The 115,343-nt window shown below is 47.5% G+C and carries 108 protein-coding genes and 1 riboswitch (1 of these 109 only partly in view); of the genes, 67 read left to right on the top strand and 41 right to left on the bottom strand.

Annotated elements, in window-relative coordinates:
* The first annotated feature begins 28 nt into the window (after window positions 1-28).
* Window positions 29-2,383: a glucan 1,4-alpha-glucosidase gene (locus FIU82_RS08470; RefSeq protein ID WP_152441481.1), complete on the top strand. Its 2,355-nt coding sequence runs from the start codon at window positions 29-31 to the stop codon at window positions 2,381-2,383.
* A gap of 85 nt (window positions 2,384-2,468) precedes the next feature.
* Here FIU82_RS08470 and FIU82_RS08465 read toward each other — a convergent pair whose 3' ends face one another.
* Window positions 2,469-3,494, bottom strand: a complete 1,026-nt coding sequence (locus tag FIU82_RS08465; RefSeq protein WP_022945103.1) for a LacI family DNA-binding transcriptional regulator — start codon at window positions 3,492-3,494, stop codon at window positions 2,469-2,471.
* A gap of 347 nt (window positions 3,495-3,841) precedes the next feature.
* Here FIU82_RS08465 and glk point away from each other — a divergent pair, with 347 nt between their 5' ends.
* From glk to FIU82_RS08410, 11 genes are all read left to right on the top strand, one after another.
* The gene (gene glk / locus FIU82_RS08460) at window positions 3,842-4,858 is read left to right on the top strand and encodes a glucokinase (protein ID WP_152440844.1); all 1,017 of its coding nucleotides are present in this window, start codon (window positions 3,842-3,844) and stop codon (window positions 4,856-4,858) included.
* A 12-nt stretch (window positions 4,859-4,870) separates the two neighbouring features.
* Window positions 4,871-5,911, top strand: a complete 1,041-nt coding sequence (locus tag FIU82_RS08455) for a LacI family DNA-binding transcriptional regulator (RefSeq protein WP_022945105.1) — start codon at window positions 4,871-4,873, stop codon at window positions 5,909-5,911.
* Between the two features lie 360 nt (window positions 5,912-6,271).
* The gene (gene edd, locus FIU82_RS08450; RefSeq protein WP_152440843.1) at window positions 6,272-8,134 is read left to right on the top strand and encodes a phosphogluconate dehydratase; all 1,863 of its coding nucleotides are present in this window, start codon (window positions 6,272-6,274) and stop codon (window positions 8,132-8,134) included.
* Window positions 8,135-8,158: 24 nt separating this feature from the next.
* Window positions 8,159-8,779, top strand: coding sequence for a bifunctional 4-hydroxy-2-oxoglutarate aldolase/2-dehydro-3-deoxy-phosphogluconate aldolase (locus FIU82_RS08445; RefSeq protein ID WP_022945107.1), 621 nt, complete (start codon window positions 8,159-8,161; stop codon window positions 8,777-8,779).
* A gap of 16 nt (window positions 8,780-8,795) precedes the next feature.
* Window positions 8,796-9,800: a type I glyceraldehyde-3-phosphate dehydrogenase gene (gene gap / locus FIU82_RS08440; protein ID WP_152440842.1), complete on the top strand. Its 1,005-nt coding sequence runs from the start codon at window positions 8,796-8,798 to the stop codon at window positions 9,798-9,800.
* A gap of 113 nt (window positions 9,801-9,913) precedes the next feature.
* Window positions 9,914-11,707, top strand: coding sequence for a HAMP domain-containing sensor histidine kinase (locus FIU82_RS08435; RefSeq protein WP_152440841.1), 1,794 nt, complete (start codon window positions 9,914-9,916; stop codon window positions 11,705-11,707).
* Between the two features lie 89 nt (window positions 11,708-11,796).
* Entirely contained in the window at window positions 11,797-12,129 is a 333-nt protein-coding gene (locus FIU82_RS08430; protein WP_152440840.1) for a metalloregulator ArsR/SmtB family transcription factor, read from the top strand.
* 11 nt (window positions 12,130-12,140) lie between these two features.
* Window positions 12,141-13,145, top strand: coding sequence for an ArsJ-associated glyceraldehyde-3-phosphate dehydrogenase (locus FIU82_RS08425; RefSeq protein ID WP_152440839.1), 1,005 nt, complete (start codon window positions 12,141-12,143; stop codon window positions 13,143-13,145).
* 9 nt (window positions 13,146-13,154) lie between these two features.
* Window positions 13,155-14,348 (top strand): organoarsenical effux MFS transporter ArsJ, encoded by a 1,194-nt coding sequence (gene arsJ, locus FIU82_RS08420; protein WP_152440838.1) that lies wholly within the window; start codon window positions 13,155-13,157, stop codon window positions 14,346-14,348.
* Between the two features lie 159 nt (window positions 14,349-14,507).
* A complete protein-coding gene (gene lepB, locus FIU82_RS08415; protein ID WP_152440837.1) occupies window positions 14,508-15,194 on the top strand; it encodes a signal peptidase I in 687 nt (228 codons plus the stop codon).
* A gap of 3 nt (window positions 15,195-15,197) precedes the next feature.
* Window positions 15,198-15,890 (top strand): aspartate/glutamate racemase family protein, encoded by a 693-nt coding sequence (locus FIU82_RS08410; protein ID WP_152440836.1) that lies wholly within the window; start codon window positions 15,198-15,200, stop codon window positions 15,888-15,890.
* Between the two features lie 17 nt (window positions 15,891-15,907).
* Here FIU82_RS08410 and FIU82_RS08405 read toward each other — a convergent pair whose 3' ends face one another.
* The 5 genes from FIU82_RS08405 to FIU82_RS08385 all read right to left on the bottom strand — a co-directional run bounded on the left by FIU82_RS08405 (window position 15,908) and on the right by FIU82_RS08385 (window position 21,711).
* A complete protein-coding gene (locus tag FIU82_RS08405) occupies window positions 15,908-16,504 on the bottom strand; it encodes a DUF998 domain-containing protein (RefSeq protein ID WP_152440835.1) in 597 nt (198 codons plus the stop codon).
* Between the two features lie 58 nt (window positions 16,505-16,562).
* Window positions 16,563-17,036: a hypothetical protein gene (locus FIU82_RS08400; RefSeq protein ID WP_152440834.1), complete on the bottom strand. Its 474-nt coding sequence runs from the start codon at window positions 17,034-17,036 to the stop codon at window positions 16,563-16,565.
* 68 nt (window positions 17,037-17,104) lie between these two features.
* Window positions 17,105-19,891 (bottom strand): ATPase, encoded by a 2,787-nt coding sequence (locus FIU82_RS08395; RefSeq protein ID WP_152440833.1) that lies wholly within the window; start codon window positions 19,889-19,891, stop codon window positions 17,105-17,107.
* The gene (locus FIU82_RS08390) at window positions 19,892-20,440 is read right to left on the bottom strand and encodes a hypothetical protein (RefSeq protein ID WP_022945119.1); all 549 of its coding nucleotides are present in this window, start codon (window positions 20,438-20,440) and stop codon (window positions 19,892-19,894) included. It abuts the gene before it with no gap.
* The gene (locus FIU82_RS08385; RefSeq protein ID WP_152440832.1) at window positions 20,437-21,711 is read right to left on the bottom strand and encodes a hypothetical protein; all 1,275 of its coding nucleotides are present in this window, start codon (window positions 21,709-21,711) and stop codon (window positions 20,437-20,439) included. Before FIU82_RS08385 ends, FIU82_RS08390 begins: the two co-directional genes overlap by 4 nt.
* Before the next feature lie 314 nt (window positions 21,712-22,025).
* On the opposite strand from FIU82_RS08385, the gene nhaD reads away from it, so the two are divergent.
* The 7 genes from nhaD (at window position 22,026) to lysC (ending at window position 27,844) form a co-directional block, all read left to right on the top strand.
* Window positions 22,026-23,273, top strand: a complete 1,248-nt coding sequence (gene nhaD / locus FIU82_RS08380; protein ID WP_026111134.1) for a sodium:proton antiporter NhaD — start codon at window positions 22,026-22,028, stop codon at window positions 23,271-23,273.
* Between the two features lie 247 nt (window positions 23,274-23,520).
* Entirely contained in the window at window positions 23,521-23,940 is a 420-nt protein-coding gene (locus FIU82_RS08375; protein ID WP_151172626.1) for a GNAT family N-acetyltransferase, read from the top strand.
* A 37-nt stretch (window positions 23,941-23,977) separates the two neighbouring features.
* Window positions 23,978-24,469, top strand: a complete 492-nt coding sequence (locus FIU82_RS08370) for a M23 family metallopeptidase (RefSeq protein ID WP_022945123.1) — start codon at window positions 23,978-23,980, stop codon at window positions 24,467-24,469.
* A gap of 11 nt (window positions 24,470-24,480) precedes the next feature.
* Window positions 24,481-24,825 (top strand): hypothetical protein, encoded by a 345-nt coding sequence (locus FIU82_RS08365; RefSeq protein ID WP_022945124.1) that lies wholly within the window; start codon window positions 24,481-24,483, stop codon window positions 24,823-24,825.
* Window positions 24,826-24,856: 31 nt separating this feature from the next.
* Window positions 24,857-25,312, top strand: a complete 456-nt coding sequence (locus tag FIU82_RS08360) for a hypothetical protein (protein ID WP_152440831.1) — start codon at window positions 24,857-24,859, stop codon at window positions 25,310-25,312.
* Window positions 25,313-25,611: 299 nt separating this feature from the next.
* Window positions 25,612-26,085 carry a hypothetical protein gene (locus tag FIU82_RS08355; protein ID WP_152440830.1) on the top strand — a complete coding sequence of 158 codons (474 nt, stop codon included), beginning with the start codon at window positions 25,612-25,614 and terminating at the stop codon, window positions 26,083-26,085.
* Window positions 26,086-26,241: 156 nt separating this feature from the next.
* Window positions 26,242-26,414, top strand: a riboswitch (Lysine riboswitch).
* 80 nt (window positions 26,415-26,494) lie between these two features.
* A complete protein-coding gene (gene lysC, locus FIU82_RS08350; RefSeq protein WP_152440829.1) occupies window positions 26,495-27,844 on the top strand; it encodes a lysine-sensitive aspartokinase 3 in 1,350 nt (449 codons plus the stop codon).
* Here lysC and FIU82_RS08345 read toward each other — a convergent pair.
* Complete coding sequence (locus FIU82_RS08345) at window positions 27,816-28,529, bottom strand: 4'-phosphopantetheinyl transferase superfamily protein (protein WP_172972723.1); 714 nt, start codon at window positions 28,527-28,529, stop codon at window positions 27,816-27,818. The genes lysC and FIU82_RS08345 overlap by 29 nt on opposite strands.
* A gap of 90 nt (window positions 28,530-28,619) precedes the next feature.
* Between FIU82_RS08345 and FIU82_RS08340 the strand changes: the two genes are divergently transcribed.
* The gene (locus FIU82_RS08340) at window positions 28,620-29,942 is read left to right on the top strand and encodes a sodium-dependent transporter (RefSeq protein ID WP_152440827.1); all 1,323 of its coding nucleotides are present in this window, start codon (window positions 28,620-28,622) and stop codon (window positions 29,940-29,942) included.
* A gap of 18 nt (window positions 29,943-29,960) precedes the next feature.
* Here FIU82_RS08340 and FIU82_RS08335 read toward each other — a convergent pair whose 3' ends face one another.
* Together FIU82_RS08335 and FIU82_RS08330 are read right to left on the bottom strand one after the other, a co-directional pair.
* Complete coding sequence (locus tag FIU82_RS08335) at window positions 29,961-30,941, bottom strand: 2-hydroxyacid dehydrogenase (RefSeq protein ID WP_152440826.1); 981 nt, start codon at window positions 30,939-30,941, stop codon at window positions 29,961-29,963.
* Entirely contained in the window at window positions 30,907-31,419 is a 513-nt protein-coding gene (locus tag FIU82_RS08330) for a glutathione peroxidase (protein ID WP_022945131.1), read from the bottom strand. Before FIU82_RS08330 ends, FIU82_RS08335 begins: the two co-directional genes overlap by 35 nt.
* Before the next feature lie 97 nt (window positions 31,420-31,516).
* Here FIU82_RS08330 and FIU82_RS08325 point away from each other — a divergent pair, with 97 nt between their 5' ends.
* The gene (locus tag FIU82_RS08325) at window positions 31,517-32,401 is read left to right on the top strand and encodes an NAD(P)-dependent oxidoreductase (RefSeq protein ID WP_053910427.1); all 885 of its coding nucleotides are present in this window, start codon (window positions 31,517-31,519) and stop codon (window positions 32,399-32,401) included.
* A gap of 17 nt (window positions 32,402-32,418) precedes the next feature.
* Here the strand turns inward: FIU82_RS08325 and sbcB are convergent, their stop codons facing one another.
* The 5 genes from sbcB to FIU82_RS08300 form a co-directional block, all read right to left on the bottom strand.
* Window positions 32,419-33,870, bottom strand: coding sequence for an exodeoxyribonuclease I (sbcB, locus tag FIU82_RS08320; protein WP_152440825.1), 1,452 nt, complete (start codon window positions 33,868-33,870; stop codon window positions 32,419-32,421).
* A gap of 2,049 nt (window positions 33,871-35,919) precedes the next feature.
* On the bottom strand, window positions 35,920-36,447 hold the full coding sequence (locus tag FIU82_RS08315) for a cytochrome b/b6 domain-containing protein (RefSeq protein ID WP_152440824.1): 528 nt from the start codon (window positions 36,445-36,447) through the stop codon (window positions 35,920-35,922).
* The gene (locus tag FIU82_RS08310; protein WP_235045764.1) at window positions 36,447-36,692 is read right to left on the bottom strand and encodes a PepSY domain-containing protein; all 246 of its coding nucleotides are present in this window, start codon (window positions 36,690-36,692) and stop codon (window positions 36,447-36,449) included. Before FIU82_RS08310 ends, FIU82_RS08315 begins: the two co-directional genes overlap by 1 nt.
* A 168-nt stretch (window positions 36,693-36,860) precedes the next feature.
* Window positions 36,861-37,244 carry an HD-GYP domain-containing protein gene (locus FIU82_RS08305; protein ID WP_216651812.1) on the bottom strand — a complete coding sequence of 128 codons (384 nt, stop codon included), beginning with the start codon at window positions 37,242-37,244 and terminating at the stop codon, window positions 36,861-36,863.
* Between the two features lie 153 nt (window positions 37,245-37,397).
* Window positions 37,398-37,904: a hypothetical protein gene (locus FIU82_RS08300; protein ID WP_152440822.1), complete on the bottom strand. Its 507-nt coding sequence runs from the start codon at window positions 37,902-37,904 to the stop codon at window positions 37,398-37,400.
* 312 nt (window positions 37,905-38,216) lie between these two features.
* Here FIU82_RS08300 and FIU82_RS08295 point away from each other — a divergent pair, with 312 nt between their 5' ends.
* Window positions 38,217-39,530 (top strand): PAS domain-containing methyl-accepting chemotaxis protein, encoded by a 1,314-nt coding sequence (locus tag FIU82_RS08295; RefSeq protein ID WP_138507820.1) that lies wholly within the window; start codon window positions 38,217-38,219, stop codon window positions 39,528-39,530.
* A 17-nt stretch (window positions 39,531-39,547) separates the two neighbouring features.
* Here FIU82_RS08295 and FIU82_RS08290 read toward each other — a convergent pair whose 3' ends face one another.
* Window positions 39,548-40,291, bottom strand: coding sequence for an EAL domain-containing protein (locus FIU82_RS08290; RefSeq protein ID WP_022946515.1), 744 nt, complete (start codon window positions 40,289-40,291; stop codon window positions 39,548-39,550).
* A gap of 223 nt (window positions 40,292-40,514) precedes the next feature.
* Between FIU82_RS08290 and FIU82_RS08285 the strand changes: the two genes are divergently transcribed.
* Entirely contained in the window at window positions 40,515-41,084 is a 570-nt protein-coding gene (locus FIU82_RS08285) for a DUF922 domain-containing protein (RefSeq protein WP_022946516.1), read from the top strand.
* Between the two features lie 3 nt (window positions 41,085-41,087).
* Here the strand turns inward: FIU82_RS08285 and FIU82_RS08280 are convergent, their stop codons facing one another.
* Window positions 41,088-41,780, bottom strand: coding sequence for a haloacid dehalogenase type II (locus FIU82_RS08280; RefSeq protein ID WP_253946360.1), 693 nt, complete (start codon window positions 41,778-41,780; stop codon window positions 41,088-41,090).
* A gap of 142 nt (window positions 41,781-41,922) precedes the next feature.
* Here FIU82_RS08280 and FIU82_RS08275 point away from each other — a divergent pair, with 142 nt between their 5' ends.
* The gene (locus FIU82_RS08275) at window positions 41,923-42,804 is read left to right on the top strand and encodes a LysR family transcriptional regulator (RefSeq protein ID WP_152440820.1); all 882 of its coding nucleotides are present in this window, start codon (window positions 41,923-41,925) and stop codon (window positions 42,802-42,804) included.
* Here the strand turns inward: FIU82_RS08275 and FIU82_RS08270 are convergent.
* From FIU82_RS08270 to FIU82_RS08255, 4 genes are all read right to left on the bottom strand, one after another.
* Window positions 42,776-43,315, bottom strand: a complete 540-nt coding sequence (locus FIU82_RS08270; RefSeq protein WP_022946519.1) for a DUF2937 family protein — start codon at window positions 43,313-43,315, stop codon at window positions 42,776-42,778. The genes FIU82_RS08275 and FIU82_RS08270 overlap by 29 nt on opposite strands.
* 92 nt (window positions 43,316-43,407) lie before the next feature.
* Window positions 43,408-44,082: a lytic transglycosylase domain-containing protein gene (locus FIU82_RS08265; RefSeq protein ID WP_022946520.1), complete on the bottom strand. Its 675-nt coding sequence runs from the start codon at window positions 44,080-44,082 to the stop codon at window positions 43,408-43,410.
* Window positions 44,083-44,182: 100 nt separating this feature from the next.
* Window positions 44,183-45,535: an N-succinylarginine dihydrolase gene (gene astB / locus FIU82_RS08260; protein WP_152440819.1), complete on the bottom strand. Its 1,353-nt coding sequence runs from the start codon at window positions 45,533-45,535 to the stop codon at window positions 44,183-44,185.
* Window positions 45,536-45,580: 45 nt separating this feature from the next.
* Entirely contained in the window at window positions 45,581-45,796 is a 216-nt protein-coding gene (locus FIU82_RS08255) for a hypothetical protein (RefSeq protein WP_022946522.1), read from the bottom strand.
* Window positions 45,797-46,235: 439 nt separating this feature from the next.
* Between FIU82_RS08255 and FIU82_RS08250 the strand changes: the two genes are divergently transcribed.
* The 12 genes from FIU82_RS08250 to FIU82_RS08195 all read left to right on the top strand — a co-directional run bounded on the left by FIU82_RS08250 (window position 46,236) and on the right by FIU82_RS08195 (window position 63,488).
* Window positions 46,236-46,796 (top strand): type 1 glutamine amidotransferase domain-containing protein, encoded by a 561-nt coding sequence (locus tag FIU82_RS08250; RefSeq protein ID WP_053910439.1) that lies wholly within the window; start codon window positions 46,236-46,238, stop codon window positions 46,794-46,796.
* 777 nt (window positions 46,797-47,573) lie between these two features.
* Window positions 47,574-49,259 carry a hypothetical protein gene (locus tag FIU82_RS08245; protein WP_152440818.1) on the top strand — a complete coding sequence of 562 codons (1,686 nt, stop codon included), beginning with the start codon at window positions 47,574-47,576 and terminating at the stop codon, window positions 49,257-49,259.
* A gap of 172 nt (window positions 49,260-49,431) precedes the next feature.
* On the top strand, window positions 49,432-49,689 hold the full coding sequence (locus FIU82_RS08240) for a hypothetical protein (RefSeq protein ID WP_152440817.1): 258 nt from the start codon (window positions 49,432-49,434) through the stop codon (window positions 49,687-49,689).
* A gap of 78 nt (window positions 49,690-49,767) precedes the next feature.
* Window positions 49,768-50,553, top strand: coding sequence for a DUF2071 domain-containing protein (locus FIU82_RS08235; protein WP_152440816.1), 786 nt, complete (start codon window positions 49,768-49,770; stop codon window positions 50,551-50,553).
* Window positions 50,554-50,704: 151 nt separating this feature from the next.
* A complete protein-coding gene (locus FIU82_RS08230) occupies window positions 50,705-51,112 on the top strand; it encodes a GFA family protein (protein WP_152440815.1) in 408 nt (135 codons plus the stop codon).
* A gap of 450 nt (window positions 51,113-51,562) precedes the next feature.
* The gene (locus FIU82_RS08225; RefSeq protein ID WP_022946533.1) at window positions 51,563-51,865 is read left to right on the top strand and encodes an isoamylase early set domain-containing protein; all 303 of its coding nucleotides are present in this window, start codon (window positions 51,563-51,565) and stop codon (window positions 51,863-51,865) included.
* Window positions 51,866-51,867: 2 nt separating this feature from the next.
* On the top strand, window positions 51,868-53,871 hold the full coding sequence (gene malQ, locus FIU82_RS08220) for a 4-alpha-glucanotransferase (protein ID WP_152440814.1): 2,004 nt from the start codon (window positions 51,868-51,870) through the stop codon (window positions 53,869-53,871).
* Window positions 53,852-56,113 carry a 1,4-alpha-glucan branching protein GlgB gene (glgB, locus tag FIU82_RS08215; RefSeq protein ID WP_253946306.1) on the top strand — a complete coding sequence of 754 codons (2,262 nt, stop codon included), beginning with the start codon at window positions 53,852-53,854 and terminating at the stop codon, window positions 56,111-56,113. The genes malQ and glgB overlap by 20 nt, the downstream gene beginning before the upstream one ends.
* The gene (gene glgX / locus FIU82_RS08210) at window positions 56,106-58,181 is read left to right on the top strand and encodes a glycogen debranching protein GlgX (RefSeq protein WP_152440813.1); all 2,076 of its coding nucleotides are present in this window, start codon (window positions 56,106-56,108) and stop codon (window positions 58,179-58,181) included. Before glgB ends, glgX begins: the two co-directional genes overlap by 8 nt.
* Entirely contained in the window at window positions 58,178-60,673 is a 2,496-nt protein-coding gene (locus tag FIU82_RS08205; protein WP_152440812.1) for a glycogen/starch/alpha-glucan phosphorylase, read from the top strand. Before glgX ends, FIU82_RS08205 begins: the two co-directional genes overlap by 4 nt.
* Window positions 60,674-60,675: 2 nt before the next feature.
* Window positions 60,676-61,968 (top strand): glucose-1-phosphate adenylyltransferase, encoded by a 1,293-nt coding sequence (gene glgC / locus FIU82_RS08200; protein WP_022946538.1) that lies wholly within the window; start codon window positions 60,676-60,678, stop codon window positions 61,966-61,968.
* 2 nt (window positions 61,969-61,970) lie between these two features.
* Window positions 61,971-63,488, top strand: a complete 1,518-nt coding sequence (locus FIU82_RS08195; protein WP_152440811.1) for a glycogen synthase — start codon at window positions 61,971-61,973, stop codon at window positions 63,486-63,488.
* A 40-nt stretch (window positions 63,489-63,528) separates the two neighbouring features.
* Here the strand turns inward: FIU82_RS08195 and FIU82_RS08190 are convergent, their stop codons facing one another.
* Window positions 63,529-64,563 (bottom strand): GGDEF domain-containing protein, encoded by a 1,035-nt coding sequence (locus FIU82_RS08190; protein WP_022946540.1) that lies wholly within the window; start codon window positions 64,561-64,563, stop codon window positions 63,529-63,531.
* A 313-nt stretch (window positions 64,564-64,876) separates the two neighbouring features.
* Here FIU82_RS08190 and FIU82_RS08185 point away from each other — a divergent pair, with 313 nt between their 5' ends.
* Window positions 64,877-67,681 carry a collagenase gene (locus FIU82_RS08185; RefSeq protein WP_152440810.1) on the top strand — a complete coding sequence of 935 codons (2,805 nt, stop codon included), beginning with the start codon at window positions 64,877-64,879 and terminating at the stop codon, window positions 67,679-67,681.
* Window positions 67,682-67,732: 51 nt separating this feature from the next.
* On the opposite strand, the gene fur is transcribed toward FIU82_RS08185, so the two are convergent.
* From fur to FIU82_RS08160, 5 genes are all read right to left on the bottom strand, one after another.
* Complete coding sequence (fur, locus tag FIU82_RS08180) at window positions 67,733-68,179, bottom strand: ferric iron uptake transcriptional regulator (RefSeq protein ID WP_022946542.1); 447 nt, start codon at window positions 68,177-68,179, stop codon at window positions 67,733-67,735.
* A gap of 137 nt (window positions 68,180-68,316) precedes the next feature.
* A complete protein-coding gene (fldA, locus tag FIU82_RS08175; RefSeq protein ID WP_022946543.1) occupies window positions 68,317-68,844 on the bottom strand; it encodes a flavodoxin FldA in 528 nt (175 codons plus the stop codon).
* A gap of 14 nt (window positions 68,845-68,858) precedes the next feature.
* Window positions 68,859-69,137, bottom strand: coding sequence for a LexA regulated protein (gene ybfE / locus FIU82_RS08170; protein WP_022946544.1), 279 nt, complete (start codon window positions 69,135-69,137; stop codon window positions 68,859-68,861).
* Between the two features lie 2 nt (window positions 69,138-69,139).
* On the bottom strand, window positions 69,140-69,361 hold the full coding sequence (locus FIU82_RS08165; RefSeq protein WP_022946545.1) for a DUF2788 domain-containing protein: 222 nt from the start codon (window positions 69,359-69,361) through the stop codon (window positions 69,140-69,142).
* Between the two features lie 125 nt (window positions 69,362-69,486).
* Window positions 69,487-70,263, bottom strand: a complete 777-nt coding sequence (locus FIU82_RS08160; protein WP_152440809.1) for an alpha/beta fold hydrolase — start codon at window positions 70,261-70,263, stop codon at window positions 69,487-69,489.
* A 182-nt stretch (window positions 70,264-70,445) separates the two neighbouring features.
* Here FIU82_RS08160 and seqA point away from each other — a divergent pair, with 182 nt between their 5' ends.
* The 7 genes from seqA to FIU82_RS08125 all read left to right on the top strand — a co-directional run bounded on the left by seqA (window position 70,446) and on the right by FIU82_RS08125 (window position 78,378).
* Window positions 70,446-70,991, top strand: coding sequence for a replication initiation negative regulator SeqA (seqA, locus tag FIU82_RS08155; protein WP_152440808.1), 546 nt, complete (start codon window positions 70,446-70,448; stop codon window positions 70,989-70,991).
* Window positions 70,992-71,001: 10 nt separating this feature from the next.
* Complete coding sequence (gene pgm / locus FIU82_RS08150) at window positions 71,002-72,642, top strand: phosphoglucomutase (alpha-D-glucose-1,6-bisphosphate-dependent) (RefSeq protein ID WP_045978341.1); 1,641 nt, start codon at window positions 71,002-71,004, stop codon at window positions 72,640-72,642.
* A 95-nt stretch (window positions 72,643-72,737) separates the two neighbouring features.
* The gene (gene astE / locus FIU82_RS08145; protein ID WP_022946549.1) at window positions 72,738-73,772 is read left to right on the top strand and encodes a succinylglutamate desuccinylase; all 1,035 of its coding nucleotides are present in this window, start codon (window positions 72,738-72,740) and stop codon (window positions 73,770-73,772) included.
* A 291-nt stretch (window positions 73,773-74,063) separates the two neighbouring features.
* Window positions 74,064-75,281, top strand: a complete 1,218-nt coding sequence (locus FIU82_RS08140; RefSeq protein WP_022946550.1) for a thiamine pyrophosphate-dependent dehydrogenase E1 component subunit alpha — start codon at window positions 74,064-74,066, stop codon at window positions 75,279-75,281.
* Complete coding sequence (locus FIU82_RS08135) at window positions 75,281-76,258, top strand: alpha-ketoacid dehydrogenase subunit beta (protein WP_022946551.1); 978 nt, start codon at window positions 75,281-75,283, stop codon at window positions 76,256-76,258. The genes FIU82_RS08140 and FIU82_RS08135 overlap by 1 nt, the downstream gene beginning before the upstream one ends.
* 10 nt (window positions 76,259-76,268) lie before the next feature.
* A complete protein-coding gene (locus tag FIU82_RS08130) occupies window positions 76,269-77,846 on the top strand; it encodes a dihydrolipoyllysine-residue acetyltransferase (RefSeq protein WP_152440807.1) in 1,578 nt (525 codons plus the stop codon).
* 166 nt (window positions 77,847-78,012) lie between these two features.
* Window positions 78,013-78,378: a DUF805 domain-containing protein gene (locus FIU82_RS08125; protein WP_022946553.1), complete on the top strand. Its 366-nt coding sequence runs from the start codon at window positions 78,013-78,015 to the stop codon at window positions 78,376-78,378.
* 42 nt (window positions 78,379-78,420) lie between these two features.
* On the opposite strand, the gene FIU82_RS08120 is transcribed toward FIU82_RS08125, so the two are convergent.
* Both FIU82_RS08120 and FIU82_RS08115 read right to left on the bottom strand, forming a co-directional pair.
* Window positions 78,421-79,596 (bottom strand): putative manganese transporter, encoded by a 1,176-nt coding sequence (locus FIU82_RS08120; protein WP_152440806.1) that lies wholly within the window; start codon window positions 79,594-79,596, stop codon window positions 78,421-78,423.
* 61 nt (window positions 79,597-79,657) lie between these two features.
* Entirely contained in the window at window positions 79,658-81,286 is a 1,629-nt protein-coding gene (locus FIU82_RS08115) for a M28 family metallopeptidase (RefSeq protein ID WP_152440805.1), read from the bottom strand.
* Between the two features lie 108 nt (window positions 81,287-81,394).
* Between FIU82_RS08115 and FIU82_RS08110 the strand changes: the two genes are divergently transcribed.
* The 8 genes from FIU82_RS08110 to FIU82_RS08075 all read left to right on the top strand — a co-directional run bounded on the left by FIU82_RS08110 (window position 81,395) and on the right by FIU82_RS08075 (window position 88,431).
* Window positions 81,395-82,204: a DUF3025 domain-containing protein gene (locus FIU82_RS08110; RefSeq protein WP_152440804.1), complete on the top strand. Its 810-nt coding sequence runs from the start codon at window positions 81,395-81,397 to the stop codon at window positions 82,202-82,204.
* The gene (locus tag FIU82_RS08105; protein ID WP_045978335.1) at window positions 82,204-82,995 is read left to right on the top strand and encodes an ATP-binding cassette domain-containing protein; all 792 of its coding nucleotides are present in this window, start codon (window positions 82,204-82,206) and stop codon (window positions 82,993-82,995) included. The genes FIU82_RS08110 and FIU82_RS08105 overlap by 1 nt, the downstream gene beginning before the upstream one ends.
* Entirely contained in the window at window positions 82,988-84,196 is a 1,209-nt protein-coding gene (locus FIU82_RS08100) for an ABC transporter permease (RefSeq protein WP_152440803.1), read from the top strand. Before FIU82_RS08105 ends, FIU82_RS08100 begins: the two co-directional genes overlap by 8 nt.
* 100 nt (window positions 84,197-84,296) lie before the next feature.
* Window positions 84,297-85,571 (top strand): hypothetical protein, encoded by a 1,275-nt coding sequence (locus FIU82_RS08095; protein ID WP_152440802.1) that lies wholly within the window; start codon window positions 84,297-84,299, stop codon window positions 85,569-85,571.
* A gap of 107 nt (window positions 85,572-85,678) precedes the next feature.
* The gene (locus tag FIU82_RS08090; RefSeq protein WP_152440801.1) at window positions 85,679-86,428 is read left to right on the top strand and encodes a hypothetical protein; all 750 of its coding nucleotides are present in this window, start codon (window positions 85,679-85,681) and stop codon (window positions 86,426-86,428) included.
* A 45-nt stretch (window positions 86,429-86,473) separates the two neighbouring features.
* Complete coding sequence (locus FIU82_RS08085; RefSeq protein WP_152440800.1) at window positions 86,474-87,613, top strand: hypothetical protein; 1,140 nt, start codon at window positions 86,474-86,476, stop codon at window positions 87,611-87,613.
* Window positions 87,614-87,625: 12 nt separating this feature from the next.
* Window positions 87,626-88,165 (top strand): tetratricopeptide repeat protein, encoded by a 540-nt coding sequence (locus FIU82_RS08080; RefSeq protein WP_152440799.1) that lies wholly within the window; start codon window positions 87,626-87,628, stop codon window positions 88,163-88,165.
* Window positions 88,166-88,245: 80 nt separating this feature from the next.
* Window positions 88,246-88,431 (top strand): hypothetical protein, encoded by a 186-nt coding sequence (locus FIU82_RS08075; protein ID WP_045978329.1) that lies wholly within the window; start codon window positions 88,246-88,248, stop codon window positions 88,429-88,431.
* A 78-nt stretch (window positions 88,432-88,509) separates the two neighbouring features.
* Here the strand turns inward: FIU82_RS08075 and FIU82_RS08070 are convergent, their stop codons facing one another.
* The 3 genes from FIU82_RS08070 to FIU82_RS08060 form a co-directional block, all read right to left on the bottom strand.
* On the bottom strand, window positions 88,510-89,766 hold the full coding sequence (locus tag FIU82_RS08070; RefSeq protein ID WP_152440798.1) for an aromatic amino acid transport family protein: 1,257 nt from the start codon (window positions 89,764-89,766) through the stop codon (window positions 88,510-88,512).
* Between the two features lie 209 nt (window positions 89,767-89,975).
* Window positions 89,976-91,553: a peptide MFS transporter gene (locus FIU82_RS08065; RefSeq protein ID WP_022946566.1), complete on the bottom strand. Its 1,578-nt coding sequence runs from the start codon at window positions 91,551-91,553 to the stop codon at window positions 89,976-89,978.
* Window positions 91,554-91,730: 177 nt separating this feature from the next.
* The gene (locus tag FIU82_RS08060; protein ID WP_022946567.1) at window positions 91,731-92,531 is read right to left on the bottom strand and encodes a UDP-2,3-diacylglucosamine diphosphatase; all 801 of its coding nucleotides are present in this window, start codon (window positions 92,529-92,531) and stop codon (window positions 91,731-91,733) included.
* A 328-nt stretch (window positions 92,532-92,859) separates the two neighbouring features.
* Here FIU82_RS08060 and FIU82_RS08055 point away from each other — a divergent pair, with 328 nt between their 5' ends.
* Window positions 92,860-93,096, top strand: a complete 237-nt coding sequence (locus tag FIU82_RS08055) for a DUF333 domain-containing protein (RefSeq protein ID WP_138590473.1) — start codon at window positions 92,860-92,862, stop codon at window positions 93,094-93,096.
* A 34-nt stretch (window positions 93,097-93,130) separates the two neighbouring features.
* Here the strand turns inward: FIU82_RS08055 and FIU82_RS08050 are convergent, their stop codons facing one another.
* The 5 genes from FIU82_RS08050 to FIU82_RS08030 form a co-directional block, all read right to left on the bottom strand.
* Window positions 93,131-94,858 carry a proline--tRNA ligase gene (locus FIU82_RS08050; protein WP_152440797.1) on the bottom strand — a complete coding sequence of 576 codons (1,728 nt, stop codon included), beginning with the start codon at window positions 94,856-94,858 and terminating at the stop codon, window positions 93,131-93,133.
* A gap of 75 nt (window positions 94,859-94,933) precedes the next feature.
* Window positions 94,934-95,641 carry a tRNA (N6-threonylcarbamoyladenosine(37)-N6)-methyltransferase TrmO gene (gene tsaA / locus FIU82_RS08045; protein WP_152440796.1) on the bottom strand — a complete coding sequence of 236 codons (708 nt, stop codon included), beginning with the start codon at window positions 95,639-95,641 and terminating at the stop codon, window positions 94,934-94,936.
* A 104-nt stretch (window positions 95,642-95,745) separates the two neighbouring features.
* Complete coding sequence (locus tag FIU82_RS08040; RefSeq protein ID WP_022946571.1) at window positions 95,746-96,342, bottom strand: porin family protein; 597 nt, start codon at window positions 96,340-96,342, stop codon at window positions 95,746-95,748.
* A 249-nt stretch (window positions 96,343-96,591) separates the two neighbouring features.
* A complete protein-coding gene (locus FIU82_RS08035) occupies window positions 96,592-97,059 on the bottom strand; it encodes an acyl-CoA thioesterase (RefSeq protein ID WP_022946572.1) in 468 nt (155 codons plus the stop codon).
* A gap of 105 nt (window positions 97,060-97,164) precedes the next feature.
* Entirely contained in the window at window positions 97,165-98,811 is a 1,647-nt protein-coding gene (locus FIU82_RS08030; protein WP_152440795.1) for an electron transfer flavoprotein-ubiquinone oxidoreductase, read from the bottom strand.
* 231 nt (window positions 98,812-99,042) lie between these two features.
* Between FIU82_RS08030 and FIU82_RS08025 the strand changes: the two genes are divergently transcribed.
* Window positions 99,043-99,795: an electron transfer flavoprotein subunit beta/FixA family protein gene (locus tag FIU82_RS08025; protein WP_152440794.1), complete on the top strand. Its 753-nt coding sequence runs from the start codon at window positions 99,043-99,045 to the stop codon at window positions 99,793-99,795.
* Window positions 99,792-100,718 (top strand): electron transfer flavoprotein subunit alpha/FixB family protein, encoded by a 927-nt coding sequence (locus FIU82_RS08020; RefSeq protein WP_045978322.1) that lies wholly within the window; start codon window positions 99,792-99,794, stop codon window positions 100,716-100,718. The genes FIU82_RS08025 and FIU82_RS08020 overlap by 4 nt, the downstream gene beginning before the upstream one ends.
* A 140-nt stretch (window positions 100,719-100,858) precedes the next feature.
* On the opposite strand, the gene asnS is transcribed toward FIU82_RS08020, so the two are convergent.
* Entirely contained in the window at window positions 100,859-102,256 is a 1,398-nt protein-coding gene (gene asnS, locus FIU82_RS08015; protein WP_130147800.1) for an asparagine--tRNA ligase, read from the bottom strand.
* A 550-nt stretch (window positions 102,257-102,806) separates the two neighbouring features.
* Here asnS and FIU82_RS08010 point away from each other — a divergent pair.
* The gene (locus FIU82_RS08010; RefSeq protein WP_022946577.1) at window positions 102,807-103,238 is read left to right on the top strand and encodes an ATP-binding protein; all 432 of its coding nucleotides are present in this window, start codon (window positions 102,807-102,809) and stop codon (window positions 103,236-103,238) included.
* A gap of 22 nt (window positions 103,239-103,260) precedes the next feature.
* Complete coding sequence (locus FIU82_RS08005; RefSeq protein WP_045978320.1) at window positions 103,261-103,767, top strand: phosphate-starvation-inducible PsiE family protein; 507 nt, start codon at window positions 103,261-103,263, stop codon at window positions 103,765-103,767.
* Window positions 103,768-103,808: 41 nt separating this feature from the next.
* Here FIU82_RS08005 and FIU82_RS08000 read toward each other — a convergent pair whose 3' ends face one another.
* The gene (locus tag FIU82_RS08000; protein ID WP_022946578.1) at window positions 103,809-105,146 is read right to left on the bottom strand and encodes a KamA family radical SAM protein; all 1,338 of its coding nucleotides are present in this window, start codon (window positions 105,144-105,146) and stop codon (window positions 103,809-103,811) included.
* 239 nt (window positions 105,147-105,385) lie between these two features.
* On the bottom strand, window positions 105,386-106,678 hold the full coding sequence (gene bioA / locus FIU82_RS07995; RefSeq protein WP_152440793.1) for an adenosylmethionine--8-amino-7-oxononanoate transaminase: 1,293 nt from the start codon (window positions 106,676-106,678) through the stop codon (window positions 105,386-105,388).
* Between the two features lie 97 nt (window positions 106,679-106,775).
* Between bioA and bioB the strand changes: the two genes are divergently transcribed.
* From bioB to htpX, 5 genes are all read left to right on the top strand, one after another.
* On the top strand, window positions 106,776-107,819 hold the full coding sequence (gene bioB, locus FIU82_RS07990; RefSeq protein ID WP_053910476.1) for a biotin synthase BioB: 1,044 nt from the start codon (window positions 106,776-106,778) through the stop codon (window positions 107,817-107,819).
* Entirely contained in the window at window positions 107,819-108,940 is a 1,122-nt protein-coding gene (locus FIU82_RS07985; RefSeq protein WP_152440792.1) for an 8-amino-7-oxononanoate synthase, read from the top strand. The genes bioB and FIU82_RS07985 overlap by 1 nt, the downstream gene beginning before the upstream one ends.
* Window positions 108,937-109,692: a methyltransferase domain-containing protein gene (locus FIU82_RS07980; RefSeq protein ID WP_172972722.1), complete on the top strand. Its 756-nt coding sequence runs from the start codon at window positions 108,937-108,939 to the stop codon at window positions 109,690-109,692. Before FIU82_RS07985 ends, FIU82_RS07980 begins: the two co-directional genes overlap by 4 nt.
* The gene (gene bioD / locus FIU82_RS07975; RefSeq protein WP_138588096.1) at window positions 109,689-110,369 is read left to right on the top strand and encodes a dethiobiotin synthase; all 681 of its coding nucleotides are present in this window, start codon (window positions 109,689-109,691) and stop codon (window positions 110,367-110,369) included. Before FIU82_RS07980 ends, bioD begins: the two co-directional genes overlap by 4 nt.
* A gap of 157 nt (window positions 110,370-110,526) precedes the next feature.
* Window positions 110,527-111,396 carry a protease HtpX gene (gene htpX / locus FIU82_RS07970; RefSeq protein ID WP_152440790.1) on the top strand — a complete coding sequence of 290 codons (870 nt, stop codon included), beginning with the start codon at window positions 110,527-110,529 and terminating at the stop codon, window positions 111,394-111,396.
* A gap of 63 nt (window positions 111,397-111,459) precedes the next feature.
* Here htpX and FIU82_RS07965 read toward each other — a convergent pair whose 3' ends face one another.
* Window positions 111,460-111,663 carry a hypothetical protein gene (locus FIU82_RS07965; protein WP_022946585.1) on the bottom strand — a complete coding sequence of 68 codons (204 nt, stop codon included), beginning with the start codon at window positions 111,661-111,663 and terminating at the stop codon, window positions 111,460-111,462.
* A gap of 85 nt (window positions 111,664-111,748) precedes the next feature.
* Between FIU82_RS07965 and FIU82_RS07960 the strand changes: the two genes are divergently transcribed.
* A complete protein-coding gene (locus FIU82_RS07960) occupies window positions 111,749-112,267 on the top strand; it encodes a GNAT family N-acetyltransferase (protein WP_152440789.1) in 519 nt (172 codons plus the stop codon).
* 6 nt (window positions 112,268-112,273) lie between these two features.
* Here the strand turns inward: FIU82_RS07960 and FIU82_RS07955 are convergent, their stop codons facing one another.
* A complete protein-coding gene (locus tag FIU82_RS07955) occupies window positions 112,274-112,810 on the bottom strand; it encodes a TetR/AcrR family transcriptional regulator (protein ID WP_026111351.1) in 537 nt (178 codons plus the stop codon).
* 82 nt (window positions 112,811-112,892) lie between these two features.
* On the opposite strand from FIU82_RS07955, the gene FIU82_RS07950 reads away from it, so the two are divergent.
* The 4 genes from FIU82_RS07950 to FIU82_RS07935 form a co-directional block, all read left to right on the top strand.
* A complete protein-coding gene (locus FIU82_RS07950; protein ID WP_022946588.1) occupies window positions 112,893-113,081 on the top strand; it encodes a hypothetical protein in 189 nt (62 codons plus the stop codon).
* 173 nt (window positions 113,082-113,254) lie between these two features.
* Window positions 113,255-113,737, top strand: a complete 483-nt coding sequence (gene purE / locus FIU82_RS07945) for a 5-(carboxyamino)imidazole ribonucleotide mutase (protein WP_022946589.1) — start codon at window positions 113,255-113,257, stop codon at window positions 113,735-113,737.
* Between the two features lie 11 nt (window positions 113,738-113,748).
* Window positions 113,749-114,888, top strand: coding sequence for a 5-(carboxyamino)imidazole ribonucleotide synthase (locus tag FIU82_RS07940; RefSeq protein ID WP_152440787.1), 1,140 nt, complete (start codon window positions 113,749-113,751; stop codon window positions 114,886-114,888).
* A 158-nt stretch (window positions 114,889-115,046) separates the two neighbouring features.
* Window positions 115,047-115,343, top strand: partial view of an endonuclease/exonuclease/phosphatase family protein gene (locus FIU82_RS07935; protein WP_052698113.1) — the start only. The gene runs 897 nt beyond the window's last position; only the first 297 of its 1,194 coding nucleotides appear in the window; it begins with the start codon at window positions 115,047-115,049; its stop codon lies beyond the right edge, outside the window.

Raw genomic sequence — 115,343 nt, 5'->3', positions numbered from 1 at the left:
GAAAGTATTAAACGTAATTGCCAGTGCCATGGTACTGGCAACGGTGGCGGGATGTAACAGTGCCGCCCCCACAGCGAACAGCGATAGCGCGCCAGGGGCTCCTGGCGATAAACCGTTTTGGGCGTATTCGGGGAAAACCGGTATTGGTACCTCTTATGAGGCTTATCAACAAGGTCGTTACGATGACAACAGTGCCACAGGCACGGTATCAAAAGTGTGGTTCTCCTTGGCAAAGGGGATGATCACCGAAACCATGTTTGGGTTGATTCACCAAGCGCAAATTCGTGACATGCAATTTATTGTCAGTGGTGCGGACTTCGTTGTCGCTGAAAGCGATGGTCTTAGCAATCGCGTGGAATACCTTGATGTCGACCCCCAAGGGCGACCGACATCATTGGCATACAGAGTAACCAGTGAGGATAGCCAAGGGCGTTTTCGCATTATTAAAGATATCTTTACCGACCCGGATGCGCAGTCACTGATGGTGCGCGTACGTTTTCAGGCCAATGAGCCAGGGTTGCGAGCACATGTGCAGGTGAACCCTTATGTGAATAATGATGGCCTTGACGACCGGGCCAAAGTTGCCGACGATGCCCTTATTGCTTATTCCGGTGCCCACTACCTGAGCTTGCAAAGCGCCAAGGGTCTTAATGACGGCTCCGTTGGTTTTGTTGGTCAATCGGATCGCTACTCGCAGCTTAAAGCGCGCGGCGAGTTCACGCGTTATCAAAGCACTGGCGAGCAAGCGGGGAATGTCGCCATGAGTGCCACACTCGGCGAGATAAGCGAAAACAGTCAGTTTGATCTGGTGTTAAGTTATGGCAGCAGTGAGCAAGAAGCGCTTGCCCAGGGTCAAAAGACACTGAAGCGCGGCTATGACAAGGTGCTTGCGCACTATAATGGGGATGGCGATGCCATTGGCTGGCAGGATTATTTGCAGAGCTTGCAGCTCGAGCGTCTCTATGATGCCAGCACCGATGGCGGCAAATTACTCAATACCAGTGCCTTAGTGCTCAAAGCGCAGGAAGACAAAACCCATGCTGGGGCATTGATTGCCTCTTTATCAAACCCATGGGGTGATACCGTGGCCGCAGAGCAAGGCCATACTGGCTATAAGGCGGTATGGGTACGCGACTTCTATCAAGTTGCTATGGCGTTTCTAGCCATGGGGGATACGCAAACGGCAAAAGCGGCGTTTAACTATTTACCTAAGGTCCAGGTACGAGAGGATACCCCTGGCAACCAAGGTGATACTGGCTGGTTTTTACAAAAGACCCATGTTGACGGTGAATTAGAGTGGGTTGGGGTGCAGCTGGATCAAACCGCAATGCCTATCATGCTCGCTTGGAAACTATACAAAGGCGGGGTGCTGTCGAAAAACGAACTCACTCAATGGTATCGTACCATGCTGCAGCCGGCTGCAGACTTCTTGGTCGAAGGGGGACAGGCAAAAATCCTGTGGAATGACACCCAGATCACCCCGCCTTATACGCAGCAGGAGCGTTGGGAAGAGCAAGCAGGCTACTCGCCTTCTACTACCGCCGCCGTAGTAGCTGGATTGATCAGTGCCGGGGAAATTGCCAAGCTAAGCGGTGATACCGACAGTGCCCAGCGTTATTTGGCAACGGCGAAGCAGTATGAGCAAGACATTGAAGCCTTGATGTTTACCAGTAAAGGTACATTAACGGGTGAAGCCAGCGATGGCCGCTATTTTGTGCGTATCGCTCAGGATGAAAATACCAATGGCGATACCCCGCTGGCAGCAAACAATGGTCGTGCCGGCATGGACAAAAAGCAGATTTTAGATGGCGGCTTTTTAGAACTGGTGCGCTATGGCGTGCGTGGTGCAGACAGCGAGTCGGTGACGGCGTCTCTGCCTGAATACGACGACCAAAGTCTCGTCGATAATCTGCGAGTCAAATATACCTTTACCGATGAGCAGGGGCGCGCCTATCCCGGTTGGCGTCGCTATGGTAACGATGGTTACGGCGAAGATGAAAAACGGGGCAGCAACTATGCCGAGGACGGCAACAATACCGATGGTCAGCGCGGTCGGGTATGGCCCTTTTTCACCGGTGAGCGGGGTCATTATGAAATTGCCGCAGCCAATGCCGTACGTGGCGGGCTCACAGCGCAAGACTATCAGCGTATCCAGCACACCTATGTGTTCGGTATGGAAGCCTTTGCTAATAAGGGCATGATGCTGCCAGAGCAAGTGTGGGATGGTGTCGGTGTCAACCCGTTCGGCTATGAGCTTGGCGAGGGCACAAACTCGGCCACGCCACTGGCGTGGACTCACGCCGAATACGTGAAGCTACTGCGTTCATTGACTGATAAGACAGTATGGGACCATTACCCCATTGTTGAGCAAGCGTTGCAGTAAACGACCTTGAGAAATACAAGCCGCTGGCGTTATCGCAGCGGCTTTTTATGATTAACCTATCGGCAACAGGCTGCGCGCAGCGTTACTAACGGCTGGATTGGCGCACGATAAGCTGCGGAGGCAAAATGCTGTTCGCTAAGTCGACTTCTTGCTCACCGATCAGGCTGAGTAAGTTAGCCACCAACATCTGTCCGGCCAAAGTGGTATTTTGTTGGACGGTAGACAGCGGGGGCGTACAAAAGCGCGCCACAGCTAAGTCATCGAAACCAACGACAGACACATCATGGGGGACCCGAAGTCCCGCCTCTTGCAAAGCACGAATGGCGCCTATGGCGATTAAGTCGCTGGCACCGAATAAAGCGTTAAAGGTAATGTTGTTGGCCAGTAAGGATTTGGTCGCTTGATAACCGGATTCTTCGGTAGAAATAGCGGTGGCCATTTTACGCTCGCTTACATGTTTGCCGTTGTCCTGTAAGCGCTGCTCGAAGCCCTTGAAGCGAGCGCTAAATTCTGGGCTGTGGTGTGAGGCATCTCCAATAAACGCACAATCAGTGCGACCCAATTCAATAAAGTGCTCTGCCACTAAGCGCCCCCCATACTGGTTATCACAGCTTACCGTGAGCTCTGGACGGCCATCCACATTAGCGCCCCAGCAAACGAACTTAGTATTGGTATCTAATAAGCGGGCGAATTTGGCTTGGTAGTCAATGTAGTCCCCGTAGCCAAGCAAAATAATGCCATCGGCACGATGACTTTCAGCGTAATCGGCGTGCCAGTCATTACTACTGGATTGAAAGGACACTAACAGGTCATAGCCTTCTTTGGCGCAAGCGCGGGTAATAGATCCCAGCATGGATAAAAAGAAAGGGTTAATTTGCGACTCGTCTGAAGTAGGGTCTTCAAATAAGAGTACTGCTAGGGTCGAGCTTTGTTGCGCCCGTAAATTGCTGGCGTTCTTATCCACCTTGTAATTTAGCTTGCGCGCGACTTCAACCACTTTACGCCGTGTCTCCTCATTTACCAATGGGCTCCCTCGTAGGGCACGGGAAACCGTGGACTGAGAAACCCCAGCATAATGGGCAATGTCGAAAGAGGTGGCTTTACCTTTCATGTATTTCCTCATAGAGCGCTCGCAATAGTCCACGACAATACAGCCAAGTACCATTAAAGAGAAGCGAAGTGTCTGCAAAAAACGGGCATTTTGCTACATTTTTGCCGCAAACTGAAAATTTTTATTGATTCATAGCTGACACCGGTGTCATAATGTCGGCGTTTTATCATTTTGTTGTCACAAAACGGTTTGGCTGCCCGCTGCCCGGGCAGCACTTTTTTCAGTAGCGCGAAAAAAGTACAGCTAACATAAAGTTAATAAGTTTATACCAGTTAAGTCAATGGTGAAGAAAAGCGCAGCCTACACACCCACACCATGACGCTGGATAAATAACAAGAGAATACATTATGAGTCCAGCGAGTACACAGGCAGAGAGCAAGGTGCCATTCGCACCCATTTTGGTCGCTGATATTGGCGGCACTAATGCGCGTTTTGCGCTGATCACCGACTACCTCCCCAACGACAACGAGTTTGTCATTAGCCATCGCCATACTTTTCCTAGCAGCGATTTCAGCACCTTTGAAGATGCGATTAGTGAATACCTAGCGCAATTATCAGAAATCACTATAAGCCGTGCATGCCTTGCCGTTGCAGGGCCAGTTAAGGGTGAAGAAGTGATGCTGACTAATCTTGGCTGGCACTTCAACGTCACCCAGCTGAAAGCGCGCTTCGACTTTAGCAATTTACAGGTTATCAATGACTTCGCGGCGTTTGCCTATGCCGCGCCTTACCTTAATACCAGCGATAACATTGTTGTTAAACAAGGCCAAGCGCAGGCACAGGCTAATATTGCTGTGTTTGGTCCCGGCACCGGTTTCGGCGCTGCGTGTTTAGTGCGCTCTCAAGGTAATCAAGCGGTGATGAGCTGTGAAGCAGGGCATATTAGTCTTGCCCCAGTGACAGAGCTGGACCGACAACTCCATAACGTGCTGCGCGATGAGTTGCAGCATGTTTCTGTTGAGAATGTGTTTGCCGGCCCCGGCATAGCAAGGCTGTATCAGGCCATGGCTAAGGTTGAGGGGGCGCAGGTCAATGAACTCGATGCAGCGCAAATTGCTGCGCTTGCACAAAGTGGTGAATGCCATATCGCTACCAAAACACTGAATCACTTCTGTGACTGGATAGGCAGTGTGGCTGGTGATATCGCCTTGAGCTTTGGCGCTCTGGGCGGAGTGTATATTGGCGGTGGCATTTTGCCGCGCATGCACGAGCGCTTGCTTAATAGTCGCTTTAACGAGCGTTTTATCGCCAAAGGCATGATGTCACAGTACAATAGTCAAATTCCGGTGACCTTGGTGTGCCAAGAGAATATTCCTTTTATTGGCGCTGCGGCGTGTATCCACCAAGGGCAGAGTAAGGACTAAGTTGCGCGGATTATGAAAAAGATAACAATTAATAGTGTTGCCAGTTACGCCGGCGTATCCAAAAAAACTGTGTCTCGGGTATTAAATAACGAGCCTAATGTCAGTGATGCGACCCGAGAAAAGGTGCTTAAAGCCTTTAAAGAGCTGGATTATACGCCGAATCCCATTGCCCGGGGTCTAGCGCGCAATCGCAGCTTTATTATTGGTTGTCTTTACGATAATCCATCAAAAAGTTATATCACACGTTTGCAAAGCGGTGCACTGGCAGCGTGCCATGAGCATGGCTTTAATTTGTTGATCCACCCTTGTGAGTTGCGCGCAGAGGCGTTACTTGAAAATATAGAACAGCTGCTGCAAACCTCGCGTCTAGATGGTTTGGTATTGACTCCGCCATTTTCAGATCATGCGGAGTTGGTGGCGTTTTTGCGTAAAAAAGGCGTGCCATTCGCCCGTGTCGCCTCGGTGAAACTTGATGACGACTCTATTTCTGTGCGCAGTAATGACGAGCAGGGCGCTTTTGAGATCACCGAGCTATTGATTAATATGGGGCACAAAGATATCGCCTTTATCAAAGGTCACCCCGACCACAGTGCTACCGAGCAGCGCTTTAATGGTTATCGACGAGCGCTCAAGCAACACGGTATTGAATATCAAGAACGGTTAGTGGAAGAGGGTAACTTCTCCTACCATTCTGGTGCCGACAGTGCACGCACCATTTTACATTTAAACCCTCGGCCTACGGCGGTTTTTGCCTCGAACGATTACATGGCCGCAGCGGCGCTCAAGTTAGCAACGCAAATGAACTTGAAAGTACCGGATGATATTTCCATTGCAGGTTTCGATAACGCGCCGATAGCCCGTCATATTTGGCCCGGTTTGACGACCATCGCGCAACCGGTTGAGGAAATGACGCGTCTTGCGGTTGACCACCTGATAGAGCAAATCAATCATGCCACCGATGAGCAGCAAGAGGGCGAGCAACGTCAACCTCTTCAGCTGACCCTCGAAGCCGAATTGATTACTCGTGAGTCCACGGCGGCACCGAAAGCCTAAACAGCAACCAAATCCCAATTGCAACTGGCCCATATTCAGCTCGCTGATATGGGCCTTTTTGTGATCTAACCAACTATACTTTGAGTCACATTACACCCTGACTAGCGCTGTTATTTTTTCGTTTTTATTTGGTAAATAACTCGCAACATAGAAATTTTAAACTAAATTTATAGACAGGGTTGACACCGGTGTCAAAGGTGTGAGTTAATAACCCTGACACCGGTGTCAGCTTGGTTGTGAGAGACGAGTTGGCAGCGTACCTTTGAACGGGTAAATCAAAGCTGCTCAGTACTTCATTGCCTTGGAGTCGGTATTGAAGTACTGAGCCTTTTATCCACCAACGGCAAGAAGAGCAGAATTATGTTGCATCCGCGTATTAAAGAAGTCACCGAACGAGTTATAGAGCGCAGCAAGGCGACACGCCAAGCGTATCTAGCTCGTATGAACGAAGCCAAATCTCAAGAGCGCGTTCGAGCCGGTATCGGGTGTGGCAATTTGGCCCACGTGATGGCCGCCTGTAGCAGCGACGATAAAGCCCGCTTAAGTGGCGACGAAAAACCAAACCTCGCTGTCATTAACGCCTACAATGACATGCTTTCCGCGCATGTACCTTATAAAGAATACCCTGACCTTATTAAACAAGTAGCGAAAAAATTTGATGCCACTGCGCAAGTCGCCGGTGGCGTACCTGCGATGTGTGATGGTGTCACCCAAGGCCGTGATGGCATGGACCTTTCGTTATTCTCCCGTGATGTTATCGCTATGTCCACGGCAGTGGCATTGTCTCATGATGTATTTGATGGCGTGTTTTGCCTCGGGGTGTGTGACAAAATCGTCCCAGGCCTAGTGATTGGTGCCTTATCATTCGGTCATTTACCGGTTTACTTTTTACCTGCAGGGCCGATGCCTTCAGGTATTCCAAACAAAGAGAAAGCCCGTATTCGTCAAAAATTCGCGCAAGGACTAGTGAGTCGTGAAGAGCTCCTTAAGGCCGAGAGCGAGTCTTACCATAGTGCCGGTACATGTACCTTCTATGGCACCGCAAACTCCAACCAAATGTTAATGGAAATCATGGGCTTACATTTACCTGGAAGCTCCTTCATTAATCCTTATACAGAGTTACGCGATGGTCTCACTGCCAATGCGGTAGAAACCATGCTTAAGCAACTCGTAGAGAGTAAAGACGCAGTGCCCATGTCCGAGGTGATGAGCGAGAAAACCATCATTAACGGTCTAGTTGGTCTACTGGCGACGGGTGGTTCAACCAACCACGCCATTCACCTTGTGGCTATTGCCAAGGCTGCAGGGGTGGAATTGACGTGGAAAGACATGTCAGACCTATCTGAAATCGTGCCACTGTTGACGCGTATTTACCCCAACGGCCATGCCGATGTAAACCATTTCCAAGCCGCAGGCGGCATGGGCTTTTTAATGAAGCAACTACGAGACAAAGGCCTATTGCATAATGATGTAAAAACCATTCTCGGAGAAGGGCTCGACCCTTACACCACTGAGCCTCGCTTAGATAAAGATAGTAACCTGATCGTTTCTGACGCCAGCGGCCCAAGCAAAGTGAAGTGGGTACCATGCCCTGACAATTCACATGATGAGGATGTGTTACGTCCGGCGGACAATCCTTTCCATCGTAGCGGTGGTTTGCAGCTATTAAGCGGTAATTTAGGTAAAGCAGTCATTAAAGTGTCTGCGGTCCAAGAGCAGCACCAAGTAGTGAGTGCGCCGGCCAAGGTGTTCTCAGATCAGGCCGAGCTTCAGGCCGCCTTTGGTCGTGGTGAATTAAACCAAGACTTTATCGCGGTTATCAAAGAGCAAGGTCCAAAAGCCAAAGGTATGCCGGAGCTACATAAGCTGACACCTGTCATGGCCAGCCTGCAAGACCAAGGTTATAAAGTGGCGATTGTCACTGACGGGCGCATGTCCGGTGCCTCAGGCAAAGTGCCTGCGGCGATTCACTTGGCGCCCGAGGCAGTTGAAGGTGGCCTAATCGCAAAAATTCGCGAAGGCGATTTAATTACCTTAGATGCGCCAAGCGGCGAGCTAAAAGTACACGTCAGCGATGAAGAGCTTGCCCAGCGTGAAGTGGAGCTGGTGCACACAGGGCCAACCTTTGGCACCGGTCGTGAGCTTTTCGCTGGTTTTAGAAATATTGTCAGCAGTGCAGATTTAGGCGCGAGCGCCTTTGCGCCAGCTTACGAACAACAATAATTGCGCTGGGAATGAGGACAAACTATGTCAATTGAACAGATTTTAACATCGGCACCGGTCGTGCCAGTGGTTGTTATCGACCGCTTAGAAGATGCCGAGCCACTAGCGAAAGCTTTATATAACGGCGGTCTTAAAGCACTGGAGATCACCTTGCGTACACCCGTTGCTGCAGAAGCAGTAAAGGTGATGAAACAGGCCGTTCCTGACGCGTATGTAGGCACCGGTACGGTGATTGATAAAGCCACATTTGATGCCTCTATTGCAGCCGGAGCTGACTTTATGGTCAGTCCCGGTGTTAACGACCAACTGCTAGAGCTTGCTAGTCAGTGCGATACCCCTTTCTTGCCCGGAGCGGCCACGCCAAGCGAAGTAATGAGGCTCGCTGAGCGTGGCTTCTCTTTTTTGAAGTTTTTCCCTGCCCAGGCAGCAGGAGGCCCAGCGATGCTTAAGTCTATTGGTGGGCCATTACCTGGAGTGAAGTTTTGCCCTACAGGTGGCATTAGTTTAGACACCGCACCCCAGTATTTGGCCCTTAACAACGTAGTCTGTGTGGGCGGAACTTGGATGCTAGATAAAACACTTATTGAAAAACAGGACTGGCACGCAATTGAGCAGCTCGCACGTCAAGCCAGCCAACTGAAATAGTCGAGGGGAGAGTAAGATGATTAAAGTTGCTATTAACGGATATGGCCGTATTGGTCGCAACACTTTGCGTGCACTGTACGAGTCTGGTTTAAATACTGATATTCAAATTGTTGCCATTAATGACTTGGCGCCGGCGAACGTCAATGCACACCTAACACAGTTCGATTCCGTGCACGGCCAGTTTTCGCAAAAAGTAACCTTGCGAGATGATGTGATGGTGATTGGCAGTGATGAAATTAAGCTGGTACAAGAGCGTGACCCAGCGAACTTGCCTTGGGCAGAGCTGGGCGTCGATATTGTCCTCGAGTGCACAGGCTTATTCACCAAACGTGAAGGCGCCGCTAAGCACATTGAGGCGGGTGCCAAGAAGGTGATTGTCTCAGCACCAGGTACTGATATGGACGCCACCGTCGTTCATGGTGTTAACGATGATGTTCTCGATGCCAGCAGCACGATTATTTCTAATGCCTCTTGCACCACCAACTGTTTAGCACCCGTGGCCAAAGCACTGAATGACAGCATCGGTATAGAGCAAGGCAGCATGACGACGATTCACGCTTACACCAATGACCAAAATTTATCTGATGTATATCACCCCGACCTTTACCGTGCCCGTAGCGCCACGCAGTCGATGATCCCTACCAAAACTGGTGCTGCTAAGGCCGTTGGTTTGGTACTTCCAGAGCTGGCAGGCAAACTTGATGGCATGGCGGTACGAGTACCGACCATCAACGTGTCTTTGGTCGATTTAACCTTTGTTGCCAAACGCGACACCAGTGCAAGCGAAGTCAATGAAATCGTCAAAGCCGCAGCCCAAGGTGCGATGAGCCAAGTGCTTGATTATAACGAGCTACCGTTGGTTTCTATCGATTTTAATCATAACCCTGCATCATCAGTGTTTGATTCAACGCAAACCAAGGTCGATGGTAAATTGGTTAAAGTAATGGCTTGGTACGACAACGAATGGGGATTCTCAAATCGGATGTTAGATCAAGTGAAAAACTTAGCACAGTTTTTATAGTTCCATTGTTGTTAAGTAAAGCCGCCTTGAGCGGCTTTTTTTATGCTTGGTATTTTGACTTGTAGTTGAAGCCAACTATGCTCTTAAATACGTTGACTACATAAATCAATACATTGAAATTACAACGTTTTGCAACCTGGCTTTTGGGCTCAGCTGTCCTCATTATTGGCTCCTTAATTGCCGCCACAACTTATGTCTACTTTAGTTTGCACACCTTAACTGACGTGCAGCGTCAGGTGCAGCAATATCAGTATTCTGTAGACCGATTAGTGATATTAAAAAACGAGCTGTTACTGAATCGCGACGAAGCCAGCGTGCAGGCACTGCATCGGCAAATAGACAGTCATATTGCCGCGCAATTAAGTAATCCTTTTAATGCCCAAACCCATGCCCAATCTGCACTTATCACTGAAACTCAGCAGGCCCTAGAGGAATACATAGCACACCTCAATACCTTGGTGAGTTTGTTAACGCGTATGGGACTCAATGAGGATAAAGGTCTACGCCAGCACTTTCGTGCCCAAGCACATAAACTTCAAGAGTTAGCCGAAGAGCAGAACAACCTCATTCTAAACAACGAAGTATTAGAGCTAAGAAGGCGTGAAAAGGATTACTTAATGCGCTTTGATGACCAGTACCTAGCGCAGCATCGCCAGCATTATGACGCTATCCTCACCCTTATTGAGCGCCAGCGACTAGGCAATAGTGCGTCTCGTATACTTAAAAGTTATGGGCAAAACTTTGCAGAAGTGGTGGCGCTGTTTAACCGCATTGGTGTGCATGGTGATGAGGGAATAAGGCAGACGTTGAGGCAGCAGGAAAGCCGCATCGAGGACTTACTGCAGCGACTCGATATTCAATATACGCAAACGCAAATCGATGATGCGTTACTTGCGATTACGGCCACCTTGGTGGTTGTGGTTCTTGTTGCCGTGGTGCTGTTAGCGTTCTTGCAGCTTCTGAGTATGCGTGTCAATGATTCACTCACCCGCTTACACCGGCAAATCAGGCAAGTCATGGATGAAGAGGACTTCTCCTCACGCACTGGGCTGGATGGGCGCGATGAAATAGGACGGTTGGGTCAGGATATCGATCAACTCTTTGCCTTTATTGAAGAACTTCTTGAACGCTTAGCGAACGCACAAAATAAGCTGGTAGAGGAGGCTAAGCTCGCCAGTTTAGGCAGTATGGTCAGTGGCTTTGCCCATGAACTTAATACGCCAATTGGCGTTGCCATTACTAGCCAGTCATTGTTGAAAGACCAATTTTCCTTACTGAAAACAGATTTTTCCACCGGAAAGTTGAAAAAACATACTCTCAGCGCACTTATTGATAACGCCGAGCAATCGTTAGCGCTGTTGGAAAATAACCTCAATCGCAGCGCCAGTTTGATTGATACATTTAAAATGATGGCGGCACAAAACCAGTATGACAAAGAAGGCCTATTTAATGTGCGCACAACTGTGAGTCATATCATGACTAGTTTGCAGTCTGAGTTTGATTCGGCTGTGGCTATCTACCACATTGATATTGATGAGCAGCTTGAGATCATTTCTTCACCCGCAGCGCTGACCCATATTATAACCTGCTGTGTGCGCAATTGCTTGATGCATGGTAAGACAAACGGGCGCACGCTGGAAGTCGGTATCAGAGTGAAAGAGCAAAATAGCGCGTTGCACTTGTTTATAGAAGACAATGGGCCCGGCATTGAGGAGCCGTTATTGAGCAAAGCATTTGAGCCTTTCATTACCACCAAGCGTCATGAAGGTGGCACTGGGTTGGGTTTGGCGATTGTCTACAACCTAGTCCGTAGTAATTTAGATGGCCAAATCACCTTGCACAACCTACCGCAACGAGGTTTAAGCGTGCATGTGACCTTCACGCCTAAGTCTATCCAGCGCGGATAGCTTATATATAACTTTCCATATATACGTTATTGCATATATACAACGTTAAGGGTAAGATAGGTATATTCGATATTTCGTATATATAGTGTATGGCTGTACATTTTTTTAAAGCGCTCAGTGATGATACTCGTCTACAGACGTGTTTACTTATTGCCGAGCAAAAAGAGCTGTGTGTGTGCGAGTTGGTTTGCGCCTTGGCACTGAGCCAGCCGAAAATATCTCGCCATTTGGCGCTGCTAAAAGAGGCGAGGGTGTTGGCGACACGTCGAGACCGTCAATGGGTGTATTATCGTATCGACTCCAACCAACCCCAGTGGCGGCAGCAGATTATAACCACCACGCTAAATAACCAAGCAGAATTAATAGAAGATGCACTGGCGCGATTACAGGCAATGGATAATCGCCCCTCGTGCTGCGATTGATGGAGAAAACCATGACATTGAAAGTAGGCATTAATGGCTTTGGCCGCATGGGACGGTTGGTGTTGCGCGCGGCCTATGACTGGCCGGAAATAGAGTTTGTTCATATCAACGACCCCGCAGGTGATGCTGCTACGCTCGCGCACTTATTGGAATTTGATTCGGTGCACGGACGTTGGCAATACCCAGTTAGCGCTGATGATGAGGCTCTGTGCATCAATGAGCAGCGAATCCAATGCAGCGCCAATAAGGCGATTGCTGATACCGATTGGTCGCAGTGCGATATTGTTATTGAAGCGTCCGGAAAGATGAAAAAAACCGAACTGCTGCGCCAGTATCTTACTCAAGGGGTGCGTAAAGTCGTGGTCACCGCTCCGGTTAAAGAGCAAGGCGTCCTGAATGTGGTGATGGGCGTTAATGATGCGCTTTATTGCCCAGATAGCCATGATATTGTCACTGCGGCTTCATGTACCACTAACTGTCTCGCGCCGGTGGTTAAAGTGTTGCAAGATAAAATTGGTATTAAGCATGGCTCCATGACTACTATTCACGATATCACCAATACGCAAACGATTTTGGATGCCCCTCATAAGGACTTACGTCGAGCGCGCGCCTGTGGTATGAGCCTGATCCCGACCACCACCGGCTCGGCCACGGCCATCACCCATATCTTTCCTGAACTTAAAGGCAAGCTCAACGGTCACGCAGTGCGAGTGCCCCTAGCGAATGCATCGATCACCGACTGCGTGTTTGAGCTTAACCGTGAAACCACAGAGCAAGAGTTAAATACCTGGTTTAAAGAGGCTGCTCAGGGCGAGCTAAAGGGCATCTTAGGTTATGAAGAAAAGCCCTTGGTATCAATAGACTATCGCACCGATCCGCGTTCAAGCATCGTCGATGCACTGTCGACCATGGTGGTCAATGGCACCCAGGCGAAGTTGTACCTGTGGTATGACAACGAGTGGGGTTATGCCAATCGTGCCGCCGAGCTGATGCGCAAAGTCGGCAATAGCCTGTAGGGACCTGCTATGAATACTTCGCCAATTCAGCAGTATGGCGTGATCACCGCAAATTATTGGGCTTTTACGCTCAGTGATGGCGCGCTGCGCATGCTGGTGGTTCTGTACTTCTACCAGCTCGGCTATGCGCCTTTGGCCATCGCCATGCTGTTTTTGTTTTACGAGTTTTTTGGCGTGGTAACCAACCTTGTAGGAGGTTGGCTTGGGGCCCGTATCGGCCTCAATCGCACCATGCAAATAGGCATGGGATTGCAACTGATTGCTCTGGCCATGTTGTTAGTGGATAACAGCTGGCTCAGTGTTCCTTGGGTAATGGCAGCGCAGGCACTCAGTGGCATAGCTAAAGATCTCAATAAAATGAGCGCGAAAAGTGCCATTAAAACCGTGGTCAGTGACACACAACAAGGGCGTTTATACCGCTGGATAGCGCTACTCACCGGGTCTAAAAATGCCTTAAAAGGGGCGGGCTACTTTGCTGGTGGTGCGCTGCTGTCGTTACTCGGTTTTAGCGGTGCAGTGATTGCGTTAATGGTCGTGGTGGGTGCTGGCTTTATCCTCAGTGCCCTGTTGCTCGGTGAGGATCTAGGTCGTAGTAAGTTTAAACCTAAATTTCGACAATTGTTTTCTAAGAACGCTGCACTGAATCGCCTAGCAGCTGCGCGTATGTTGCTTTTTGCCTCTCGCGATGTCTGGTTTGTGGTGGCCTTACCGGTGTTCTTTATTAGTGAGCTAGGTTGGCAACACACTGAGGTTGGCAGTTTTATGGCGCTGTGGATTATTGGCTATGGCGTAGTGCAAAGTATCGCGCCGCGCTTGAGCCGTCATGCCAGGGTGTCGGTGTTTCACCAAGCAACCGCATTTAGTGCATTGTTGACGCTAACAACGGCGCTGTTAATAGCGGTGTGGTTGCTGTTTGCCACCACCCAGAGTGTGCAAAATATTGTCTTGGTGGTCGGGTTATTATGTTTTGGTGCGGTGTTTGCGGTTAACTCATCGCTGCATAGTTACCTAGTCGTCAAACTCGCAGACAGAGATGCAGTGTCTTTGGATGTGGGCTTTTATTACATGGCCAACGCCATGGGAAGGCTTATTGGCACCGTGTTATCGGGCTGGTTATACCAACAAAGCGGCCTACTGGCTTGTTTAGTCAGCGCGTTATTGATGCAAATAGCCACCTGGTGGGTGACCCGAAAGATAGCTTAAATACGCGGCCAAGCATTCGCTTGTGGCCGCGTTGATATTCTTTTTTTGCTGTCAGCACGGCCGTTTTGTTTTTCAATCAAGGGCAACCGCACACACTCTTTTACATTTTTCGCCGAACTTTTTGTGCTCGCGCCCACCTAAGGCAAAAAGGAGTGAACCATGTCTCAACCAGCTAAACGCCGCCATTGGGCTGCGCAATTAATTAAGAACAACCGTGGATTTATCTGTTTTATAATCGGCATGTCGGTATTTCGCAGCGCTTTTGCCGATTGGTATACCGTGCCGACGGGCTCTATGCTGCCAACAATAGAAGTGGGTGACCGGATTACCGTGAATAAGATGGCCTATGATTTGCGCATCCCTTTTAGTGATGTTTCGCTGTTACGAATGGGCGAGCCAGAGCGTGGCGATATTGTGGTGTTTGATTCCCTGGCAGCTGATAACCGACTCATTAAGCGTGTTGTGGGAGTGCCAGGCGATACCATCGCAATGCACGATGAGGTGTTAATTATCAATGGCCAGGCGCAGCGTTATAAGGTGACAAAGGAGAACGCTAAGGCGTTGTTTGCCACCGAGTTGCTCGGTGACCTCGCCCATGCCATTCGTATTGATAAAACCCGTGCCATGCATGCTGGTAACTTTGCGCCGATACTGATCCCCAGCGATCACTATTTAATGATGGGCGATAACCGCCGTAACAGTGCCGACTCACGCTATTATGGCTTAGTGCCACGGGGAGAGTTAAAAGGGAAAGCTCATCACGTGGCCTTTTCTTTGGACTATGACCATTATTATCTGCCCAAGCGAGAGCGCTTTGGTGAATCCTTATACAGCTACAGTGAGTAAGCGATGAACACCCTAGGCATTATTGGCGGCATGAGCTGGCAAAGTACACAAAGTTACTATCAACTTATAAATCAAGGCGTGGCGCAGCGATTAGGGGGGCTGCACAGTGCTCAAATAATTCTCAATAGTGTCGACTTTGCCACTATAGCGCAGCTACAGCACGACAATCAGTGGTCGCAACTGGCGGATCGCCTCGGCTATGCTGCAACACAGTTACAGCGTGCAGGTGCTGACTGTGTGCTTATCGCCACCAATACCATGCATAAAGTCGCCGATGAGGTAAGCGCCCATATTGCTATACCACTTTTGCATATCGTTGATGCGGTCGGTGAAGCGCTGCAACAACAGGGAATTACCACCGTAGGTCTATTGGGCACGGCGTTTACCATGGAGCAGCCTTTTTACCGCCAGCGCTTGTATGAGCAGTTCAATATCAGTGTCCTAGTGCCGAATGCTCAGCAGCGCCAGCGCGTTCACGAGGTGATTTACCAGCAATTGTGTAAAGGGCATATATGTCAGCAGGCTAAGTCTGATTACCTCAATATTGTCACTGAGCTCGGCCACCAAGGAGCCCAAGGCGTCATCTTAGGGTGTACAGAAATCGGGTTGTTGCTAAAGCAACAAGACACCGCCATCGCATTATTTGACACCACGGCACTGCATGCGCAAGCGGCGGTCAATTTTGCCTTGCGCTAAATAACACAGCGGTGTGTCTAGTCAGTTATATAAAATGAGAACGCCACCAACCATAAGATTTGCCAGCCGTAACTCAAACGTTGATATAGGCCTGGGTAAGTGCGGGCTTTAAAAGCTAGATGAAGCCGATAGCAAAAATATAAGCAGGCGCAGACACACAGTAGCGAGAATCCCCGCATAAGCGATGTGAACTTCGATGATAACGCGACTATGCTCGGGGCAATGAGCAAGGAAAGCAACATCAGCGCCCCACAATAGGAGTGAATGGTGCAGCTCAGGGTGGGGTGCTCAGTATAGGGGTCGCTATCCATCGCAAACAGCCCGCACCCCCAGGTTGATACCCCATGCACAATGACTAAGATGCCGATACTCAGATAGGCCAGTGAACCGTCGCTGACGCTGATGACATAAGCGCCAAACAGAGTAAAGAGCAGCCCTAATGGATAATTATTTATCAGCGGTGAGAGGGTATGTGTCGGGCTGCCTGTGGCGCCAAGCTCACTACAAAACTGGCGAGTATGGCTGTATTGAGGATAGAACAGTGACGCAACATAGACCCCAGTGATGAGCCAGATAGAGGCAGCGATCCCCGAATATTGCAATATGCTTTGCATCGTTTTCTTCCCTGATTTATTGCTATTAACGTGTAGCTATCAAAGTATCACTTTTTACTTAATCACACATGATAAACGCTTTTTGAGTCTGGTCACTGCGAGCACCAGCTAGTTGAGCAACTTGGAGTAGCTCAGGGGTTATTGCAAATTCGGCCCCCGTGCCTGGCCAATAGAAGTCACTCGGGATGGCAGCGTTCTCATTTAAGCACAGTGTCAGTAACACCGGCGCTGCGGGGAATAACGCTTCTTCGCCTTTTTCCACCAACATCGCGTAGCTAATATCACCACTTTGTTGTCCTCGTATTGGGGTGATAATCTCGCCACGGTAGATATGCCACACTAAAGCCTTATCATCGGTAATACTGCTGACGCTGTGCACGCGCACCACTGCGCTAAAGGGGGTTTGTTGTATACTTCTTTGCAAAAAATCTTGCTGGGCATCAAGCATACTCGGGCTTGGCGCTTGCCCAGCATAACTGCAATTAAGCGGCAAAAACGCCGCGACTAACAAACACAAAAATCCTTTTCTCACTCTGTGCTCCCAGCGTGGTAGCTAATTTAAAGGCGACAGAAATAAGTGCCTTCCATCGCAGTCAGTTTTTAGCTAGCTTGGTCTTGCTCTACTTTAATCCAGTCACGCTCGTCAACCCAGTTCTGTTTACCATCACCTAGGGTGCGAATCGGGACGATATAGTCGCAGCTTATTTGCGGCTTCACCGAAGCAAAAATAGGCACAAAGCCAAAGCTCAGTGCGGTTTCAATGATCGCCTGTTGGTTTTGTGGGTCAATATCAGCCGCTTCATCAATATATAAAGGCACGCGATACAGGCTCTTTTCTTTGTCGGATAGCAAATGGCGTATAAATAGCATGCCACATAGCAGTTTAATGGTGATACGGGTGCCATTGGAGCCAGCGGAGTCTATTTTATCGAAGTACTCGGTTTCGCCAGCGCGATTAATCACCTGAAAGCGAATATCGAATAAATCACTCAATGTCAGCCCTGCCTTTTCCGAGGCGAGCTTAATTAACTGATCTTTCGCCTCATTCACTTGCGACTCGTTGATATGTTGCTCTGAGAGCAAATCAAGGCTGTCACCCTGTTCATACAGATCAGAGGTCGCCAAAATGGTATCAATGCTTTGCACTAGCATCTGCCTAGGCAGCACATCAATTTTAAAGCCTTGCAGGTTAGAGATTTGCTGCTCACTGATGCCATCGTTAAATAACCGCATCTCTGCCGTTAACCTATCAAGGTCTTGGCGTAACCCTTTGATCGTTGCCGCTACCTCGGTGAGGGCCACACGGGCTTGGCGGTTGACGGCTTCGCGCTCGTTATCAATGTTGTGATAGGCGCTGATGAGTTTTTGGTATTTACTCAGCTCATCGCTTTCATTGTCGAACTTGGTAATCCCGGCATTGTAGATGTGTAAGTAGGTGTTGCGAATATTAATATCGAAGTTGCGCAGCTCCTGACAATCTTTGTTAAAGGTATGAATGGTGTCAGCCAGTGAATCAAAATCAAAGTTAATGTCGATTAAGTACGGCGTCACCTTACCGCCTACAACATCTAACGTGTGATCGATACGCTCGCTTTTAACCTGCTCTAAGCGTGCCTTTTGTCGTGCCAGGACTTCAATCTTGGAGTTCACAATCGCGCGGCTATCGGCAATCCCCGCTGCACTTTGCTGTACCTCGCTGAGATAACCATCCACCTCTTCTTGTTCACCGTTCAGGGTCTCCATCAGTGCCAGCTGCGCTTGCTGCGAGCGCTGCATCACCTGGTATTGCTCATAGCGCTTTAATGCCGCCTCTTGGGCCATCAACTGCTCATAAAGGGCGTCACGCTCAGCTTGTTTGCCGGCGACATCGGCGGCTACGTCACGCTGCGCCTTTAAATCGGTTAATGAATGCTCCAATGACTGCAATTGCTCGGTGAGCTGTGCTTTATCGGCGCCACTTTGCATTTGCACCACAGGCAGCTTTTTAAGCTTGATGGTGGCCCCGGGCAGCACTAACTCACCGCCGCGTATCGCCTCGCTCAACAGGCTTAAGAAGTCGCCAAAGGCGTGCTCATCGTCTATGCTAATTTCGCCGCCGCTGGTGGTGGCAAAAGAGAGCAAGTCTGGGTTTAAAATGCGCGAAATTTCTTCAACCTCTTTAAGCGATAAATCTTCGCGCATGCGAGTAAACAGGTTGTACTCAAGGTTTTTGAGTTGCAATTTCAGACTTTTAATTTGCTTTTGCGTTTCCTTAATACGGAAATCTAAGGTGTGTAAGCTTTGTCCTTCGGCACTTTTCAATGAGTGACTAAGGGTTTCATATTCACCTTTCAGCGCTTTTAGCTCGCTGTGTAAGGTATCACTATTAGCGAGTTCAAATTCATGATGCAGAGCATCAAAATCACTAAACCAGGCGTTGAGTTCGGTAATTTTGCGCTCAATATCCCGAGATTGTTGCACATATAAACGCTGCTTTTGCTCAAACTCGTGCTTTTGCGACTCAATGGCCGAGAGTTGCTCATTGAGCTCGTCATTTTGCGCCTCGAAATACTCAGCGTACTCGCTCAAGGCAACATCTATTTTCGGCCCATAGGCACCCAGCTTACCCTTGAGCGCACTTTGATGTTCCAGCATGTTTTCTAAGGCGGCAATGGGCTCTTGCATGGTCTCTAATGCATTGAGCTCGCGGCGGGCTCGGTTAACCTTATCAAAGGCGCGTTGCCACACTTCGTAGAAGTCTACATGGGCATTGGACATATGACGTTCAAACACACGCAGCATAAAGCGTTTAACATCGCCGGCCCCGAGCTTATGAAGATTAAGCATACGGCGAAAAATTTCTTTGTAAGTAGGCGCGTCGCTGACATTATTAAGCGGGATCATGCGTAAGTTGATATCGCCGTCAAAGGGTGTAGCACCGCCAATCAGCAAGGCATTGAGCTCTTGCGCCTTGAGCTCGAGCGGCTGGTAGCCTTTGTCCTGTAAATGCTTAAATAGCCGGGTGTACTTAACGATGCGTTTATTGTCGGTAAAATCTTCTAAATTTAAAGCGCCGTTATAGCAAAAATACTGATGAGCGAAACCGGCGATTTTACCCAGCCCAGCGACGCCGATGACCACTTTGCCATGGGGAAGATCGGCCTCCAATAAAATGTAGGATTGGTCGGAGGCAAAATAAAACTTACGAGTTTCCTCTAAGTCATGGCCATCCCACTCGGTGAGCCGCAAGTCGTTAATCAAAGGAAACTGTAAGGCATTAATGACCGAGCTTTTTCCGGTGTTGTTAGGAGCACATATAGAGCTACTTTTATGCAAGGGGATAACGCACTTGGCATAGCCGGCAGTATTTAACAACGCGAGTTTGCTTAATCCATGTAACTGCTGCATTTATAGCTCCTCGGCGCTTTCTAGCGCATCACTGTTTACTTCTAATAGGGCATCTAAATAGCGATGGATGGGCGCGAGCAGGCGAAAGGCATGGTCTTTTTCTTTGCATAGCCCCAAGCGCACCATGCGCATTAACACGTCTTTGCGCAGGTCGGTGCCGGAGAAAATCTCCAGTTGGTCAAACAGCACCTTGTTGTGCAATACCAACTCTTGGCATAGCTCTAAATCCACCTCACTGTCGAAGAGTGCACGCATTGGATCTTTACCGGCATTGGCGTAGTGTTCGATTAAGGTGTAGATAAAAAGCGCGATGGCCCGCGATATTTTGCCCATATTGGCGGTGCCTTCATCCATAGCGAAGTAATAAAAGCCTCGCGCATCATGCACAAGGGTGTGGCCTAAGGCCGTAAATAACAGCTCGTATTGGTCTCGCTGTTGATCTAGCTCTTGCCAGGCCAAGTTGTCTTGCTCGCTGATGTGGTAGCCACTGACTAGTTTTTTGTTAATGTAATGCAGTTGCGTTAGCTGCGATAAATCAATCTGACTCATACCGGGTCATTACTCTCATTAGTGGGCTCGCTGGCGGCAACGAAGGGATACAAGGTAAAGCGCTTGCCAGCGAAGGTCTTTTGTTCGGGGTGGGCATCTTGCTCGAGTGCTAAGCTCGCGTCGTTAATAAGCTTTTGATACAGATAAAGTAGCTCATCGGCTTCTAGTTCTGGGTAGGAGCCACTGAGTACATCGATAACCTGTTGTTTGCCTGCGCGCTTTTTATTGTTGCTTTTAAACAAAGCGCGCACATCGCCATAAGCGGGGATCGCTGGCGGTGTATAGGGCGCAGCTTGGTCGCCATCGGGCAGCTCAAAGTCGTGCTCTTCAAATTCAGCCAACCCTGCCATATAGGCTGTTAGCTGAGCATTACTGCCGAGCTGGTGGCGCATCGGATCGGAGGCGAAAAATGGCTGATGGGCACTCATAACCGTGTCTAACCCGCGCTTTCTTATGTGTGCCAGCACTTTTGCTGCCTGACGGGTGATCAATGTGTTTTGTCGTAATTCCTCACGCAGTGGCATAAGAATATCGGCGCTGTGACGCAAGCTTTGCTGACCCACTTGATGCATATCGAGGATGCGGGTGCGCAGCTGCTCAAGCATGCGAATACTGGCGCTGTCACGACCACTTTGCTTTAGTGTATACAAGTGCGCGCTGAGGCCTTGCTCAATGGCATCAAAGCACAGCTGAAATGGGCCGTTGATATCGAGCATGGCTAACATCGGCTCGATGTACTCATCGAACGCTTCAATAACGGCTTTGTAGCGCTTTGCCAGCGACAAGTGCGAGGCGTCAGACTTGGCTTGCTCAACTAAGTTGTAAATGGCATTTTCGTTATGTCGATATAGCTTAACGATTTTGCGAACCCGTTCATCCATAATCCGGCTGTAACGACTAATATCCATGTAATCAGCATCATCAACCGCTTGTGCCAATTTAGTGCTTAAGCGTTGCAGGTCTTCCACCAAAACGTGAATCTCTGCGGCCACACCGAGACTTTCATCTTGCAACAAGTAAGCGGCAAAATCACTAATGGCGCGGTTAATCTCCAACTGCGAAGACTTGGCCAAGGGCACCAAGATATCTTGATTGAGTAGGCGGTTGGTTTCTTTGTATATTTGCGCGCCGGAATAATGGGGAAAGTGCTGCTTCACTATACTCTGCACTTCTTTAATACTGAAATCGCCCATCTTGTAGCGTTTAATCAGAGTTTCCAGCACCGGCCATAGCTCTGTCAGCGTATTGAGAACGCGCTTGGCTAGTATCATGTTATGTATTCTTTGTGCTTGGCAATGGGGAGCGATTATAACGAAAGCGAACTAAGGGTAAAACAGCTTTTGCGCCGTTGCGCAAGCTTTACACGAGGGGAGTAAAAAAATTGTCATATTAGCGTATTTGGTAATAGCCCCGGGACATAAGCGGTGTTAGAATTCGCGCCGCTTGCAGACCAAAAACCTGTTATTGGTCTGACAATTAACCCAGGGTACTCCTAAGTTTGTTTTTTGTAGCGCGGGTGTGTGCATACGGGCAGTAAACTTAGCAGTATTGTTCTATTCGCCTATAGCAAGGAAAAATACCAAAAATGGTCAGTGCGCTCATCTTGACGCTCATTGCCGTGGCCTTTGTGCTTATTGTCGTGGAAGATGTCATCCACGTGAATAAGGCCAAAACCACGCTGTTTTTCGGCACCCTGTGCTGGATCATCCTCTTTATCTCCCCACTAAACGGTCACTCCCTCGACCACATTAAGCATGAACTCAATGAGAATATTTTAGAAATTGCCACCCTTTGGCTATTTTTAATGGCGGCAATGACCTTTGTTGCCTATCTCAATTCCAAAGGGTTCATTCAAAACTTAGTGCAACGCGTATTGCCCAGCGAAATAAGTGAGCGTAAATTAATGTTCCTGATTGCTGGTTTTGCCTTTTTGTTTTCGTCGATTTCCGACAATATCACCGCAACCTTAGTGTCATTGGCGGTGGTGATGTCGTTGAAGTTAGACGGACGCAAGCTGGTTAAGTACGCTACGTTAATCATCTTCGCGGTTAACTCAGGGGGGGTGTCGCTTATTACCGGTGATGTCACCACGCTAATGATCTTCCTTGCTGATAAAGTCACCATAGCTAATCTTCTGCTGCTAGTGGCCCCAGCAGCACTGAGCGTTATTGTGCTCGCTGCTTTGTTATCGATGAAAATGAATGGCCGAGTGAGCTTCGCCTTGGGCGAGCCTAAAGCGATAGAAAAGACCGATATCACCATTGCGGCTATTTTTATCTCCACCATTATCGGTACTCTAACCATGAGTGTGCTGTATTCCATTCCGCCTTTGCTGACTTTTTTGTTCGGGCTTTCGGTGATGTTCCTAAGCGCCCAGTTCTTGATGCGCAAAAAAGACGTGAATAAAAAAATCATCGACTACATTCGTGAAATTGAATACGACACCTTACTGTTCTTTGTTGGTGTGTTGCTGTTGGTCGGCGCACTAAAAGAGGTTGGAGTGCTGGCGCAATTTACCCACTTGTATGAAGTATTGGCACCGAATCAAGCCAACTACTTGATGGGCATACTCTCGGCAGCGGTGGATAATGTGCCACTGACCGCAGCGTTATTAAAAGCAGATATTCACATGCAAACCCGCGACTGGCTCGCGTTTACCTATGCCACCGGCGTGGGTGGGTCGATGCTAGTTATCGGCTCGGCCGCAGGTATCATTGCCATGAGTAAGGTGCGTGATCTTACCTTTATGAGCTATCTGCGCAATACGGTGTACTTATTAATTGCTTATTCAGTAGGTTACAGCGGAGCCTACATGATGGGTGCGTTTGTTTAAGTACTACAAAGTGGTATATCATTGACAGCATGAGGGCCATTATTTTGGCCCTCATAATGCACACATGTAGGCATGGATTGCGATTACACGGTAAAAAGGATTGGCGCCCATTTTTTAGTTATTAGCAGTGATGTGCACCTTGGTTCTTAGAACTGGTCGTTGATCGCTGCAAAACATTTCCTTTCTCTGTAAGCTTCGCTTTTTATATCGGTGTTTAATTAGCTGCATCTATGTATTAAGAGGTCATATGACGTTAGAAGTAATACAGAATCCAGAACAAGACTTACTCGACTTTATTGCTCAGCAAATCAGCCAATATAATTGGGCCCATTGGCAAAATGTAGAACGTAAACCTTTAGCGGTTAGCTGGCGCGATGATCAAGGCGAAGTAAAAGCCGGTGCCAGTGGCCGCACCTTTGGTCATTGGTTGCTATTGGATTATCTTTGGGTGAGTGACACATTGCGTGGGCAAGGTATCGGCTCACAGTGTCTCACTGCCATAGAACAAGCCGCAAAGGCGCGCGGGTGCACCTATGTGCTGCTCGATACCTTGGATTTTCAGGCGCAACCGTTTTATGAGCGTCATGGCTATGAAACACAATGGGTGCAACAGCAATATCCGCTTGACGGCAAAAAATACTTTATGAGCAAACAGCTTCATGAGTAAGCCGAGACGGTACTTAAAAAGAACAAGGAGGTTAGTTTTGGCGGCATTACTGTTTGGTTTTATATTCGCGTTTCTAGTGCCCGAGCCGGTGACCATTCCCGTGCATGGGGCAAGCAGCGCTGATTGGCATCAAGATACCTTTTGGTATGAACCTTGGGGAAGCTCTGGGGTGCATAAAGGGGTAGATATTTTTGCCAATAAAGGCACTGACGTGGTGGCCGCTTCACATCACTTGGTGATTTATCGTGGACAGTGGCCCAAGGGCGGCAATGTGATGATTGCCCTCGGACCAAAATGGCGATTACACTATTATGCTCATCTAGACAGCTTCAGTGATAGCGAACGTCGTTGGTTTAGTGGCGGTGAGCAAATAGGCAGTGTTGGCACCAGCGGCAATGCCCAAGGTAAAGCCGCTCATTTACACTACTCATTGGTGACTTTAATTCCTTACTTTTGGCTTATTGATAGCGCCCCCCAAGGCGTCAAGAAAGCCTTCTACCTCAACCCTATAACTTATTTCGACAACTAACGGAGCAACGGATGCGATTAGTATTACTGGCTTTGGCGTTTATTTTACTGCTATGCAGTTGCGCAGAACCCGTCCCTGCACAAAAGCGCGATTATGTCGGGCACTGGCAAAGTCCCAGCATGAGTTTATTGATTCTTGAAGATGGCACAGTTGCCTATAAACGCTATAAAAACGGGGGCTCTACCTCAGTGGAAGGGCCGTTGCAATCATTCGAGGGTGACGACTTCAGTGTTGGCATTGGTTTTTTCAGCACCACCTTCATCGTCAACGAGCCACCGAACAACAACGACGGTCAATGGACTATGGTCGTTGACAATGAACGGCTAATAAAACAACCGTCTGCCTACAGCCATTAAATTCAGTTTTCATCAAACAAGGAAGACCCCAGTGAGTCAACTTACCCGCAAAAAGCAATTTGCCACGCGTGCGGTGATCACCCGCGCTTTATACACCGGTGCATTGTTTATCTATGTACTGTTTTTTATTAATTTTATGATGGAGCAGAGCTTTTGGGCGCAAGCGATATCGGTGTTGATATTTAGCTTTATGCTCAGTGCCCAGTATCAATGGAGCATCGAGCCCATACGCTGTAGTGCCATATTTGTTGAGCATGGGGTACTGAACTTACTTGATACGCCGATAAAGCTCGCTGATGTCAAAGAGGTAATTTACTGCCAGCACCAGCGTTATGAACATGTTGTTCGTTTTCGCTATCACAATAGAACTTTTCAAGACTTTGAGCTCTCCTCGAGTGACCTGATAGCCGATTTACAGCTTTATCATTTTTTAGTGGCCCAAGGTTTGGTGGTGCGCATGACTGAAGACAGTAGTCAGTTTTCTTAGATATTGGCGAGCACTCACTATTAGCTTATCTCATGAAGATTTTATTCACAGGAAAGGTAACTTTATTTTTCACACAGTATCGAGCATTTATTCTTTATAAGAAATTTTTTATAAGTTGATTGTTGCGTAATTAAGGAATTATAACGTTGGCTTTTTAATGAAAAAGAGGTGTTCAGATTTATTTATTGTTGATAGGTTAATAGCGACTTGATTGAAAAACAATCAACTTAGTTTCTGTTTATATAAATGATAAGTTTATGTAGCATTTTTGTTTCCAAGCTATTGTTAAGGAAATAAAAATGAGACAAAAAATTTTATCAGCCTGTGTGTTGGCGTTGCTCTTTTTCGTGGCCAATAATGTATTGGCATCTAGCTCACAAATAAAAGTAACAGACTACAATACCTTCTATGATACCCAAGTAAACAGTGTAAATTGCGGAGGGTATTGGGACGAGCGATTAGTGAGAGTCTGTGATTATAGAACCGAGTTAGTAGACGTTTCTTACAAACGTTGTCACTACAGGCTTACAGCATCGGCTTCTAATAGCGATGCGCCAGAGTGGGAAACTCGCGTTGTATTATCAACACAAAGTTGCCCAGCAAACTGGACAATTGCCGGACCTTCTGGCCAGGCTCCCGGTGGCGTATATATGCATCAACACAACTCCTATTTCACTCAACAAGAAGAGCAAACCGTCGAATATAATTGTCGTATGGAAACGCGAACTGTTTGGGTGCCAGTTGATGGTGAGCATTGCCCCATACAACCTTAATTAGATTCCATAATCGGCAATACACAGGCTGGCTGCGGCCAACTTGTGTATCCAAGCAATCATTCACCGCCAGAACACCTTCCAGTGAAGTGTGATATTGACTTCTAGCCGTCTGCTAGGTACATTGCTGATTCACTTCGGTCGTAAGACCGAATGTGTCGCAGAAGAGGTGCGATAGCTAGGTAGTAAACGTGAGGCCGACGACAGCCTTTGATCGTTTATGAGGGAGACTATCGCCGAGGAAGTGCATTGTGCGTCGCAATGGCTTTCGGTTCTTGAGGCTGAATCCTCGGAACTGTCACCTGTAGGGGTGGAGGGCTTCTGGCAATGGACATTCTTACCTTTTTAGTCTTGCCAAGTTCTCCTGATTGTATTTGAAAAATAACTCGTTTTTCATCTCGGAGAGATAATGAATCAGGAATATTCTGTCGCCAAGTTTGGCGGCACTTCAGTGGCCGATCATGGCGCTATGAGCCGGTGTGCACAAATCATCGCAGATAATAACAATGTGCGTGTAGTGGTTGTCAGCGCCAGTGCCGGGGTCACCAATCACCTGGTAGCGTTATGCCAAAGTGCATTAACGCCTCAGCAGCGCCAAGCGCACATCGATGGGGTGATCGCCATCCAGCTCAATATTCTCGAATATGTCAGCCTTGATGCCGATTTAGCCCACGGCTTTGATGTCACCTTGAGCGCCTTTCGAAGCAGTGCTGCGCAAGCGCCACAATCGAGCGCTCACAGCGATGAGCTACTGAGTTTTGGCGAGCGTTTCTCCTCTTATTTGTTTACTCAGGTATTACGGGAACACGGCGTGGCGGCAACGCGCTTTGATGTGCGTTCGGTGCTCAAAACAGATAGTCAGTTTGGCAAAGCCCAGCCCAATATTAAAACTACGGCACAGCAAGCCCATGCCCAATTGCTGCCGTTGCTTAAAGATCAAGTGGTTGTCACTCAGGGCTTTATGGGCAGTGATGACTATGGCGATACCACCACGTTAGGGCGCGGGGGGTCGGATTACAGCGCGGCCTTATTAGCCGAGGCGATTGGCGCGAACAGCGTATATATTTGGACCGATGTGGTCGGTATTTTCAGCACCGATCCCAGAGTCTGTACCAAAGCCGCACCCATCGCCCACTTAAGCTTTGACGAAGCCGCCGAAATGGCAACCTTTGGCGCAAAAGTCTTACACCCGGCAACTATCTTACCCGCTGCGCGCAGTGGCATCAGTGTGTTTGTTGGCTCCAGTCGCGAACCACAAGGGGGTGGAACCTGGATACAAAAAACGCCACAAGGAGACACTTTAGCCGGGGTTCGCGCTGTGACTCAGCGTAAAAACCAAATTCTCTTGACCCTAAAAAGCCCGGAAATGTTATTAGCGAGCGGCTTTTTAGCGCGGGTGTTTACTATTTTGAGTGAGCATAAAATCTCCGTTGATTTGGTCACAACTTCGGAAATAAGTGTCGCACTGACGCTCGATAATGCCCCGAATGCCAGTCGTCCGGAGCTAGATCAGCAAGCCCTTGAGCGTTTAAGCGAGTTTTGCCATGTGTCAGTTGAGAATAACCTCACATTGGTGGCGTTAATTGGCTCGGAGATTGTACTGCGTCAGAGCGAGTTGAATTTAATGCAGGTGCTCAGTGAGTTTGATATTCGCCTTATTTGTCACGGCGCATCGAAACATAACCTGTGCTTCTTGGTTGAGCAAAGCCAGTCTGATGCGGTGGTGCAAACTATTCATCAACGGCTGCTGGAAGGTTAACAGTAAGCACCGGGCGCTGCGTATCGGTGATGAGGCTGATATCAAAGTGCCCGGCAAATAGCTCCTGACAATACACCTGGCCATCAAGGGCGGCGATAAGCTCCAAGATGGGTTGGCCTAACAAGGTGGCAATGGGTTGCTTAGTCGCTTTTGCGTAGGCTTCTTTTAATGTCCACACCCGGAAAAAGGTCTCAACATCGCTGCCAATATCCCTTGCCTCGGCCTCAGGATAATAGTGCGCCGCCAGCTTCTTAAAGGCGCGTGCGTTGTCAATTTTCTCAATATCTACGCCTAATAAGGCTGCGCCGCGCGTCATCGCGACGGCAATGTGGCCGTGAGCGTGGCTGATGACTACCCGCGCATCGAGGGGGTGGCCATCAACGCTGAGCACCAGCTGCGCCTGACCAACGTCAAATTCACTGCACCAGGCAGCAAGGGGGTAATCGCGATACTGTGGGTAGAGTTGTCGCGCCAGCTGTTTTATAGCCCAGCGTGTGGCGCGATATTCCTGCTGCGCCTGCACCTTTTTACGTTTTGCTAAGACCGCTTGCTCTATGCGGTGCAAATGTGAGTCATCTAATTCACTGTGCGCCTTAGCACAATAAAGCAACACCACGTTGCTGTGCTTGGCATATTGCTCGGTATCGGTCGGTAAAGGTGAAAAGCGATAGGCAGGGTTTAGCATCAAGGACATTCCGATAAGCGTGGCTATGACTACTTTAATACGGGTAATTATGATTTAATAGCGGCAAAACAATAACAGATATCCCTGCGAATGACGAATAAGCGTGACGGTTTCCAAAGCCGTATAGGTTTTGTACTAGCGGCAGCTGGTGCAGCAGTAGGCCTAGGTAATATTTGGGGTTTTCCAACTCAAGCAGCGAATCACGGCGGCGGTGCTTTTTTACTGGTGTATTTCATAGTCATCTTTGCCTTGGCACTGCCAGCACTGTTCACTGAGCTGTACTTGGGCTACGCCGCTCAAGCCAACCCGGTACAAGCACTCAAACGGGCCTGGCAACCAAAAGCAGCAAAAATCGGGGCAGGGGCTGGTTATATCGGTTTAGCCGGGGCCATTGTCATGCTGAGCTTTTATTCCATCGTTGCCGGATGGATGTTGGCCCATGCCTTAGCGCCGCTGTGCGAGATGCTGGGAATGGAAGACGCTGCCGCATTTTTAAGTGGTGACTCCCTCGCCCGAAACCTTATTTTCACGCCGCTGATGTTGGTGTTAACCGCAAGCATTATTTTAAAAGGGGTTAAATCGGGGATTGAAGCCTGGTCGCGGCGATTAATGCCGTTGCTTTTGGTGCTGTTAGTTGGCTTGATTTTCTATATCGGCTCGTTACCCGGCGCCGGTGAAGGCTTTAGTAATTATCTGCAACCTGACTTTACCAAGGTGTGGGACCCAGATTTAATCATCGCTGCCATGGGACAAGCGTTTTTCTCATTGTCGCTGGGGGTAGGCTGCATGATGATCTACGGCTCTTATTTAAAGCCCGGGGCGAATATCGGTAAGCTCACCCTGAGTGTGGCGGCGCTTGATACATCGGTGGCGTTTTTGGCCGGCCTGCTTATTGTGCCCGCGATTTTTGTCGCCAGCCACAATGGCGTGGAAGTATTCCAGAACGGTAAACTGATTGGCGAAGGGCAATTGATCTTTGCGGTGCTCCCGCAACTGTTCAATACCATGGGCAGCATGGGGCTGGTGATTGCCTTGGCCTTTTTCGTTCTCATGTCGATTGCTTCGCTGACCTCAACCATTTCTTCGACCGAGATCCCGGTGGCGTTTTTGGTGGAAAATCATGGTATCGGCCGTAAAGCAGCCACTTGGCTGGTTAGCGCCGTGGTGATGTTGGCATCGCTCACCATAGTATTTAATTTCGATTGGCTGTTTGGCTTAGTGATCCAAGTATTTACTCAGTACCAGTTGCCTTTAATGGGGTTGTTCTACTTTCTTACCCTCGGCTGGGTGTGGCGCCGTGGTAATCAATTAGCGCAATCTGACAAGATGAGTATTGTGGCGCTGCGCTGGTATATACGCCTAGTATGTCCGGTGCTAATGACCGCCGTGTTTATTAATGTGGCGCTGAAATAGCCGGCGCCACTTAGTGTTTTAAGGAGCGCAAACGCGATTGGTTAGTGCTTCACCCTTGGCGTATTGCAGTAAATTATCAAAGGTGGTTTGCACGATTTGCTGCAACGCTTCTTCGGTGAAAAATCCCTGATGCCCGGTGATCAACACATTTTGGAAGGTAAGTAGGCGGGCGAAGACATCATCTTGAAGAATCTCCTCTGAGCGGTCTTTAAAAAACAATTCCGACTCTTGCTCGTACACGTCTAACCCCAAATACCCAAGCTGACCGCTTTTTAGCGCATTGATACAGGCTTTGGTATCGAGCAGCGCGCCGCGCCCGGTGTTAATCAACATGGCGCCACGTTTCATATGGCTCAGTGCGTCGCTGTTTATAATATGGTGAGTTTGCTCGTTTAAGGGGCAGTGTAAGCTGATAATATCGCTTTGCGCTAATAATGTGGCTTTATCGACCAGGGTAAAGTCGCCTTCAGGCTTCGCTGGGTCGACCACCAGCACCTTGGCGCCAAAACCGTTCAGTATACGGCACAGCGCGAGCCCTATTTTACCGCACCCGATAAGCCCCACGGTTTTGCCATGTAAGTTAAAACCTAGCAGGCCGTTGAGGTCGAAGTTATCCTCACGCACACGGTTATAGGCTTTGTGGGTTTTACGCGATAGGGTCAAGATCAGGGCGAGACAATGTTCTGCCACAGCCTCTGGGCTGTAGGCGGGCACCCGCGCAACCTCAATACCTAAGCGTGCGGCGTGGTCTAAATCAACGTTGTTAAAACCTGCACAGCGCAGTAACACCAGCTTAATACCTAGCTCGTTGAGCTTATCGAGTACCTGTTTGTTGACCACGTCATTTACAAATACGCATACGCTGTCGCACCCTTGCGCCAGCGAGGCAGTGAGCTCATTAAGCTGAGCATCGAAGAAATGGATCTCAACGTTATCTGGACAATGTTCGCTGAATGCGTGTTGCTCATACCTTTGCGAGCTGAATAGGGCTAATTTCATCAAGTTGACTCTCTATTACCGCACGAAGGGTATCGGGTTTGGTCCGAGGTGCGTAGCGGTTCACCAGTTGGCCCTGAGAGTTTATTAGAAATTTAGTGAAATTCCATTTTATTGCCCGGTTTTGTGCAATGCCCCGAGTGTGTTCTTTTAAATAATTAAACAGCGGGTGGGCGTCAGGACCGTTGACCATTACCTTACTAAACAATGGAAAGCTAACATTAAATGTGCTGGTGCAAAAGGCTTTTATATCCTCATTTGAGCCTTGCTCATGGCGGCCAAATTGATTGCAAGGAAATCCCAATACCACTAAGCCCCGCTGTTGGTAGTCGCTAAAAACACGCTCCAACGCACTATATTGATTACTAAAGTTACAGGTACTGGCGGTGTTTACAATGAGTGCAACGCGTCCTTGTAACTGTTTAAATGAATAGGGCGTGCCATCGATGAGGGTGGCATTGAAATGGTAAATACTATCCATTGTGAGCTCCATAACTCAAAACAAGGCGTTTTTGTACGATGCCTTTGTTATACTTTTTTGCGTTTTCTCGAGGCTATCAGGCAAATAGGTCAAAATTATGTCAAAAATGTGTACCTTTATCGGTTTAGGCGTCATGGGCTACCCCATGGCCGGGCACCTGCAACAAGCAGGGTTTGATGTGTGCGTATACAACCGTACAGCGTCAAAGTCGCAGCAGTGGGTAGAGCAATATGGCGGGCGCAGTGCTGCAACGCCAGAACAAGCGGCCCAAGGCGCAGACTTTGTGTTTGTATGTGTTGGCAATGACGATGATGTGCGCAGCGTGATTTATGGTGAGCACGGGGCGCTGGCGGGTATGCACGAGGGTGCCTTGCTGGTTGATCACACCACCACCTCCGCCGAGCTTGCCAGGGAGTTGGGTGATGCCGCTAAAGCCCAAGGTATTGCCTTTATTGATGCGCCGGTCTCTGGTGGTCAGGCGGGCGCCGAAAATGGCGTACTAACCGTGATGTGTGGCGGGAGCGATGCGGCTTTTGCCAAGGTGCAGCCAGTGATGGCAGCCTACAGTCGCTTTAGCCAATTACAAGGTGATATCGGCAGCGGCCAGCTCTGTAAAATGGTAAATCAGATTTGTATTGCCGGTGTGGTACAGGGCCTGGCAGAAGGTTTACATTTTGCGAAAAAAGCCGGGCTCGATGGCGACAAGGTGGTAGAGACCATCGCCAAGGGGGCAGCCGGGTCTTGGCAAATGGAAAATCGCCATCAAACCATGTGGCAAGGAGAGTATGAGTTTGGTTTTGCCGTTGATTGGATGCGCAAAGACCTAGGTATTGCTCTTGATGAGGCGCGCAATAACGGGGCTAGCCTAGGTCTTACGGCATTGGTGGATCAATACTACAGTGACGTACAAGCTATGGGCGGTGGCCGTTTTGACACCTCCAGCTTACTGGCGCGGCTGGAAAAGCTAAACCCCAGTAAGTAGCGGTATACGCCCACAAGCTAAAGGCTTTGGGCGTAGTGGTATAGGGCTTTGAGCACCGCCATATTGCGCTCATTGCCTTCATTCTCGTGCACTAGGTTTTCTAGGCTGAGCATGAAGTCTTGCGCCCCAATAGAGGGGCTGTCCTCGCCATTCATCAGTTTGTTTTGACAGTACTTTCGCCACGAATCCAGCTCGCTGGGGGTCAGCGTTTCCGGCCAATTACGGGCGCGATAACGAAACAGCAAGGTGGTGAATTTATCATCTTCAAAGTCAATGTCTAAACCGGCGAGCTGCATGGGCTCAGTGGCGCGAATAATATCAAACTTGGCCTTATCACTGTTGCTGATAAAACCGTTATAAAGTTGATAGTCGGGGTTGTCGGTATCAGCAAACTGGCGCGTGTCGTTAAACACTTCGGCGACCTTATCGCGTAACTCGGGGTGGGCTTTTAGTACCTTTAAGTGGGCTAAACATTGTTCGCGATCGATCCCCAAACGTTCGGCGTTCTCTGGCAACAAGGTTTTCGCGGGGGCAAGAATAGGGCATTTATTGACATGCACCAGTTTTAAGCCAATCGGCGCTTGTCCAGGAGGCAGTTCATCATGGCGAGTGTAGAGATACTCGCGTAACTGCTCGACACTTAAATCCAACAGCGGTTGCGGGTCTTGCGTTAAGTTAAAGCACACCACCGCGTTTTTATTATTGGGATGAAAGCTCATTGGCGCAATCCAAGTCGTGCAGCCTTGGCTTGCAGGAATACGCGATGAGGTATGCACTAGCGGCGTCATGTTATAAACATCCACCAAATCAAGCAGCGCTTTTTTATGGCGCAACGAGAAAAAGAAGTGATACAGCTTAGGCTGCGTGTCTTTAATCAGTTTTGCCAGCGCAATTGTGGCTTTTACATCGCTCAGGGCATCGTGGGCATCGGCGTGCTCAATGCCATTGGCTTTGGTTAGGTCTTCAAGGCGGAAGCTGACGCTGCCATCTTCCTTTTGCGGCCAGTTAATACCTTGCGGGCGCAGGGCATAACAGGCACGTACTAAATCAATAATATCCCAACGGCTATTGCCATTTTGCCACTCACGAGCGTAAGGGTCATAAAAATTACGGTATAAAGTGTAGCGGCTAACCTCATCATCAAAACGAATACTGTTGTAACCAGCCACACAGGTATTCGGGCGGGCGAATTCGTCATGAATTTTAGCGATAAACTCTGCTTCATTAAGGCCATGACGCAGCGCATGCTGTGGCGTGATCCCTGTGACTAAACAGGCCTCGGGGTGGGGCAGATAATCCGGCGCCGGACGGCAATACTCAATAAGCGGCTCACCGATGATATTCAGATCTAAATCGGTGCGAATACCAGCAAACTGACTGGGACGATCTTTTTGCGGGTTTGCCCCCCAAGTTTCATAATCGTGCCAGTAGATAGTAGGCTGGTCATTGTCATTTCTGAGTTCTGCCATATTATTGCTTTTCCATATAAATCAGTGTTTTGCTGCTTTACTACTTTGCCTGTTGTTATTATGTGTCTTCGTAATCGTCGCGCTGTGTGTATAAATATGTGTATACTTTTTCGCGAAAAAGGTGTCTATTTTTTAACGCTGCTTAGCGGCATACGATGATGCAAATTGCTCGGCAAAGAATATGCACTAAGCATACTAACACATTGAGCTGATTTAAGAATAAAGGTAACTAAGTAAACAACTTACTTTTAGTCTAGTTTCAGCTCAAGCTCATCTATAAAAATTAAGCTGCTATTCCGAATATGTGTGATGAAATAAACACCACCGAATACAAGACTGGATCCATACTTTCCTTACCACCCTGAGCAGCGCTCAGAGAGTCACATATGTTAAAGCCATAGCACCCGCTACTAAGATCATTAATGTAGAGATAGCCACAACTAGCGCAATGTTCTCGTCAGATTGGTTGAGTTAGGCTCATCATTGAGAAAAAAGCACTTACAACTAGAGTGATACCAAAATTTAATTCAATAAAAAACTAGGTAAAAAACAAAAAGATCTACCCAAATAACCTAGGGGCTTAAAAATACAAAGAATTTACGCATCAAAAATCATGTTTTGTAAAAATATCTTAATTTTTTATCGTTATATTTAGAAGTTATTTAAATGATAAAATCTTGTAGTTAATTTTTTCTTACAGTTTTACTTATCCACAATATGTCAAGGTTTTTGCCTCTTGCCAACACTTAGTAGCCTCACTATATTGCTATTGTGATAATTCAGATACACGTATGGATTTTTAATATGCGTATTAAATAAAAGGGTCGTGCTGGAACACGACCCTTTTGGAAGTACTTGCCGAAGCAAGGCTCTTGATTGACAAATCAAGCCTATATCAATGCAAAAATTTCAGCAAGCAGTGTGCAACCGTCCTTATAAGGAAAACAACTATGAAGATTGAGATAACAATTGAGTTGTCGAACACTTCTATCATCGCTTTGTGTCATGCTGTCACAGCGTTTATTAGTCTAATTGGTCTTTGATATTAAAGGGGGTTAGTCCCCTTTGCTTTTTTCCGACTCTGCGGGGCTTTGTTTGTGTATACTCATACAATGATGATATGCCTCCAAATTCTATAGTTCTACAAGCAACATTAGGTTTGTCTAGTCGTAGCCAATGGCTGAATCATCGCCATCTCCCACTTAAGATTCTCTTCTACTTAAAAATTATGCCATGTCAATTTGTTCAACAGCTAGCATCTTTTTCTCATTCGACGTTCATTATAGCTATGACCAATTTGAGTAGATAAAACTCCTATAAACAAAGAAAAAGATAAATACCAGGCAAAATAATAAAGATAGATTAGCAACCCTAAAAAAGTGGCCAAATAAGGAATCCACACGTGAATATAGGATGCTAAGTTATCTTTTGTGATGAATTCAGCAAAATCTTCCTCGCTACATATAATGTAATTAACACAACTGGATATTTCAGAATTGACAATCAAACACACACCTGTTATCAACATCCAGGTATCTCTGTAGCTATCTAAAATTTTCAAATGAAAGAATATAACTGTGAATCCTAGAATAATGTTTACTTTATTCAGGAATAAAAGCTTTTCTATTGTTGTGCTGTCTTTGGTGAGTTCCAATTTAATTCCCTTTAACGCTGTATACTGCTATTTAATATCGATTTGGCCTGTTTTTTACGAAAAATACAATAGTGTTCTGTTCTTGGTGATATTGCTCAAAAATCTTAGTAACAAAAACATCTTTACCCTATGATTCATACTGGCCATATTGAGTCTTGGGCTTTAGCTTGTTGAACCTACCAACGTACGGACTGTATTTGTCTCCAGCAAACCCTCTAGCAAAAAAATGCCTAGCAACTTAACATGCCCTTGGCATATCCACTTCCCCGAGCTCACCTGTTTAACTTGTTAAATGAGTGTTTAGGGCGATAACGGGGAATGAGAACCTAAGGCACTAACTATAAAACGCGTAAAAACAAATCTTTTATTTAGGCTTTCAACCTATTCGCCAAAGGCTAGTCGCGTTTTTTTCGTTGCCCGGTAATCATGGGCGGTATTAGCGGGATGCGCCCCCACCAGCTAACCACGATAACCGCAATAATATGGATAATGGCGATGGCATACAGAGTATTGGCCGCCAAGGCATGGATGTCTTGCAGTAGCGAGTTACCGAACAGGGCATCGATTTCCTCAAGCATAAATCCAGTAACGGAAAGTGCAATAAATAGCAGCCAAGTTGCAAACACCATCAGCCAGCCAATAGGGTTATGGCCGGATTCGGTAGGGATATGGCGCTCTTTGAGGTGAGTGATGTGCGCGCTTATCGCAGCGCGGTTGATAACGGCTGCGCGGATACGGGCGTAGCCCGAGGGAAAGATGCCCCAAATCAGCCGCAGTAGCACTAAAACACCAGCGCTGTAACCCAACCACTGATGCCACGAGCCACCGGCTTCAATAATGAAGTAATTAGTAGTAAAGATGCCGACAAGGGACCAATGGACGATACGTACCACCGGGTCCCATATTTTGATTGTGCTGCTCACTAATGCGCTTCTTGTTTAACTACCGAGCCGTCTACTGGGTTAAAGTAAATTTCAACCTTGTTGTTATCTTTATCGGTGCCATAAATCTCATAGCAGCTGCCATCGGTCACTTTAAACTCATTGATGCTATAGCCCTTGGCTTGCAGTGTTGTTTTAAAGTCGCTTTGATCCAGCCATTGGCTTTGCGGCGCATCAGTACAAACGGTGACATCATTAGCAACACCGCAGCCAGATAGTATTAACATCGATGCTGCAAGCGATAGAGTTCGTTTAATATACATAACCCATTTCTCCTTTTTTGCTGTTGTATCACTAAAACAAACCCGGGGCAGATGATCAATGCGCTTGATCAATAAATGTGCAAAGTATCTGATGCCGCCTACACACCAAAAACACTATCAGCGTTGCTAAGCTTAGTTGGTGGGCTGCGAAAGCTGGTAGCCTTGCTCACGAAATAAGCTCAACGCTGCTTTAACAACCTGGGGGTCATATAATTTACCGGCATTAGTTTCTATTTCCACAAGGGCAGCGTCCAGTCCTAGCGCATGGCGGTAGGGTCGAGATGTGGCCATTGATTCAATCACATCGGCAACGGCAATAATGCGCGCTTCAAGCAAAATATCCTCGCCTTTCAAGCCTTGCGGGTAGCCGCTGCCATCCATGCGTTCATGGTGCTGATAAGCGACTTTGGCGATAGGCCAAGGAAAAGGAATACTCTTTAAAATTTGATAGCCATGCTCAGCGTGCGTTTTAATAATGGCAAACTCGCTGTGGCTTAAGCGCGTGGGTTTGGTCAAATATTCAGTAAATCACCTACTCTGGACTCGTGGCCAGCCGTGTAGGGGTCGCGCAGTTCAACCATGCTCGAGATAGCTTCAATCGTGCCGAGTACGGTATTTTCCAACCAGCTAGAATAGTGTCTTACCTGATTAAGCGCGCCTTCCTCGGCGCTAATATCGCACAAAATACCAATATAGCGCTACGGGTGAGAGCCGCTCACCAAGTGCATTTCGTCGTGAATATGAATATAGTGGCCATCTCTGTGTTTGATGCGGTAATAGTGGTGTCCGCCACCGGCGCCGATAATACGATGACTTTTCTTCTTGAGCAGGGAGTTTATCGTCTGGGTGTAGACTTTTCGACCACCAACCCATGGCCATTGCTTGCTCAGCTTGGTATCCCAGCACTTTGGCGACATTGTCACTCACCCATACGGTTTGGCTGCGCTGAGCAGTCACCTCAATGGCGTAGGTGACAATAGGCATGTGTTTAAAGTAGTTGGGTAATTTGTACAGCAGCAGCTGCTCATCGCTCTTAGCAGCAGAGACAAAGGTTTGAGCGTTATTGAGTTTCTTCAGTAAAAAGTGCAAGGCCACAGACATTAGCAGGACAAAACTCACTCCTTTGCCAATAGAAAGCGCCAACGAGTCTTCGAAATCTCCCCGTACTAATGCCAAAACCAATCGCTGGAAACTATTCAAAGAGTGCTAATAACAGCATAAAGGCCAACTATTTGATTTCGACTTAGCCCGCTCATGTACTGCTCTTAGAAATGTGCGATAAACCCATTTTTTATACTCGTCGCATTTTACTGTTCGCTATATATGCATAATAATACAATAATAAATCAAAGGGTGAGCATTCAACTTAAGGAGAATGTTATGCGCTATGTCAAATAATGCTGTGATAAGCTGCTTTATGATCCACCACACCATGCAAAACGTTTTTAAACGTTCGCTCTTTTATTATTTACTTTTGATGGTACCACCATGTTTCTGCGAAAAAGTCACCTCGCTGAGCTGAAAAGCTTGCAAGATGAAGTGCTCATTTACAAGCAAATATTCTCTAGTTTAAGTGAAGAGATGATCCATCTAACCATGGATTTGCAGGGAGTGATTATCTCTGCCAACACACTTTTTGAAACTGAGACCCAGATTAGCAGCCACGCGTGGCAAGCCAGAGCGTTGCTCGACTTCGTGCCAAATTTGGCGCGCAGCACGGAGCACTACAAGGCGCTTAAAAATGCGTTAACTCAGCGCAAGCACTGGGCTGGTGCTTTGGAAATGCAAAATAATGACCAGCACTTGTGGTTACGTGTCGTATTGCAGCCGATTGTGGATGCCAGCGGGCACTGTACGCACTTTGATCTGTTCGCATCGAATCTAACCCGCACCATTAACACCTCAAGGCACAATGAAAATGTCATCAGCGCTATTGAGCGTTCTATGGCCGTGATCCGATTTAACCCTCAAGGAAATATAATCGACGCTAACGACTTATTTCTAAACACTGTGGGTTATCGCCTTGAGGAAGTCAAAGGCAAGCACCACAGCATGTTTTGTGAGCCGGCACTGGCTAATAGCCATGAGTATCGTGAGTTTTGGCAAAAGCTCAATCGCGGAGATTACATTGCCGACCGTTTTAAGCGTATCGACAAGCAGGGACGAGAAATTTATCTCGAAGCCTCTTATAACCCTATTTTCGACAGCCATGGTCAGCTCTATGAGATAGTTAAGTTTGCCACCGACATCACTGCGCAAGTAGAGCGCGAAAGCCAAGTAAATCATGCTGCTCAAATCGCTTACGACACCTCAATTAACACTCAAAGCAGTGCCAGTGATGGGGCTGCCATTATGGAAGAAACCGCAGCGGTTATGAGCCAATTAGCAGCAAAAATGGACAGTGCGTCTGAGAAGATCAATGCCCTTGAAGCGCAATCGGCGCAAATAAATAAAATTGTTCAAGCCATCAGCGGCATCGCCGAGCAAACCAACTTATTGGCGCTTAACGCCGCCATTGAAGCTGCGCGGGCAGGTGAGCTTGGGCGCGGTTTTGCGGTGGTTGCCGATGAGGTTAGAGAGTTGGCCTCGCGAACCTCAAAGTCGACCGAGGAAATCATTGGAGTGGTCAATGATAACGCGCAACTGACCTTGGAAGCGGTGCAAACCATAGGTGAAAATAAAGACACAGCCACCGAGGTTGCAGAGAAAGTCAATGATGCCAGTGCGGTGATTGAGGAAATACGCGAAGCGTCTCAAAAAGTCGTGGATGCGGTATCACAATTTGCTAACCGGCTGTCTTAAGGCAGCCGCTCAAGCGTTTAGTGACTCGGTATATGTACTTCTGGGAGCCCTTCAAACTGGGGCTTCGCCAACAAATAACCCTGCATTAGATTAATGCCGGCTGCTCGCAACCAATGATATTCGCCCTCTGTTTCAATGCCCTCGGCAAGCACCTGAATACCCAGCTCACGCAGCAAATTCACACAGTTTTTTATGATGATCTGTCGAGTTTTATCCTGGTCGATATTGCGGATCATCAACATGTCTAATTTAACAATGTCGGTTTGAAAGTCAGCTAATAGGTTAAGTCCTGAATAACCTGCGCCAAAGTCGTCCGTGGCAGTCATAAAACCCAATTTACGATAATACTCAACGATGCGTTTGATATGGTGCGCATCACCTACCTTCTCAGCCTCGGTAAACTCGAACATAATTCGCTCAATAGGAAACTGGTAACGCTCAGCGGCTTCCAGTGTTGTTTTGATACATCGTTCAGGTTCATAGATGGCATTCGGTAAAAAGTTAATGCTCAGCATCGAGGGTATTTGCAGCTTGGCAGCCAAGGCAATAGCTTTAATACGGCAGTGCTGATCAAACATATATTTATTTTCATCGGTGAGCTGGCTTATTACCGCACCGGCGGGTTCATTGTTAACGCCACGCACAAGCGCTTCATACCCAAATACCTCGCCTTGTTGGCAATCAACAATGGGTTGGAACGCCATGGTAAAGTCAAAAGGGAGAGGGGGCGTGTTAATGCAGCGGCGACACTGAGATGCCATCAATGAATTCTCTTATTATTAACTTCAAACACTGGTATTAACACTAGCTGGTATTTGTGGGCTGTACAAGCTAAGTCGATGATTTTTGGAAAGACCTGAGCATAATCTCCACAGTTGGCAGCAAATTTATGATATTTCACACAATTGTTATCTTTTAGTGGTACAAACCCACGTACTTGATAAAATAGCGGCGTTAACAAGCCAACGCCAAAAAGGAACTCTTGTGCGCTATCTCATCTTTTTACTTTTTTCATTTTCGCTTCATGCTCAACTTGTCATTGATGAAACCACACAAAACTATGCCGTCAGCGCCGACGCGCCCGATGGTCTTTTACACGCACTCGATAGTGCTTCGCCGGTAAAGCGTGATAACAAGGTTGTGCATGGTTACACCTACTACGATATCCGCTGGCAGTTTTGGTTTGATAGTAAGTCACGCCAATGTGATATCAATAAGGTAACCACTACCTTAGAACTGGAATACACGCTGCCACAACTAACAGATAGTACTGAGAGTGTGAAAAAGGCGTGGTCGCAGTGGTTTTCGTATTTGGCCGAGCATGAGCATGAACATGGTCGTATGATAAAGGCGATGGCACAGCGCATAGACGAGCAACTAGAGGCCATTCCCGAGTTGGGCAGTTGCCGCGTGATTGAACAACAGGCAGCGCTTATCGGCAATGCTCTAAAACAAGAACTAGCACAGCAACTGCAAGCATACGACGAGCAAACCAATCATGGCCGCACTGAAAAGGCGTGGCTGGTGGATCACCTCCAAGCCACACCCAATTAGCCGTTAAGGGGTTAACAGGGCTGCGAGCTCCTCAACACTGTTAACTACATAATCAGGCGCTGGGGCTAAAGGGTAAAGCTGTTTGCCTGGGCGCGCAATAAAGGCGGTTTGCATACCCGCCGCCTTAGCTCCGGCCACATCCCAGCCATGGGCTGCAACCATCAGCGCCTGCTCGGGTGCAACGTTTAGCTTTTTCAGTGCCCATTGATAAGCGCGAAGATCCGGTTTGTATATTTGCAGGTCTTCAATGCTCAGGCGCTGCGAGAAATACGTTGTTAGTCCTGCATGTTCAAACTGGGTTTTCACGCCATAATTTGATGAATTAGTTAAGCTCACTAAGGTAAAGCCGTTATCTTTTAAGCGCTGTAACCCCGGTTTTACATCAGCATGCGCGGGCAAGCTTAATAAAGCAGGCACGATCGCTTGTTTTGCTTGCTGCTTTGAAAGTTCAATCCCCTGATTTTTTGCCACCATCTGCAATGCGGCAACGCCAATATCACCAAAATCCTGATAGTCGCCGCTGACCGTTGTCACCAGTGAATGGTGTAGCATGGTTGAAAACCACAGCGGTAACAATTGTTGCTGGCCATCCAGTGCCCCTGCAACTGAAGTGCGCATTGCTTCAAGATCAAGCAGGGTCTCGTTAACATCAAAAAAGATAACTTTAGGTCGTTGTTGGGCATAGCTTGCGGGCATAGTTAAAACTCCAAAAATCAGAGTGAGAATGACGAAATACGTACGCATGGTGGTCTCCATAGTGTGTTTTCATCAGTTTATTGATTTAATTTTTTTACATATAGTGCTAAATAACGAAACTTAAATTCGAAATAATTAAATCATGTATAGCACCGCCGACTTGGAAACCTTTATTGCCATCATTAAGCATCAGGGCATTGTGAATGCCGCTAAACAGCTGCGGCTGTCGCCTGCCACGGTCAGCCATCGGCTGGCTAAAATAGAGCGCCACTTAGGCAGTGTGCTTATTTTTCGTGATGCGCGCTCGTTAAAGCTATCACCGCAAGGTGAGATTTTTTACCAGCGAATTGAGGGAATTTTAGAGGCGCTGTACGACGCAGAATTTGAAATAGGCGCGCGTAGCTCCACGGTGGCGGGCGTACTCAAAGTAACCATGCCGCCTTGGGTCTTTTCTCAGTTTGTTATGCCGAGACTGGGTGAGTTTGAACAGCAATACCCGCAATTAACCTTGGATTTCAATATTACCGACCACTTTGTCAATATCGTTGAAACGCGCCAGGATGTGGCTATTCGCGTTGGGCAATTGCCCGACTCAGGTTTGCTTGCGCGCAAACTGGTGGATAACCACCGTTTACTGTGCGCCGCGCCTAGTTATATTGCCCGTTACGGTATGCCACAGAGTGTTGCACAACTTCAGCAGCACTATTTTGTGTGCTTACCTTGGCAACGGCAATTTAAGCTGCAGGTGGGCAAACAGGTGCGCACTTATAATGCCCGTACTCGTTTTACCATTTCGAATTCAGATAACATGACCTCGGCGGCACTGGCAGGCCATGGTATTGCCATAAAATCACAAATAGCCATTAAGCAGGCATTGGACGGCGGTGAATTAGTCGAAGTCTTGCCTCAAGCGCTTGTCAACCCACAAGCGCCGGTGTGGTTTTTGCGCGCGCAACATTCTTTAGCCACGCGCAGAGTTGAAGTGTTTTATGATTTTATGAAGATGTGCTTCGCACATTTATAAACAGCGATAGCACAGCGAGCAGGGCACTGGTTAATAAAACAAACAGCCCCTCAACACACCAAGTAATCATTAACGCCACCACCAAGGCACTGCCTAAAGAGGCCATATTCAGTTGGATTTGCGGGCGGTAGGATTGCCATACCGACTGGCCAACATCAATCACCGGCGCAGTCAGCAAGTGCCAATAAGGGTTACTTTGATAATCAGATACTGCGTTCTCTAGTTGCTCTTGGCGCTCCAAGAGTAAGGCTAAATTGTCACCGCCTTTGGCATAAATGCGGTCGTCACTTTGTTGATAGTGAGCCAACAGTTTTTCTAAGGAGCCATCAAAGAATTGCTTGGCGTCGTCTTTAAACGGGGCAATGGCTTGTGTTACCTCGTCGTTGCTTGCACGCAGTGCATGGCCATAATCGTCAACAAAGCCCGGCACTTGCAAACCCAGCAACGCGGCAATAAAAAACACGCATAAACGCACATAATGACGACACCAACGAATAATATCTTTAAGCATACACATCCATCTACGGGCACATTGCCGCACTGACCCCAGTTATGATGATTAAGTTATCACTTCACTCACACAATTGGTATGTCTTAGCGTAGCTAGCGCGCTGCACTGAGCAATCCGTTCGGGTATTGGCGCGGTACTGTTAAAGTTAATAGCTGTTGATGTTGGCGATAACGGTTATGGAGAATATCGACACGTTTAACAAAGTCGCGGGTTTGCTGAAAAGGAGGCACGCCACTGTAATGGGCAACGTTGCCAGGGCCGGCGTTATAGGCCGCTGCGGCCAGTTTCGTATTTCCTTTAAAGCGCTTTAATAGCTTAGCAAAATAGGCGCTGCCGGCGGCAATATTGCTATCGGGGTCGAAGGGGTTATCGATGTTGTAGGCTTTGACTAGTAAAGGCATGAGTTGCATCAGCCCTTTGGCGCCCTTATGTGATTGCGCATTAGGGTTAAAGCCCGATTCGGCATGCACTATGGCTTGCAACAATGCCACATCTAAGTCATTTTTGAGCGCTTCTTCGTACAAGGTTTGACGAAACTTGTAGGGGTGCAAAGGGGTTGAATACCAGCTTTGATAACGCGATTGCTCGCAGCGTTGGCATTTTACTTCAACAACACGAAAGCCACTGACTTTTGGTTTTTGATCGGTGAATACCGCAATGCCCTCGCTGTTGTAATAGTGGTAGATCACCGGATCGTTGGCGCCAAAGGCGGATATGGAGCAGGCCATCCAAATACTGGAGGCGAAGATGATGCGCGTTAACAACATAGTGCCAAACCCTGTGATAAACGTTCTTTAAGCCTAGCACAGGGTCAGCCTTTTGGCTGATAAAATAGCCATTACACGATCGCTTTAAGGCACTAAGCGATCACTGCTGAAAATCATAAATACTGCCTAAATTCATAAGTTTAGTTAATTCATCTAAGGCGGCGTAAGATTCTTGGATCAGCAGCGGATCGCGCAGATCGTCCTGGCATAGCTGGTCACGATAATGACGTTCCACCCAATCACTTAGGGTGTGATGTAACTTATCAGAGAACAAACAGGCTGGGTTTGTGGCAGCCAATTCTTGCTCAGTTAACACCACTCGTAAGCGCAAACAAGCTGGGCCACCGCCATTTTGCATACTTTGTTTGATATCCACGTAATGAACTTCATCCAAGGTATCTGGCTGAGTGAGTAAATCATCTAAATACGCCTTAACCGCTGGGTTCTCAGCACACTCCTGCGGCGCAATCAGCGCTGTGGCATTGCTAGGCAGGGTAATAAGCTGGCTATTAAACAAATAACTGCTCACGGCATCGGCAACACTCACTGCCTCGGTGGGTACTTCAACAATACTAAGGCGATGGGCGTCGTTATACAGTGCACTGTAAGCAGAGCTTATTGTATCCAGAGCTTGGTGTTGCTTATAAAAGGCTTGCTCGTGGCAAAAAAGCAGCTGCTCATTACCAACGGCAATGACATCATTATGAAACACGCCTTGGTCGATCACCTCTGGATTCTGCTGAATATACAGCTGTTGGCTATCATCGAGCTGGTGCAAGCGAGCAATAGCAGCGCTGGCCTCAAGGGTATGGCGAGCAGGGAATTTTTGTGGTTTCACACTGCCTTCATTAAAGGCCTCACGCCCATACACAAATAAGTGCAAGCCCTTATCGCCGTGCTTTGGGCATAAGCGGGTATGATTTGCAGCGCCTTCATCGGCGAAATGGTCGTGCCCAAGTAAGGGGGCGTGATGGGCAAAATAGTTTGAATTAGCGAACGTTGCTTGTAATACCCGGCCCGTGGTTGGCGCTTCAATGGAGCGATGCAACTTATTGCTTAAATTGGCCGCCGTAAAATGAACGCGGTTATCGGCACTGTCGCTTGAGGGGGATACGGTGGCAGCATTCGCACTCCACATTGCTGATGAAGAAAAGCATGCACTTAATAAAGTAGGGTTATATTTGTACGCTTTTTCGAGTATTTGTGCATCCGAGCCAGTAAACCCCAGCTGCTTTAACAGTGCCATATGAGGGCGTGCGTGAGGGGCCAGTACACCTTGGTGTAAACCCAGCTGACGCATCCTGCGCATTTTCTCAAGCCCCTGCAAGGCCGCTTGTTTAGGGTTAGATGGCTGCGCTGCAAAACGCTTAGAGGCAACATTACCAAAAGACAATCCGGCGTAGTTATGGGTGGGGCCTACTAAGCCGTCAAAGTTTACTTCATAGCTGTGCATAGTACTCCTTAAAAATGCCTGTAACAGTAAAGGGCAGCTTTAAACCTAGCGGTGATGTTGTGCAAGTGCAATGTCAACGTCATTGAGTTGTTTTAATAGCTGCTGGCGCCGTTTGAGCAAAGTGCCTCGCGATGAGCTTTGGTCGTGCATTCGCAGCGCCTTATATATTTCCCGTTTAGAGAGCTTAGTATGAGCCGCCGCTTGCGAGACGCTAATTTGCTTATTCAACAAACGGGGCATCACAGACGCGAGGCTATTCATCGTATTTACCCTGCGCATAGTCATGAATCTGCCAAATACTAATATCGAAATGCCAAAGTAGGTAAAGGGTTTCACGTAGCTGTTGCATAACGGCGCTCCTGATGTGGGTGACGCTGTAGCTAATGAATAATCTGTGCCATTAATACAAAGAGTAATAAATACATAGACCTATAGCTTGATGGAAGTATTTAAAAGGGGTGTTAAGCACTGTTTTGGGTCATTTTTAACTGTGGTTGCACCATGCTTTTGCACTGTGTGCTCAAGTATTAAGCACCCATCGTTTGGTCATGTAAGTGTTTCATTAAAGCCTGAAAGCTTTGCAGGCAAGCTGTCATTAAAAATACAGCCAGAAACTATAAAAGTCATTAATTTCAGTAGGTTATTAATTTGGCACGATGGCTGCTCATACTTAAATGTGTTTAATTTAAAGGAGATTAATATGAGTACACCTTTAGCAGGTAAGAAAGTAGCCATCCTAGCCACTGATGGGTTCGAACAAAGCGAACTGGTATCTCCTCGTAAAGCGTTACTCGATGCCGGTGCCGAGGTAGACATTATCTCTATTAAGCCAGGCACTATTCGAGGTTGGGAGGACGACCACTGGGGCGAAGAAATAAAAGTAGATAAGCTAGCGCAAGAAGTCAGCGCGGTTGAATACAACGCCCTAGTACTGCCCGGCGGCTTATTTAACCCCGATGCACTGCGCCAAGACACCGAAGCAAAACGCTTTGTGGATGGCTTCTTCCAAGAAGATTACATCAAACCCGTTGCAGCTATTTGCCACGGTCCGTGGATGCTAGCGGAAATTGATAAATTAAAAGGGCGCAAAGTCACCTCGTACCCAAGTATACGCACCGACTTAGAAAATGCCGGAGCCAATTGGGTAGACGAGCAAGTTGTGGTGGATAATGGCCTGGTCACCAGCCGTAAGCCCGGCGATTTGCAAGCCTTCAACAAAAAACTAGTTGAAGAGGTATGGGAAGGTCGCCACGGCGAATAATTAGCCCCATTTGCTTTTCAATAAAAGCCAGCAGCCTCACTGCTGGCTTTTTTGTGGATGCAATAAATGAAGCTGTACTTTATTAAACCCACTAGTAAACGCAGCGTATTTTTTATATGAAAAGCAGCAGACTCAGATGTTTAAGCGTTATTGTTGAGAGTTAATATTTCTCTTCAATAGGCATATGGTTTTTTTATGCGTCACCACATTGGACATGCTCATAGGTGAAGCGCCCGAAAACCTATCCAACAGAGCGTGTTATGCAATGTAATACCAACCATTAATGAGTGAATAATAGTTCCAACCACCTGAATTTAATACAGTTATCTATTTACATAACGAGCCAAACTCGGCTCGATTAACTCATTGCGCGTTTTCCACCTCACGACTGAGTATCGACGTGACGAAACTCAGCTGCTAACTTAATTAACAATAAATAAACATTGGCGTGGTAAAAACACAAAGAGCTATTTGGTTTAAGCCGAAATTGTACTTTGGGATCAGGAGCAGAATGAGTCTGTTAAGACTAGTGATAAACCTTTTAACTCATGGAAGAGAGTGCGTAATTATATCGATGGCACGCAAAAATTAACTGAAGAGTGTGAGTCAACTCTCAAAGAGATTCTAACTTTTGTATTTTGCAAATAAGAACATAACAAAGCCAGCCAGCAGGACGCAGCAATGTTGCGCCTCTGCTGGTGGGTGCTATTCAATCAAAGAACTCGTCCGCAATAACTTCGACAGTGTTTTAGGTGTCTAGGAATTTAAGGGATTTTTATGAAGAAAATAACGCTTTTTATCGTTTCTATTACTGCAATAATTGGAGTTGCCGTTTTTGTTATTGGAGACATACAGAAAAAGACTATAAAGGATTCAATTGCTTCAACTTTAAATGTCGATTCAAGTAAAATAATTCTGAACCTCCCCCCCAAAAACGCCCGATTTCCAGGAACAATACTATCACCAAACAAGTCATCACTTATGGTTTATACCGCTGGTAATTTAGATGATGAATCAGTTTTGAAGGGCGAAAAATTCTCTGTAGAGGCGATTGTTAATGATATGTCCAGTGTACAGGGGGCGGGTCAAAGCTCTTTACTAAATAGCGCTTTTTCTAATGATGAGCAACTAGAAGTAACTCTCAAAATTAAAGATGCATATGTAGCAGAACTACCAGTTGGTGCTTTAAAAGAAAGAATAAATGAAAACGAATTAGTTCAAACTGCAATGAAAAAAAACATTGACCCAATCATTGTTAGTCGTGCCTACATAGGGAAAATAGAGTATGTAGTTCGCGCACTTAGTGAAGCGGGAATAAAGGCACTCGCCGAAATTTCTAAAACGGGGTATGAAGTCGAGAAAACCAGACTAGGCTCTTTTAACTTCTCGGACAATATAGAAGGCAGAAGAGAGATATCATTTTCTATCAATGCACCGATAATATTTGCTTACGAAGTGATGGGGGCGAGCCGAGTAGCCACTGATTTATCTGATCAGGGAGAATTAGTGTTAAATGAGTTGAGTGCTAGAAGAGTGAAAGAGATCAGAGACGAAAACTCATTGCGAGCTCAAAAGAATCATAAATCATTTGGAGCAATTACCATTGCTAATGCTCATTACGAGAACTTTAGCTCACTAAACGTACCGCAAGCTACACAAGCATCTATTTTGATGGAGCGCTTATTTGAAAGCTATAATCCAGTTTTTACTAAACAGCTTAATAGTACTAAAGAAATGCCGCTAAGTGATGAGAGGCTTTTAGATTGGACGATTGATCTAACATTAGAGCTTTTGCAGAATCCCGTCGACCACTTAGTAGTGTATTACACAGGACATGGCCTATCTTTACCAAATGGAGAAATTGTACTTCTTCAAGGTAACGTCAATAAAGACTACGCGGAACGTGCTGCGAAAAACTATAAACCTTCTCTTAGCGAATCTGGGGATGGGCTTATTCTTGTAGAACAACTTTATAATGCACTTGCTATGACAAACGTGCCCTTCACACTAATTATTGATGCATGCTACCCAAATGACGAAATGGCTGCTGCTCTAACTAGAGTAAGTATGCTTTTAGGAGACAAGGAAGGTGATGAACTTTACTACATTGGTAATAATGCTCTAATTACAGATGAGCTTTCAGATATTGGGAAAGTTATGCGACAAATCGGAAGCCGATTTGAGTATCGCCAACAAGACAACGCTGTAATTTTTTCTTCAAAGCCTGGTGCTAAATCAGGGTTTAAACCTAATCCTATTGATCCTTACGGCCTAGAGTTGCCTCCATTAGCAGCACGAATATTAAAATTTAACGACTATATTGATCATGATGGTAAAAAAATAAAGCTAGCTGATATTATCAGAATGAATATCGACTCAGTAAATGGTATTGGCGAAATTAGCCTAAGTGGCTCAATTACATGGAGCAATTTAGAAGTAATGACCAATTCTTTGGGGGAGTGAGAGCTATTATGTGCCACATATTCAAGCTTCTGAGCCTAGGAGGTGCGTAAGAATCACATGCACTCGGATAGCAAAAAGTGGCGCGGCTTTCGCTGCACTTCAACCCAAGCGCTTTTTCTGCCTTTGATGTAAGGCGTTCCCTCCAGGACTCGTAGATAAAAGGATTTATATTTTGCCCCCACAAAATAATGAAGATTTAAAACTCGTTCATATTCCTGCATTAGTCGCAGTGCTATTAAACGCCGAAACGAAAAAAGGCGTTCCCTTAACTGAGCAAGAAGTGTTAGATATAAGAGACTCTTCACAATGTATGGCTATGCCACTTGATGTTGCTGAGGAGCTGGCAGAAGAAAGAGGTTATGCCGATATCGACCCTGAGAATGCATGGGATGAATGGCAAAGTGTTAGATTGGAACTGCTTAAAGGTTAGATATTGTTGCCCAAAAATGCAAAAAAAGAACGCAAACCAGAAACCTAGATTTAGTTGTAGTGGAGCGATTGTACGTCGATGGACTCATTAAAATTAAAAGACTTTCTTCACCCTCGGCCAGCGCCAAGAGGGATTGATGTTCTGTGCAAATTACAACACTTCTCAATTATTACTTATGCTGTGGACCCTTCACGATTTGAGGGGCTTTTTCCCGAGCGATTTGAATTGGATACCCTAGAAATTAATGGTGAAGAAAAGGCGTTAATTTCTGTTGTTCCTTTCATTGATGTTGATTTTACCTCGGCTGTTTTTCCATTCCCTAAATTTACCATGGGCCAAACAAACTACCGCATCTACATTATCGATAAAAAGACCAACGAAAGGTGTGTTTGGTTCCTAGGTACCACGTTGGATTCATGGACGTTAGTTGTCCCTAGGTTTGTTTGGAACTTGCCTTGGTATAGTGGCAAAGTGAAGTTTGATTGTGAGTTCGATTCATCAACCAGGCTATATTCACAATATAAAATGGTTACCCAAGCCGATTGGGCGCCAGCACATGTTGAACTAACCCAAAGCCCAGACTCTAAACTGGAGTTACCGGGCTTTCCTGATGTAGAAACGGGGTTGGTATATTTAACTCATCCGCTTGCGGGCTTTTATTATCGCCGTGACGGTAAACTGGGGACGTATCGAGTCTGGCACAAAGCGCTAGAAGTGAAGCCGGCAAACCTTGAATCGGCCAACTTTGGCTTGTTATCGCGCTTGGGTTTAGTGACGCCAGAGGAGCAACAAGTCGCGCATAGCGTTCTTGTTGAACCTATTAATGAATTTACTATTTATTTACCTCCTAAAGTGATTAGATAAAACTACAGTATGGCGTGGAAACGTTATTGGCAGCCCTTGGCACTAGGGTGGCGCACTGTTGTTGCCATGGCATATAGCGTGGTGTAACGCAGAGTCAGTTGCTTGTCGTTAATTTATGGGCACAGTGCGAACAGTTAAAAGAGGAATTCAGATGTATAAGGGAAGTTGTTTGTGTGGTTCAATCCAGTTTCAATTGCAGGGCACTCTCACTGATATCATTCATTGTCATTGCTCTTTATGTCGCAAGGCCAGCGGCAGTGCCTATGCAACCAATGGCTTCATTAATGCAGAAGATTTAAAAATAACAGACAAAGCAGGTACTTTGACTTATTACCAAAGTGCCGAGGGTAAACGTAAATACTTTTGCAGCCAGTGCGGGGCACCCATTTACAGTGCTAATGCACAGTCGCCAAACAGGTATCGGCTGCGCCTAGGAGCATTAGACAGCGATATTATAGAGCGACCCATTTCTCATAATTTTGTGACCTCAAAAGCAAACTGGGATGAGTTAGACGCAGCGCTCCCTCGTTATGAAAAGCACGAGCCTGGGCGCCAGTGAACTTGGCGCTGGGCTAGGCTGCAATCTGGCACCGACGGCGTTGGGTGCTTTGTAGGAAATAGCGCTGCCTTATATTAATTTCCTCAGTCAAACTCCCTCTTAAACAGTGTTAGATTTGCAACAGTCTGTTGCCCTGTGAGCTGATCGCAAGCACGCGTGAAAATATCTCATTATGCGTTTTGTTGGTTTGTTTCTATTATCCCTTGTATCTATTTGAGGTTCGCAGCAGATGCCTTGGCACTTATCCTGCTAACACCCTATATGTGGCGGGTGACACCCTCACTTTTCGGCGTGTTTGCACCGAGAAAGCGCATTATATGCACTGTAATAATGCGTCCATATTTCTTTGCTAACCTCGCCATCAGACTTTGCAAAACACACCGATTTGCTGAGCAGTATCCATAGCACATTGATGTGGCGAACAAATATACACTTGTTTGGAGCCCAGCTATGTTAAAGAAGCGTTTTTTCAAAACAAAAAACGAAGCAGAAGTGACCTTTGAGTATGAGCACCCACACGCAGCCCGTGTTGCGCTCGTGGCGGAATTTAATCAATGGCAACCTTTGCCCATGACCTGCTCGAAAAAAGGCAGCACATTTCGCGTTAAAACGCGCCTTCCCAAAAACAGCGAATTTCATTTTCGCTACTTAATTGATGACCAAGAGTGGGATAACGACCACCAAGCCGATGCCTATGTTGCCAATGCCTATGGCACTGACAACAGTGTGGTATCAACCCATGTTCAGCCTTAACAATGCAGACGCTGGCACAAAGCCTCTATCTGATGGGGGTTGGCGACAGCTACGTGGATTACCAAGGGCAACTGCAACAATTTGATCAAGCGTTGCGGGTAAAAGTGCTTGAGGCCATGGGGGTCGATGTTGATAACCTCGACGCCTTAGCCGCGCTTAACTATCAGCTTGATGCGGCCCCTTGGCAGCAACTTTGCGATGACATTATGGTTATCTCGGAGCCTTCGCCACGTTTAGTTATCCGCCTGAGCGAGGCGCAGTTTCAGCGGCAGCAGAGTGCAAGCTTGCACCTAGAGGTGAACGCAACACACGCTAACTGGTGCATTAGCCAAGGGCAAGTCACCGGTGACTACGTGATTGATGGCTGTCGCTACCTCGCACTTAGCTATGAACTGGGTCAAGGTTGGTTGGCGCCTGGGTTTTACGCCGCTCGGGTCCGCGTCGCAGAGCATAGCGCTGAGCTAGAGCTGTGGTGGGCGCCACAACACGTTTATCAAGGCGCTTATGGCCAGCAAGCAGCTGTTAAAAGTGTGGGGTTATCGTGCGGCTTGTACACCTTGGTGAGCGAACACGGGGTGGGCATGGGTGATTTTGCGGATCTTAAAGCGCTGCTGCGCGAAGCCACTGCGTTATCCATAGATTATGTGCTACTTAATCCCTTGCACTTACTCGATTGTAATGATGCCAGTAGGCATAGCCCGTACAGCCCTAGCAGCCGCATGCTTATCCATCCGCTGTACATTGCCGTTCAGGATTCACCGGAATGTGATGCGGCGATTTTGGCGCAGCTTAATGAGGCTAAAAGGCACTATAGCAATGTAGCAAGTGCGCCTTGGCTTGATTACGAGCAAGTCTATGCGCTTAAGCTGCCATTATTACACGCGTTATTTGAGCGTTTTTGCACCACAGCAAGTGCTGAGCGCAAGGCCGAATTTGCACAGTTTAAAGAGCAGCACCGTGTGGCTCTTGATACCTTGGATGAACCAGATGATGAGCAGGCTTGTTATTGGCAATGGCAAGCCTGGCTGCAGCGCCAAGAATGCCAAAATATAGCGCAAGAGGCGGGTATGGAGTTGGGCCTTATCAATGATTTGGCCGTTGGCGTGAGTGACGGTGGTGGCGAGTTTAATCGTTACCGAGCACTGTTTACCCCCCATGCCTGTATTGGTGCGCCGCCGGATGATTTTGCGCCACAGGGGCAAAATTGGGGCATGCCAGCATTGTTGCCGCAAGCGATGAAGCGCCACCGGTTTGCCTATGCCAAAGCGTTATTTAGCGCCAATATGCAAGGGGCAGGGGCGCTGCGTATTGATCATGTGATGGCGTTGATGCGCATTTGGTGGTGTGTCGATGAGCAGGGCTGTTATGTCTATTACCCCTTTGATGAGTTGTTAGCGCTAATAAAAATACTCAGTCATCAACACCAATGTGTGGTGATTGGTGAAGATTTAGGCGTGGTGCCAGAGCAAGTACGACAGGCCTTGGCACAAGCGCAGATATTCTCCAACACCGTGTATTACTTTTGTTACCAGCACTCAGCCTTTAGCGCGCCGCAACACCTTGATGGGCAGACCTTATTGATGATCAGCAACCACGATTTACCGCCTTTTGCCCAGTGGTGGCAGGGCGATGATCTTAATCAAGCGCTGCAACTGGCGCTTATCAGTGCAGAGCAAAAACAGTCGTTATATGAGCAACGTCAAAACCATCAAAGCGCGCTGATTGAGCGACTCACCCAACAAGGGCAGTCGGTTTCGTTACACAGCACCAGTGCCGATGTATATCGCGCCTTGTGCCGGGCACTTGCCCAAGGAAGTAGTAAGTTATTGACCCTGCAACTTGATGATTTAGACGGCCAACATGCGCCGGTCAATATCCCCGGTACGCACCGTGAATACCCGAACTGGCGACGACAGTTGAGCCAATCTGCTGTCGCTATTTTAAAGCAGCAACAGCAGTTTATCTGTGAACTGACTAGGAGTCGTCATGGAACATGCAATGATTGATAATACGCCACTTCCTGATTTAGCCGATGCTGTTTGCGCCCTTGAAGGGGCGCAAGTGGGTGAGCCGCGACAGCTATTGGGCCATCAATGTATTGACGGCAGCTGGTATGTGATTCTCTACAAGCCCGGTGCTTTGGCGGTGGAGGTGCAATTTGCCACTCACACTTGTATTGCCCAGCGCTATTCAGACTCCGAGGTATTTATCGCGCCAGCGCAGGCGGAATTTGTTCCGTATCAGCTCTGTGTTACTTACCCAGAGGCTGTGGTGGTTCAGGCCGACCCATTTTGCTTACCCCTAGGGCTCAGTGCCGCCGATTTATATTATTTCCGCCAAGGCACAGAGCAACAGGCGCAGCGCCACCTTGGCGCCCATATGATGACCCTGCAAGGCCACCCTGGCGTACGTTTTAGTGTGTGGGCTCCTAATGCCCTCGCGGTGAGTGTGACTGGGGATTTTAACCACTGGGATAGTCGCCAGCACCCCATGGCGCGGGTTGAAGACAGCGGTGTTTGGGCGATTTTTATACCCGATGTAGCGCCGGGCCAATGCTACAAGTACCATATTCGTACGTTATCGGGCGAGGCCTTACTAAAAGCCGACCCCTATGCATTTGCTACAGAGCTGCCGCCAAATACCGCCTCGCGTGTCAGTGCAGTTACGTTGCCTAAAGCGCTGGATGAGCAAAGCTATGAGCAACGCGAGCGCCGCAATGCCATCGATGCGGCCATTAGTATTTATGAGCTGCATATTGGCTCTTGGCGGCGCACCGCCGATAACCAATTTTTAAATTACCGTGAGTTAGCCGCGCAATTAATTCCGTACGTTGAAGAAATGGGGTTTACCCATATTCAATTAATGCCCGTTAGCGAATTCCCCTTTGATGGCTCTTGGGGATATCAGAGCACCGGCCTTTTCGCGCCTACCTCGCGCTTCGGCAGCGGCGATGATTTTGCCTATTTCTGCGCGCAATGCCGTGCGCACAATATTGGTGTGCTAATAGATTGGGTGCCGGGGCATTTCCCGGCAGATGCTCACGGTTTAGGGCGTTTTGATGGCACGCATTTGTATGAGCATGCCGATCATCGCCAAGGGTATCATCCAGATTGGCATACCTATATTTACAATTATGAGCGCCAAGAGGTACGTAGCTTTCTCACCTCTAGCGCCAGCTTTTGGTTAGAGCAATACGGGGTAGATGGATTGCGCGTGGATGCCGTGGCATCGATGCTATACCTTGATTATAGTCGTGAGCATGGGCAGTGGTTGGCCAACCACTTGGGCGGGCGAGAAAACCTCGGTGCTATTGCTTGCCTGCAGCAAATCAACAGTGTGTGCTATGGGCGAAATCGCGGCATTATGATGGTCGCAGAGGAATCGACCGCGTGGCCTGGAGTCACACAAACCACCGACAGTGGCGGCTTAGGGTTCGGTTTTAAGTGGAATATGGGCTGGATGAATGACTCATTACGCTACATGCAGTTAGACCCGATTTACCGCCAATACCATCACCACGACATGACCTTTTCCATGGTCTATGCCTACAGTGAAAATTACATTTTGCCTTTAAGCCATGATGAAGTCGTTCATGGTAAAGGGTCGCTGCTGAGTAAAATGCCAGGAGATAGTTGGCAGCAACATGCGAACCTGCGCGCCTATTTAGGTTTTATGTGGGCTCATCCTGGCAAAAAGCTGCTATTTATGGGCGGCGAGTTCGCTCAGCAGCGCGAGTGGGATCATAACCATGCGCTGGATTGGCACCTGCTTGATGACCCAGCGCACCAAGGCATGCAGCGTTGGGTTAAATGCCTGAATCAGCTTTATCGTTCTTACCCGGCTCTGCATGAAAATGACTGTGATGAGCGTGGGTTTCGGTGGTTAGATGGGAATAATAGCCAGCAAAGCATTTACAGCTTTGTACGTATTGCCAGTAGCCGCCCGCAAGTCGTGCTCGCGGTTGTGAATATGACGCCTCAAGTACATCATGATTTTCGCATTGGTGTGCCTCACGCTGGTAGTTACCGAGTTATCGCTAATAGCGATGAGAGTCAATACTTCGGCAGTGGCGTTAGGGTGTGCGCTGAGCGACCTGCAAATAAGCAACTATCCCCATCGGAGCCACTCTATTCAGAGCCACTCCTTTCGGAGCCTCTACCCTGGCATGGGCAAAGTCAGTCTATCAGCATCTGTGTGCCGCCATTGGCTTGTGTTTATCTGTTGTGGGAGGCACCTGATCATGAGTAAATTTATTACCAAGCCGGGCGTTGGTGCTCCCTTGGGGGCTTATATTGATGATCAAGGGGTTAATTTTTGCTTGTACTCGCGTCATGCCAGTGCCGTGTACTTGTGTCTGTATGATGCTTCTGGGCACAGTGAAATTGCACGCATAGTCCTGCATAAAGGTGAACCCGGGTATTGGCATGTTCATGTTGCAGGGGCTGCAAAAGGGCAGTTATATGGCTATCGTGTGGATGGTCCTTTTGCTCCTGAACAAGGGCAGTTGTTTAATATTAACAAGTTGCTGCTCGACCCTTATGCACACTCGCTATTTGGTGATTTTCAACACAGTATTCGCCACCGCGCTATTGATGAGCAAGGTAAGCTATGTCCGTTTGATAATGCTCACTTAATGCCTAAAGCACAGGTAACCGCGCTGAGCCAGTATAAAGGTAAACGCCCGGAGATTGCCTGGCATGACACTGTTATTTACGAATGTCATGTCAAGGGGTGGTCGCAGCGCCACCCCGATATTGAGAACGCCCAACGCGGGTGTTTTGCAGCCTTAGCAACGCCGCAATTCATTGAGCATATCAAGGCGCTAGGTGTGACCAGCATTGAGCTTATGCCCGTGCAGCAGTTCATTAGTGAAGCGTTTTTACAGCCACTCGGGCTGAGTAATTATTGGGGCTATAACACCCTGAGCTTTTTCACTCCGCATAGTGATTATTTGGTTAGCGGCGATGTGCACGAATTTCAAGCCATGGTCGCGGAGTTACATCAACACAATATCGAAGTGCTGATTGATGTGGTTTACAACCACAGCTGTGAAGGCGAAGCCCTTGGCCCTTGTTGCCACCTAAGGGGCATCGATAATCGCAGTTATTATCGCCTTGATGAGCAAGGCCATTATATTAACGACACCGGCTGCGGTAACACCTTAGATTTAACCCAACAGGGTGCGTTGCGCTTGGTCATGGACAGCTTACGGCATTGGTATCGGGTATATGGGGTTGATGGTTTTCGTTTTGACTTGGCCAGTATTTTAGGCCGAGAGCGCCATGGTTTTAGCCCTGAACATGTCTTTTTTCAATGCCTTGCTCAAGACCCGGTATTACAACACGCGAAACTGATTGCCGAGCCTTGGGATATTGGCCCCGGAGGTTACCAGCTTGGCGCTTTTCCTGCTCCATGGCGACAGTGGAATGACCAATATCGCGATGTTGTCAGGCGGTTTTGGCGCGGCGATAGCGATTTACTGGGGGTGTTAGCCAAGCGCTTGCATGGCTCTGCCGACATTTTCAGCGCCACCGGCATGGTGCCAAGCTACAGCATTAATTTTATAACCAGTCATGATGGCTATACCTTGGCCGACCTGGTCAGCTATGAGCAAAAGCATAATCACGCCAACGGAGAGCACAATCAAGACGGTCATAATGCCAACTACAGTTGTAATTATGGTGTGGAAGGGCACAGCGACGATGCCCACATCAAGTTACTGCGTTTGCGAGCACAAAAAAACTTACTGCTCACCTTATTACTTTCCAAAGGCGTGCCCATGCTCAGCGCCGGCTCGGAAATGGGGCACTCACAGGGGGGCAACAATAATGCATATTGCCAAGATAACGCCATTAATTGGCTTAGTTGGCACGATGTCTCTCGCCACCATCCGTTAGCACTGTTTATCAGCGATGTGCAAAGGCTGCGTCGTGAATTCGCCATTTTTACGCACCCGGAGTACATCCATGACAACGATCCGCGCTTTGTGATTGCTTGGTATCGCCCTGACGGGCAGCCGATGAGCAATGACGATTGGCATGACCCCTCGCTGCATACCTTGGTGTATTACAGTATCGATACCCAGGCCCATCACTATTTATGTGTGGTACTGCATCGCGGCGGGCGCGAGCAAGCGCTGCGCTTAGTGAGCCCTGATAATACGCCACTGCAATGGCACCTGCGCTTGAGTACGGATGAACACAGTGTGTCTGCAACGCAGGGCATCGCTGTGGATCAAGAAATAACCTTAACTCCCTGTAGTGGTTGGGTGTTTAGTAACGTTGAAAACAAACACAATACAAGGCAAACACTATGACTACGTCTGGCACTGTATGCCACCCTGTGGATTGGCAGGATGCGCCGCTACTTGATAGCGAAACGTTGGCCGATGATTTGGCTCGCCATTTTCACTATACCCTCGGGCGCGACAAGGTGGGCGAATCGCAGCATTATTTGTATCAAGCACTGGCGCTGACAATACGTGATAGGCTGGTGGCCCGCATGCGACAAACCCGCAATGTCACCACCTCAGTGCCAACACGAAGAGTGGCCTACCTGTCGTTAGAGTTTCTCATCGGACGTAGCTTAAATAACGCTACTTTAAACCTAGATATGGCTGCTGAGGTGAGCGCCGCATTAGCCAATTACTGCGCCGAGCTCGAACATATAGCCAGCGCTGAGCACGACGCTGGTTTAGGAAATGGTGGTTTAGGGCGTTTGGCTGCGTGCTTCTTAGATAGCTGTGCGACCATGGCCTTGCCGGTCACAGGTTATGGTATTCGTTATGAATACGGCATGTTTAATCAACGCATTGATAATGGTCAGCAAATAGAGCAGCCCGATCATTGGCTGCGTGAAGGCCATCCATGGGAATTACCAGCACCGGATAAAACCGTGCGGGTGAAGTTTTTTGGTCATGTCGATATTTATCGAGATCATCAAGGCCGCGAGCACCGCCAATGGCTGGACACCCAAGATGTGTTAGCTGTGCCTTATGATGTGCCCGTGCCAGGCTATGGTAATGATATCGTCAATACCTTACGGCTATTTAAAAGTGAGGCCACCGATGAGTTTGACCTTGATGAATTCAATGCTGGTGGCTATGCCGAGGCTGTGGCGCAAAAAAACCTCGCCGAGCAAATTTCCATGGTGCTGTATCCCAATGACAGCAGTGAAAATGGCAAAGAGCTGCGCCTGCGCCAACAATATTTTCTCTGTAGTGCCGCACTGCAAGACCGCCTCAACCAATGGATAGCAATCAAAGGCGCACAGTTTACAGATTTTGCCGATTATCATGTATTTCAACTCAACGATACGCATCCCAGTATTGCCGTAGCTGAATTAATGCGCCTGCTTATCGACGAACACTGCTTGAGTTGGGACGATGCTTGGCAGATAACCACTCGTACCATGGCCTACACCAACCACACCTTGTTACCTGAAGCGCTGGAAAAATGGTCTGTGGCTTTAATGCAACGGCTACTGCCGCGTTTGATGCAAATTATCTATGAAATTAACGCACGGTTCTTAATCTTAGTCGCCAAACAGTGGCCCGGGTGTGCACAAAAACAGCGTGCTTTGTCGCTTATTGAAGAGGGGGCAAATCCCCAGGTGCGTATGGCTTATTTAGCCATCGTTGGCAGTTATTCTGTCAATGGGGTGGCGGCGCTGCATAGCCGCTTACTGAAAGAGCAGTTGTTTGCAGATTTTTATGCGCTGTGGCCACAGAAGTTTAATAACAAGACCAATGGGGTCACACCTAGGCGTTGGCTATCCCATTGTAACCCCGAGCTGGCAAAGTTGATCACCGCCAAAATAGGCGATGATTGGGTAAAAGATTTCGCGCATATTAACCGTATTCGCCGTTACTACGATGATGATAGCTTTATTGCCGCGTGGCAAAAGGTAAAACAAGCCAACAAAGCGCGGCTGTGCGAGTTGGTGCAACAGCGCTGCGCCGTGCAATTTGACTCGACCATGCTGTTTGATGTGCAGGTGAAGCGCATTCATGAATATAAACGCCAGTTGCTCAATATTTTGCATGTGATTCATTTATACCGGCGCATTTGTGATGGCGATACGCAAGGCATGGTGCCCCGTTGTGTGCTGATCGGAGGCAAAGCGGCCCCCGGTTACGATATGGCTAAGCGCATTATTAAGTTGATATGTAATGTTGCCAACACCATTAACGATGACCCCCGTGCGAAGGCATGGTTAAGGGTGGCGTTTTTACCGAATTACAATGTCACAGCGATGGAAACAATTTGCCCTGGAGCGGATTTATCAGAGCAAATATCCACGGCGGGTAAGGAAGCGTCAGGCACCGGCAATATGAAGTTTATGATGAATGGCGCACTGACCATAGGCACCCTGGATGGCGCCAATGTGGAAATGCTTGAAGCACTCGGTGGCGAGCACTTTTTTACTTTTGGCGCCAAGATTGAGCAAATTGACGATATCCGTAGGCACTATAGCGCACGCGCTATTATTGATAACGACCCGCAGCTGCAAAAAGTAATCGCTTTGCTACAAAGCGGTCATTTTAATTTGTGTGAGCCGAATATTTTCGCTCCCATTATTAACCTCCTTTATGACGATAGCGATCCTTGGCTTACCTGTTATGACTTTGCCAGTTACTGCCAAGCTCAACAAGCTGTCAGCGAAGCTTATCAAGACCCTCAACACTGGACTCAAATGAGTATTTTAAATACCGCTGCCTCTGGTCAGTTTTCCAGTGATCGCACTATTGCCCAATACAGTGAAGACATATGGCAGTTACAGGCCATGCCAACGTGCCAAGGAGAATAACGATGCCAAGTTATGCAAATCGATACATTAGTACTTTAACCCGTGATACTTACGCCTTGATCCTCGCTGGAGGCAGGGGATCGCGGTTACATGAGCTGACCAACTGGCGCGCCAAGCCGGCCGTGTATTTTGGGGGTAAGCATCGCATCATTGATTTTCCGCTGTCGAACTGCATCAATTCGGGGATACGTAGGGTCGGGGTGGCGACTCAATATAAGTCGCACTCGTTAATTCGTCATGTACATCGCGCCTGGGGACACTTTAAAAAAGAGCTCGGTGAGTCAGTAGAGATTTTACCCGCGTCACAGCGCTACGGCGATGAGTGGTATTGCGGCACTGCCGATGCGGTATTTCAGAATATGGACATCATTCGTCATGAGCTACCCCGTTATGTCATGATTTTATCAGGCGATCATGTTTACCGTATGGACTACGGGGCGTTACTGGCAAAACATGTAGAAACGGGCGCCGATATGACGGTGTGCTGTATTGAAGTCGATACCGAAGAGGCTGCCAACACCTTTGGCGTTATGACCGTCGACGAACAAAACCGTATTCGCCGCTTTGATGAAAAGCCCGCTGTGCCGAATGAAATTCCAGCAAAGCCGGGTCGGTGCTTAGCTTCGATGGGCAACTACGTGTTTAACACTGAATTTTTATTTGAGCAATTGCAAAAAGATGCGCAAAACAGCTGCTCGGGGCGAGATTTTGGTCACGATATCATCCCGGCAATCATCGACAATCACCAGGTATATGCCTTCCCATTTACCGATCCGAGCATGTCTGGGCAGCCCTATTGGCGTGATGTTGGCACCTTAGATTCGTTTTGGGAAGCGAATATGGAGTTGGTTGAACCGGAGCCGAAATTGGATTTGTACGACCCCACTTGGCCCATTTGGACCTATCAAGAGCAATTACCGCCAGCGAAGTTTATTTTTGATGACGATGAACGCCGGGGGATGGCGGTGGATTCAACGGTTTCCGGTGGCTGTATTATTTCCGGCTCGCAAGTGCGCAAATCGCTATTATTTTCTAATGTGCACGTGCACTCATTTTGTCAAATTGAGCAAGCGGTGGTGCTCCCCGGTGTGGTCGTTCATCGCGGTTGCCATATTAAGCGAGCGATCATTGACCGGGGCTGTGAGATACCTGAAGGACTGACCATTGGCTTAGATCATGAGGAAGATATTGAACACGGCTTTCGCGTATCCAAAAATGGCATTGTGTTGGTAACGCGCGATATGTTGGCGGCGCTTGCGCAAAAAACCGATGCCCAGAGTCAGCAGCGAGCGTAATAATGAAATCAGTGTTATTTGTTTGTGCTGAGAGTAGCGCCATTGTCGGTGCGAAAGTGGGTGGAGTGGCTGATGTGGTGGGCAATGTGTCAAAAGCCTTGGCCGAGCAAGGTACTCAAGTCGATGTCATTTTGCCGCATTACCAATGTATGGAGCTCATTGAGGCGCAGCCCTGTGCCGAGGTGCAGGTTCACTTTGCTCACCAACGGCTTAATATACAGCTTTTATTGGTAAGCAAACGCGATGGAGTCAGTCACTATGTGTTGTCGCATCCGTGGCTGTGCAGTGAACATGTTTATCATCACGATGAAGATGGCCGGCCCTTTGCCGCAGACGCCAGTAAGTTTGCCTTATTTTGCTTGGCGGTGGCACAGGCAATAGAGCAAGGTGTACTGGCGGCTGATGTGTTGCATTTACATGATTGGCACAGCGCCACGTTGGCGGTGCTTCGTGCTTATGGCAACGATTTGCAAAGACTAAAAGCCATGCACACGGTGTACACCATTCACAACTTAGCATTGCAAGGAGTGAGGCCGTTTGCCCACGACCCGTCGGCGCTTGAATCGTGGTTTCCATGGTTAAGCTACGATGGCCAGCGTATTTGCGATCCGCGCTATCCCCATTGCTATAATCCGATGCGCGCTGCCATTGAACTATGTGACAAAGTGCACGTGGTCTCGCCCCAGTATATGCAAGAGGTTCAGCGTCCAAGCAATATGGAGCATGGTTTTATCGGTGGAGAAGGGTTGGAAAACCAGTTGGTTGCCGCGCAGCAGCAAAATCGGTTGTTGGGCATCCTCAATGGCTGTGACTACCAAAGCGAGTCGGTAAATTACACTCAAAAACGGTTATGGCAGCTCGCTGAGCAGGCTGTATTACTATGGATGGGCAAGGCCAATCAGTTAAGCGCGAGTCATTACATCGCCCATGTTCGCCTGCAACAATGGCGTGCCAACGAGGTCACACCCTGGCTATGCTCTGTAGGGCGGATCAGCCCGCAAAAAGTCGCGCTATTGCTTGATGATGATACGCTGGGTGAACTGTTGCGATGTTTAGCTGAGCAAGGCAAGCACTTTATGATGCTGGGCTCTGGCGACCCGGCGCTTGAAGCGTTGCTAACACAGGCGATGGCCGAGCATGACAACTTCTTGTTTGTACGTGGTTTTGCCCTGGAATTGGGTGATGCGATGTACCAGCTTGGGTCATTATTTTGTATGCCCAGTTCATTTGAACCATGTGGCATCAGTCAGCTTTTAGCGATGCGCGAGGGCACGCCCTGCTTAGTACATCAAGTAGGCGGCCTTAAAGACACCATTGCCGAAGGCGTCAATGGTTTCACCTTCACAGGCAATAGCCCAAAACAGCAAAGTCGGCAGCTACTCACTGCCTTGCAGCGTGCTCTTGATGTTTATCATAACGATCCAGCTCAGTGGCAGACATTGTGCGCGCAAGCCAAAAACACGCGCTTTGACTGGCACCAAGTCGCCATCAGTTACCTTGAGCAGTTGTACACCCATTAGTTGCGGCGCAAACGACTCAGCGACACCCTGGGGAGGCGGCCTAAAACAGGTCGATATCCCCTTCATCCTGATTAGCATTGTCCGGTGAAATTGCGCCGGATTGCACAAGATCATCAAAAAAGTGCAGCTGATCACGGCCATTATTTTTTGCATAATAAAGTGCTTTGTCGGCGTTCTCTAATACGCTGATGGGGAAGTCATAAGGGCTGATACGAGCCATCCCCACACTGACTGTCAGCGTTTTTACAAAGGGGAAGTGGGTGTTGCGCACATGGTCCATAAACGCCTGCATTTTTTCATTGATATCTTCTTGTTTGCAAGGCTCAAAAATAAGAACAAATTCTTCGCCGCCGAAGCGAAACATTAAGTCTGAAGCGCGGAAGAAGCCGCGCATCTGCTGCGCCAAGATAAGCAATACCTCATCACCACAGACATGACCATAGTTATCATTAACTTGTTTGAAGTGGTCGATATCCACCATTGCTAACCACGAGTAACTCTCGGGTTGGCGCTTGCGGTTATTATTCTCTCGGTTATGGGCTTTTTGGTTCATCACTTGCTTTTCTAGCAGGCGTTTAAATTTACGCTCAAAGGTTTGCCGATTTAGTAATCCGGTCAGCTTGTCGCGCTCATTCTCATGTAAAATGGTTAGGTAATTTTCGTAAATACGACAAAAGGCGTTTAGTAACACTTGTTGTGATGAGCTCAAGTGATTACTGACCACCTTGATGGCGACCACAGGTTTATCAAAAATCGAAATGGGCAGCCAACGATGCTCAATGCCATTGTTGTTCTGTACGGTAATGATACAAGCAGATTGTAAACACGAGAGAAGTTCAGATTCAGGGGATTCTACAATGTGTGTGTCGTGCCATTGATATTGGCCGGCATTCTCATGGTGTAGCACCAGGCTGCACTCGATGACCTTGCGGCCAAAGTCCTGTAAGTCCTTATAAACTGCTATCTCTTGGCACTGTATGAACTCTTGTAGGGTGGTGACTAGGCTGTATTCGAGGGAGTTTACATCTCTGGTTTTAGTAATTTTGATAACCGAGTTTAATAATTCTTCTTGCATGATTCGGTAGGCCCTATAAATTTACCACATAATGCGACCTACGTGGTCGCTAGCCCTGAGTATAGTCAATATATAAAAACCGGGACGTCCATTTCCGTCATTGTCATATTTTCTTCTCTTTATTGTTCCGACCTATATGCTTGGCATCTTGCAGCTCGGCTCGCAGCGAGTAATGGCCTAACACGTTGCTTGTAATCAAAAAAGGGAATTTGAATCTAACGATATAACCACAACGAATATAAAATATATTGTATACATTATTAACTAAATGTTAACTTTGCCGCGAGTTCAATCAACCCAGAAAAGGTACATTATGAGAAAATCAGCAATTACGTCGGCACTGATGGTTACGCTTGGCTGCGTAGCTGGCCACGTTAGCGCGCACCCGGGCACCAGTGATGGCAAGCGATTGTTTAAACCTATAAGTGCACAGCATTCATTGGCCGTTGCCCATGAGACGGACCAGCAGAGGCAACATATCGCGCCGCCAACGGCTGATAGGCAAACGCAGCTTTCTTCAATCCATTTAGTTAATGAGCTTTCACCTTCTAGCTTGATGGCAGATGCGAGTGCGCAGTGTGCTCTGCAGCAATTGGCTGACGCGTCGAGCGCCACCATCGCCGAGCAAGTGACCAGTCAGGGTGTGGATTGCGTCAACGCGCTATTTAGTGCCAGCAATGATATCGCTGGACAAATTGTTACTGATGGTAAAATGTTAGCAGTCGCTGATAGGGCGCTTGTGCTTGCCAGCAATTATAACGGCCAAGGCAGTGCTAATTTGGAAGCGCTATTTTTGTTTCTGCGCGCTGGCTTCTATGTCGAGTTCTATAACGATCAGGTAAGCTTATCGCTAGCTGCAACTGAGGCGACCCAGCAAGCACTGGATGCCTTTGTCGCCAATACCCACTTTTATGCCAACAGCGACGCCCATGGCAAGACGCTTAGTGAAGTGATCATCACTATGGATAGCGCTGAATTACAACACCGCTACTTACCGCAAGTTAAACAATGGCTAAGTCGTTGGGACCAAAGTTATGGTAATAGCTGGCATATGCGCTCGGCGGTAAATGGTATTTTTACCATTTTGTTCCGAGGCCAATGGAATGATGAATTCATGGCGCTGGCAAAAACCGATACGGAGCTGGCACGATTGTTAGGTGAGTTCACAGCGCAAACCTGGATGATAGGTAGCGACAGCGAATATCTGATCACCAACGCGGCAAGGGAGTTAGCGCGGTTAAAAATGCACAGCGGCGAGCCAATTGAAGATGAGGCCGATAAGCAGCTTAGCGCACTATTTGCCCGTTATAACATGGTTGGCTACGGTGATGCCCTCTGGTTAGGCGCAGCCGATATCGTCGATTACTACGGTGCCTGCGCGCAGTTTGAGGTATGTGGTTTTAAAGAACAGGTTGAGCAGCAGGTATTGGGTCAAATTCACCAGTGCAGTGACACCATTCGCATTCGTGCACAGCAATTAAGTGCCAGTCAACAACAAGCAGCCTGTGAAAAAATGGCCTACGAAGAAGGGGTGTTCCACGACAAGTTAGCCACTAATAATCAACCTGTTGCCGATGATTTGAACTCCTTCTTACAGGTGAATGTGTTCAATAGCAGCGACGATTATAAAAAATATGCTGGGGTTATTTTTGGCATCGATACCAACAATGGCGGTATGTATTTAGAGGGTGATCCGAGCAACCCGGACAATCAGGCCAACTTTGTTGCTTACGAGGCCAGCTATGCCAACGCTGACCACTATGTCTGGAATTTAGAGCATGAATATGTTCACTACTTAGACGGGCGCTTTAATCTTTATGGTGACTTTAATGCCCCGACAGCCGATATAGTTTGGTGGAGTGAGGGAGTGGCTGAATATGTCTCGTTACTTGAGGACAACAGCGCTGCAATTGAGACCATAAAAGATGGCAGCACTTACCAATTAGGCGAGGTGTTTGCCACCACGTATGCCGGTTTTGACCAAGATAGAATTTATCGCTGGGGGTACTTGGGGGTGCGCTTTATGTTTGAGCGTCACCGTAGCGAGTTGGCCAACATGCTAGCGAATACTCGCCAGGGCAACTGGCAAGGCTATCAAAGCCAAATGAATAGCTGGGCGGCGAGTTATGGCAATGAATTCACGACTTGGACACAAGCGCTCGCTGGTGGCGAGAACAATACCGCGCCAACGGCCCGCATTAACGCCCTCGATACCGGGGTTGTGAATCAAAGTGTGAGCTTCGATGGCAGTGCGAGCAGCGACAGCGAAGGCGCTATCGCAAGCTATCTTTGGGACTTTGGTGACGGCACATCAGGGCGAGGGGCTATTGCACAGCATAGCTATAATCAGCCGGGAAGTTACATCGTGACCTTGAGTGTGAGTGATGAGCAGGGCCTGAGCCACAGTATCAGTCACAGTATTACCATTGAGGCCGATAGCAGCGGCGGTATTACTGAGCTGAGCAATGGGCAAAGCGTGTCTATCAGTGGAGCACAAGATAGCGAGCAAGTGTTCCGTATCACACTGCCGCAAGGCACTTCAGCACTTGATGTGACCCTTTCAGGAGGCAGTGGTGATGCTGACCTTTATGTTCGTGAACAACAAGCCCCCACCACAGGCGAGTTTGACTGTCGTCCGTATATTGGTGGTAATGAGGAACAATGCCAGCTCAATCTAGGTAGCGCGACCAGTGAAGTGTATATCATGGTCAGGGGGTATAATGCGTTTGCGGATGTGAGCCTAACAGCCAGCTATCAGGCGCCTTCTCACATCGATGATATGTGCGCGCAACAAGGACCGCGTACTGATGGTCGCTTAGTGGCCGGTGAGACTATCTGCTTAGGTGCGCAGGCACCGATGTGGTTTAGTATTGAAAATGTCGCCGCAGCGCAAAGTGTGCGTATCGAAACGGCCCATGGCAGTGGCGATTTAATGCTGGAATATGCCAACCAAGGCTGGCCCAACGGCAGCAATGTTGAGGCCCGCAGTGATACATCAGGAAACGTGGAGTGTTTATCGGTGAGTGGTCAAAGCGACTACTGGGGGTATTTAAAAGTATCCGGCAACAGCGCTGGAGCGAGCTTGAAACTTAGTATTGATGAGGGCCATTGTCAGTAAACCAAAGACACAAAAAACCTGCGTTAGCGCAGGTTTTTTTCATATTAGCAATTAGTTATTGCTCATCTCGGCGTAGTTCTTACACGCTTCAACATCTTTACACTCGCCGTATAGATAGAGTGAGTGATTAGTTAGCGTAATGCCGTTTTCTTCTGCGATTTCTACCTGACGACGTTCAATCATGTCGTCTTCAAACTCGATCACTCGACCACATTTTAAACACACTAAATGGTCGTGGTGCGTAGAGCCGGCCAATTCAAATACCGATTTGCCGCCTTCGAAGTGGTGGCGGGTGACAATGCCAGCATCATCGAACTGGTTTAAAACGCGATAAACAGTAGCCAGACCGATCTCTTCGCTGTTATCAAGCAGGATTTTGTAGACGTCCTCGGCACTGATGTGTTGGTTATCCGGAGACTGGAGGATTTCTAGGATTTTAATACGCGGTAGCGTGACCTTTAAGCCCGCTTTTTTAAGCTCTAGATTATGATCAGTCATTCAACTTGTTCTCGATTTTAGATTCTTGGTTGCACCGCTAAGCCACAGCAAGCGGTGCGTGCGACGCATAATAATGGCTAAGAATAACGTGCTTTACTATCAAGTGTAAAGCCAAGTTACCCTTAGCGTTTTTGTTCTTAGTCGGCAAGTTCTGCTAGGCACATTTCATCAAAAATCTGCTTACACCAGGTTTTCACACGCTCATCGGTCAGCTCTGGTTGACGGTCTTCATCAATGCCCAAGCCAACGAAATGCTCGTCATCAACCAGCCCTTTTGATGCTTCAAAATCATAGCCTTCGGTAGGCCAATTACCGACTACAATAGCACCACGCTCGGTGATAATGTCGTTGACCATGCCCATGGCATCAAGGAAGTACTCGGCATAATCTTCTTGATCACCACAACCAAAGATAGCACATAGCTTGCCGTCAAAGTCGATTTCTTCTAGTTCAGGGAAAAAGTCATCCCAGTCACACTGCGCTTCGCCGTAGTACCATGTGGGGATACCAAAGAGCAGCAGGTCAAACTCTGCAATCTCTTCTTTGCTGCTTTTCGCGATGTCGTGCACGGCTACCATGTTCTTGCCGAGCTCTTTTTGGATCATTTTTGCAACGTGCTCAGTGTTACCCGTATCACTACCAAAAAATATACCTACACTTGCCATGAATAAATAACCTTTTATGTATCTATAGCCAATCGTTCTTGCAAAATGGTTTCAATCAACGCACTACGGCTAATATTCTGCGCATCTGCCATATCATTTAATGCTTGATACAGCTCTGATGAAACTTTAAATTCGACGCGTTTCAAGCCCCGCGCTTTATCGCGCTTGAGCTGGTTACGCTTATTTACTTTCAGTTGTAACTCCCGAGGGAGCGGGTTAGTTTTTGGACGACCCGGGCGTCGCTCATACTCGAATAAATCGAGCGTGGTTCTATCTAGCTCTGACTTGGCCATGGTTAACCCACACCTGCTCCTTGCCAGAAGACTTGAATAAGCCCTTTGGCGATAAAGCCGGAACAGCCTAAAAACAACACAAGCCAGACAATATAACGACCAAATTTAGGCACATCGCCTTTTTTAAGTACGTCTTGAATTGCCATGCCGATGAAAAAAAAGATGCCAGCAAGGCCAAAATATAACCCGAGGGTATCGATCTCATTGATTAATTGGTCGACCATTGACTGCTACCTATCTGTAAAACGGCGCGCATTGTAGCACAGAAAAATCCAATAATTTAGGTGATATTGAGGCTTTTAGCCTCCGTTATACTAACCCTAAATTACGCTCATACTATTGATATGGATTAACGTGTTAAAAAATCAACGATGGATTTATTTACTGCTGCCGGTTTTTCAGCGTGTAGCCAATGTCCGGTGCCTTGAATTACTTTTGCTTTGGCATTCGGGAACAGGGTCATGATCTGTTCTTTGTGCTCAGGCAAAATATAATCTGAGTCGCCACCTTTAACGAACAGTGTATCACACAAACAAGAATCATTTACAACTGGCTGCGATAGGATATTAGCATATTGCTGTTTTAGCACTGGCAAATTAAATTGCCATTCTAAGGAGCCTTTGTCGGTTTTTTTCAAGCTTTTAGCCAAAAACTGGCGTACACCCGGTGTGGCTATGTATTCACTCATTAACTCATCCGCTTGCGAACGTGAGCCAACTGATGCACTGGCAACGCCTTCAAGCGCTTGAAAAATGGCGTCATGACGGGAGTGGTAACTCACTGGAGCCACGTCAAGTACAACGAGCTTGCTGACGCGCTCGGGTGCATCTATTGCTACTTGCATAGCCACTTTGCCGCCCATGGAATGACCAACAATGTGCGCTTGCGCGATCTCCAGCTCATCCATCAGCGCAATAATGTCCTCGGCCATAGCGGGGTAGGTCATGGTCTCACTGTGAAAAGATTGACCGTGATTGCGCACGTCCACGTTAATTACATGAAACTGCTCACTGAGGGCTCTGGCAACGACTTTAAGATTATCTAATGAGCCAAATAAACCATGAATAACAATCACAGTGGGAGCATTTTTTGGCGCCTCAGAGCTGCTTTGATAATTTAGTAACATAAACACGTTATCATCGATGAAAGTAGGTAAATTGTGCCCACTGGGCGCGCGCAATGCAACACTTGGTCAAACACTGCTCAGTTGCTAAGGGCCTATACAGGGCACGCCCCCTAGCTTATTCAGGTAACTTGGGTATAATTCTGCAAAGCATTTGTAAACTTGGCAGTAATGACAGGAATATCATGAAAAAAATAGAAATAGACGACGAGCTATACCAATATATTGCCAGCAATACCCAAAGCATTGGCGAAAGTGCCTCTGAGATTTTGCGTCGTTTATTGAATTTGCAAAGCGCAGCGCCCGTAGCTGCGCCAGCCACTGTAGAAACCGATGTAAGCGATGAGCCCGAGGAGCAGCAAGCGCAGCCCATGGCTGAAGCTGATGATAGCCAAGCCAGCGTGTTCGACATTCTTAATAAAGAAGAATTGGCGATGCAAAAGGGCGTTGTTGGCCGCTTCTTGTTTATTCTTGCAGCGCTGCACCGCACCCATAAAACCACATTCCACCGCGTACTGAATATTAAAGGCCGTGACCGTCGATACTTTGGTAAAAGTAAAGAGGAGTTGCAGGCCAGTGGTAGCAGTCTAAACCCAAAGAATATCGATGACAGTCCTTTTTGGGTAATGACCAACTCTAATACCACCCGTAAGAAAATGATGTTGCATGAAGCGGCGTTAGAGCTGGGTTACACTAAAGAGCAAGCAGAAACTATTCGCGACTATTTATAAGGAATCAGGTATGGCCCTTCACCCCAATGCCGGAAAACTCGCCAAGCAAGCCGATCTTGTTAATGTACCTAAATTAATGAGCGCTTATTATCTCAATGAGCCTGATGTGGAGCAATTTCCAGAGCACCGGGTCGCATTTGGTACTTCCGGTCATCGTGGTTGTTCTTTTAATACGCAATTTAATGAATCTCACATTTTGGCTATTACCCAGGCTATTTGTGATTACCGCAAAAAAGAGAATATTTTCGGGCCACTGTTTTTAGGCAAAGATACGCATGCGTTGTCGGAGTCGGCGTTTAATTCTGCCATTGAGGTATTGGTCGCCAACGAAGTGCAAATCATTACCCAGCAAGACGATGACTTTACGCCCACTCCGGTGATAAGCCATGCGGTAGTGAGCCACAATAAAGCCCACCCACATGAATTGGCCGACGGCATTGTGGTGACACCCTCACATAATCCACCTCAAGATGGTGGTTTTAAATATAATCCGCCCAATGGTGGGCCTGCTGATACCAACGCCACAAAATGGATTGAAGATAGAGCGAATCAGTTACTCATTGAAGATCTGGTGGAAGTGGAGCTTTTCCCCTTTGCTAAGGCCGTGCGCTCTGGTTTTATCAAATACGTGGACTTAATAACCCCATTTGTTGCTGATTTAGCCAATGTCGTTGATATGCACGCGATCGCCAAATCAGGGATCACCATAGGTATCGACCCCCTCGGTGGTTCGGGAATTCATTATTGGCCGCATATTGCCAAGCAATATGGATTAAACCTCACGGTTGTGAACGACGCGATAGACCCGCGTTTTGCGTTTATGCCACAAGATAAAGATGGCAAAATCCGAATGGATTGCTCATCCCCTTATGCGATGACCAATTTGGTCGCACTAAAAGACCGCTTCGATATTGGCATTGGTAACGACCCAGATTATGACCGCCACGGTATTGTTACCCCAGACGGGTTGATGAACCCCAACCACTTTCTTGCCGTCGCTATTGATTACCTATTGACTCATCGCAGCGCGTGGCCGGGCGATGTGAAAGTCGGTAAAACTTTGGTCTCCAGTGCGATGATTGATAAAGTGGTACAAAGCCACGGTAAAACCTTGTTTGAAGTCCCTGTGGGCTTTAAATGGTTTGTTGACGGTTTGCATAGCAGCGAATTGTGTTTCGGCGGTGAAGAAAGTGCCGGAGCTTCGTATCTACGCTTAGATGGCTCGGTATGGAACACCGATAAAGACGGATTTGTTATGGGGTTACTTGCTGCTGAGATTCTCGCCGTTACCGGCAAAACGCCTTCGCAGTACTACCAGCAGCTAGTGGCAAAATTTGGCGAGCCTGTGTACAAACGCATTGACGCCCCTGCTAATAGTGAGCAAAAAGCGAAACTGAAAGCACTCAGTGCTGAGGCCATTACGGCCACTGAACTGGCCGGAGATGCGATCACAGCCAAGCTGACTCATGCGCCAGGCAATGATGCTCCGATTGGTGGTCTAAAAGTAGTGACTGAAAATGGCTGGTTTGCGGCCAGACCGTCGGGCACCGAAGACATTTACAAGATTTACCTTGAGTCCTTCCAAGGTGAAGAACATTTACAACAATTAGAACAAGCAGCCAAGGCGTTGGTTGATAACGCCATTGCTTAACCCGCTCATATAAGCCAGTCGTTCGACTGGCTTTTTACTGTTTATCTTGATAACGCTGCCGATAGGCGGCGAAGCTCTCACAATAAAGGTGTACTATGTATTTACAGCGTCTGAAAGAGACCGGTGACTTCCTTAGCATAACCCGTGAAAATGAATTCAATCTGCCGCCAGAGCAGTTCACGCTTGATAATGGCACAATTGTAAAGGTCCTTGACACAGGAGTCATTGAATTCACTCCAGCGCAATACGGTGATAAGGATTTTGTTTTCTCCAGTGCCGTGCATGGCAATGAAACTGCGCCTATAGAAATTTGTGATCAACTGATACAAGCCATTATCGCTGAACACATTACTTTAACTCACCGTGTGCTGTTCATTTTTGGTAATCCGAAATCAATTAATATTGGCCAGCGTTTTGTCGATGAAAACCTTAATCGTCTGTTCTGCGGCAAGCACAGCGAGGGTGGGGTAGATAACCCTGAGCGTCAGCGCGCGAAAAAGCTTGAACACTATGTAGAGCAGTTCTTTACCATGGCGGGGCAAGGGCGCTATCGTGCACATTATGACCTGCATACCGCGATTCGCGACTCCAAGAACGAGAAATTTGCGGTGTATCCGTTTTTACATGGTAAACCCCATAAACGCGAACAACTACAGTTTTTGCTTAGTTGTGGTGTACAAACGGTGTTGCTAATGTCTGAACCCGCATCCACCTTCAGTTATTTTTCTTCCCGTCATTTTGATGCAGATGCGTTCACTATTGAATTAGGGAAAGTGCGTCCTTTTGGTGACAACGACATGAGCCGTTTCGCTAAAGCCAAAGCCACCCTTGAGGCATTGATCACGCAAGAAACCGTGACTTACCCTGAACTTCATGCGGATGATGTTGAGTTATTTTCGGTTTATCGCACCATTAATCGCCATCATGAAGATTTCAGCTTTACCTTTGCCGACGATGTGCCTAATTTCACTGGCTTCGCCAAAGGTGAATTATTAGGTCATGATGGTGAGCAAGAAATTCGTGCCGAGGTAGAGGGTGAGGCGATTATTTTCCCTAACGCTAAAGTCGCATTGGGGCAACGAGCTTTGCTCACAGTTGTCCCCACAAAACTCACCGATGAGTTCATCTGATCCGACCACTTTGCTCCGTAATATCCATTTATTTCAATACGTTACGGAGCGTACACGGAACTTGCCAAGGCCCCATTCTCAATGATGTGAATATTCGGCTATCATTAGTTGAATATACCTTTACGTTGACGTAAAGTGGCGGCAGCATAATTTAAACTAAGCGCGTGTAGTGGAAGATTTAGACCATTATTCACTAACTGAAAGACTAACTATTGCAAGTCAGTCGATCAGCAAAGCAACAATAACAACATCTCAACGCTTAGCTTGGTGACAACAACAGAAGGGAAGGTTATGACTAACCCCAATAATGTTTCGTTGAATATTAATCACGAACTAGAATTTATTGATGGCCATGGCCTCGATGTGCCTACTTATCGCGTTCTTAGCGAACAAGGTAGTGTGCTTGAGGGTGCAAAAGAGCCAGAAATTGATAAGCAAACAGCGCTAAAAATATACGATACCATGCGCTTCATACGTGCCTTAGACGAGCGTATGCAAGCAGCACAACGCCAAGGGCGTGTCAGCTTTTATATGCAGTGTTTAGGTGAAGAAGCTGCGGTAACCGCCAGTGCGGCGGCGCTTGATGATAACGATATGATCATGGCGCAGTATCGTGAGCAGGCGGCGCTACGCTACCGAGGTTTTACCCTAGAGCAGTTCATGAATCAGATGTTCTCAAACGAGCAGGACTTGGGTAAAGGCCGCCAAATGCCAATCCACTATGGCTCTCGTGAGCTCAACTACATGACCATCTCGTCACCGCTGGGCACGCAAATTCCACAAGCGACTGGGTATGCTTATGGGCAGAAACTGAAGCATGTCAACAAAGACTCCGGCGAGCTCGATAGCACTATTGATAATGTCACCATTTGCTATTTTGGCGAAGGGGCGGCATCAGAGGGTGATTTTCATGCCGGGTTAAATATGGCCGCTGTACATAAAGCGCCAGTGCTGTTTTTTGCTCGTAACAACGGTTATGCGATTTCCACCCCCGCCGATGAGCAGTTTGCCGGCGACGGTATTGCATCGCGTGGTGTGGGTTATGGTATTAAAGCTATCCGTGTAGATGGAGCCGATGCCTTAGCCGTTTATGCGGCGACCAAAAAGGCACGTGAAATTGCCACCGAAACCGGTGAACCTGTGCTAATTGAATCCCTCGCTTACCGTCTAGGGGCGCACTCTACTTCGGATGACCCGAGCGGCTACCGCTCTAAAGATGAAGAAGCGGGCTTTCGTGAAAACTGTCCAGTCGCACGTTTTCGCAATTGGTTGCTGAGTAAAGGCTGGCTTGATGAACAAGAAGACGAGCAAGTGAAAGAGAAAGTGCGTGAGCAAATTCTTGAAGCATTAAAGGCGGCAGAGAAAGTGGCTAAGCCACCGTTGGAAGACCTTATTAGCGACGTGTATGACACGCCCATCCCGAGTCTTGAAAAGCAATACAATGAATTAAAGACTCATATTAAGAAGTACCCCGATGCCTATCCAACAACAGCAGGGAGATTGAAATAATGAAAACAATGAACATGCTTCATGCTATCAACTCGGCGTTGGATATCACCATGGCAGAGCACGACCATGCCTGTATTTTCGGTGAGGATGTTGGCTACTTTGGCGGTGTATTTCGGGCCACGTCCGGATTACAAGAGAAATACGGGAAACACCGGGTATTCAACACGCCGCTAACCGAACAAGGGATTGCGGGATTCGCCAACGGTTTAGCTGCGTTTGGTGCGCCAGCGATTGCTGAAATTCAATTTGCGGATTACATTTTCCCTGCGTTTGACCAAATCGTTAATGAGTCAGCGAAGTTCCGTTACCGCAGCGGTAACGAGTTTAATGTCGGTAATCTTACCATCCGTACACCTTATGGTGGTGGCATTGCCGGAGGTTTATACCACTCGCAATCGCCTGAAGCGTATTTTGCGCACACCCCGGGGTTAAAGATTGTAGTACCGCGTAACCCATACCAAGCCAAAGGCTTACTGCGCGCTGCCATCAAAGATGACAACCCAGTGCTGTTCTTCGAACCAAAGCGTCTCTATCGGGCCTCTACTGGCGAAGTGCCCGAGGAAGATTACACCATTGAGCTGGGCAAAGCCGAAGTGGTGCAAGAAGGTAAAGACGTGACTGTATTGGCCTGGGGTGCACAGATGGAAATCATTGCAGCAGCGGCTGAGAAAGCTAAAGAGCAGGGGATCAGTGTGGAGCTGATAGACTTGCGCAGCATCCTTCCTTGGGACGTCGATACCGTTGCTGAGTCTGTGAAAAAGACAGGTCGACTCGTGGTGAGTCATGAAGCGCCTATTACTAATGGTTTTGGCGCCGAGATTGTGGCGACCATCCAGCAACAATGCTTCCTTTACTTGGAATCACCCATCACGCGTGTGTGTGGCTTGGATACACCGTATCCATTAGCACTAGAAAAAGAATATATTCCAGATGCGCTGAAGGTATTCGAAGCCATTAAAAACGCGGTTGAGTTTTAAGGGGATAATCATGGCAAAAGATTTTATTTTACCAGATATTGGTGAAGGCATTGTTGAATGTGAAGTGGTTGAGTGGTTGGTGGCAGTCGGTGACGAAGTCAAAGAAGATCAACCCATTTGCGATGTCATGACTGACAAAGCCCTAGTGCAAATCCCAGCGGTACATGATGGCGTGATCACTGAGCTTTATTATGCCAAAGGGGATATTGCTAAAGTACATCAACCATTGTTTGCAATGGATGTAAACGGCGAGCAAGAAGACAGCTCCAAGGCGCAAAGCACCGAGCAAGAGCCCGAAGTGAAGCAAGCGAGTGCAACGTCTAACAGCGCGGGTACTCAGCGCGAGGACTTTATCTTGCCTGATATTGGCGAGGGCATTGTCGAGTGTGAAATAGTTGAATGGTTGGTGAGTGAAGGCGATACCATTAAAGAAGACCAAGCGGTATGTGATGTGATGACAGACAAGGCGCTGGTGCAAATCCCTGCTAAGTACGACGGTCAAGTGGTCAAGCTCTATTATCAAAAGGGTGATATTGCTAAGGTGCACAGCCCGCTATTCCAAATGGAAATTGCCGGTTCGACAAACGCCGAGCAACGTAACGAGAGCACTGACTCGGCAGCGCAATCACAGCATAATGAAGCAGCCTCAGAGGCCAATACTGACACCTCTGTTGCCCAAGGAAAAGCATTAGCATCTCCTGCTGTGCGTCGCCGTGCGCGTGAGCATGATATTGACATCAGCAAAGTTCCTGGCAGCGGTAAAAATGGCCGTGTATACAAAGAAGACATTGAACGCTTCTTGGCATCTGGTGACACAGCGCAAAGTGCTTCGCAGCAAGGGCCGAGCAACACTACATCGAGTAACGCCAATCAACAAAGTGGCGGGTCTCGTGTAGAGCCGATCAAAGGTATGAAAGCGGCCATGGCGAAGCAGATGTCGGCGTCGGTTTCCACTATTCCGCACTTTACATACAGTGACGAAATTGACCTTACGGACTTAATCGCATTGCGCGGCGCGCTCAAAGAGCAGTATAAGCAGCAAGGCGTGAAGTTAACTATGATGCCATTTTTCATCAAGGCGCTATCACTGGCGATGCAAGAATTCCCGGTGTTAAACGCGCAAGTCAATGATGAGTGCACTGAGTTAACCTACTTCGATGACCACAACATTGGCATGGCCGTTGACTCTAAACTTGGATTGCTGGTACCCAATGTAAAACAAGTGCAGAGCAAATCGATTGTTGATGTCGCTAACGAAGTAACTCGCCTTACTGACAGTGCCCGAGAAGGGCGTGTAGCGCCAGCCGATTTGAAATCAGGGACTATCTCTATTTCTAACATCGGTGCTATTGGCGGCACGACAGCTACACCGATTATCAATAAGCCTGAAGTAGCCATTGTTGCCCTTGGTAAAGTACAGCAATTGCCGCGCTTTAACGAAGCTGGTGATGTTGAAGCGCGTGCAATAATGCAGGTCAGTTGGTCAGGGGATCACCGTGTAATTGATGGCGGCACCATCGCCCGCTTTAATAATCTATGGAAAGATTTCTTAGAGCAGCCAAGTAAAATGCTGATGGCAATGCGCTAACTGGTCCAATTAGCTGAACAAAAACTGAAAAAACTAGCTCCGGCTAGTTTTTTTTATAGCTATTTTCCTCTATTATTATCCTAACTTTTGCGCTGCAAAGGTGGCTTGCTCTGACGTACATCGCTCAGGACAAAGGAATTTCAAAATAACTAATAGGAAAATAGTGATGAACTATTATATTGAAGCGTTTCAACGCTTTGCTGATTTTAAAGGCCGTATCCGTCGTAAAGCTTACTGGATGTTCTTTTTATTCAACTTCATCTTTAGCATCGTTACTGCGGTGATTGATGGCGTTTTAGGCACGGCTTTTATCGGTTCAATCTACTCGTTAGTGCTACTTGTTCCAAGTTTAGCTGCGGGTGCTCGTCGCTTACACGATACTGGCCGTTCTGGTTGGTGGCAACTACTTTACCTTATTCCAATTATCGGTTTTATCGTAGTTATTATCTTCCTTGCGCAAGACAGCCAAGAAGGTGACAACGATTGGGGTGCAAACCCTAAAGAAGGTGATATCGAAGGCGCCACTGCCTAATCGATAACGAGATATATAGAGCCGGTTTAGTACCGGCTTTTTTTATGTCCACAGCTTTATAAAATACCAGCCATAGCCTAAAACGAGCGCCGGTATCAAGGTATAGACTGTAGCAATAAATGCGGCCTTGGGTGACAGGGCGATGGCAGGGAATAAGGCATCCCCATCATTTGAGATGGCATTGGCCAACAAGGCACTGAATGGGAGCCCACCTTGAAGGTATAGGCCAGTGACAACAATCTGCGGGCCACAACCAGGAATTAAACCAATCAGCGCAGCGATTAAGGGTGTCCATAACGCATACTGATTAAACCATACCGCTAAATCAAGCCCTGCGAGGGTGCTGACAAGTTCAAACGTAATAAACGCAGCCACTACCCATACAGTAATAAAGTGGGTATCTTGTATAGCCTTAAGAGTTGCAGATTCTGGCTCGGGCGGACAGTCTTCACAGGCAATAGATTGATAATTACCCTCATTTTTGGTGAGCGCCCACACCAGCATCGACGCCACCGCTAAAAAACTACCGCCATACAGCACCATGGTATCGGCACCTTGGAATAGGGTTGCCGGCTCGATATTAAACGCCAAAACGAGGGCAACAAGTAATAGCAATGGTAATGCCCATATCCATATTTGCTTTGTTGCCATCAATAGCGGGCTTGCAGGTTTGCCTTGCAATACATCGGGGTCTGGTTTTTTATGATGAAATTCGATATCGGCGTGTATTTTATTGACTAGCGTGCCCATTAACGTGCCCGCCACCAAGCTAATAGCAAGGACTAACAGGGCATCAAAAGGACTGGCTGCCAAGAGCAAAAAGGCAGCATCCCCCATTGTGGCGCTTAACACCGCAACAACGGCACCGAAACTGACTTGCCCCCGGGTAAATTGGGTCACGACAATAATGGCGCCACCACAGCCTGGCAACGCGCCTAAGAACGCCGCAAATAACACTTCAAATTTAGGGTAACGCTGAGAGAACTGGCCTAATTCCAGTAAAGGGTAACGCTTTATCAGCAGGTAGTAGAGCAGTAGGGTAGCAGCGACAAAGACACTGACCTGAAAGAACGCATCACTGAGCGCCGTTAACGTCAGTTCGCGGGTGCTAGGTAAGGCCAACAGTAGCGCCAAACCAAGAGGGAAAAATAACCGTTTATTAATGACTTTCATCCAATTGGTTGTAAGAACACAGGGTGAGAGAGTCGATACGGGCATAATGTGTAACCTAGATCATAAACTAGGTTACACTATAGTTTAATCTAAATGATAATTAAACCTATTTAGATCTTTGGAATTCCGCGTCTGCATACCACTGCGGCCATTCGCTTTGCTGTGAGATGTCATAGCCCACTTTATAGAACAGCTGCAAATCCTGTACTGCACCGGATAAATCCCATTCATCGCGATAGCGATCGCAAGGCTGGTGATAACAGCCGCGCAACACTAGGCCCATACGCTTACGGTACTTAGCTGTTTGCGCATCTGCAGGCTCACTGCCACCCCCGGCATACATCGCTGGCACACCCATGTTGGCAAAGGCAAAGTGATCAGAGCGATAATACCCACCTGAGCTTGGTTTAGGGTCACCAGACACGCTGCGCTGCTGCATTTTAGCGGCTTCGCTTAGCATATCATCAAGTTCAGACTTACCCATGCCCACAACGCTAATGTCTTTAACCTTACCGAGTAGGTTCAAGCTGTCCATATTGATATTGGCAACGGTTTTATCGATATCGATAACCGGGTTAGCAGCGTAGTATTTTGCCCCTAACAGACCTTGCTCTTCAGCAGTAACGGCTAAAAACGTCATAGAACGGTCTGGATTTTTGGGCAATGTGGCAAAGGCTTCAGCGACTTCAATCATACCGCCAGTGCCGGTGGCATTATCATGTGCGCCATTATAAATCTGGTCGCCCTTACGATTGTTATCGGTTCCTAAGTGATCCCAGTGCGCGGAGTAGATAATGTGCTCATCAGGTTTCGTGCTGCCCGGTAGCGTGGCGATAAAGTTATAGGAAATCGATTTTTTGATTTCGCTGTTTACTTCAACGCTGGCAGTTAAATCGCCCATATCAACATGGTAAGCACCTTCGCTTGCACGTTGTTTAGCTTGGTCAAAATCCAGACCGGCTTTTGCGAATAGCTCTTTGGCTACATCCACAGTCACCCAGCCTTCCACCGCCACGCGGTCCATATTGTTGTTATCTTTTTGGAAGCCAAACTGTGGGCCGCTCCACGAGTTTTCGACCACCGACCACGGATAAGATGCAGGTGCGGTCTCGTGCACAATAATAGCACCAGCAGCGCCTTGGCGGCTTGCTTCTTCGTATTTATATGTCCAGCGGCCATAGTAGGTCATGGCATCGCCGGTGAACAACTCCGGATCTTTGGTCGCAAACCCTGGGTCGTTAACTAGCATCACCACGGTCTTGCCTTTTACATCAAGGCCTTCATAGTCGTTCCAGCCATATTCTGGGGCATTCACACCATAGCCAACAAATACCAGCTCAGAGTCATTGATGGCTTCTTTAGCACTAATACGGCTGGTCCCCATGACCATGTCTTTTTTATATTGGTAGTCTTTACCACCAATGTTAAGGGTCATATTGGGGTCGGCTTCAATCGACACCAGCGGCACTTCTTGTAAGAAGCTATCACCATTGCCGGGCTTAAAGCCTAGGGCCGTAAATTGTTCGGTGAGATAAGCCAGCGTAAGCTCTTCGCCTTTGGTTGACGGAGCACGTCCGCCAAACTCATCGGAAGCCAGTGTTTTAACGTGCTGCGCGAGTTGTTCAGCGTTGATGCTGTTCCAGCCCGCCATAACGTCTTGTTCAGTAATTTGTGTGCTTGCACAGCCAGCAAGGATGCCGCCGGCAAGTAAAGTCAGTGGGAAATAGCGTTTCATATTTATTCATTTCATTGCTATAAGACGACAGCCAGTATAAGGATAGCGATGAAATTACACCAGTTTTTGCGCTAAACTAGGCAAAATTTACGGTTAAAATAAGTAGTAATGAAACGTTTTACCCCCTATCCACAGTGGCGCACTGATTGTTTACAAGGTGGTGCATTTGCCCACCTCAATGCCCTGTTTGCCTTAGAGCAATATCGTGACTGGCCGAGTTTAAGTGAGTTAAACCAACATCAATTGGTGAACGCCCAAGGTTTGGCCATAGAATTTATAGCCAATAGCGAGTTTGAACTGGATGGGCGCTATTATGAGCAATTCATTTATGAAACTGGCAAAGTCCCCACGCGCAGCGAAAACTGGCATGACTTGTTTGGTGCTTATATATGGCGGCTATTTCCTAAAACCAAGGCCTTACTCAATCGCTTACATATTGAGGAAATGGCCCTGCAAACCTGCTCTAAGCGCAGTAAAACCCGTAATGCACTGACCTTGTTTGATGAATGTGCCGTGGTATTAGCGGTGAGTGACCCCAGTTGGATAACCGCCTTTCGCCAACACCAGTGGCAGGAGGTGTTTGTAGAGCGCAAAGAGCAGTGGCAACATAGCATTCGTGCCTATACTTTTGGCCATGCTAATTATGAAATGCTGACACAGCCGTTTATTGGCTTAACGGGGAAAGCGTTATTTATAGACGTTGACGCTGATATATTTTGTAAAGATTTAAGTGCCCAATACCGCTACCTCGATGCGCGCCTATATGAGATGATAGCCGAGCAAAATGTGTTGGCTGATAACTCGCAGCTATCCCCGCTTCCCTTGCTCGGGGTACCGGGATGGTATGACGATAATGTCGACCCAAATTTTTATGCCAATACGGACTACTTTCGACCAAAACGAAGGAACACAAAATAATGATAAGAGTGAATGGGCTACAGAAAAAGTTCAAACTCACCAAAGACCATAAGAAAAATGTCAAAGAGTCGCAGCAAGACCCACGTGAAGACAAAGACTTTTTCCATTCGGTTCGCGATGTCAGCTTTCATTGCAATCAAGGTGAAGTGCTGGGGTTACTTGGGCCTAATGGCGCCGGTAAAACCACCACGCTACGAATGCTATCAACCGCATTAAAGCCCGACTCGGGAAGCATTGAAGTCAATGGCGTGGACGCGGTTAAAAAGCCCTTAGCGGGGCGCAAAGCCATTGGTTTTCTCTCGGGGTCAACAGGCTTATATGGGCGCTTAACAGCGAAAGAAAATGTTGAGTACTTCGCCAAACTCCATGGTCTGAGAGGTTCGGCGCTCGCTGAGCGTTGTGAAGAGCTGTTTACCTTATTGGATATGCACAGCTTTTTGGATAAACGAGCCGATAACCTGTCTACTGGAATGAAGCAAAAAACCAATATCGCCAGAGCCGTGGTACATAAGCCCGATGTGGTGATATTGGATGAGCCCACCACAGGCTTAGATATTATGACCACGCAAACGGTGATTAACTTTATAAAAGGCCTTAAAGAGCAGGGCACACCCGTGATTTTCTCGACCCATCATCTCGATGAGGTTGCGTTATTGTGTGACCGCGTCAGTGTCATTGACTTAGGGGTCACTTGCTTCGACGGCACCTTAGCGCAGTTTAGCGAGCAAGGGCGCGCGACAGCCCTGAACGACGCGTTTATGAATATTCTTGAGGATCATCGCCATGTATGAAGTATTTTTAAAGGAAATAAAAGAACTGTTACGCGATAGAAAAACGCTGATGTTCGTGGTTGCGCTGCCGCTGCTTATTTTTCCGATAATTTTTGCGCTTATTGGCTTTTTAGCATCGCAGGCCGCGCTTGAGGCTAAGCAGGAAGTGCACACATATGCCATCGTTAATGCCCAATATGCAGAGCCTTTCGCGAAGGAAGTCTTTTTTCATAAAAGCTTTAAAGAGCTTGAACAAAAGCATTCATACCAGAGCATTGAAGACTTAAAAGCGGCGGTGGAAGCCGGGACCATCGATGTCGGTATTTACATTCCACAGGATGCGCAAGGGTCGCTGGATAACGGTGAGCAAAGCACCTGGCAAGTTATATTTAATGATGCGCAAACCATCAACTTCTTATTTACCAACTTGAAAGAAGTGGCGGACAAATACGCGCAGCAACTACAAAGTGCCAAGCTTATTGAGCTTGGGGTCAGTGAAGATGCCCAGGCGGCGTTGCTACAGCCCATTGAGCTTGAGAAGGTCAATACCGCCGATCAGCGCGAGAATCTCGGTGAAAAAATCGGTGCCTATATCCCTTATCTGCTGCTACCTTTAGTGCTGACGGGCGCTATGTATCCAGCCATTGACTTAGGGGCCGGTGAAAAAGAACGCGGTACTCTGGAAACCCTGTTATTGACGCCTCTATCACGTACTCAAGTGGTGCTCGGTAAATTCTTAACAGTATTTTGCAGTGGCATTACCAGTGCCATGGTCACGGTGCTCAGTTTTGGATTATGGATCACCCTGGCTGGGCAATTTATTGAGCTTGATATGCTAAAAGAAGCCTTTGGTACGGTAATGGTGACCGACTTATTATTGATTTTGTTGCTATTAATTCCGGTTGCCGCGATTTTTGGCTCTTTAGCGCTGACCATTTCTATTTATGCGCGCAGCTTTAAAGAAGCACAAAACTACATGTCTCCGCTGTCATTTTTAGTGTTCATCCCTATCATTGTCGCCATCATGCCGAATATGGAATTGACCGCTAAAACAGCGCTGATCCCTATCACTAATATTTGCCTGGCTATCAAAGAGATCATCAAAGGCACAGTTGATTTGGGCTTAGTGGGACTTATCTTTGCAGCCACCGTGGTGCTTGCCGGGGTGTTACTGGCATTTTGTACCTACTGGTTTAATAAAGAGGATGTGTTGTTTCGCTAAATTAGGTAATTTAGTTAACTAATTGTTACCTAATGTAATATCTATATAAGGCGTTCCTTCTATACTCAGCACTACGCTAAATGGTATAGAAGGAACCGTCATGAATCTTACCCAACCGCTCATCTTGGCGACTAGCATCGCGCTGGTGCTTAGTGGCTGTAACAATGCGACCCCAGTGGCTGATGAAATACAAAGCGGTGATCCGCTGTTTTGCAAGGCCAGTCAGCAATGGGTTACCAACCCCAGTAACCCACCGGCAGAAATTCCGGGGGATGGTGAGAACCTATGCCAGTTTTATCAATTTTCTTGGCAGTGGTTTATCAATCTAATGGCAGCGCCACAATCGACACGCAATTTCCTTGATTCCGGCCAATATCCCGTGTTTTTGGGGACTGAACAAAACTCCTGTGCAACAAACACCGTTGCGTCAAAGCTCTTTATTCGCACGCAGAAAGACAGCCACACTAGCAGCAGTGATTTCACTTTGCCTAGCGGCACCAACCAGGCGCTCAACGACGCAGTTATTTATGACCAACAAGGTAACGTCGTTCTCTACGAGGCTCGCTTTAATAAAGACATGTGTAATGTTGCATCAACCTCGACAACGCTGCCTGCTGGCACGACAGAGATAAAGTCGTCTTGGCGCAAGATCAGCGAACAAGAGAAAAGTGACTATGTGTGGATCCAATCTGATACTAACGCCAATGGCAAGCTTGAGAGCGACGAGATTTACGGTATGGTGGGTTTTCATTTAGTAAAAAGTACGGCGCTGCACCCAGAGTTTATTTGGGCTACGTTCGAGCACCGTAGCAACGCCCCCGACTGTCAAACTAAGCCACAAAAGTCGCAAGGGTGGAGTTTTGCCAGTAGCCAATGCGCAAGCTCCCTACCTAACCCGAAAGCGGGCTGTGACTTCAATAAAACAGCGGATATCTCCGGCAGCACCCCCTTAACTGGCACGCCAACAGAAATTTGCCAAGTCTACGCACAAGGTACACGTGAAGGGGATAATCAAGCGACAAAAAATCGCGCTAATATCACTACCATTAATAAGCAGTTACAAAGCAGCTTTGCCGCCTTGCCTAATAGCAGTGAGCTCCAGGTACTCAGCCAGTACAAGTTAGTTGGGGCATTGTGGGTCAGTGATACCAGTCAATCCAGCAGCCTTGAGAATCAACGAGGCTCTATTCAACTTGCCAATACCACCATGGAGACCAATGCTCAGCAAGGATTTGGTGAGTTGAGTTACAGTGGTAAAAGTAGCCTGCAACCCGCTGCTAATTGTTTTGCTTGTCATGGCTATAGCGGACCGCAAAGTAATGCGCAAGTTAGTCATATCTTCACCCATATTCACGGTAGCGGCGAAGGAAAATAGGTAAAGGGTTTTTTCAGCCATGCGCCCTTAGCGGCGCTTTACTTGGCAGCTTAGTTTGCTAATATCGTCCATTATTCAAAGGATTGCTTTATCAGTGGACGATATTTATGCGCTTATTATTGGTCTGGCTGGCGATGGTAGCCAGCTCTGCTTCAGCCCAGTCACTTACCCTCGTTTATCAAGTAGACAACCGCCACACCAGTGAGCGCGGTGAAGCGGTGTTACATATATCCAATTCGGCCATTGCCAACCATTACCGCTTGCCCGATATGCAGTTATCGCAAATCACCCGGCAAGGCGAGGGCCAGTATGTGCTTATTCATAGCCACAAGCAGATCTTGTTTCGCGACTTTCAGCCTTTTTATGAAAATGCCAGTAGCCAACTTAAAGCTATGGCCGAGAGAATGGGCAAGAGTGAGCAGCAGTTATGGAAGATGATGCTCGACCCTAGCAACGACCCCAGTGCGGCCACTTTCTCTCAAATAAATACACAGCAATACCAAGGAGTACGTGATGAGGTTGTGGTATATCGTGTGCAGACTGAGCAATCGCGACTTAGTGCCTCCGAGCTTGATTGGCTCAAAACTCGTTTAGAGCAGCAGATGCAAATTCCTCAGTCAGGACTGGGGTTAATGGCCGACAACGTCGATGAATTACTGCGTTTATTTACCTATGATCACGATGCGCTTCCTAGTCGCATAGAGGATCTTGATAGCGGCTATGTATTGACACTACAAAAGCACAAATGGGGGGCCGTAGAGCCGTCGGCCTTTTCTTTGCCCGCAGGGTATCTTAAAAAAGACATCACTGAACAAACTCTCAATCTCATGGAATACCTGCAAAATTTAAACGAGTAGAAAAGCTCAAACCAAATCAAAGCTCGGTCATAAAAAGGAATAAAAATGAGCCAAGGATTACAGATAAAATCGTTGCGGGAGTGGATAGCGACCATTTTAGCAGGCTTCTTTTCACTGTTAGTCGTCCTAGCTATCGTTAGCGGTGATATTGAGTCAGTTGTGATAAACACGCTGTTTACTTTGTTGCTTGCGGCTTATCAGCGGCGCTTTATACTCGATAACGACGCTCTGCTAATTCGCAGCCAACTAAAGTTGTTTGGCATCGGGATGATAACCTTTAGCGTAAAGCGTATTGCGCTGTCATCGCTCAATGAGCTTGTGCTAACGTTTGGACGCGCTAAAAACGAGTTAATGCTTACCTTTTCATCTGAGCATAGCACCCAAGTGGAGCGCTTCGACTTTAGAGGCCAAGGTGAACTGATCAAGCGCTTACTTTCGGACTCAGGCATTGATTACACCCTACGTAGTAAGGAGACAGCGAGTAAAAGGGGGCACAAAGCCGCTGTAGCCAGCAAAGACACTGTGGCTGATGTTTTCTATCGCCATACTTCTCCTGGCGAGATACTCTCAAGCCATAGCGTGTCGCGCTTTGCGATGCCACTGCCAAACAGTCAACGTAAGACTGTATATATTGCGGTCGCTTTTGGTTTGCTTATAACTATAGGCGTTGTGAGCTCATCCCAAAACTGGATCGCAGGGTGTGTTCTTTTAGTGCTGACCTACCTGAGTTATTGGCTGGTTAGAGCCCATTTATGTAATCAGTATTACTTTATCGCCCAATCACCTCAAAGCGATATTGTGGTTGACGAGCAGTATTTACAACTCCCGGCACTGCTGTTTACAGACAAAAAAGCGCGTAAGGTAGCAAAGGAGCAAGTCCGCACGATAGAGGCAAGATGGAATTATTACGTAGTAGATAGCTATTCCATTGGCTGGTCTCGACGCAAAATTAAACGCCCACACGTGGTGTCATTAACCTTTATAACCGACGAAGGCCCGACTATTGCAGTCAGCAATATGGCCATCAATGGTCAAGCGTTGTTATTAGCGCTTACGCATAAGAACTATCCAGTATCGCTTGAGCGCTCAACAAAACAGGCACTGCCGATGCTGTTTCATATACGTATTGCCGTTTTATTGGGCGTTGTTGGCATTATCATCTCATCAATGATTCGTTTTCTATAAATAAGGACTGTTATGAAAAAACTAACGTTAATAGTCTTGCTGGGGATTATCAGTAGCACCGCACCTTATGCTCAACAAGTGAAAACTGATAACTCACTGAAAGCCACGTTGTTTGGCAGAGGCGATAGTAATCTTGATATTCAACTGGAGAAAGCTAAACAGGGGGATGCACAAGCTATGGCCCGCTCTGGTTGGCTTTTTTCTTTAGGGTTGAAGCCAGATTATGACAAATCGCACTACTGGCTCAATAAAGCTATTGAAAACGGAAACACAACCGCGTTCTATTTTTATGCAAAATTATATGAAGAGGGAAAGTTTGGGGAAAAGAACCCTAAGAAGGCGTTCGATTATTATCAGCAGGGCGCTGACAATGGCAATTTAACCGCTATGTACTTCGTATATGAAGCCTATCGAGATGGCAAAGGCGTTGCCATGGATGAGCAAAAAGCCGAGGAAGTACTCAATGAGTGCGCCAAAGCGGGTGGAGAACTCTGTACAATTTTAAAAGAAACGAGGGCTAACCTCAAACGTTCAAGAAAACAATCAAACTAAGCAGGGGCTGCCAATTTAGCGCTGTTCGCTCAGTTTCAATGTGCATAAAGTGCATAGGGATAAAAGAAGGAAAGACACACATGAAAGGACAAGGATTAGGGCTGTTAGTGGGGACTGTGGGGATATCATTACTGTCATTTGCTGCGGTGAAGCTATTTTTATTTGTTGAACCCCCTGGGTTTATCAATATTGGAATGATGGCCGTGGGCAGTATACTGTGTTTATCGAGTCTCTTTCTCGTTACGCGTAAATCCCTAAACCTTTAAGCGTTCCGCTTTCTAGATACAGATATAAAAGGTTTACAGGGAGTCAGCGGCAGCCGTCATGGTTGCCGCTGCAAACAACTAACCTATCAAGTTATACAGAAGCGCAGAAACCGCCAGTACACCTACAAGTAACACAAAGTACGTACTGAGCTTGCCTTTGTAACGTGCAAGGGAAGGGACTTTGTACACTGCAATCATCGGCATAATAAATAAGATCATCGCGATAATTGGACCTGAAATCGCCCCCATCATATCCAAAATACTGGGGTTATAGATGGCGCAAATCCAAATCGCCACGAACATCAAGGCAACACCTAGCTTATCCGCTCCCTGATAACTTAATTTCGAATGCTTAACCGCCAAACCATTAAAGCTCTCGCGTGCTCCTAAGAAGTGACCAAAAAACGACGAGGTGATGGCAATAAAGGCCACCAAGGGGCCAACATAGGCCAAAAGAGGGTTGTCATAGGTATTAGCAAGATAAGAGAGCACGGAAATATTGGCTTCCTTTGCGGCTTCAAGCTGTTCAGCACTGAGCGCAAAAACACATGAGAATACAAAAAGAAGTACAAAACTTATCAGCATAATTGCAGTGTACTTGAGGATTTTGTCAGACTTTACACGTGCACTTTGGCCATAATGACGACGCTGTGCATTGGCAAAGCTGGAGATCGCCGCAGCATGACTAAAAGAAAATACGATAACAGGCACGGCCAGCCATAAGTTCTCAATAAACTGCGGCGCTTGGGCGATATCTGTACTGGGGACCTGCCAGTGTGGAATTAAATACAGAGATAAACCAAACAGTACCGCGACTAAAGGGTAAACCAGGATGGCAAAGGCGCGCAGCATTAGTTTTTCGCCTCCGAGCATCACGGCCACCATGGCTGCCACCAATACGCCGGACAGTAGCGCACGAGGTGGCTGTGCAAAGCCCAGTTGATGCACGATAAAGTCATTCACGGTGTTGGTCAGGCCGACTCCGTAAATAAGTAAAATAGGGAAGATAGATAGAAAATACAGCAGTGAGATTAATCTGCCAGCGCCAGCACCGAAGTGTTCTTGCACCACATCAGTGAAGTCACTGTCGTCGTGTTTAGAAGATAACACAAAGCGTGCTAAGCCTCGGTGCGCGAGGTAGGTCATGGGGAATGCGGCACAGGCCATAATGATGAGGGGCCAAAAGCCGCCAAAGCCGACATTAATGGGTAAGAATAAAATACCTGCACCCACTGCGGTGCCAAATAAACTTAATACCCAATGGGTATCGTGGCGAGACCACGCCGGTGCTGTGGTGGTGCCTTCACCGCCGAGCACATGTTGAGAGGAACTCATAGATACTACCTTTGAACTGCATAAAAACGTGGCAATCATACAGAATTTGGCAAGGTAATTCATACTTATGCCAAAAATTGTTATAGCAATCCAACTTTGGTCGTACTAATTAGAATAACTAGCTAAATGATGTTCTTTTTTTAGCCAAAGAGTGTGGTGTTGAAATAAAAACGGCCCTATTTAGGGCCGTTGGCAGTCGTGATTTAGTATTAAATCTTTTGTTCTGCAGGTTGTTCGCTTGGGTTTGGTTCAGGAACTTCTGGGGCATTTTGGCCCGCACGCTCCCAATACTTCGCTTTGAAGTTAAACAATACCAAGATAATACCTACACCAATACTGAACAAGGCTATTTGCATGTATAGGCCAGGGATTTCTTGAACGTTTTCTGGGTCAAAGCTACCAGCTAGTAAGCCAGAGATAATATTACCAATGGAGTAGGTAAGAACAAATACGCCCATCATTTGGCCCACATAACGTGCTGGCGACAAGCGGCTTACCGCACTGAGTGCGACTGGGCTTAGGCATAGCTCACCTACCGTGTGTAAGAAGTAAGTGGTAATAAGCCAATAAGGTGCGACTTTCAGGCCATCAGCAGCATATTGCGCGGCAAAGAACATGACTAAAAAGCCAGTTGCCATAATGATAAGACCCACGGCACATTTAACGCTGTACGATGGCGTGATCATGCGCTTGGCAAGGTTAATCCACAGTGCTGCAAAAAATGGCGACAATATGATGATAAAAAATGAGTTCGCTGACTGGAACCATGCTGTTGGGATCTCAAAAGAACCCAGCATACGGTCGGTGTAGTCGCGAGCGAATAAGTTCAAGGACGAACCAGCCTGTTCGAACCCTGACCAAAAACATGCTGAGGCCACACAAACTAAGAATAGTGCCCACATGCGCTGCTTTTCATCGTCTGTTAGTTCACCTAAAAAGTAGATGTAGCCAAAGTAAATGAAAAAGGTGATGGTAAAGACGATGGCTACCGAGCCCGCTAAAGCGACCGGGTCAATGACCAACCAGCCATTGTGTGCAGCGTAAACAGTCAGTGCGACCATCGCAATTGATGCGCCAATGACAGTCCAAGCAAGCGATGCGCCCTTGGTCGACAATGGGTTTGCTGGCTTATCATTGATGCCGCGAATACTACCTTGAGTCAGGCGGTACTGCACTAAACCGATGGCCATGCCCACGGCTGCTGCACCAAAGGCCCAGTGCCAACCGACATTTTCCATAAAGTAGCCACATACACCGTAGCCAATCATAGAGCCGAGGTTGATGCCCATGTAATAAATCGCGTAGCCACTGTCGCGACGCTCATCTTCGGTTTTATACAGCTGACCTACCATGGCACTGATGTTTGGTTTTAATAAACCGGTGCCGGTAGCAACAAATATTAAGCCGATAAAGAACGAACTAGGGTGGGGAATTGCGAGGATAATATGGCCGATCATAATAACGATACCGCCATACCAGACAGTTCGCTGACCGCCTAACAGGCGATCTGAGATCCAACCACCGGGTAAGCCAAGGAAGTAGACTGCACCGGTATAGAGGCCGTAAATTGCCGCAGCAGACGCTACCGTGAAGGCCAAACCTTCCTCTTGCAGCGATGCGGTCATAAACAGCACTAACATGGCACGCATGCCGTAGTAACTCATGCGCTCCCACATTTCTGTGAAAAACAGGGTTTGTAACCCTTTGGGATGACCGAAAAAGGCGGTATCCAATTTTGAATCCCCAGCCGCCGAAGTCGGTGGCGTGGGTATCTGCTCATCAGACATAGATTCACTTCCATTATTGTCGTTATAGTGAGCAGTTATTAGTACGTGAAATAAGCTCAATATGCAACCAAATCGCGCCTTACAGAGGCTAGATGGTTAGATTTATAGCAATAGCTGTGAATAAATTAATCAACCTTGGACGTGTCGTTGAATAATGCCTACAGCCATGTAATGAATTTATGCTGCCTTGCTATTCACTTCGCTTAACGGGTTTGAAGCCATCACATGCTGGGTGTCTGACCAGTGCAAAAGCTCAATACGGCCCTGATGATTCTCTACCAAGGCGCTACAGTTCTCTATCCAATCGCCATCGTTACAGTAAATAATACCATCACTGACTCGTAGCTTGGGTTGGTGAATATGACCACAGACAATGCCGTCATAGCCTCGGCGCTTGGCCTCGTGAATAGCCGCATCTTCAAATGCTGTAATCGCTTGTTGGGCCTTGTGTACACGAGATTTTAACCACGCTGCTAAAGACCAATAGCGGCCACCAAAAAGGCGGCGCACTCGATTATGCCAGCGATTTAAAAATAGCAAAAAGTCATAGGCGGCGTCGCCGATAATACTGATCAGTTTGCTGTAACGCGTTGCAGAATCAAAGTCATCACCGTGCAAGATAACAAAGCGCTTACCATTACCTGTGGTATGCACAAACTGCCGGTGTACTTCTACGCCCATGAGCAGCTCTTTATCATACTTACGAAAGGTCTCATCGTGATTACCTGGTACGTAAATGACCCGAGTGCCTGCTTTTACTTTCTCCTGCAGTGCTTGCAGTACATGGTAGTGACTGGAATGCCAAAAGAACCGCCTTTTCATTGACCATAAATCAATAATATCGCCCACTAAATAAAGTGTATCGCACTGAATATGGGCTAAAAAGTCGAGTAAATAGTCGGCTTTACAATCTTTGCAACCTAAATGAATATCAGAGATAAATACGGCCGGGTAATGGGTGGTTTTACGTTGTTTCATAATGGTGTGACTCGCAGCGTAATAATAGTGAGGCTAGAGCGTAGCGATGACAAAAAAAAGACTAAAAAAAGAACAATCCGTGACAACTATCGGATCTGCTTGTCTAACGGTATGAGCCTGATTATTATTGCGACCTTCAGCCAGCCTTGGTAAGCAAGTGCTGGGAGACAATGAGCCAATATGACAGCAAAGCAATAATTTGTTCGCTTTAACAGGCTTTACGCTTTGCCAAGAACCGGTCATTTTGGCGATGTTTTAGCAGTGCCTCGTCGACCATAAAACTTGGGTGTAACGAGGATAAACGCGTAAAGCGTAATAGGAGAGCAACATGAAGTATCGTTTAGCTGGGCTGTGTATCGTGTTAACAGCTGCGCTTAGCGGTTGCCAAGACGAGCCATTAACGCAACAACTGCCTGTGGATATGAGTAATCCCGCTGCAAAATTCTGTGTTGATCAGGGCGGGCAATACCTTGTTGAGCAACAGCCTCAAGGCGAGAACAGCTTTTGTGTATTGGATAACGGATCCAAAATTGACGCGTGGGAGTTTTTCCGCAAATACCAGTAATAAAAAAGCCAGTCTCTCGACTGGCTTTTTTCGTTTATGCTTTAGCAAGCTCGGCAACAATGGCGGCTACCGCACCATCAATATCCAGCAACTGCTTTTCACCTGTACGGCGGTTTTTAAGCTCTACTTGATCATTATCGAGGTTACGCTCACCAATCACTAAGGTCAGTGGCACACCCAGTAGTTCCATATCGTTAAACATGACGCCAGGGCGCTCTTTGCGATCGTCAAAAAGTACATCAATGCCCGCTTGTTGCAATTCGCTGTAAAAGCGCTCAGCAATATCAGGGATACGATGTGACTTGTGCATATTCATGGGCACGATAGCCAGTTCGTACGGAGCGATATTTTTCGGCCAAATAATGCCGTATTTATCATTGTTTTGCTCGATGGCAGCGGCAACGATACGGGATACACCGATACCGTAACAGCCCATAGTCATGGTCTGGTTTTTACCACTTTCTGCCAATACTCCGGCTTTCATAGCCTCGGAATACTTGGTGCCAAGCTGGAAGATATGACCAACTTCAATCCCTCGTTTAATACTCAGAGTACCGTTACCACAAGGGCTCGGATCGCCATCAACCACGTTACGAATATCCGCAACTTGGTAGTCATTGACGTCGCGATCCCAGTTGATGCCACTGAAGTGAACATTATCTTCGTTGGCACCGGCGACAAAATCCGCCATCACCGCCGCTGAGCGGTCAACAATAATCGCTGTATTTAAGCCAACAGGGCCTAAAGAGCCAGGACGAGCGCCTACTGCTTTTACAATGTCCGCTTCGCTCGCCATTTCCAGTGGTGCCTGCACGCCTTCAAGCTTCTCTGCTTTGAGTTCGTTGAGCTCATGATCGCCACGCAGTACTAAAGCAACCAGTGGGCGTTGCTCTTGCTCGTCTGCTTCGCCGTAAACAAATAAAGTTTTCACACCACGGTGCGGCTTAACGCCATAATGCTCTTTAAGTTCAGCAATGGTTTTTGCTTTCGGCGTATCGAACTTTTGCAATTCTTTGCTGGGCTCAGGACGGGCTTCGCTCGGGGCTTTTGCCTCTGCCTTTTCGATATTTGCGGCATAATCACTGCCATCACTGAAGGCGATAGCGTCTTCACCGGATTCGGCCAATACGTGGAATTCATGAGACAAATTACCACCAATGGAACCGGTGTCTGCAAGAACTGGGCGGTAATCTAGGCCTAAACGGTCGAAAATATTGCAATATGCTTGGTGTAGCTTTTCATACGTTTTTGCTAAACACTCGTCACTTAGGTGGAACGAGTAAGCGTCTTTCATGACGAACTCGCGCGAGCGCATGATGCCAAAACGAGGACGAATTTCATCGCGCACTTTGGTCTGTACTTGGTATAAGGTGATTGGCAGCTGTTTGTAGCTACTAATTTCTTTACGTACGCAATCAGTGATCACTTCTTCGTGGGTAGGTCCTAACGCAAAAGGGCGTTTATGACGGTCTTCAATACGCAAAAGCTCAGGACCATATTGTTCCCAACGGCCCGACTCCTGCCACAACTCAGCAGGTTGAATGATGGGCATGAGCATCTCAATGGCGCCAGCCTTATTCATTTCCTCACGAACAATGTTTTCAACTTTTTTCAGCACTTTAACGCCGGAAGGCAGCCAAGTGTATAGGCCGGCGGCGAGTTTGCGGATCATGCCCGCACGAAGCATGAGCTGGTGGCTCACCACCTCGGCATCTGAGGGCGTCTCTTTCAGGGTCGCAAGTAAATACTGACTGGTACGCATGAATATTCCGTTTTTTATTTAATGATTAATAGGTAAGAGCGCTAGTTTAGCAGCGCTCGGGCGCAGGGCAAAGCGCTAAAGCGGGCAAATTTCGAGAACATGATTGTGCTCACCGTCTACTTGCCAGCGAATATTAAAATCATACAAGGTCATGCCGTAGTGCTGCACCCCAGCCTGACTCTTTTTATACGCTGGCCGTGGGTCTTGCTGAAGCACTTGAGTGATAAATTGCTCAAGCACTAGAGCGGGGTCGCTGTTGTCGATAACACTTTGTGCTTGTTCAGAAAAACTGACACTCATCTGGGTGTGTGGCCGGGTATCGGCAAAGCCAGCACTGGCATCCATCATGGCATCGGAATAAGGCAGATAGGGCTTGATATCAATAATCGGGGTGCCATCGAGTAAGTCGATTCCCCCTAAACGAAGACTAAGCTGCCCGTGTTGGTAATTCACACCCAGCAATTCGACTGCGCTCATGCCAATGGCGTTGGGACGGAATGTCGCTCGCGTAGCGAACACACCTTTGCGAGCGTTTCCGCCTAAGCGAGGAGGGCGAACTAAGGGTGAATAGCCTTTATCAGCCGTTTCATGAAAACGAAACAACAGCCATAGGTGGCTAAACTCCTCGATACCACGCACAAACTCTTCTTTGTTAAATTCATCGGTAAAGATAAGATCAGCGCGCGCCGCGCTAACTAGGCGAGGTTGTCGCGGGATAGCAAACTTTTGTTTATACGGAGAGCGAATATGGCCAATGGCGGTGATTTGATACTGGGACGACACAATGTTTTACACAGCGAATTAAGGTGAGCGCAGTGTAGTCATGGCATCGGGTAAAAACAAGGGGCACAGGGCCCCTTGTACAAGTAGGGAAAGCGCAGTGCTATTTAGAATAGATATTCAACCGAAACAGACGCGACGTCCATTTCAGGGTCAATTTGTTCGTCTAGTTCATAACGCTCGTACTCAAGATTGAAGCGTACTTGCTCTGTCATCGCAAACTGTACGCCGGCGCCGTAAAATACATCGCCACCATCGGCCTGCGTGGTGGCAATGGTTAGGTCATCAAGTTGCGCACGTAGATCTGCATCCCATTCTAGCCAACCGGCGGTTGCGTAAACTTTGAAACGCTCACTAACAGGCAGAGCGAGTTTAGTTGATAGCGAAACACCATCTAGTTCTGCTTGTTGGTCGATATCAGACACTTCATCAAAATTGTGATAGCCGAGCTCGAAACTCCAATAATCATTGAGCTGTGTGCCCACGTAAGCTTCAAGCATACCGGCATCGTCATCAAATTCAGTATCTAGGTCATCATTGTCGAACTCAAATGAGTATTGGCCGTAACCGATACCGGTGTAGAAACGAGGGTTCACTTCACTACTTGGTTCATAACTTGTAGGGGCCGCCATCGCTGTAGTTGTCGTCAAAGCCATAGCTAAAGCGCAAAGGGAAAAGCGAGCAGTTTTATTAGTGTGTTTCATCTTGATTCTCCATTTTGTTAGTTCATGTCTAACAAAGCAGAGGCCATGCCAAGAGTCTTAAAACAACTAAAATTAGGTGTTTTATTAATATATAATTCAGTTAGTTACAGAAAAGCGCAGAGTTGTTTACAAAGCCTTAGGGAGTGTAACGCGCGGCTGTTTTGTATGGACCTGAAAAAGGTGTAAAATTTTCCGGTAAATGTCAAAATTACACCCTGAATGGAACCTAACTAATTGATTAATAGTCGATTAACAGGTCTTCTGTAAAAGTGTTTCGGTTTCGATGGCTATCTCTTTCATTTTGATCGCATACGCCTCTAGGCGCTTCTGTTCTTCTGTTTTTGCCTTAAAGCATGGCACCTCTACTGGGTAGCCGGCTTGGTCCATAGCGACAAAGCTGATCACGCAGTGGTTAGTCTCGACCATGTGTTGCGTCTTGGGGTCGCCACAGCGTACTTGTATAAATATTTGCATACTGGTTTTACCGGTATGCGCAATAGAGGCGTTAACTTCAACTAATTGACCCACTAACACTGGCCGGCGAAATTTTACTCCGGCCACAGATACCGTGACACAGTAATGGCCGCTCCAACCTGCGGCACAGGCATAGCCAGCTTGATCTATCCATTTCATGACGACTCCGCCGTGGACCTTACCACCGAAATTGACATCGGTAGGCTCGGCTAAAAATCGAAAAGTAACCGTATCTTGACTCATAGAGCTCCCCAAATATGCTCGACCTGTTACAGCAAGTGTAGTGTATATAAATAAAAAAGGGGCTTACGCCCCAGTTGCAACTTAGGATAAAGTACTTAATAACAACTACATATTAGGGTAGTTAGGACCACCCGCTCCCTCTGGGGTGACCCAGGTGATGTTTTGGCTGGGATCTTTGATGTCACAGGTTTTACAGTGCACACAGTTTTGCGCATTGATCACAAACTTTGCCTCACCTTCACTGTCATCCACTTCGTAAACCCCAGCTGGGCAGTAGCGCTGTGCTGGTTCATCAAAGCGTGGCAAATTAACCGTAATAGGTATCGCAGCATCCTTTAATTGTAAGTGACACGGCTGAGACTCTTCGTGATTGGTGTTAGACAAAAAGACCGATGAGAGTTTGTCAAAACTAAGCTCACCATCTGGCTTTGGGTAGTCAATTTTCGGTGCTTGTGAGCTGCTCAGTAGGGTCGCGTAATCAGGGGTGTTGTCTTTAAAGGTAAAAGGCAGCTTTCCTGCGAATAGGTTTTGGTCCAGCGTGTTATACGCGCCCCCGAAGAACTTACCCAATTTGTGCATCGCCGGCCCAAAATTGCGTGAGCGGTAAAGCTCATCATACACCCAAGAAGATTCAAAACGCTGCGCGTAGTCAGCCAAATCAGTGTGCTGATCACCGACTTTAATCGCCTCAAAGATACTTTCGGCTGCCAACATACCGGATTTCATTGCGGTGTGATTGCCTTTGATTTTAGCAAAATTCAGCGTACCTGCATCACAGCCCACGAGTAGGCCGCCCGGGAAGTACATTTTCGGTAGCGAATGTAACCCGCCTTTGGCTATAGCACGCGCGCCGTAGGCTAAGCGTTTACCGCCTTTGAGCACATCGGCGAATACAGGATGATGTTTCATTCGCTGAAATTCATCAAAAGGACTTAAGTGCGGGTTGGTGTAGTTAAGGTCGACAATGAGGCCCACCACCACTTGGTTATCCTCGCAGTGGTACATAAATGCGCCGCCATTGGTATCTCCACTAAGCGGCCACCCAGTGCCATGAACCACTTTTCCTTGTTGATGTTGCTGTGCATCTACTTGCCAGATTTCTTTAAAACCAAGACCGTAGTGTTGCACAGAGCGATCTTTATCAAGGGCAAATTGATTGATCAGTTGTTTACCTAAGTGGCCACGGCAGCCCTCTGCGAAAATGGTGTATTTTGCTCTGAGCTCCATCCCCGGCATAAACCCAGGCTTTTCATTGCCCTCTTTATCGCGACCCATATCACCGGTAATGATGCCTTTGACGCTGTCGTCTTCAATAAGTAGTTCGTGCGCGGAAAAACCAGGGAAAATTTCGACCCCTAATTGTTCTGCTTGCTCGGCTAAAAAACGACAAACGTTGCCCATAGAGACGATATAGTTGCCATTATTATGAAATGTTTTGGGCACCATAAAGTGGGGCAGGGATTTAGCTTTTTGCTCATCACTGAACCATAAAATTTCGTCTTCGGTGACTTGGGTATGCAGTGGCGCGCCTAACTCCTGCCAATTAGGGAGTAGCTCATCGAGTGCGCGAGTTTCGAAAACGGCACCGGAGAGCACATGAGCACCTACCTCAGAGCCTTTTTCAACCACGCAAATCATCAATTCTTGTTGTTGTTCTTGTGCTAATTGCGCGAGCTTAATGGCGCTAGCAAGGCCGCTGGGCCCTGCACCGACGATGACCACGTCAAATTCCATGGTTTCGCGTTCTACCATAATGATCCCCTGCTTTATATGACGGTATAAGGTGTTACGAAATGCAAATTATTCGTTACACAAAAGGTTATTGCCCAAGGTTATTTTAGGTTGACGTTTACGTCAACAGGAAGTAGTCTGATTTCATCAAATAAATAAGTTTACGTTAACGTCAGGTGTGGGCGTGTCAGTAGTAACCGCGCAGGTTATAGCCGCTTTAGAACGTCCACTCGCGTGTCAACAGGAGCAAATATGAAAGTATTAGTGCCCATCAAACGTGTCATCGACTACAACGTCAAAGTACGCGTAAAGGCAGATAACAGCGATGTCGATTTGGCGAATGTGAAAATGGCGATGAACCCATTTTGCGAAATCGCCATAGAAGAAGCTATTCGCCTAAAAGAATCTGGTAAGGCAACGGAAGTGGTTGCTGTGACTATTGGTGATAAGTCATCGCAAGAGCAGTTGCGCACTGCACTGGCACTGGGCGCCGACAGCGCTATTCACATCGAAAGTGATGAGAAGCTAGACTCACTGTATGTGGCAAAGCTACTCGACAAGTTAATTGATGAACAGCAACCCGATCTGGTTATCTTAGGGAAGCAAAGTATCGATTCGGACAATAACCAGACTGGGCAAATGCTGGCTGCGCTGCGCGGATGGGGGCAGGGCACATTTGCCTCAAAAGTGGATATTAACGATGGCAAAGTGAATGTGACGCGTGAGGTTGATGGTGGCTTACAAACTGTAGCGCTCACGCTTCCTGCGATTGTCACGACTGATTTGCGTCTCAACGAGCCCCGTTATGCATCATTGCCTAACATTATGAAAGCAAAACGCAAACCTTTAGATGTGAAAAGCGCTGCGGATATGGGCGTCGACCTTGCTGCGCGAGTGCAGTTGGTGAGCGTGGAAGAGCCAGCTCAGCGTCAAGGTGGTGAAATCGTTGAAGACGTTGAAACCTTAGTGAACAAGTTAAAAAATGAAGCAAAGGTGGTGTCATGAAAGCATTAGTGGTAGCTGAGCACGAGTACGGTGAACTAAAGCCTGAAACCGCGAAAACATTAAGCGCGGCGCACAAAGTAGGCGCTGATATTGATGTGTTGCTGGTTGGTGAGAACCTTAATGACGCGGCTGAACAGGCCAGTAAGCTCAGCGGTGTAAGCCGTGTGTTGGTCGCTGACAGCAGTGACTATGCACACCAACTAGCTGAAAACACTGCTGATTTAATTGTGAGCTTAGCGGGTGATTACAGCCATCTATTTGCCAGTGCGACGACCACCGGTAAAAACATTATGCCACGGGTTGCAGCGCTATTAGATAAAGCCCAAGTATCGGACATTATTGATGTTATCGACGCTGATACGTTCAAACGCCCGATTTATGCTGGTAACGCCATTGCGACGGTGAAGTCACTTGAGTCTGTGCATGTTATTACTGTGCGTGCCAGTGCCTTTGATGCAGTGAGCAGCGACGGCAGTGCCAGCATCGAAAAGATTGACAATAGCATGGCCTCAACGAACAGTGAGTTTGTCTCTAAAGAGCAAACTGAGTCTGAACGCCCTGAATTAACCGCTGCTGATGTTGTTATTTCCGGCGGCCGAGGTATGCAAAATGGTGAAAACTTCAAACTGTTAGAAGGTATTGCCGATAAGCTCGGTGCGGCTATTGGCGCATCACGCGCTGCGGTAGACGCTGGCTTTGTGCCGAACGATATGCAAGTAGGGCAAACCGGTAAAATTGTCGCTCCTGATTTATACATAGCCGTGGGTATCAGTGGTGCCATCCAGCATTTGGCAGGTATGAAAGACTCAAAGGTCATTGTAGCTATCAACAAAGACCCAGAGGCACCGATTTTCCAAGTAGCTGACTATGGGTTAGTGGCTGATTTATTCGATGTTCTACCTGAGTTAGAAGCCAAGCTTTAAAGCGTAACTAGTTTACAAAAAGCCCGCAACGGGTTTCCTTTCGCGGGCTTTCTTGTTGGTCATTGCTGTCCTAGCGGCAGTAAGGCAAATAAAAACCCGCTACGTGAGCGGGTTTTTGATGTCTATAGCGTGCGCCGTTATTAGTAAGTAGCGCTGCCTTTAGTGCGAGGGAAGGCAATCACGTCACGGACATTGCCCATACCGGTCACGTAAGCGACCAAACGTTCAAAGCCTAAACCAAAGCCTGAGTGAGGCACCGTGCCGTAGCGACGCAAGTCGCGATACCAGCTATAGTCTTCTTTGTTTAAGCCCATTTCCTCTAAACGAGCATCAAGCACATCTAAACGTTCTTCACGCTGCGAGCCACCGATGATCTCGCCAATGCCTGGGGCAACCACATCCATCGCTGCCACCGTCTTGCCGTCTTCGTTCTGGCGCATGTAGAAGGCTTTGATATCGCGCGGGTAGTTTTTGATAACTACAGGCGCTTTGAAGTGCTCTTCAGCCAGATAACGCTCATGTTCAGATTGTAAATCCACGCCCCACTCAACAGCGTATTCAAACTTCTTACCGCACGCCTTAAGAATCTCGATAGCGTCGGTGTAATCAACCTGCGCAAAGTCCTTGCTGACGAATTCTTCAAGACGACTGATGGCCGTTTTCTCGATACGTTGTGCGAAGAACTCCATGTCATCACGACGCTCTTCCAATACCGCTGCGAATACATACTTGAGCATGTCCTCGGCAAGTTTGGCGATGTCGTTCAAATCGGCAAAAGCCACTTCCGGCTCGACCATCCAGAACTCTGCAAGGTGGCGCGAGGTATTAGAGTTTTCAGCACGGAAGGTTGGGCCAAAAGTGTAGATCTTTGACATTGCGCTGGCATAGGTTTCACCGTTGAGCTGGCCTGATACCGTTAAAAATGCTTCTTTACCGAAAAAGTCTTCGCTGTAGTCAATATCGCCCTTATCAGTGCGTGGTAGATTCTGCATATCCAATGTCGACACTCGGAACATTTCACCAGCACCTTCGCAGTCACTGGCGGTAATGATGGGGGTGCTGATCCACATGTAGCCACGCTCATGGAAAAAGCGGTGGATAGCCTGCGATAAACAGTTACGAACACGGGTAACCGCGCCAATCACGTTGGTGCGTGGACGCAGGTGGGCGTGCTCACGTAGGTACTCAATACTATGGCGCTTTGCTGCCATAGGGTAAGTGTCAGGATTTTCTACCCAGCCAATTACTTCAACGCTGTCCGCTTGAATTTCAAAGGCCTGACCTTTGCCGGCTGACGCTACGAGCTTACCGGTTACGCTTACCGAGCAGCCGGCCGTTAAACGCGTTACTTCATCATAATTATTGAGCGAATTAGGCACTACAGCTTGGATAGGATCAAAACTCGAACCGTCATGAACGGCTAGAAACGAAATACCTGCTTTAGAATCGCGACGTGTGCGCACCCAACCTTTAATGTTGACCTGGGTGTCCACGGCAACGGCGCCTTTTAATAGCTCGGCGATTGCTGTATGGCTCATTTTCACTCCAATGATTACTATTGCCCACTGCGCTGCACCTTGGCAGCAGCAGTATTATGATGAAAGTTAAGAGGCCTATCTTAACCGTGATTTAGGGAGAAAAAAACTGCCAATTGCCTCAATCAGGGCAGAAATACGTAAAAGCGTAGAAAATATCACCTAAACTAATCATATATAACTTATTATTGAGACGCTTTAGCATGTTGAGGGGAGATAAACCGGGCCCTTTTCGATTAGTCGCTTGGTGTGCAGGTGTAGGCTGGGTGCTTTTTGTTGGGGTATTAGTATTGATTCACTACGCTCGCCCTGATGTAGATTACGGCATATTACGTTATTTCGACGTGCCCATTCGCGAGCATTGGCTCTTAAAACCGAAAAATAGCGCCTTAATCATGCTAATGCTGTGTGGTCTTTGCTGCGTTTGTGGCATTATAAGGGCAAGAAATATAAATAAAATGATGCATCTGGCTGCACTTTCGCTTATTGCTTTAGCGTTTTTGTGTGTCAGCTTTACCCTTGCAATCTTAAGTTAAAACGCAGTGAGTAGTTAATGAAACAAGCTTTTATCCTACGCGGCTTGCCAGGTAGTGGTAAAACCCACTATGCGCAGAGCCTTGCCGACGACCTCGTTGCCGGCGATGCTAGCCAATACTTTATTTGCAGTACCGACGATTTCTTCGTGCAAGATGGTCACTATCAATTTGATAAGCACAAGTTACCTGAATATCACAATCTTAATTTAGCCCGTTATATTAAAGCGCTCGCGGAGGGCATTCCGTTAGTGATTGTTGATAACACCAATATCAAAAAATGGGAATTTATCGCCTATATTGAAGCCGCGCATGCGCTCGGTTATCAAGTCAAAGAGGTGATCGTTGGCGAGGTAAAAGACAAAGCAATGCAACACCTATATGCTCAGCGCAACACCCACAAAGTAGCGCTGCGGACGATAGCGAAAATGGCCTATCAATTTGAGTGGTAATTGACCATATCAAGGAGCATTCATGAGTAACAAGCAAGTAGAGCATGACACCCAAAAACCTAAACTAGCGCATGAGCTCCACCAAGAACTTCCCGTTGACCATCCCGATGCGTTTTTTCGCATGCTACACAAAGTGATTCGCTTTGCTATTTGTGTTTTAGCCCTGTGTATGGTGGCAGTTATACTCTGGGGGGTCGGTGATGTTATGTACATTATCTACGAGCGATTAATGCAGCCACCTTACTTTTTACTAGATGTAAATGACATCTTTTATACCTTTGGTGGCTTTATGGCTGTGTTGATAGCGGTGGAAATATTTATCAACATTAGGATGTATCTAGGGAGCAATGTTTTTCCTGTCAAGCTTGTCGTCGCGACTGCTTTGATGGCTATCGCTCGTAAAGTGATCATCCTTGATTTTGACACCCTCACCCCGCTTTACCTGATAGGTATCGCCGCCACAACTTTAGCGCTGGGGATAACCTACTGGCTTTTGGGCAAAGCACCCAATGATGATTATGATCATTAGATGGATATTGATAAAAAAACCGCCTCAAGGGCGGTTTTTTATTACATGGCGTTGTATTCGTCTTCCCAGAAGAACTTTTCTTCGCCAAATGCCGGCTTTAAGTCATTAAGCCATGTGGCGTTCTCGTCATACTTGGCGAAGAAAGGACGCTGCACCCAATCTGGGTTGCGAGCTTGAATAAAGCGCAGTACGAAGACCTTTTCACCGGCAATCTCGCTGACACCAGATACTTCCACCTTACCTGGACCGGCACTCATAGATGGGCCGCGCACGGTACGACTGACACCAGATACCTGTTTATAAGCCTCGCGGAAGGTTTCCCAAGTTTTATACAGGGGTAATTCAAAGTATCGCTTGGCCCCGGTATCACGTTCAATAAACATGTAGTACGGGATCATCCCTAGCTGCGTTTGCTCTTTCCACATTTCCGCCCACATATTAGGGTCGGTATTAATGTTATTAAGGAGTGGTGCTTGAGTACGGATTTGCGCGCCAGTTTTACGCAATAAGGCAATCGCTTCACGTGTAGCTGCGGTGCGCAGCTCTTGCTTATGGTTTATGTGAGCCATAATAGAAACGTGCTTGCCCGCATCCACAAGCTCTTTAATTAAGGCGAGCAAGTCTTGCGCATCAGGATCGGTTAAATAACGGAATGGCCAGAAAGTCAGTGACTTGGTGCCGATACGGATGGTGCGAATATGGTCAAATTCGGGATCTTTAAGCTTTTCAAGATAGCCACGAAGCTTTACGGTACGCATCACCATTGGGTCGCCGCCGGTTACGAGTAGATCGGTAACCTCTTTGTGCTCACGCAGATAATTATGCAGTAAGTCCGCATCGTTGTTATTGAATCGTGTCGCTTTACCAACAAACTGCGCCCAGCGGAAGCAGAAAGTACAGTAAGAGTGACAGTATTGTCCTTGTGCAGGGAAGAACAATACGGTTTCTTTGTATTTGTGTTGAATGCCTTCAACGCGCTCACCATCGAGCTCGGGCACATTCTTTTCCATTTGCCCGGCAGGATGCGGGTTCAGCTTGTTACGGATCTGTTGTGCCAGTTCCATTACCTGTTCAGCGGTTGGGTCCGTTCTATGCAGCGCAGCCATTTGCTCGTACGACTCGTCATCTAACATACCACGCTGAGGGAACGTAAGTTGGAATACCGGATCATTGGGGACTTTATCCCAATCAATCAATTCTTCAATTACAAAGTTATTTACGCGGAATGGGAATACACTGGCCACGACCTTCATCTCAAAGCGCATATGCTCTGGTAGTTGGTGTAGGGCTTCAATTTTATCAATTTGACGGTGTTGATACACGGTAAACCTAGGCGGGACAAAGGTTTCCGCTGGCTGTATTTGAACGGTTTGCTGCATATATTTTCACTTGCTAGTTGAAAAGGTTGGTACTCTAACAAAAAGGTCAAGCCAATTCCTAGTCCTAAGTGCGAATATAATTGCGCTGTAACACGCAAAGAGCGGCCTTTGGCGCGCTCAAGCAGGTATAAAATTGCTACGCAGTGAAACTAATTGTTCAGCGAAAAGTAAGTTAACTCTTTGAGCTGGTTATAAACTGTGGTGATTCCCAGCTCAAAGAGGCAACAGTCACCACCTCATTAGTAGTAACCCTGAGCGATGGCATCGTATATTGCCGTGGCTAAGCGCTGAATGTCGTTTTCGCTGCTAACAAAAGGCGGCATAAGATAAATCAATTTACCAAAGGGGCGGATCCACACTCCTTGGCTGACAAAGAACTGTTGGATCTTGGCGACATCCACAGCACTATTGAGCTCAACCACACCAATGGCGCCAAGGCGGCGTACATCAACCACGGCGGCTAATTCGCGGCAGCGCTCTAAGGCACCAAGCCAATGATGAATATCGTTTATCTGCCCATGCCAATTGTTATCGAGTAGCAACTCGAGACTTTTGTTGGCCACAGCGCAGGCCAGCGGGTTACCCATAAAGGTGGGACCGTGCATCAAAACGCCTGCTTCGCCTTCGCAAATACCGCGTGCTACATGACTCGTGGTCAGTGTTGCGGCTAAGGTCATATAGCCACCGGTAAGTGCTTTACCCACACACATAATATCTGGAGTTATATCGGCATGTTCAACAGCGAACAAGGTACCGGTGCGGCCAAAACCAGTGGCAATTTCATCGCAAATAAGCAATATCTCGTAGCGGTCGCACAACTGGCGCACGGTTTTTAAATAGTCGGGATGATAAAAGTTCATACCGCCGGCATTTTGGACTATCGGCTCAATGATAAAAGCCGCCACTTCATGATGATGTTTGGCAAAGTATTGCTCTAGGGTGTGCGCCTCTTCTGCGTCAAAGCGTTCATCGAAACGGCTACGGGGTGGCGGCACAAAGATTTGTTCGGGTAAAAATCCGCGATACATACTGTGCATTGAGTTGACCGGGTCGCACACACTCATAGCGGCAAAGGTATCGCCGTGATAGCCCTTTTGTGGGGTCATAAGTTTATGCTTTTGTTTATGGCCTTGGCTATACCAATATTGCACTGCCATTTTTATCGCCACTTCCACACTTACTGAGCCGCCATCGGCAAGAAACACCTTGTCGAGCGCTTTGGGGGTCATCGCCACTAACTTTTTACACAGTTCAACTGCTGGCGCGTGAGTGATGCCGCCAAACATAACATGGCTCATATTGTTGCTTTGGCTTTGCAGCGCTTCATTTAACTGGGGGTGATTGTAGCCGTGCAGGGCACTCCACCACGATGCCATACCATCAATTAAGGCTTCGCCACTTTGTAGATAAATGCGGGTTCCCTCAGCATGGGTAATGGGATAATTGGGAAGAGGGTTGAGCATTGATGTGTAGGGGTGCCAAATGTGCTCACGATCAAACTCAGTGTCGATATGTGTATAATTATTGCTCATAGGTAAACTTCAAATGTCATTGCAGCGTTGACAATACTAAGGCAACTCGTAGACTGATACAAAATTAAATTCTACCGTCGATAATAAAGAGAACTCTATGGAACAGGCCGAAATCCGTCATAACTGGACGCACGAACAAGTTAAAGCCCTTTTTGACATGCCATTTAATGATTTGCTGTTCAAAGCGGCAAGCATTCACCGTCAACACTTTAACCCCAACGAAGTGCAAATTTCGACTTTATTATCGATTAAAACCGGCGCCTGCCCAGAAGATTGTAAATATTGTCCTCAGTCAGGGCACTACAAAACCGACCTCGAGCGTGAACGCTTGATGGAAGTAGAAAAAGTGGTTGAGCAGGCCAGGGCCGCCAAGTCAAAAGGTGCGACCCGTTTTTGCATGGGTGCAGCATGGTCAGACCCTAAAGACCGCGACATGCCTTACATTGAGCGCATGGTCCGAGAAGTAAAAGAGCTGGGTTTAGAAACCTGCATGACACTGGGCAAGCTCGATAACGATAAAGCCAAGCAGCTGCGCGGGGCGGGGTTAGACTACTATAACCATAACCTTGATACTTCACCTGAATACTATGAGCAGATTATCACGACGCGCACTTACCAAGACCGTTTAGACACACTGGATCATGTGCGTGATGCCGGCATGAAGGTATGCTCCGGTGGCATTATCGGTATGGGAGAGCAGGCTTCTGATCGCTACGGCCTACTGATCCAGTTAGCTAACTTGCCTAAGCAACCGGAAAGTGTGCCGATTAATATGTTGGTTAAGGTCAAGGGCACGCCTTTAGAAAACGTCGATGATTTAGACCAGTTCGAATTCATTCGCACCATTGCTGTGGCGCGTATCATGATGCCGAAAAGCTACGTGCGTTTATCAGCAGGGCGCACGGCAATGAATGAGCAGATGCAAAGCATGTGTTTCTTTGCCGGAGCAAATTCCATCTTCTATGGTGACAAACTGCTGACCACCGATAACCCTGAAGCCGATGCCGATATGAACCTTATTCGCAAACTGGGGATGCGCCCAGAGCAGGCTCAGGATTACTCAGATGAGGCCTATGAAGCGTCATTGAGTTCAGCTATCGCTGATAAGAAAACCTCTGAGCTGTTTTACGAAGCACCCTAATGGCGTTTGAATACATTGATAATGTGCTCGAGGGTGCCAAAGAGCAGCACTTACTGCGTCAGCGCGTGGTAGTCGATGACATTTGTGCGCGCACCTTGGCCGTGGATGGTCGACGCTACTTAAATTTTGCGTCCAATGACTATCTTGCTTTAGGCGATCGGCCGCTGCCGCCATTGAAAGGGCGCAGTGGCGGGCACAGTTCGCCGTTGGTTACTGGTTACAGTCGTGAGCAAGCAGAGCTGGAGCAACGTTTTTGTGCACTTTATGGCTTTGAGTCAGCGCTGCTGTTTGCCAGCGGTTTTAGTGCTAATGCCAGTGTGCTAAAAGCCTTGTTTGCTCAAGCCCGTGAAGGCTTGATTGTGCAAGACAAACTGAATCATGCCAGTTTAGTCGATGGCGGCCTTGCGGCAAACGCACAGATGCAGCGCTTTAATCACAATAATATGGCGCATCTGGATGCGCGCTTGGGTAAATCCAAAGCCCACCATAAACTGGTAGTAAGCGAGGGCGTGTTCTCGATGGATGGGGACTGCGCGCCGCTTGAACAGCTACGCAGTCAGTGTGAGAAGCACCGGGCCTGGTTAATGCTTGATGATGCCCATGGGTTTGGGGTGCTCGGTGGAGGCAAAGGCAGCGCTGCGGTGCTTAAGCCTGATATTTTAGTGCTCACCTTTGGTAAAGCGCTGGCTGCCAACGGGGCTATCGTACTAGCTAGCAACAAAGTCATCGATTTGCTGCTGCAAAGTAATCGCGATTACACCTATTCTACGGCACTGTCCGCTTTGCAATGTGAGCTGATTGACACCCGACTGACGCAGTTGTTGGCGGCTGACGCCGAGCGTCAACATTTATCTGCACTGATTGATTACTTTAAAAGCCAATGTGCGACGGCTCATTTAGCGCTGATGCCCTCAGATACACCGATACAGCCGTTGATCGTCGGCGATAGTGAATCAGCGTTGGTAATGCAAAATCAACTTCGTGAAAAAGGCATATGGCTTAGTGCCATACGACCGCCCACCGTGGCCCACAATACTGCGCGTTTGCGTATTACCTTAACGGCGGCTCATACTGAGGAAGATATCGACACCTTAGTCAGCGCCTTGGAGCAATGCCGATGAGTGCGGCATTAAAACTTACTACCCAGCGGCAATTCTCTAAAGCGGCAACGAATTATCAGCAGCATGCGCGAGTGCAAGCCGCGAGCAGTACTGTTTTGTTAGACCACATTGGCGCCAGACATTTGGGTGTATGTTTAGACTTAGGCGCGGGTCCCGGCGTCAATAGCCATGCGCTCAGTGTCAGGGCACAGCAGTTAGTGTCCCTTGATTTATCAGAATCCATGCTACAGTGTGCACGAACCTTAGGTGGCGATGACAATCATGTGGTGTGCGCAGATATGGACACGCTACCAATACGCAGTGCAGCGATAGACACTGTCTTTAGTAACTTTGCGATGCAATGGTCTGCTGATTTAGCTGCCTTACTTTGCGAGTTACACCGTATTTTAACGGCGAATGGGCGGGCATATATTGCTGTGGTGAGCGAAGGCTCCCTTGAGGAAGTGAAAGCTGCTTTTGCCACGGCAGGGGTGCCAGCCATTAACCAATTTATACGTGTTGACGATTTGACCACAGCGGCAAAGCAAGCTGGGTTTAAGGTGCAATGGCAGCATCAAGCAAAGCTATTTGATCGCTTTGACAGTGCTAAACAGGCGTTAAAAAGTTTATCGGCTATTGGTGCCAATAGCTGTGAGCATGGCCACCGTCACTTATCGAAAAATCAGTATATGCAGATTCTAAACCATTTACAGGGATCGCAGCTGGACGTGGAGTTAAGCTACAACGTCTCATTTTTGGAGCTCATTAAATGAAACAATTTTTTGTTACCGCAACCGATACCGATGCAGGTAAAACCCATGTCACCAGCTTGCTACTGAAACTCGCTGTACAGCATAAAAAGAAGGCGGCCGGGTTCAAGCCCATCGCCGCTGGTGCTGAGGAGGCGTTTGGCCGACTGGTCAATACTGATGCACTGACACTCATCGAAAGCGGCAACACCAATGTGCTCTATGAGCAAGTAAATCCGTTTATTTTTGCGCCACCGATTGCACCTCATATTGCCGCTGCGCAGCAAGGAGAACATATTAGCGTTAGCAAGTTACGCAGCGCATACGACGAGTTTAAAAGTTGCGGTGCCGATATTCTCATTACCGAAGGCGCCGGAGGTTGGCTATTACCCATTAATGACACGGAGCTGTTAAGTGATTGGGTGCTTGCTGAGCAGCTGCCAGTCATTTTAGTGGTGGGTATGAAACTCGGTTGCCTCAACCATGCATTATTAACGATGGAAGTGCTGGCGCATCAAGGTATACATGTCGCTGGGTGGATAGCCAACCAAGTGGATCCACAGATGCAGGAATACGATGCCAATTTAGCCACCTTGAAAGCAAGGCTGCCAGCCCCATTTCTCGGAGAAAGCCCTTATACCGAGCACACACCAAAGCTAAAAATCCACCGCGCTCTTATGGAGCTATTCGAGTTAGGTTAAGGTTACAGTTGCTTACAAATCCGTTTGCCGAAATAACTTGATACCGTAAACATCTGCCTATATATATTGAGCATAACGCGTCGATAGGGTGACGCTATCCATTATGGATCACTCGATGATCCCTAATGAATAATCTTACCCGTTGGAGAAATGTAGTATGAAACGTGTTGTGCTCTTTTTATTGACCAACCTTGCCGTTATGTTAGTGCTTGGTGTGGTGTTATCTATCGTATTCTCAGTGCTGGGGATATCAAGTCGCAGTATGGGGGGGATCCTCATCATCGCCGCTGTGTTTGGTTTTGGTGGCTCCTTTATCTCATTGTTGATGTCTAAGTGGATAGCTAAACGCTCCACTGGCGCATATGTTATTGAGCAGCCGCGCTCCGGTACCGAGCAGTGGCTGGTAAACACGGTTGCCGAGCAAGCGCGTCAACGTGGTATCAACATGCCAGAGGTCGCTATTTACGACAGCCCAGAAATCAATGCTTTTGCTACTGGACCATCGAAAAACAACGCGTTAGTCGCGGTAAGCAGTGGCTTGCTTCACAACATGAGGCAAGAAGAAGCCGAAGCGGTACTCGCTCATGAAGTCTCTCATGTGGCCAATGGCGACATGGTGACATTGACGTTGATTCAAGGAGTCGTGAATACCTTTGTTATTTTCTTTGCTAAGGTATTGGCTGGTATCGTTGATAATTTCCTCAATGGCGATGAGGAGCAAAGTGGCCCAAGCTGGACTTATTTTATCTTCGACATGGTGTTTCAGGTGTTATTTGGCATACTCGCTTCCGTGGTCGTTGCTTACTTCAGCCGCAAACGTGAATTTGCCGCAGACAGAGGCGCAGCCGAGTTAGTGGGCGCACATAAAATGCGTGCCGCACTAGAGCGCTTAAAAGGCAACCATGAGTCACAGCTAGAAGGCTCAATGATGGCCTTTGGTATCGCACCAGGGCGCTCTATTGGTGAGCTATTTGCTTCACACCCGCCATTGGATGCGCGAATTCATGCACTGTCAACACATAGCTAACGACTGTTGTGGAACTAAAAAAAGCGCACTTAGGAGTGCGCTTTTTTGTTTTCAGTAAAGCAATTACGCGCTTTGTTGCTGGCGTTGCTGCTGGTTGGGGATCAACTCCTCAACCACCTCTTTGGCGCTTAGGGTGTAGCGGACGCCATCAAACATCACCGAGACGAACTCCTCAATGCCAGTGATCCCTGTTAACGTCCAGCCTTCGCCGCGTTTAGGGCAGTACACCGTGGTAGTAGGAGGAACCATAATAAAATCATCAGCCATGAGTATTTTTAACTTCTAGTGCTTGCTCTTGAGCATAGTTTAAGGCAATAATTCGCTAACTCAAGCCCGATATATTCTTACTGCTATGAATCGCTGCCCATCTCGCGGGCTTAGTTTACGCCCCATAGGCCACAAAGATGCGCCGGCAATGTTTGCTATTCTCTCACAGCCTTTGGTTTTTCGCTTTAATGATTATTTACCACCGAAAACTAAAACTGAGGTGCGTAGTATGATTCAAGCGGACATCGAACTACTTCTAAAAGGGCAAGGCGTGCGCTTTGCTATCATTCACCAGCGCCAGGTCATTGGTAGCTGCGGCTTATATAATATCGGCCAAGGTTGCGCGGAGCTCGGCTTTGAACTTCATCCTCAGCATTGGGGTAAAGGTTATATGCAAGCAGCAATAGCTTTGCTATTAGCCGAATACGGCCGCTATATTGATAAGCCGCTCACGCGTATCCAAGCACGAGTGATGGTCGAAAATCACCGCAGTATCAATACGCTTACCCGTACAGGCTTCAAACCAATTAGCGCGCAACTCTATAGTTTAGCGTTACCGGCCTGTACACTCGATGTTGCCGAGCAACTCAATCAAGCAAGTTAATCCTGATTAGAGTAGGGCGAGCTTGGCACTTAAGCGACGCACCATAGCATTAGCGTTAGGGGATGGCTGATTTAAACCTTCTATCAAAGTCATAAAGTAACAGTCCATCATGGCTGCGGCACGCACCTCGTCATACTGGGGAGCCGATGCAAATAACAACGCTTTAAATTGCTGTATTTGTTCATCGAAAAACTGTCCTTGCCAAATCAAACTCTGTAGTAGGGTCTTACTGAATTCCACATGCTGCAAATAAAACGCATACAGGTGTGTGGCATAGTGGCGCATTTTCAGTTTTGGCTGCTGATGGTCGTCACTGCGTTGGGCATCAGCGATGACGTTATCAATCTGCGCAATCATTAACACCTTGAGCAACTCATCTTTATTCGCAAAATGGCTAAACAAGGTGCCATTTGCTATCCCTGCTGCCTTGGCAATATCACGTGTTGACGTGCTCTCAAACCCTTTGGCAATAAACAGCTCCCACGCGGTTTGGCAGATCCGTGTTCGTGTTTGCAGTTTTTTAGGCGTTAATTGGTTACTCAAAACAAACCCTTTTGCTTGATATTGAGCGTGCTCAATTATTATAATGAGCGTGCTCATTTTTATAAGTTAATGGAAAACTACAATGGAATCAGTCGTTAATATAGTATCACGGATAATCGGTTATGTGTTGTTTGTGCCCTTTATATGCTTTTACAGCTATGTGTTAGGGCCGGTGCTAAAGGCGGTGCTCATCCCCGGAGGGGTGGTGGTTTTGGCATTGATAATGGGGCCTGCTAAGGCATGGCGAGTTTGGAAAGCAGCGAATGGATAACTTTGTTCATTGCCTCTAGCAACAAAACTTAGCCATGCTTTTTATCGGGCTTTTTAGTATAATGCGCGACAATTTTTGCGGTGAAAGAGAATCACTGCGGCGCTAACCCCCCTTGATGCTTGGTCATCATACGGCGTAATTTACATTTATATCGTTCATACTGAGGAGTGGCAATGAAAGTAGGAATTATTATGGGCTCAAAGTCAGACTGGCCCACCATGCAACATGCGGCGGATATGCTGGATAAATTCGGTGTCGAGTATGAAACCAAAGTGGTTTCTGCGCATCGCACTCCTCAACTTTTAGCTGATTATGCCAGCTCAGCTGCTGAGCGTGGTATTAAAGTGATCATCGCCGGTGCTGGCGGGGCTGCGCATTTACCGGGTATGGCGGCCGCTTTTACCTCGCTACCGGTATTGGGCGTGCCAGTAAAATCGAAAGCGCTCAATGGTGTTGACTCGTTATTATCAATCTGCCAAATGCCAAAAGGTGTGGCGGTAGGTACTTTAGCTATTGGTGATGCCGGTGCCGCTAATGCGGGACTGTTGGCAGCGCAAATTTTGGGCTGTCAGCAACCAGAGCTACTGGCGAAAATTGACCAATTTCGTGCCGAGCAGACAGAGACTGTTTTAGCTAACCCTAACCCAGCTGAATAAGCGAGTTGTATATGCAAATGTTAGTTCTGGGCGCGGGCCAACTAGCGCGTATGATGGCGCTTGTGGCAGCGCCGCTGGATATCCATATTCGTGCTTATGACGTGGCTAGCAAACAAGTGGTGCACCCGGTAACCGGTGAGCACTATACGCAAACGTTAGAGCAAGCAATCGCCAGTAGCGACCGTATTACTGCTGAGTTTGAGCATATTCCAAGCGATGTGCTTGCGGCCTGTGAGCAAAGCGGCAAATTCTTCCCCGGTAAAAAAGCCATTGAATGCGGCGGCGACCGCGCCAAAGAGAAGGCGCTGCTCGATAGTGCTGGCGTACCGAGTGCTCCGTATATTTTAGTGAGTGAACGTGCCCACCTCGAGCAAGCGGTGAATGAACTGGGTTTACCTTTGGTGATCAAAACTTGTCAGGCTGGGTACGACGGCAAAGGCCAATGGCGCTTAAAAAGCATCGACCAGGCTGATGAAATCTGGCAAGAAATGCAGGCATTTTTAGATAAAGATGCGTCGCATCGCATTATTTGTGAAAAAATGATTGCGTTTGACCGTGAAGTTTCAGTGATAGGTGCGCGCGATGCACAAGGGAATGTAAAAGTATACCCGGTCACCGAAAATGAACACACTGACGGGGTGTTGACGCTGTCGGTAGCAGGCATCGTCAGCCAAGACATGCAATCTCAGGCGGTTGATGCCTACAGCAAAATAGCCAATGCGCTGGATTATGTTGGCGTACTTGCTATCGAGTTTTTCGATGTTGACGGTGAATTGCTAGTCAATGAGATTGCGCCGCGTGTGCACAACTCGGGTCATTGGACACAGCAAGGCGCTTATTGTTGCCAGTTCGAGAACCATGTGCGTGCTGTTGCCGGTTTGCCTTTGGGCTGTACTTATCTATTGCAGCCAAGTGCGATGATTAACGTTTTGGGTCAGCCAGCGATCCCGGCAGAGGTATTGGCTACCACCGGCGTTCGCAGTCACTGGTATGGTAAAGCGGTAAAACCAGGGCGAAAAATGGGTCATATCAATGTCAGTGCTAATACTTTGCATGAGCTTGGGGAACGTCTCGGTGAATTGCATGAGCACCTCAGCGAGCAGGATTATCCTGGTATTGAAGCACGAGCCCATCAGTTAATTCTTAATTAGCGCGTGTGGTTGCGCAGTGCAGATAGCAACCAACAAGACTACTTAAGCGAATAAACCGAGCCTTGAAGCTCGGTTTTTTCATCCCAAACGCTGACACAATGTCATTAACAGCTGCTAGTATGGCGTTTTCATTTTGCTTATATAAGAGAAAACCCTAAATGACCTTGTGCAAACGTTTTGGCCTTATTGGCTCCTTGTGTCTGTTCGTTGCGGCCTGTGCGCAACCTCATTCGTCTGTGCCAACAACGCTGCGTATCGCGACCTTTAACGTTAGTATGGATGGCTCGAACTACGTTACTAATCCCAGTGAGCTAAGTGAATCGCCTTTACCTGCCTTGCTAGCCCAAGGGCAACACCCACAAATTCACAATATCGCGCATATTATTCAACGGGTGCGTCCTGATGTGATATTACTCAATGAATTCGACTATAACGAGGATTGGCGCGAACAAGTC

Source organism: Pseudoalteromonas sp. THAF3 (assembly GCF_009363775.1).
In the GTDB taxonomy this organism is placed as follows: domain Bacteria; phylum Pseudomonadota; class Gammaproteobacteria; order Enterobacterales; family Alteromonadaceae; genus Pseudoalteromonas; species Pseudoalteromonas ruthenica.
The sequence above is the reverse complement of the archived record's forward strand: the minus strand, read 5'-3'. Positions and strand labels throughout refer to the sequence as shown.

What these genes read in the sequence shown, in the direction of transcription:
- FIU82_RS08470 (WP_152441481.1), top strand. Translation starts at nt 29, where the DNA reads ATGGTACTGGCAACGGTGGCGGGATGTAACAGTGCCGCCCCCACAGCG.
- FIU82_RS08465 (WP_022945103.1), bottom strand. Translation starts at nt 3,494, where the DNA reads ATGAAAGGTAAAGCCACCTCTTTCGACATTGCCCATTATGCTGGGGTT.
- glk (WP_152440844.1), top strand. Translation starts at nt 3,842, where the DNA reads ATGAGTCCAGCGAGTACACAGGCAGAGAGCAAGGTGCCATTCGCACCC.
- FIU82_RS08455 (WP_022945105.1), top strand. Translation starts at nt 4,871, where the DNA reads ATGAAAAAGATAACAATTAATAGTGTTGCCAGTTACGCCGGCGTATCC.
- edd (WP_152440843.1), top strand. Translation starts at nt 6,272, where the DNA reads ATGTTGCATCCGCGTATTAAAGAAGTCACCGAACGAGTTATAGAGCGC.
- FIU82_RS08445 (WP_022945107.1), top strand. Translation starts at nt 8,159, where the DNA reads ATGTCAATTGAACAGATTTTAACATCGGCACCGGTCGTGCCAGTGGTT.
- gap (WP_152440842.1), top strand. Translation starts at nt 8,796, where the DNA reads ATGATTAAAGTTGCTATTAACGGATATGGCCGTATTGGTCGCAACACT.
- FIU82_RS08430 (WP_152440840.1), top strand. Translation starts at nt 11,797, where the DNA reads ATGGCTGTACATTTTTTTAAAGCGCTCAGTGATGATACTCGTCTACAG.
- FIU82_RS08425 (WP_152440839.1), top strand. Translation starts at nt 12,141, where the DNA reads ATGACATTGAAAGTAGGCATTAATGGCTTTGGCCGCATGGGACGGTTG.
- arsJ (WP_152440838.1), top strand. Translation starts at nt 13,155, where the DNA reads ATGAATACTTCGCCAATTCAGCAGTATGGCGTGATCACCGCAAATTAT.
- lepB (WP_152440837.1), top strand. Translation starts at nt 14,508, where the DNA reads ATGTCTCAACCAGCTAAACGCCGCCATTGGGCTGCGCAATTAATTAAG.
- FIU82_RS08410 (WP_152440836.1), top strand. Translation starts at nt 15,198, where the DNA reads ATGAACACCCTAGGCATTATTGGCGGCATGAGCTGGCAAAGTACACAA.
- FIU82_RS08405 (WP_152440835.1), bottom strand. Translation starts at nt 16,504, where the DNA reads ATGCAAAGCATATTGCAATATTCGGGGATCGCTGCCTCTATCTGGCTC.
- FIU82_RS08395 (WP_152440833.1), bottom strand. Translation starts at nt 19,891, where the DNA reads ATGCAGCAGTTACATGGATTAAGCAAACTCGCGTTGTTAAATACTGCC.
- FIU82_RS08390 (WP_022945119.1), bottom strand. Translation starts at nt 20,440, where the DNA reads ATGAGTCAGATTGATTTATCGCAGCTAACGCAACTGCATTACATTAAC.
- FIU82_RS08385 (WP_152440832.1), bottom strand. Translation starts at nt 21,711, where the DNA reads ATGATACTAGCCAAGCGCGTTCTCAATACGCTGACAGAGCTATGGCCG.
- nhaD (WP_026111134.1), top strand. Translation starts at nt 22,026, where the DNA reads ATGGTCAGTGCGCTCATCTTGACGCTCATTGCCGTGGCCTTTGTGCTT.
- FIU82_RS08375 (WP_151172626.1), top strand. Translation starts at nt 23,521, where the DNA reads ATGACGTTAGAAGTAATACAGAATCCAGAACAAGACTTACTCGACTTT.
- FIU82_RS08365 (WP_022945124.1), top strand. Translation starts at nt 24,481, where the DNA reads ATGCGATTAGTATTACTGGCTTTGGCGTTTATTTTACTGCTATGCAGT.
- FIU82_RS08355 (WP_152440830.1), top strand. Translation starts at nt 25,612, where the DNA reads ATGAGACAAAAAATTTTATCAGCCTGTGTGTTGGCGTTGCTCTTTTTC.
- lysC (WP_152440829.1), top strand. Translation starts at nt 26,495, where the DNA reads ATGAATCAGGAATATTCTGTCGCCAAGTTTGGCGGCACTTCAGTGGCC.
- FIU82_RS08345 (WP_172972723.1), bottom strand. Translation starts at nt 28,529, where the DNA reads ATGCTAAACCCTGCCTATCGCTTTTCACCTTTACCGACCGATACCGAG.
- FIU82_RS08340 (WP_152440827.1), top strand. Translation starts at nt 28,620, where the DNA reads ATGACGAATAAGCGTGACGGTTTCCAAAGCCGTATAGGTTTTGTACTA.
- FIU82_RS08335 (WP_152440826.1), bottom strand. Translation starts at nt 30,941, where the DNA reads ATGAAATTAGCCCTATTCAGCTCGCAAAGGTATGAGCAACACGCATTC.
- FIU82_RS08330 (WP_022945131.1), bottom strand. Translation starts at nt 31,419, where the DNA reads ATGGATAGTATTTACCATTTCAATGCCACCCTCATCGATGGCACGCCC.
- FIU82_RS08325 (WP_053910427.1), top strand. Translation starts at nt 31,517, where the DNA reads ATGTCAAAAATGTGTACCTTTATCGGTTTAGGCGTCATGGGCTACCCC.
- sbcB (WP_152440825.1), bottom strand. Translation starts at nt 33,870, where the DNA reads ATGGCAGAACTCAGAAATGACAATGACCAGCCTACTATCTACTGGCAC.
- FIU82_RS08310 (WP_235045764.1), bottom strand. Translation starts at nt 36,692, where the DNA reads ATGTTAATACTATCTGGCTGCGGTGTTGCTAATGATGTCACCGTTTGT.
- FIU82_RS08295 (WP_138507820.1), top strand. Translation starts at nt 38,217, where the DNA reads ATGTTTCTGCGAAAAAGTCACCTCGCTGAGCTGAAAAGCTTGCAAGAT.
- FIU82_RS08290 (WP_022946515.1), bottom strand. Translation starts at nt 40,291, where the DNA reads ATGGCATCTCAGTGTCGCCGCTGCATTAACACGCCCCCTCTCCCTTTT.
- FIU82_RS08280 (WP_253946360.1), bottom strand. Translation starts at nt 41,780, where the DNA reads ATGCCCGCAAGCTATGCCCAACAACGACCTAAAGTTATCTTTTTTGAT.
- FIU82_RS08275 (WP_152440820.1), top strand. Translation starts at nt 41,923, where the DNA reads ATGTATAGCACCGCCGACTTGGAAACCTTTATTGCCATCATTAAGCAT.
- FIU82_RS08270 (WP_022946519.1), bottom strand. Translation starts at nt 43,315, where the DNA reads ATGCTTAAAGATATTATTCGTTGGTGTCGTCATTATGTGCGTTTATGC.
- FIU82_RS08265 (WP_022946520.1), bottom strand. Translation starts at nt 44,082, where the DNA reads ATGTTGTTAACGCGCATCATCTTCGCCTCCAGTATTTGGATGGCCTGC.
- astB (WP_152440819.1), bottom strand. Translation starts at nt 45,535, where the DNA reads ATGCACAGCTATGAAGTAAACTTTGACGGCTTAGTAGGCCCCACCCAT.
- FIU82_RS08255 (WP_022946522.1), bottom strand. Translation starts at nt 45,796, where the DNA reads ATGAATAGCCTCGCGTCTGTGATGCCCCGTTTGTTGAATAAGCAAATT.
- FIU82_RS08250 (WP_053910439.1), top strand. Translation starts at nt 46,236, where the DNA reads ATGAGTACACCTTTAGCAGGTAAGAAAGTAGCCATCCTAGCCACTGAT.
- FIU82_RS08245 (WP_152440818.1), top strand. Translation starts at nt 47,574, where the DNA reads ATGAAGAAAATAACGCTTTTTATCGTTTCTATTACTGCAATAATTGGA.
- FIU82_RS08235 (WP_152440816.1), top strand. Translation starts at nt 49,768, where the DNA reads ATGGACTCATTAAAATTAAAAGACTTTCTTCACCCTCGGCCAGCGCCA.
- FIU82_RS08230 (WP_152440815.1), top strand. Translation starts at nt 50,705, where the DNA reads ATGTATAAGGGAAGTTGTTTGTGTGGTTCAATCCAGTTTCAATTGCAG.
- FIU82_RS08225 (WP_022946533.1), top strand. Translation starts at nt 51,563, where the DNA reads ATGTTAAAGAAGCGTTTTTTCAAAACAAAAAACGAAGCAGAAGTGACC.
- malQ (WP_152440814.1), top strand. Translation starts at nt 51,868, where the DNA reads ATGCAGACGCTGGCACAAAGCCTCTATCTGATGGGGGTTGGCGACAGC.
- glgB (WP_253946306.1), top strand. Translation starts at nt 53,852, where the DNA reads ATGGAACATGCAATGATTGATAATACGCCACTTCCTGATTTAGCCGAT.
- glgX (WP_152440813.1), top strand. Translation starts at nt 56,106, where the DNA reads ATGAGTAAATTTATTACCAAGCCGGGCGTTGGTGCTCCCTTGGGGGCT.
- FIU82_RS08205 (WP_152440812.1), top strand. Translation starts at nt 58,178, where the DNA reads ATGACTACGTCTGGCACTGTATGCCACCCTGTGGATTGGCAGGATGCG.
- glgC (WP_022946538.1), top strand. Translation starts at nt 60,676, where the DNA reads ATGCCAAGTTATGCAAATCGATACATTAGTACTTTAACCCGTGATACT.
- FIU82_RS08195 (WP_152440811.1), top strand. Translation starts at nt 61,971, where the DNA reads ATGAAATCAGTGTTATTTGTTTGTGCTGAGAGTAGCGCCATTGTCGGT.
- FIU82_RS08190 (WP_022946540.1), bottom strand. Translation starts at nt 64,563, where the DNA reads ATGCAAGAAGAATTATTAAACTCGGTTATCAAAATTACTAAAACCAGA.
- FIU82_RS08185 (WP_152440810.1), top strand. Translation starts at nt 64,877, where the DNA reads ATGAGAAAATCAGCAATTACGTCGGCACTGATGGTTACGCTTGGCTGC.
- fur (WP_022946542.1), bottom strand. Translation starts at nt 68,179, where the DNA reads ATGACTGATCATAATCTAGAGCTTAAAAAAGCGGGCTTAAAGGTCACG.
- fldA (WP_022946543.1), bottom strand. Translation starts at nt 68,844, where the DNA reads ATGGCAAGTGTAGGTATATTTTTTGGTAGTGATACGGGTAACACTGAG.
- ybfE (WP_022946544.1), bottom strand. Translation starts at nt 69,137, where the DNA reads ATGGCCAAGTCAGAGCTAGATAGAACCACGCTCGATTTATTCGAGTAT.
- FIU82_RS08165 (WP_022946545.1), bottom strand. Translation starts at nt 69,361, where the DNA reads ATGGTCGACCAATTAATCAATGAGATCGATACCCTCGGGTTATATTTT.
- FIU82_RS08160 (WP_152440809.1), bottom strand. Translation starts at nt 70,263, where the DNA reads ATGTTACTAAATTATCAAAGCAGCTCTGAGGCGCCAAAAAATGCTCCC.
- seqA (WP_152440808.1), top strand. Translation starts at nt 70,446, where the DNA reads ATGAAAAAAATAGAAATAGACGACGAGCTATACCAATATATTGCCAGC.
- pgm (WP_045978341.1), top strand. Translation starts at nt 71,002, where the DNA reads ATGGCCCTTCACCCCAATGCCGGAAAACTCGCCAAGCAAGCCGATCTT.
- astE (WP_022946549.1), top strand. Translation starts at nt 72,738, where the DNA reads ATGTATTTACAGCGTCTGAAAGAGACCGGTGACTTCCTTAGCATAACC.
- FIU82_RS08140 (WP_022946550.1), top strand. Translation starts at nt 74,064, where the DNA reads ATGACTAACCCCAATAATGTTTCGTTGAATATTAATCACGAACTAGAA.
- FIU82_RS08135 (WP_022946551.1), top strand. Translation starts at nt 75,281, where the DNA reads ATGAAAACAATGAACATGCTTCATGCTATCAACTCGGCGTTGGATATC.
- FIU82_RS08130 (WP_152440807.1), top strand. Translation starts at nt 76,269, where the DNA reads ATGGCAAAAGATTTTATTTTACCAGATATTGGTGAAGGCATTGTTGAA.
- FIU82_RS08125 (WP_022946553.1), top strand. Translation starts at nt 78,013, where the DNA reads ATGAACTATTATATTGAAGCGTTTCAACGCTTTGCTGATTTTAAAGGC.
- FIU82_RS08120 (WP_152440806.1), bottom strand. Translation starts at nt 79,596, where the DNA reads ATGCCCGTATCGACTCTCTCACCCTGTGTTCTTACAACCAATTGGATG.
- FIU82_RS08115 (WP_152440805.1), bottom strand. Translation starts at nt 81,286, where the DNA reads ATGAAACGCTATTTCCCACTGACTTTACTTGCCGGCGGCATCCTTGCT.
- FIU82_RS08110 (WP_152440804.1), top strand. Translation starts at nt 81,395, where the DNA reads ATGAAACGTTTTACCCCCTATCCACAGTGGCGCACTGATTGTTTACAA.
- FIU82_RS08105 (WP_045978335.1), top strand. Translation starts at nt 82,204, where the DNA reads ATGATAAGAGTGAATGGGCTACAGAAAAAGTTCAAACTCACCAAAGAC.
- FIU82_RS08100 (WP_152440803.1), top strand. Translation starts at nt 82,988, where the DNA reads ATGTATGAAGTATTTTTAAAGGAAATAAAAGAACTGTTACGCGATAGA.
- FIU82_RS08095 (WP_152440802.1), top strand. Translation starts at nt 84,297, where the DNA reads ATGAATCTTACCCAACCGCTCATCTTGGCGACTAGCATCGCGCTGGTG.
- FIU82_RS08090 (WP_152440801.1), top strand. Translation starts at nt 85,679, where the DNA reads ATGCGCTTATTATTGGTCTGGCTGGCGATGGTAGCCAGCTCTGCTTCA.
- FIU82_RS08085 (WP_152440800.1), top strand. Translation starts at nt 86,474, where the DNA reads ATGAGCCAAGGATTACAGATAAAATCGTTGCGGGAGTGGATAGCGACC.
- FIU82_RS08080 (WP_152440799.1), top strand. Translation starts at nt 87,626, where the DNA reads ATGAAAAAACTAACGTTAATAGTCTTGCTGGGGATTATCAGTAGCACC.
- FIU82_RS08075 (WP_045978329.1), top strand. Translation starts at nt 88,246, where the DNA reads ATGAAAGGACAAGGATTAGGGCTGTTAGTGGGGACTGTGGGGATATCA.
- FIU82_RS08070 (WP_152440798.1), bottom strand. Translation starts at nt 89,766, where the DNA reads ATGAGTTCCTCTCAACATGTGCTCGGCGGTGAAGGCACCACCACAGCA.
- FIU82_RS08065 (WP_022946566.1), bottom strand. Translation starts at nt 91,553, where the DNA reads ATGTCTGATGAGCAGATACCCACGCCACCGACTTCGGCGGCTGGGGAT.
- FIU82_RS08060 (WP_022946567.1), bottom strand. Translation starts at nt 92,531, where the DNA reads ATGAAACAACGTAAAACCACCCATTACCCGGCCGTATTTATCTCTGAT.
- FIU82_RS08055 (WP_138590473.1), top strand. Translation starts at nt 92,860, where the DNA reads ATGAAGTATCGTTTAGCTGGGCTGTGTATCGTGTTAACAGCTGCGCTT.
- FIU82_RS08050 (WP_152440797.1), bottom strand. Translation starts at nt 94,858, where the DNA reads ATGCGTACCAGTCAGTATTTACTTGCGACCCTGAAAGAGACGCCCTCA.
- FIU82_RS08040 (WP_022946571.1), bottom strand. Translation starts at nt 96,342, where the DNA reads ATGAAACACACTAATAAAACTGCTCGCTTTTCCCTTTGCGCTTTAGCT.
- FIU82_RS08035 (WP_022946572.1), bottom strand. Translation starts at nt 97,059, where the DNA reads ATGAGTCAAGATACGGTTACTTTTCGATTTTTAGCCGAGCCTACCGAT.
- FIU82_RS08030 (WP_152440795.1), bottom strand. Translation starts at nt 98,811, where the DNA reads ATGGTAGAACGCGAAACCATGGAATTTGACGTGGTCATCGTCGGTGCA.
- FIU82_RS08025 (WP_152440794.1), top strand. Translation starts at nt 99,043, where the DNA reads ATGAAAGTATTAGTGCCCATCAAACGTGTCATCGACTACAACGTCAAA.
- FIU82_RS08020 (WP_045978322.1), top strand. Translation starts at nt 99,792, where the DNA reads ATGAAAGCATTAGTGGTAGCTGAGCACGAGTACGGTGAACTAAAGCCT.
- asnS (WP_130147800.1), bottom strand. Translation starts at nt 102,256, where the DNA reads ATGAGCCATACAGCAATCGCCGAGCTATTAAAAGGCGCCGTTGCCGTG.
- FIU82_RS08010 (WP_022946577.1), top strand. Translation starts at nt 102,807, where the DNA reads ATGAAACAAGCTTTTATCCTACGCGGCTTGCCAGGTAGTGGTAAAACC.
- FIU82_RS08005 (WP_045978320.1), top strand. Translation starts at nt 103,261, where the DNA reads ATGAGTAACAAGCAAGTAGAGCATGACACCCAAAAACCTAAACTAGCG.
- FIU82_RS08000 (WP_022946578.1), bottom strand. Translation starts at nt 105,146, where the DNA reads ATGCAGCAAACCGTTCAAATACAGCCAGCGGAAACCTTTGTCCCGCCT.
- bioA (WP_152440793.1), bottom strand. Translation starts at nt 106,678, where the DNA reads ATGAGCAATAATTATACACATATCGACACTGAGTTTGATCGTGAGCAC.
- bioB (WP_053910476.1), top strand. Translation starts at nt 106,776, where the DNA reads ATGGAACAGGCCGAAATCCGTCATAACTGGACGCACGAACAAGTTAAA.
- FIU82_RS07985 (WP_152440792.1), top strand. Translation starts at nt 107,819, where the DNA reads ATGGCGTTTGAATACATTGATAATGTGCTCGAGGGTGCCAAAGAGCAG.
- FIU82_RS07980 (WP_172972722.1), top strand. Translation starts at nt 108,937, where the DNA reads ATGAGTGCGGCATTAAAACTTACTACCCAGCGGCAATTCTCTAAAGCG.
- bioD (WP_138588096.1), top strand. Translation starts at nt 109,689, where the DNA reads ATGAAACAATTTTTTGTTACCGCAACCGATACCGATGCAGGTAAAACC.
- htpX (WP_152440790.1), top strand. Translation starts at nt 110,527, where the DNA reads ATGAAACGTGTTGTGCTCTTTTTATTGACCAACCTTGCCGTTATGTTA.
- FIU82_RS07965 (WP_022946585.1), bottom strand. Translation starts at nt 111,663, where the DNA reads ATGGCTGATGATTTTATTATGGTTCCTCCTACTACCACGGTGTACTGC.
- FIU82_RS07960 (WP_152440789.1), top strand. Translation starts at nt 111,749, where the DNA reads ATGAATCGCTGCCCATCTCGCGGGCTTAGTTTACGCCCCATAGGCCAC.
- FIU82_RS07950 (WP_022946588.1), top strand. Translation starts at nt 112,893, where the DNA reads ATGGAATCAGTCGTTAATATAGTATCACGGATAATCGGTTATGTGTTG.
- purE (WP_022946589.1), top strand. Translation starts at nt 113,255, where the DNA reads ATGAAAGTAGGAATTATTATGGGCTCAAAGTCAGACTGGCCCACCATG.
- FIU82_RS07940 (WP_152440787.1), top strand. Translation starts at nt 113,749, where the DNA reads ATGCAAATGTTAGTTCTGGGCGCGGGCCAACTAGCGCGTATGATGGCG.